This window comes from Micromonospora sp. NPDC000663 (assembly GCF_042898105.1).
Classification (GTDB): Bacteria; Actinomycetota; Actinomycetes; order Mycobacteriales; family Micromonosporaceae; genus Micromonospora.
The window spans coordinates 1-112,309 of the sequence record NZ_JBIAYR010000007.1 but is presented as its reverse complement, the minus strand read 5'-3'; the positions used below and the strand labels follow the sequence as shown (position 1 = coordinate 112,309).

108 protein-coding genes, 2 pseudogenes and 1 riboswitch (1 of these 111 cut by a window edge) are annotated in these 112,309 nt (G+C 73.0%); of the genes and pseudogenes, 65 read left to right on the top strand and 45 right to left on the bottom strand.

Annotated elements, in window-relative coordinates:
• Both ACFY1S_RS22800 and ACFY1S_RS22795 read right to left on the bottom strand, forming a co-directional pair.
• A protein-coding gene (locus ACFY1S_RS22800; protein WP_387121422.1) for an ATP-binding protein crosses the window boundary here: on the bottom strand, positions 1–1,200 show its 5' portion. The gene continues 249 nt to the left of window position 1, outside the view; only the first 1,200 of its 1,449 coding nucleotides appear in the window; its start codon is at positions 1,198–1,200; its stop codon lies off the left edge, out of view.
• Between the two features lie 13 nt (positions 1,201–1,213).
• A complete protein-coding gene (locus ACFY1S_RS22795) occupies positions 1,214–1,894 on the bottom strand; it encodes a response regulator (RefSeq protein WP_387121419.1) in 681 nt (226 codons plus the stop codon).
• A 224-nt stretch (positions 1,895–2,118) separates the two neighbouring features.
• Here ACFY1S_RS22795 and ACFY1S_RS22790 point away from each other — a divergent pair, with 224 nt between their 5' ends.
• Complete coding sequence (locus ACFY1S_RS22790; protein ID WP_387121416.1) at positions 2,119–2,946, top strand: peptidoglycan-binding protein; 828 nt, start codon at positions 2,119–2,121, stop codon at positions 2,944–2,946.
• Between the two features lie 124 nt (positions 2,947–3,070).
• Here the strand turns inward: ACFY1S_RS22790 and ACFY1S_RS22785 are convergent, their stop codons facing one another.
• Positions 3,071–3,628 (bottom strand): hypothetical protein, encoded by a 558-nt coding sequence (locus ACFY1S_RS22785; RefSeq protein WP_387121413.1) that lies wholly within the window; start codon positions 3,626–3,628, stop codon positions 3,071–3,073.
• 153 nt (positions 3,629–3,781) lie between these two features.
• Positions 3,782–5,044, bottom strand: coding sequence for an MFS transporter (locus ACFY1S_RS22780; RefSeq protein ID WP_387121410.1), 1,263 nt, complete (start codon positions 5,042–5,044; stop codon positions 3,782–3,784).
• A 72-nt stretch (positions 5,045–5,116) separates the two neighbouring features.
• On the opposite strand from ACFY1S_RS22780, the gene ACFY1S_RS22775 reads away from it, so the two are divergent.
• The 3 genes and pseudogenes from ACFY1S_RS22775 (at position 5,117) to ACFY1S_RS22765 (ending at position 7,005) form a co-directional block, all read left to right on the top strand.
• On the top strand, positions 5,117–6,100 hold the full coding sequence (locus ACFY1S_RS22775; RefSeq protein ID WP_387121407.1) for a helix-turn-helix domain-containing protein: 984 nt from the start codon (positions 5,117–5,119) through the stop codon (positions 6,098–6,100).
• 24 nt (positions 6,101–6,124) lie between these two features.
• Positions 6,125–6,208: pseudogene (locus ACFY1S_RS22770) on the top strand (peptidase S1); the annotation flags it as partial.
• A gap of 119 nt (positions 6,209–6,327) precedes the next feature.
• Entirely contained in the window at positions 6,328–7,005 is a 678-nt protein-coding gene (locus tag ACFY1S_RS22765) for a hypothetical protein (RefSeq protein ID WP_387121404.1), read from the top strand.
• A gap of 10 nt (positions 7,006–7,015) precedes the next feature.
• On the opposite strand, the gene ACFY1S_RS22760 is transcribed toward ACFY1S_RS22765, so the two are convergent.
• Entirely contained in the window at positions 7,016–7,870 is an 855-nt protein-coding gene (locus ACFY1S_RS22760; protein ID WP_387121401.1) for a DUF3152 domain-containing protein, read from the bottom strand.
• Positions 7,871–7,986: 116 nt separating this feature from the next.
• Between ACFY1S_RS22760 and ACFY1S_RS22755 the strand changes: the two genes are divergently transcribed.
• Entirely contained in the window at positions 7,987–8,502 is a 516-nt protein-coding gene (locus ACFY1S_RS22755; RefSeq protein ID WP_387121397.1) for a SigE family RNA polymerase sigma factor, read from the top strand.
• Positions 8,499–9,239, top strand: coding sequence for a hypothetical protein (locus ACFY1S_RS22750; protein ID WP_387121394.1), 741 nt, complete (start codon positions 8,499–8,501; stop codon positions 9,237–9,239). The genes ACFY1S_RS22755 and ACFY1S_RS22750 overlap by 4 nt, the downstream gene beginning before the upstream one ends.
• A gap of 12 nt (positions 9,240–9,251) precedes the next feature.
• On the opposite strand, the gene ACFY1S_RS22745 is transcribed toward ACFY1S_RS22750, so the two are convergent.
• The gene (locus ACFY1S_RS22745) at positions 9,252–12,065 is read right to left on the bottom strand and encodes an ATP-binding protein (RefSeq protein WP_387121391.1); all 2,814 of its coding nucleotides are present in this window, start codon (positions 12,063–12,065) and stop codon (positions 9,252–9,254) included.
• Positions 12,066–12,270: 205 nt separating this feature from the next.
• Here ACFY1S_RS22745 and ACFY1S_RS22740 point away from each other — a divergent pair, with 205 nt between their 5' ends.
• Entirely contained in the window at positions 12,271–14,025 is a 1,755-nt protein-coding gene (locus tag ACFY1S_RS22740; protein ID WP_387121388.1) for a M28 family peptidase, read from the top strand.
• Between the two features lie 66 nt (positions 14,026–14,091).
• On the opposite strand, the gene ACFY1S_RS22735 is transcribed toward ACFY1S_RS22740, so the two are convergent.
• On the bottom strand, positions 14,092–14,790 hold the full coding sequence (locus ACFY1S_RS22735; protein ID WP_387121385.1) for an SDR family oxidoreductase: 699 nt from the start codon (positions 14,788–14,790) through the stop codon (positions 14,092–14,094).
• A 161-nt stretch (positions 14,791–14,951) separates the two neighbouring features.
• Between ACFY1S_RS22735 and htpG the strand changes: the two genes are divergently transcribed.
• The 3 genes from htpG to ACFY1S_RS22720 all read left to right on the top strand — a co-directional run bounded on the left by htpG (position 14,952) and on the right by ACFY1S_RS22720 (position 18,604).
• Positions 14,952–16,868 carry a molecular chaperone HtpG gene (gene htpG / locus ACFY1S_RS22730; protein ID WP_387121382.1) on the top strand — a complete coding sequence of 639 codons (1,917 nt, stop codon included), beginning with the start codon at positions 14,952–14,954 and terminating at the stop codon, positions 16,866–16,868.
• A gap of 85 nt (positions 16,869–16,953) precedes the next feature.
• On the top strand, positions 16,954–17,607 hold the full coding sequence (locus tag ACFY1S_RS22725; RefSeq protein ID WP_387121379.1) for a ThuA domain-containing protein: 654 nt from the start codon (positions 16,954–16,956) through the stop codon (positions 17,605–17,607).
• Between the two features lie 154 nt (positions 17,608–17,761).
• Positions 17,762–17,932: riboswitch (cyclic di-AMP (ydaO/yuaA leader) on the top strand.
• A complete protein-coding gene (locus ACFY1S_RS22720) occupies positions 17,930–18,604 on the top strand; it encodes a transglycosylase family protein (RefSeq protein ID WP_387121376.1) in 675 nt (224 codons plus the stop codon). (Overlaps the previous riboswitch by 3 nt.)
• A 101-nt stretch (positions 18,605–18,705) precedes the next feature.
• On the opposite strand, the gene ACFY1S_RS22715 is transcribed toward ACFY1S_RS22720, so the two are convergent.
• The 3 genes from ACFY1S_RS22715 to ACFY1S_RS22705 all read right to left on the bottom strand — a co-directional run bounded on the left by ACFY1S_RS22715 (position 18,706) and on the right by ACFY1S_RS22705 (position 20,872).
• The gene (locus tag ACFY1S_RS22715) at positions 18,706–19,065 is read right to left on the bottom strand and encodes a hypothetical protein (RefSeq protein ID WP_387121373.1); all 360 of its coding nucleotides are present in this window, start codon (positions 19,063–19,065) and stop codon (positions 18,706–18,708) included.
• A gap of 116 nt (positions 19,066–19,181) precedes the next feature.
• Positions 19,182–20,369 carry a DNA polymerase IV gene (gene dinB, locus ACFY1S_RS22710; protein WP_387121370.1) on the bottom strand — a complete coding sequence of 396 codons (1,188 nt, stop codon included), beginning with the start codon at positions 20,367–20,369 and terminating at the stop codon, positions 19,182–19,184.
• Positions 20,370–20,434: 65 nt separating this feature from the next.
• Positions 20,435–20,872, bottom strand: coding sequence for a VOC family protein (locus tag ACFY1S_RS22705; RefSeq protein ID WP_387121709.1), 438 nt, complete (start codon positions 20,870–20,872; stop codon positions 20,435–20,437).
• Between the two features lie 88 nt (positions 20,873–20,960).
• On the opposite strand from ACFY1S_RS22705, the gene ACFY1S_RS22700 reads away from it, so the two are divergent.
• Complete coding sequence (locus tag ACFY1S_RS22700) at positions 20,961–21,959, top strand: helix-turn-helix transcriptional regulator (protein WP_387121367.1); 999 nt, start codon at positions 20,961–20,963, stop codon at positions 21,957–21,959.
• Here the strand turns inward: ACFY1S_RS22700 and ACFY1S_RS22695 are convergent.
• The 4 genes from ACFY1S_RS22695 to ACFY1S_RS22680 all read right to left on the bottom strand — a co-directional run bounded on the left by ACFY1S_RS22695 (position 21,928) and on the right by ACFY1S_RS22680 (position 25,839).
• Complete coding sequence (locus ACFY1S_RS22695) at positions 21,928–22,422, bottom strand: GNAT family N-acetyltransferase (RefSeq protein ID WP_387121364.1); 495 nt, start codon at positions 22,420–22,422, stop codon at positions 21,928–21,930. The two genes, ACFY1S_RS22700 and ACFY1S_RS22695, sit on opposite strands and share 32 nt — an antisense overlap.
• Positions 22,419–22,937, bottom strand: coding sequence for an N-acetyltransferase (locus tag ACFY1S_RS22690; protein ID WP_364376818.1), 519 nt, complete (start codon positions 22,935–22,937; stop codon positions 22,419–22,421). Before ACFY1S_RS22690 ends, ACFY1S_RS22695 begins: the two co-directional genes overlap by 4 nt.
• A 70-nt stretch (positions 22,938–23,007) precedes the next feature.
• Positions 23,008–24,582 carry a glutamate synthase-related protein gene (locus ACFY1S_RS22685; protein WP_387121361.1) on the bottom strand — a complete coding sequence of 525 codons (1,575 nt, stop codon included), beginning with the start codon at positions 24,580–24,582 and terminating at the stop codon, positions 23,008–23,010.
• Between the two features lie 126 nt (positions 24,583–24,708).
• Entirely contained in the window at positions 24,709–25,839 is a 1,131-nt protein-coding gene (locus tag ACFY1S_RS22680) for a peptidoglycan-binding protein (RefSeq protein WP_387121358.1), read from the bottom strand.
• Positions 25,840–26,029: 190 nt separating this feature from the next.
• Here ACFY1S_RS22680 and ACFY1S_RS22675 point away from each other — a divergent pair, with 190 nt between their 5' ends.
• The gene (locus tag ACFY1S_RS22675) at positions 26,030–27,061 is read left to right on the top strand and encodes a hypothetical protein (protein ID WP_387121355.1); all 1,032 of its coding nucleotides are present in this window, start codon (positions 26,030–26,032) and stop codon (positions 27,059–27,061) included.
• A gap of 207 nt (positions 27,062–27,268) precedes the next feature.
• Positions 27,269–28,519: an MFS transporter gene (locus tag ACFY1S_RS22670; RefSeq protein ID WP_387121352.1), complete on the top strand. Its 1,251-nt coding sequence runs from the start codon at positions 27,269–27,271 to the stop codon at positions 28,517–28,519.
• Between the two features lie 46 nt (positions 28,520–28,565).
• Here ACFY1S_RS22670 and ACFY1S_RS22665 read toward each other — a convergent pair whose 3' ends face one another.
• Together ACFY1S_RS22665 and ACFY1S_RS22660 are read right to left on the bottom strand one after the other, a co-directional pair.
• A complete protein-coding gene (locus tag ACFY1S_RS22665) occupies positions 28,566–28,952 on the bottom strand; it encodes a VOC family protein (RefSeq protein WP_387121349.1) in 387 nt (128 codons plus the stop codon).
• Between the two features lie 84 nt (positions 28,953–29,036).
• The gene (locus tag ACFY1S_RS22660) at positions 29,037–29,456 is read right to left on the bottom strand and encodes a YchJ family protein (RefSeq protein ID WP_387121346.1); all 420 of its coding nucleotides are present in this window, start codon (positions 29,454–29,456) and stop codon (positions 29,037–29,039) included.
• A gap of 75 nt (positions 29,457–29,531) precedes the next feature.
• Here ACFY1S_RS22660 and ACFY1S_RS22655 point away from each other — a divergent pair, with 75 nt between their 5' ends.
• The gene (locus ACFY1S_RS22655) at positions 29,532–29,684 is read left to right on the top strand and encodes a hypothetical protein (protein ID WP_387121343.1); all 153 of its coding nucleotides are present in this window, start codon (positions 29,532–29,534) and stop codon (positions 29,682–29,684) included.
• A gap of 71 nt (positions 29,685–29,755) precedes the next feature.
• On the opposite strand, the gene ACFY1S_RS22650 is transcribed toward ACFY1S_RS22655, so the two are convergent.
• From ACFY1S_RS22650 to ACFY1S_RS22640, 3 genes are all read right to left on the bottom strand, one after another.
• The gene (locus tag ACFY1S_RS22650; RefSeq protein ID WP_387121340.1) at positions 29,756–30,916 is read right to left on the bottom strand and encodes a magnesium and cobalt transport protein CorA; all 1,161 of its coding nucleotides are present in this window, start codon (positions 30,914–30,916) and stop codon (positions 29,756–29,758) included.
• A 48-nt stretch (positions 30,917–30,964) separates the two neighbouring features.
• On the bottom strand, positions 30,965–31,549 hold the full coding sequence (locus ACFY1S_RS22645; protein WP_387121337.1) for a class F sortase: 585 nt from the start codon (positions 31,547–31,549) through the stop codon (positions 30,965–30,967).
• Between the two features lie 115 nt (positions 31,550–31,664).
• Positions 31,665–32,150: a hypothetical protein gene (locus tag ACFY1S_RS22640; protein WP_139582903.1), complete on the bottom strand. Its 486-nt coding sequence runs from the start codon at positions 32,148–32,150 to the stop codon at positions 31,665–31,667.
• Between the two features lie 328 nt (positions 32,151–32,478).
• On the opposite strand from ACFY1S_RS22640, the gene ACFY1S_RS22635 reads away from it, so the two are divergent.
• Complete coding sequence (locus ACFY1S_RS22635) at positions 32,479–33,723, top strand: lycopene cyclase family protein (protein ID WP_387121334.1); 1,245 nt, start codon at positions 32,479–32,481, stop codon at positions 33,721–33,723.
• A gap of 171 nt (positions 33,724–33,894) precedes the next feature.
• Positions 33,895–34,368 (top strand): ribonuclease HI, encoded by a 474-nt coding sequence (gene rnhA, locus ACFY1S_RS22630; RefSeq protein ID WP_203175783.1) that lies wholly within the window; start codon positions 33,895–33,897, stop codon positions 34,366–34,368.
• A gap of 19 nt (positions 34,369–34,387) precedes the next feature.
• Here rnhA and ACFY1S_RS22625 read toward each other — a convergent pair whose 3' ends face one another.
• The 4 genes from ACFY1S_RS22625 to ACFY1S_RS22610 form a co-directional block, all read right to left on the bottom strand.
• Positions 34,388–34,624 carry a preprotein translocase YidC gene (locus tag ACFY1S_RS22625; RefSeq protein ID WP_357993970.1) on the bottom strand — a complete coding sequence of 79 codons (237 nt, stop codon included), beginning with the start codon at positions 34,622–34,624 and terminating at the stop codon, positions 34,388–34,390.
• 72 nt (positions 34,625–34,696) lie between these two features.
• Positions 34,697–35,584: a pentapeptide repeat-containing protein gene (locus tag ACFY1S_RS22620; RefSeq protein ID WP_387121330.1), complete on the bottom strand. Its 888-nt coding sequence runs from the start codon at positions 35,582–35,584 to the stop codon at positions 34,697–34,699.
• A gap of 76 nt (positions 35,585–35,660) precedes the next feature.
• Complete coding sequence (locus ACFY1S_RS22615; RefSeq protein ID WP_387121327.1) at positions 35,661–36,758, bottom strand: DUF5919 domain-containing protein; 1,098 nt, start codon at positions 36,756–36,758, stop codon at positions 35,661–35,663.
• 124 nt (positions 36,759–36,882) lie between these two features.
• Positions 36,883–37,689, bottom strand: coding sequence for an SDR family oxidoreductase (locus ACFY1S_RS22610; RefSeq protein ID WP_387121324.1), 807 nt, complete (start codon positions 37,687–37,689; stop codon positions 36,883–36,885).
• A 42-nt stretch (positions 37,690–37,731) separates the two neighbouring features.
• Between ACFY1S_RS22610 and ACFY1S_RS22605 the strand changes: the two genes are divergently transcribed.
• Positions 37,732–38,334: an MBL fold metallo-hydrolase gene (locus tag ACFY1S_RS22605; RefSeq protein ID WP_387121322.1), complete on the top strand. Its 603-nt coding sequence runs from the start codon at positions 37,732–37,734 to the stop codon at positions 38,332–38,334.
• A 51-nt stretch (positions 38,335–38,385) separates the two neighbouring features.
• On the opposite strand, the gene ACFY1S_RS22600 is transcribed toward ACFY1S_RS22605, so the two are convergent.
• Genes ACFY1S_RS22600 through ACFY1S_RS22590 form a run of 3 tightly spaced genes read right to left on the bottom strand, consistent with a single transcriptional unit; the run spans position 38,386 to position 41,483 of the window.
• Positions 38,386–39,807 (bottom strand): DUF6297 family protein, encoded by a 1,422-nt coding sequence (locus tag ACFY1S_RS22600; protein ID WP_387121319.1) that lies wholly within the window; start codon positions 39,805–39,807, stop codon positions 38,386–38,388.
• Positions 39,804–40,427, bottom strand: a complete 624-nt coding sequence (locus tag ACFY1S_RS22595; RefSeq protein ID WP_387121316.1) for an ATP-binding cassette domain-containing protein — start codon at positions 40,425–40,427, stop codon at positions 39,804–39,806. Before ACFY1S_RS22595 ends, ACFY1S_RS22600 begins: the two co-directional genes overlap by 4 nt.
• A 45-nt stretch (positions 40,428–40,472) precedes the next feature.
• Entirely contained in the window at positions 40,473–41,483 is a 1,011-nt protein-coding gene (locus ACFY1S_RS22590) for a helix-turn-helix transcriptional regulator (protein WP_387121312.1), read from the bottom strand.
• Positions 41,484–41,527: 44 nt separating this feature from the next.
• Here ACFY1S_RS22590 and ACFY1S_RS22585 point away from each other — a divergent pair, with 44 nt between their 5' ends.
• From ACFY1S_RS22585 to ACFY1S_RS22570, 4 genes are all read left to right on the top strand, one after another.
• Positions 41,528–42,007 carry a hypothetical protein gene (locus tag ACFY1S_RS22585; protein WP_387121309.1) on the top strand — a complete coding sequence of 160 codons (480 nt, stop codon included), beginning with the start codon at positions 41,528–41,530 and terminating at the stop codon, positions 42,005–42,007.
• Positions 42,007–42,465 carry a hypothetical protein gene (locus ACFY1S_RS22580; protein ID WP_387121306.1) on the top strand — a complete coding sequence of 153 codons (459 nt, stop codon included), beginning with the start codon at positions 42,007–42,009 and terminating at the stop codon, positions 42,463–42,465. Before ACFY1S_RS22585 ends, ACFY1S_RS22580 begins: the two co-directional genes overlap by 1 nt.
• Before the next feature lie 69 nt (positions 42,466–42,534).
• Positions 42,535–44,022 (top strand): flavin-containing monooxygenase, encoded by a 1,488-nt coding sequence (locus ACFY1S_RS22575; protein ID WP_387121303.1) that lies wholly within the window; start codon positions 42,535–42,537, stop codon positions 44,020–44,022.
• Complete coding sequence (locus ACFY1S_RS22570; protein ID WP_387121300.1) at positions 44,009–44,899, top strand: SDR family NAD(P)-dependent oxidoreductase; 891 nt, start codon at positions 44,009–44,011, stop codon at positions 44,897–44,899. Before ACFY1S_RS22575 ends, ACFY1S_RS22570 begins: the two co-directional genes overlap by 14 nt.
• Positions 44,900–44,911: 12 nt before the next feature.
• On the opposite strand, the gene ACFY1S_RS22565 is transcribed toward ACFY1S_RS22570, so the two are convergent.
• From ACFY1S_RS22565 to ACFY1S_RS22555, 3 genes are all read right to left on the bottom strand, one after another.
• Positions 44,912–46,372 (bottom strand): cryptochrome/photolyase family protein, encoded by a 1,461-nt coding sequence (locus ACFY1S_RS22565; RefSeq protein ID WP_387121297.1) that lies wholly within the window; start codon positions 46,370–46,372, stop codon positions 44,912–44,914.
• 78 nt (positions 46,373–46,450) lie between these two features.
• Positions 46,451–47,638 (bottom strand): low temperature requirement protein A, encoded by a 1,188-nt coding sequence (locus ACFY1S_RS22560; RefSeq protein WP_387121294.1) that lies wholly within the window; start codon positions 47,636–47,638, stop codon positions 46,451–46,453.
• A 22-nt stretch (positions 47,639–47,660) separates the two neighbouring features.
• Positions 47,661–48,080: a hypothetical protein gene (locus ACFY1S_RS22555; RefSeq protein ID WP_357994243.1), complete on the bottom strand. Its 420-nt coding sequence runs from the start codon at positions 48,078–48,080 to the stop codon at positions 47,661–47,663.
• 183 nt (positions 48,081–48,263) lie between these two features.
• Here ACFY1S_RS22555 and ACFY1S_RS22550 point away from each other — a divergent pair, with 183 nt between their 5' ends.
• A complete protein-coding gene (locus tag ACFY1S_RS22550; RefSeq protein WP_387121291.1) occupies positions 48,264–49,349 on the top strand; it encodes an S-(hydroxymethyl)mycothiol dehydrogenase in 1,086 nt (361 codons plus the stop codon).
• Positions 49,349–49,978 (top strand): MBL fold metallo-hydrolase, encoded by a 630-nt coding sequence (locus ACFY1S_RS22545; RefSeq protein WP_387121288.1) that lies wholly within the window; start codon positions 49,349–49,351, stop codon positions 49,976–49,978. The genes ACFY1S_RS22550 and ACFY1S_RS22545 overlap by 1 nt, the downstream gene beginning before the upstream one ends.
• Positions 49,979–50,109: 131 nt before the next feature.
• Here the strand turns inward: ACFY1S_RS22545 and ACFY1S_RS22540 are convergent.
• Positions 50,110–50,415: pseudogene (locus ACFY1S_RS22540) on the bottom strand (TrmO family methyltransferase); the annotation flags it as partial.
• Between the two features lie 49 nt (positions 50,416–50,464).
• Between ACFY1S_RS22540 and ACFY1S_RS22535 the strand changes: the two are divergent.
• The 3 genes from ACFY1S_RS22535 (at position 50,465) to ACFY1S_RS22525 (ending at position 52,917) form a co-directional block, all read left to right on the top strand.
• A complete protein-coding gene (locus ACFY1S_RS22535) occupies positions 50,465–50,899 on the top strand; it encodes a VOC family protein (protein ID WP_387121285.1) in 435 nt (144 codons plus the stop codon).
• Positions 50,900–50,957: 58 nt separating this feature from the next.
• A complete protein-coding gene (locus tag ACFY1S_RS22530) occupies positions 50,958–51,998 on the top strand; it encodes a DUF3626 domain-containing protein (RefSeq protein WP_387121282.1) in 1,041 nt (346 codons plus the stop codon).
• A gap of 205 nt (positions 51,999–52,203) precedes the next feature.
• Positions 52,204–52,917 carry a hypothetical protein gene (locus ACFY1S_RS22525; protein ID WP_387121279.1) on the top strand — a complete coding sequence of 238 codons (714 nt, stop codon included), beginning with the start codon at positions 52,204–52,206 and terminating at the stop codon, positions 52,915–52,917.
• A 58-nt stretch (positions 52,918–52,975) separates the two neighbouring features.
• Here the strand turns inward: ACFY1S_RS22525 and ACFY1S_RS22520 are convergent, their stop codons facing one another.
• On the bottom strand, positions 52,976–54,346 hold the full coding sequence (locus tag ACFY1S_RS22520; protein ID WP_387121276.1) for a hypothetical protein: 1,371 nt from the start codon (positions 54,344–54,346) through the stop codon (positions 52,976–52,978).
• Between the two features lie 230 nt (positions 54,347–54,576).
• On the opposite strand from ACFY1S_RS22520, the gene ACFY1S_RS22515 reads away from it, so the two are divergent.
• From ACFY1S_RS22515 to ACFY1S_RS22495, 5 genes are all read left to right on the top strand, one after another.
• Positions 54,577–54,888 (top strand): MazG-like family protein, encoded by a 312-nt coding sequence (locus tag ACFY1S_RS22515; protein WP_387121273.1) that lies wholly within the window; start codon positions 54,577–54,579, stop codon positions 54,886–54,888.
• Positions 54,889–55,540: 652 nt separating this feature from the next.
• On the top strand, positions 55,541–56,101 hold the full coding sequence (locus tag ACFY1S_RS22510) for a hypothetical protein (protein WP_387121270.1): 561 nt from the start codon (positions 55,541–55,543) through the stop codon (positions 56,099–56,101).
• Between the two features lie 213 nt (positions 56,102–56,314).
• The gene (locus tag ACFY1S_RS22505) at positions 56,315–57,310 is read left to right on the top strand and encodes a hypothetical protein (protein ID WP_387121267.1); all 996 of its coding nucleotides are present in this window, start codon (positions 56,315–56,317) and stop codon (positions 57,308–57,310) included.
• Positions 57,311–57,374: 64 nt separating this feature from the next.
• On the top strand, positions 57,375–58,346 hold the full coding sequence (locus ACFY1S_RS22500; protein WP_387121263.1) for a pirin family protein: 972 nt from the start codon (positions 57,375–57,377) through the stop codon (positions 58,344–58,346).
• Positions 58,347–58,386: 40 nt separating this feature from the next.
• Positions 58,387–59,055, top strand: a complete 669-nt coding sequence (locus tag ACFY1S_RS22495) for a hypothetical protein (protein ID WP_387121260.1) — start codon at positions 58,387–58,389, stop codon at positions 59,053–59,055.
• A gap of 206 nt (positions 59,056–59,261) precedes the next feature.
• Here ACFY1S_RS22495 and ACFY1S_RS22490 read toward each other — a convergent pair whose 3' ends face one another.
• Both ACFY1S_RS22490 and ACFY1S_RS22485 read right to left on the bottom strand, forming a co-directional pair.
• Complete coding sequence (locus tag ACFY1S_RS22490) at positions 59,262–59,930, bottom strand: DUF1345 domain-containing protein (RefSeq protein WP_387121257.1); 669 nt, start codon at positions 59,928–59,930, stop codon at positions 59,262–59,264.
• A gap of 42 nt (positions 59,931–59,972) precedes the next feature.
• Complete coding sequence (locus ACFY1S_RS22485; RefSeq protein WP_377598690.1) at positions 59,973–60,245, bottom strand: DUF2795 domain-containing protein; 273 nt, start codon at positions 60,243–60,245, stop codon at positions 59,973–59,975.
• A gap of 154 nt (positions 60,246–60,399) precedes the next feature.
• Here ACFY1S_RS22485 and ACFY1S_RS22480 point away from each other — a divergent pair, with 154 nt between their 5' ends.
• The 6 genes from ACFY1S_RS22480 to ACFY1S_RS22455 all read left to right on the top strand — a co-directional run bounded on the left by ACFY1S_RS22480 (position 60,400) and on the right by ACFY1S_RS22455 (position 64,676).
• Positions 60,400–60,810 (top strand): DUF2267 domain-containing protein, encoded by a 411-nt coding sequence (locus tag ACFY1S_RS22480; protein ID WP_364365886.1) that lies wholly within the window; start codon positions 60,400–60,402, stop codon positions 60,808–60,810.
• A gap of 207 nt (positions 60,811–61,017) precedes the next feature.
• Entirely contained in the window at positions 61,018–62,040 is a 1,023-nt protein-coding gene (locus ACFY1S_RS22475; protein ID WP_387121252.1) for a TerC/Alx family metal homeostasis membrane protein, read from the top strand.
• Positions 62,041–62,116: 76 nt separating this feature from the next.
• Positions 62,117–62,716 (top strand): sulfite oxidase-like oxidoreductase, encoded by a 600-nt coding sequence (locus ACFY1S_RS22470; RefSeq protein ID WP_357994123.1) that lies wholly within the window; start codon positions 62,117–62,119, stop codon positions 62,714–62,716.
• A 7-nt stretch (positions 62,717–62,723) separates the two neighbouring features.
• Positions 62,724–63,488 carry a ferredoxin reductase gene (locus tag ACFY1S_RS22465; RefSeq protein WP_387121706.1) on the top strand — a complete coding sequence of 255 codons (765 nt, stop codon included), beginning with the start codon at positions 62,724–62,726 and terminating at the stop codon, positions 63,486–63,488.
• A gap of 32 nt (positions 63,489–63,520) precedes the next feature.
• The gene (locus tag ACFY1S_RS22460) at positions 63,521–63,814 is read left to right on the top strand and encodes a DUF6510 family protein (RefSeq protein ID WP_354823089.1); all 294 of its coding nucleotides are present in this window, start codon (positions 63,521–63,523) and stop codon (positions 63,812–63,814) included.
• 142 nt (positions 63,815–63,956) lie between these two features.
• Positions 63,957–64,676 (top strand): VOC family protein, encoded by a 720-nt coding sequence (locus ACFY1S_RS22455; protein WP_387121247.1) that lies wholly within the window; start codon positions 63,957–63,959, stop codon positions 64,674–64,676.
• On the opposite strand, the gene ACFY1S_RS22450 is transcribed toward ACFY1S_RS22455, so the two are convergent.
• A complete protein-coding gene (locus ACFY1S_RS22450; protein WP_387121243.1) occupies positions 64,673–65,233 on the bottom strand; it encodes a CGNR zinc finger domain-containing protein in 561 nt (186 codons plus the stop codon). The genes ACFY1S_RS22455 and ACFY1S_RS22450 overlap by 4 nt on opposite strands.
• 123 nt (positions 65,234–65,356) lie before the next feature.
• On the opposite strand from ACFY1S_RS22450, the gene ACFY1S_RS22445 reads away from it, so the two are divergent.
• From ACFY1S_RS22445 to ACFY1S_RS22400, 10 genes are all read left to right on the top strand, one after another.
• The gene (locus tag ACFY1S_RS22445; protein WP_387121240.1) at positions 65,357–66,337 is read left to right on the top strand and encodes a LacI family DNA-binding transcriptional regulator; all 981 of its coding nucleotides are present in this window, start codon (positions 65,357–65,359) and stop codon (positions 66,335–66,337) included.
• Positions 66,338–66,401: 64 nt separating this feature from the next.
• Positions 66,402–66,947: a GNAT family N-acetyltransferase gene (locus ACFY1S_RS22440; RefSeq protein ID WP_387121237.1), complete on the top strand. Its 546-nt coding sequence runs from the start codon at positions 66,402–66,404 to the stop codon at positions 66,945–66,947.
• Between the two features lie 59 nt (positions 66,948–67,006).
• Positions 67,007–68,671 carry a serine protease gene (locus ACFY1S_RS22435; protein ID WP_387121234.1) on the top strand — a complete coding sequence of 555 codons (1,665 nt, stop codon included), beginning with the start codon at positions 67,007–67,009 and terminating at the stop codon, positions 68,669–68,671.
• Entirely contained in the window at positions 68,668–70,896 is a 2,229-nt protein-coding gene (locus tag ACFY1S_RS22430) for a tetratricopeptide repeat protein (protein ID WP_387121231.1), read from the top strand. The genes ACFY1S_RS22435 and ACFY1S_RS22430 overlap by 4 nt, the downstream gene beginning before the upstream one ends.
• A gap of 33 nt (positions 70,897–70,929) precedes the next feature.
• The gene (locus ACFY1S_RS22425; RefSeq protein ID WP_387121228.1) at positions 70,930–72,372 is read left to right on the top strand and encodes a VWA domain-containing protein; all 1,443 of its coding nucleotides are present in this window, start codon (positions 70,930–70,932) and stop codon (positions 72,370–72,372) included.
• Complete coding sequence (locus ACFY1S_RS22420) at positions 72,369–73,475, top strand: hypothetical protein (RefSeq protein WP_387121225.1); 1,107 nt, start codon at positions 72,369–72,371, stop codon at positions 73,473–73,475. Before ACFY1S_RS22425 ends, ACFY1S_RS22420 begins: the two co-directional genes overlap by 4 nt.
• Positions 73,472–74,815 (top strand): ABC transporter substrate-binding protein, encoded by a 1,344-nt coding sequence (locus tag ACFY1S_RS22415; protein ID WP_387121221.1) that lies wholly within the window; start codon positions 73,472–73,474, stop codon positions 74,813–74,815. The genes ACFY1S_RS22420 and ACFY1S_RS22415 overlap by 4 nt, the downstream gene beginning before the upstream one ends.
• A gap of 13 nt (positions 74,816–74,828) precedes the next feature.
• Complete coding sequence (locus tag ACFY1S_RS22410) at positions 74,829–75,161, top strand: CU044_2847 family protein (RefSeq protein ID WP_387121218.1); 333 nt, start codon at positions 74,829–74,831, stop codon at positions 75,159–75,161.
• Positions 75,162–75,219: 58 nt separating this feature from the next.
• Positions 75,220–77,373 (top strand): glycogen debranching N-terminal domain-containing protein, encoded by a 2,154-nt coding sequence (locus tag ACFY1S_RS22405; RefSeq protein ID WP_387121216.1) that lies wholly within the window; start codon positions 75,220–75,222, stop codon positions 77,371–77,373.
• A 35-nt stretch (positions 77,374–77,408) separates the two neighbouring features.
• The gene (locus ACFY1S_RS22400; protein WP_364365845.1) at positions 77,409–78,710 is read left to right on the top strand and encodes an NAD(P)/FAD-dependent oxidoreductase; all 1,302 of its coding nucleotides are present in this window, start codon (positions 77,409–77,411) and stop codon (positions 78,708–78,710) included.
• Here the strand turns inward: ACFY1S_RS22400 and ACFY1S_RS22395 are convergent.
• The 3 genes from ACFY1S_RS22395 to ACFY1S_RS22385 form a co-directional block, all read right to left on the bottom strand.
• Positions 78,681–79,823, bottom strand: a complete 1,143-nt coding sequence (locus tag ACFY1S_RS22395) for an AI-2E family transporter (protein ID WP_387121212.1) — start codon at positions 79,821–79,823, stop codon at positions 78,681–78,683. The two genes, ACFY1S_RS22400 and ACFY1S_RS22395, sit on opposite strands and share 30 nt — an antisense overlap.
• Before the next feature lie 64 nt (positions 79,824–79,887).
• A complete protein-coding gene (locus tag ACFY1S_RS22390; RefSeq protein WP_387121209.1) occupies positions 79,888–80,670 on the bottom strand; it encodes a spermidine synthase in 783 nt (260 codons plus the stop codon).
• Between the two features lie 79 nt (positions 80,671–80,749).
• Positions 80,750–81,724: a DUF2267 domain-containing protein gene (locus ACFY1S_RS22385; protein WP_387121206.1), complete on the bottom strand. Its 975-nt coding sequence runs from the start codon at positions 81,722–81,724 to the stop codon at positions 80,750–80,752.
• A 201-nt stretch (positions 81,725–81,925) separates the two neighbouring features.
• Here ACFY1S_RS22385 and ACFY1S_RS22380 point away from each other — a divergent pair, with 201 nt between their 5' ends.
• Positions 81,926–82,240 carry a hypothetical protein gene (locus tag ACFY1S_RS22380; protein WP_387121203.1) on the top strand — a complete coding sequence of 105 codons (315 nt, stop codon included), beginning with the start codon at positions 81,926–81,928 and terminating at the stop codon, positions 82,238–82,240.
• A 68-nt stretch (positions 82,241–82,308) separates the two neighbouring features.
• On the opposite strand, the gene ACFY1S_RS22375 is transcribed toward ACFY1S_RS22380, so the two are convergent.
• Both ACFY1S_RS22375 and ACFY1S_RS22370 read right to left on the bottom strand, forming a co-directional pair.
• Positions 82,309–82,671, bottom strand: coding sequence for an STAS domain-containing protein (locus tag ACFY1S_RS22375; protein ID WP_387121200.1), 363 nt, complete (start codon positions 82,669–82,671; stop codon positions 82,309–82,311).
• 83 nt (positions 82,672–82,754) lie between these two features.
• On the bottom strand, positions 82,755–83,144 hold the full coding sequence (locus ACFY1S_RS22370) for an STAS domain-containing protein (protein WP_387121197.1): 390 nt from the start codon (positions 83,142–83,144) through the stop codon (positions 82,755–82,757).
• Between the two features lie 204 nt (positions 83,145–83,348).
• On the opposite strand from ACFY1S_RS22370, the gene ACFY1S_RS22365 reads away from it, so the two are divergent.
• From ACFY1S_RS22365 to ACFY1S_RS22345, 5 genes are all read left to right on the top strand, one after another.
• Positions 83,349–85,112 carry a SpoIIE family protein phosphatase gene (locus ACFY1S_RS22365; RefSeq protein WP_387121194.1) on the top strand — a complete coding sequence of 588 codons (1,764 nt, stop codon included), beginning with the start codon at positions 83,349–83,351 and terminating at the stop codon, positions 85,110–85,112.
• Positions 85,109–86,158: a B12-binding domain-containing protein gene (locus tag ACFY1S_RS22360; RefSeq protein ID WP_387121191.1), complete on the top strand. Its 1,050-nt coding sequence runs from the start codon at positions 85,109–85,111 to the stop codon at positions 86,156–86,158. Before ACFY1S_RS22365 ends, ACFY1S_RS22360 begins: the two co-directional genes overlap by 4 nt.
• Before the next feature lie 118 nt (positions 86,159–86,276).
• The gene (locus ACFY1S_RS22355) at positions 86,277–86,624 is read left to right on the top strand and encodes an STAS domain-containing protein (RefSeq protein WP_387121188.1); all 348 of its coding nucleotides are present in this window, start codon (positions 86,277–86,279) and stop codon (positions 86,622–86,624) included.
• A 68-nt stretch (positions 86,625–86,692) separates the two neighbouring features.
• A complete protein-coding gene (locus ACFY1S_RS22350) occupies positions 86,693–87,139 on the top strand; it encodes a response regulator (protein ID WP_354823043.1) in 447 nt (148 codons plus the stop codon).
• Positions 87,140–87,261: 122 nt separating this feature from the next.
• Positions 87,262–87,792, top strand: a complete 531-nt coding sequence (locus ACFY1S_RS22345; protein ID WP_387121184.1) for an ATPase — start codon at positions 87,262–87,264, stop codon at positions 87,790–87,792.
• 15 nt (positions 87,793–87,807) lie between these two features.
• On the opposite strand, the gene ACFY1S_RS22340 is transcribed toward ACFY1S_RS22345, so the two are convergent.
• The 3 genes from ACFY1S_RS22340 to ACFY1S_RS22330 form a co-directional block, all read right to left on the bottom strand.
• Entirely contained in the window at positions 87,808–88,656 is an 849-nt protein-coding gene (locus ACFY1S_RS22340) for a hypothetical protein (protein ID WP_387121181.1), read from the bottom strand.
• 271 nt (positions 88,657–88,927) lie between these two features.
• Complete coding sequence (locus tag ACFY1S_RS22335) at positions 88,928–89,353, bottom strand: OsmC family protein (protein WP_354823038.1); 426 nt, start codon at positions 89,351–89,353, stop codon at positions 88,928–88,930.
• Between the two features lie 69 nt (positions 89,354–89,422).
• Positions 89,423–90,361: a serine/threonine-protein kinase gene (locus ACFY1S_RS22330; RefSeq protein WP_387121178.1), complete on the bottom strand. Its 939-nt coding sequence runs from the start codon at positions 90,359–90,361 to the stop codon at positions 89,423–89,425.
• Between the two features lie 199 nt (positions 90,362–90,560).
• Between ACFY1S_RS22330 and ACFY1S_RS22325 the strand changes: the two genes are divergently transcribed.
• From ACFY1S_RS22325 to ACFY1S_RS22305, 5 genes are all read left to right on the top strand, one after another.
• Positions 90,561–90,791 carry a hypothetical protein gene (locus tag ACFY1S_RS22325; protein ID WP_387121175.1) on the top strand — a complete coding sequence of 77 codons (231 nt, stop codon included), beginning with the start codon at positions 90,561–90,563 and terminating at the stop codon, positions 90,789–90,791.
• Positions 90,792–90,875: 84 nt separating this feature from the next.
• Positions 90,876–91,622: a response regulator transcription factor gene (locus ACFY1S_RS22320; RefSeq protein ID WP_387121172.1), complete on the top strand. Its 747-nt coding sequence runs from the start codon at positions 90,876–90,878 to the stop codon at positions 91,620–91,622.
• A 31-nt stretch (positions 91,623–91,653) separates the two neighbouring features.
• The gene (locus ACFY1S_RS22315; RefSeq protein WP_387121703.1) at positions 91,654–93,105 is read left to right on the top strand and encodes a sensor histidine kinase; all 1,452 of its coding nucleotides are present in this window, start codon (positions 91,654–91,656) and stop codon (positions 93,103–93,105) included.
• A gap of 44 nt (positions 93,106–93,149) precedes the next feature.
• Positions 93,150–95,369, top strand: coding sequence for a glycosyltransferase family 39 protein (locus tag ACFY1S_RS22310; RefSeq protein WP_387121169.1), 2,220 nt, complete (start codon positions 93,150–93,152; stop codon positions 95,367–95,369).
• Positions 95,366–96,595 (top strand): glycosyltransferase, encoded by a 1,230-nt coding sequence (locus ACFY1S_RS22305; protein ID WP_387121166.1) that lies wholly within the window; start codon positions 95,366–95,368, stop codon positions 96,593–96,595. Before ACFY1S_RS22310 ends, ACFY1S_RS22305 begins: the two co-directional genes overlap by 4 nt.
• A 12-nt stretch (positions 96,596–96,607) precedes the next feature.
• On the opposite strand, the gene ACFY1S_RS22300 is transcribed toward ACFY1S_RS22305, so the two are convergent.
• The gene (locus ACFY1S_RS22300) at positions 96,608–97,465 is read right to left on the bottom strand and encodes an arginase family protein (RefSeq protein WP_387121163.1); all 858 of its coding nucleotides are present in this window, start codon (positions 97,463–97,465) and stop codon (positions 96,608–96,610) included.
• A gap of 191 nt (positions 97,466–97,656) precedes the next feature.
• On the opposite strand from ACFY1S_RS22300, the gene ACFY1S_RS22295 reads away from it, so the two are divergent.
• From ACFY1S_RS22295 to ACFY1S_RS22280, 4 genes are all read left to right on the top strand, one after another.
• Positions 97,657–97,806 (top strand): hypothetical protein, encoded by a 150-nt coding sequence (locus ACFY1S_RS22295; protein ID WP_167517342.1) that lies wholly within the window; start codon positions 97,657–97,659, stop codon positions 97,804–97,806.
• Positions 97,807–97,844: 38 nt separating this feature from the next.
• Complete coding sequence (locus tag ACFY1S_RS22290) at positions 97,845–99,248, top strand: methyltransferase (protein WP_387121700.1); 1,404 nt, start codon at positions 97,845–97,847, stop codon at positions 99,246–99,248.
• The gene (locus ACFY1S_RS22285) at positions 99,241–101,253 is read left to right on the top strand and encodes a sulfatase-like hydrolase/transferase (RefSeq protein WP_387121159.1); all 2,013 of its coding nucleotides are present in this window, start codon (positions 99,241–99,243) and stop codon (positions 101,251–101,253) included. Before ACFY1S_RS22290 ends, ACFY1S_RS22285 begins: the two co-directional genes overlap by 8 nt.
• A 175-nt stretch (positions 101,254–101,428) precedes the next feature.
• Positions 101,429–102,712: a citrate synthase gene (locus tag ACFY1S_RS22280; RefSeq protein ID WP_364365785.1), complete on the top strand. Its 1,284-nt coding sequence runs from the start codon at positions 101,429–101,431 to the stop codon at positions 102,710–102,712.
• Positions 102,713–103,436: 724 nt separating this feature from the next.
• On the opposite strand, the gene ACFY1S_RS22275 is transcribed toward ACFY1S_RS22280, so the two are convergent.
• Positions 103,437–104,081, bottom strand: coding sequence for a maleylpyruvate isomerase N-terminal domain-containing protein (locus ACFY1S_RS22275; protein ID WP_387121156.1), 645 nt, complete (start codon positions 104,079–104,081; stop codon positions 103,437–103,439).
• Between the two features lie 147 nt (positions 104,082–104,228).
• Positions 104,229–105,647 (bottom strand): glycosyltransferase family 4 protein, encoded by a 1,419-nt coding sequence (locus ACFY1S_RS22270; RefSeq protein WP_387121153.1) that lies wholly within the window; start codon positions 105,645–105,647, stop codon positions 104,229–104,231.
• A gap of 291 nt (positions 105,648–105,938) precedes the next feature.
• On the opposite strand from ACFY1S_RS22270, the gene glgX reads away from it, so the two are divergent.
• Genes glgX through treZ form a run of 3 tightly spaced genes read left to right on the top strand, consistent with a single transcriptional unit; the run spans position 105,939 to position 112,085 of the window.
• Positions 105,939–108,056 (top strand): glycogen debranching protein GlgX, encoded by a 2,118-nt coding sequence (gene glgX, locus ACFY1S_RS22265; protein WP_387121150.1) that lies wholly within the window; start codon positions 105,939–105,941, stop codon positions 108,054–108,056.
• 1 nt (position 108,057) lies between these two features.
• Positions 108,058–110,364: a malto-oligosyltrehalose synthase gene (treY, locus tag ACFY1S_RS22260; RefSeq protein WP_387121147.1), complete on the top strand. Its 2,307-nt coding sequence runs from the start codon at positions 108,058–108,060 to the stop codon at positions 110,362–110,364.
• The gene (gene treZ / locus ACFY1S_RS22255; protein WP_387121144.1) at positions 110,361–112,085 is read left to right on the top strand and encodes a malto-oligosyltrehalose trehalohydrolase; all 1,725 of its coding nucleotides are present in this window, start codon (positions 110,361–110,363) and stop codon (positions 112,083–112,085) included. Before treY ends, treZ begins: the two co-directional genes overlap by 4 nt.
• Positions 112,086–112,309: the final 224 nt, after the last annotated feature.

Here is a 112,309-nt window from a genome sequence, read left to right as displayed (position 1 = left end):
GTGCTCCGCCGGGATGCCCGGCCCCTCGTCGGTCACCTCGAAGACGACGAGCGGACTGGCGCCGGTCACGGTCGCGGTGATCGCGCCGCCGCCGTGCTCGACCGCGTTCACGACCAGGTTGGCGAGCACCCGCTCCAGCCGGCGCGCGTCGGTGCGCACCATGACCGGGTCGCCGGAGACCAGCACCCGCTGCGTCCAGCCCCGCGCCGCGACGATGCCGCGCAGCAGCGCCGGCGCGTCCACCGGCTCGACGCTCGGCCGCTCCTGCCCGGCGTCCAGCCGGGAGATCTCCATCAGGTCCTCGACCAGGCGGCGCAACCGGACCACGTCGCCGACCAGCAGCCGCGCGGCCGGCCGGGCGTCGTCGGGCAGCCGGTCCAGGTGCTCGCCCAGCAGCGAGGCCGCCGCCACCAGGGCGGTCACCGGGGTACGCAGCTCGTGCGCGACATCGGCGGTGAACCGCCGCTCCCGGGCCTGCGCCGCCGACAGCGCGGCGATCTTCGACTCCAGCGCCTCGGCCATCTCGTTGAACGACGCCGCCCAGTCGCTGAACTCGTCACGCCCGCGTACCGGGAGCCGGGTGGCGAGCAGACCCTCGGTGAGCGCCCGCGCGGCCCGGCTGGCCCGATCCACCGGCTCCAGGGTCCGGCGGGCCAGCGCGTGCCCCACCCCGGCGGCGAGCAGTACCACCAGCACCCAGCCGGCCAGCAGCGCGGTCCGCAGCTGGTCGAGGTCGGCGGCGACGTCGTCCTCGTCGGTGAGGACGTACAACTCGGCGGTCGAGCCGGGGATGCGACCGCCGACCACCAGCAGGCGTGGGCGGTGCGCCGGCGTTGAACGCTGGTAGCCCAGGTGCCCGGCCGCGACCGCCGCCCGCAGCTGGTCGCCCAACGTCGGGGCGTACGCGGGGTGCGACGGCCGGGTCGAGCCGTCGACGAGCACCACGTGCCGCCCGCTGCTCTCGAAGCTGGTGAGCAGGTCGGTGCTGCGCTGCTCGGTCAGCGGCAGGAACTGCCCGGCCAGGACGAGCTGGTAGCGCGCGTCGGCGGCGGCCTGGTGCAGCGAGGCGTCCCACCAGGACTGTCGCAGCAGGAGCCCGGTGCCTCCGGCGAGCAGGCCGGCGGAGACCCCGGCGACCAGGACGAACGCGACCGTCAGCCGGCGCCGCAGGCGGCCCGGGGAAACCCCGCGTCCGGCCATCGCCGACCTCCCGTCAACCAGTGGACAGCTTGTAGCCGGCGCCGCGCACGGTCCGCACCAGCCTCGGGTGCGCCGGGTCATCCTCGACCTTGGCGCGTAACCGCTGCACCGCCACGTCGACAAGGCGGGAGTCGCCCAGGAAGCCGTGGTTCCAGACCAGGTCCAGCAGCAGCTCCCGGGTGAAGACCTGGCCGGGCCGGCGGGCCAGCTCCAGCAGCAGGCGGAACTCGGTGGCCGTCAGCGCCACCTCGCGGCCGTGCCGCCGGACCACGAAGCCGCCCGGGTCGATCTCCAGGCCGCCGACCTCGATGGTGCTCGACGTGACCGGAGCGCTGGCCCGGCGCAGCACCGACCGGACCCGCGCCACCAGCTCGGGCAGGTCGAAGGGCTTGCGCAGGTAGTCGTCCGCGCCGCACTCCAGCCCCACGACCACGTCGAGGTTGTCGGTGCGCGCGGTGAGCATCAGGATCGGCACCTGGCTGGTGCGCCGGATCTCCCGGCAGACCTCCAGACCGTCGAGACCGGGCAGCATGACGTCGAGCACGATCACGTCGACCGGCCCGGCCCGCCACGCCGCCAGCGCGGTCCTCCCGTCGACGGCGGTGTCGACCCGGAAGCCGGCGCGGCGCAGACCGAGGGCGGTGACCTCCCGGATGGAGGCGTCGTCCTCGACCACCAGTACGCGGCCCTCCACCAGCCGAGCGTAGACCCGCCGCCACGGTGCGGAGCCTGGCGGAACGGTCGGTCTCCACAGCCCGGCCGGCCTGTTGAGCGGCACGCCGCATCCGGCTGGGCGTGAGCTCGGCGGGAGGCGGTCCCGTGGATTTCGTACGCCCCGGCGGGGTGACAACTCAGCCTCCGCATTGAAGACTAGCTTCACTCTGCCATGCAGACTGGTCAATATCTTACGGAGGAAGCGTGCTCACGAGACGAAACCTGCTCGTCGCTGCCGGCGCGGCGGTCGTCGGCGCCGTACCGCTGGCCAGTTCGGCCTCGGCCGCGTTGCCACAGCTGGACATGGAGGCGCTGATCAAGGCGGCGCAGATCGATCCGCGTCGACCGGACACCGCCCTGACCGAGGGGGCGAAGGACAGCGTCCTGCTCGTGGAGCGCGCGCTGGTGGCGAGAGGGCTACTGTCGTCGACGTACGTCGACGGGCACTTCGGCACCAGCACGATCGCCGCGTACGCGGCCTACCAGCGGTCCCTCGGCTACACAGGTCTCGACGCGACGGGCCTGCCCGGCCCGTCGTCGCTGCGGTCGCTCGGCGAGGGGCGTTACACGGTGGTCAGGGCGATCTCACCCGGCAGCGTGGTGACCCTGCGCGGTGTGCAGGTCAACACACGCACCAGGTCGATGCTGCTCGAGGCCGAACGCCTGCTCGGCCGTCAGCTCGGCATCACGCAGGGCTCATACAGCAGCGGTGTGGGCGCGTCCGCCGGCACGCACGACGGCGGCGGCGCGCTCGACCTCTCGGTCAGCGGTCTCTCCTCGGCCGTGCGAACGGATGTGCTGCGGCGACTGCGGACGGTGGGCTTCGCCGCGTGGCTGCGGACCCCGGAGCAGGGGGACTGGGGTTACCACATCCACGCGATCGCGCTGTCCGACACCGACCAGTCGACAGGTGCGCAGAACCAGGCCGGCGACTACTACCTCGGTCGTAACGGCCTGGCCAACCGGGCCGCCGACGACGGGCCGGCGGTGAGCCCGAAGCGGACCTGGGAGGAGTACCAGCGCACGCTCTGAGAGGGTGGATTCCGGTCACCTGGCAGGACCGCCCGCGTGGCCCACAGGCGCCCGATCGGCTGGCACCGCACGTCGGCCGACGTGCGGTACCAGCGCCGATGGACCGCGCGACGTCGGGAACCGATCACCACTGGTGGGCCACGTCGAGGACGACCCGACTGTGCGCGCCCGGACCAGCGAGGACGAACGTGCGGAACGGCAACCGCGCGCGTACGCCCACCGCGAAGGTGCTGTAGCCCTCGAAGCTGCCGCCGAAGACGACGTCACGCAGTGTCGAATAGCGCAGCAGGTTCGCGGCGTGCTCACCGACCCGGTAGGGCACGGTGCCCACGTGCGAGTCGTCGTACGCGGGGGCCCGCAGCGAGACCCGCAGCAGCGCGCCCCCGGCGGTGTACGGCGACAGCGCCAGCCCTTCGCCCTCGGTCCACGTCTCGCCGTAGCCGACCGTGTAACCGTCGACCGGGCCGGCGAACTCGAACACCACCCGGTCGTAGCAGTCGTGCCGTCCGGTCCGTACGTCGACCAGCGGGGCGCTGCTCAGTGTGCCGGCCGACTTCTCCGCGCTGCCCCAGGTGAGCCCGCAGTACGGCGACGCGCTCGTCGCTGCGGCGCCGTTGCCGGCGCCGGCGACCAGCCCGGCGAGCACGACCGCCAGCGCCGTCAGTGCGCTCCTGATCCTCATCGTGGTGCCTCCGTCCGATGTGCGGGGGCCACGCCGCGGCGGCGTTGCCGGTGGCCCTCTGCCGTGACCGTCGTCCCGCCCCGGCACGGCCACTTCGCCGGGCCGTAACAGCCACGTAACGGCGGTCGATGGTGGTGACGTGGACGGCGCCGGTCAGTCGGGCACGGGTGGTCGGTGCAGCGTGCGCAGTGGTGAGCAGAACACCGGGAGCCAGGTCAGTCCGTTGGTGACCGCGCCGACCACAAGCGCTGTACGGACGTCCGCGTACTGACCGAGCAGGCCGGCGGCGACCGCTCCGACGGTCAGCGCCCCGGTGAGCAGGAACCGGAAGGTGGCGTTCATCCGGCCGAGCAGCGCGTCCGGGGTGGCGCCCTGGCGCAGGCTCACCCCGATGACGTTGCCGACCCCCGTCCGCCAGGCCAGGGCCATCCAGCCGATCCCGGCGAGCCAGAGCATCGGTCCGGTGTGGACCAGGGCGACAAGCCCGCCGAGCGGGGCGACGAGCAGACCGGGCAGCCAGAGCGCGCGACCGTGACCGATCCGGTCGGCGAGGGAGCGTGCGCTGAGTGCGCCGAGCAGCGCACCGACCCCGCCGACGCCCAGGAAGACGCCGAGGACGGCCGCGCCCAGCTCCAGTTCGCGCAGGAAGACGACCGGCAGCATTGTCGTGGTGAGCTGCATGGTCAGGTTGATGCCCGCGGTCGAGAGGGCCAGTGGGCGCAGCAGCGGGTTGCCGGCCACGTGCCGGACCCCGGCGCTGAGCTGCCGGGCAAAGCTGCCCGTGGCACGGGACCTCGGAGGGCGGGGTGCCTCGGGGCGGATCCGGGTGAGGACTGTCCCGGAGACGGCGAAGCTCACCGCGTCCAGCACGATCGCGACCGGCGCGGTGAGCGCCTGCACCACCAGCCCGCCGAGCCCTCTTCCTGCGATCTGCATGGTGGCGCCGGTGCTCATCATCAGCGAGTTGGCGGCCACCAGCCGCTTTCGGCCGACCAGGTCGGGCAGGTAGCTCTGCGCGGCGACGTCGGCGAAGACGGTGCCGACTCCGGTCAGCAGCACCACCACATAGAGCTGCGGGATGCTCAACCAGCCGGCCCACCAGGCCAGCGGCACGGATGCGACAAGTGCCGCCCGGGTGAAATTCGCGATGATCAGCACTGCACGGCGGGGCAGCCGGTCGACCCAGACGCCGGCCGGCAGGCCGATCAGCAGGAAGGCGGCGGTGCTCAGAGCGGCGAGAGTCCCAACCTGACCGGGAGTGGCGGCCAGCAGGGAGACGGCCAGCACCGGTACGGCCAACTGGCCGACGTGGAAGCCGACGCCATCGATGAGGGAGGCCGTGTAGAGCAGGCGGAAGGATCGCGGCCAGGGCTCCGGTCGTTGGCGTGCGGCGGTCACCGTCGGGGCAGTGGTCATGCCGCCCACGGTGCCCGTCGCAGTCCTTTCGACAGATAAATTTGATGCTCGCCGAATCGATCGGGGGCGCGGATGATGCTTGTCGGTCTGGACGCGCGGGACCTGGCGATGACCCGATTCGCGGTGTCACCGCTGTGGGAGGCGGTGGCCAGTGTGCGGATCATCAAGCGGCCGCATCAGTTCCCGGAGCACCTGGCCTGGCACCAGCGGGTCCGGCCGCGTCTGGCCGAGGTGGACTGGCAGTTGTTCACCGACCTGGTGCAGATGCCGACACCAGCCATCCCGACCTTCATCTGCCCGCCACCGACCACGTCACAGCCCACCCTCGACATCGAGTTGGCGACCCTCGTCGCCACACCTCCCGAAGCGGTGCGGGCCAGCCTCGACACGCTGCCAGCGCCCCGGTCGTCGGCTCTGGCGGCGCTCTACGCCGATCCACCAACTCACCTGGCCCGGCTGGCCGAGGTGATTCGGGCGTACACCGATGCGGTCATCGCGCCCTACTGGCCCCGGATGCGGACCGTGCTGGAGCGCGAAGTGCTGCTCGGCGCACAACGGATGGCCACCGACGGGGTGCACGGCCTGCTCAACCAGCTCGATCCCTTCGTCCGGCTGGAGGCCGGCACGCTGAAGGTGGAGCACATCGTCGTCGCCGGCAGTGTGCGACTCGACGGTCGGGGCCTGCTGCTCGTGCCGTCGGTCTTCATCGGCCGCCGGGTGTGGTCCAACTTCGGCTCTCCGGGACAACCGGTGCTGCGCTTTCCGGCGCGGGCGGTGGCCACTCTCTGGGAACGGGATCCGGCCCCGAGCGGGCGAGGGCTGGCCCGGGTGTTGGGTCGCACCCGGGCCGCCCTGCTCCACGAACTGGCGGTCCCGACCTCGACCGTGGAACTGGCCGAGCGCTGCGGGCTCACCCCGGGCACCGTGTCACAGCACCTGGGCGCGCTGCGCGAGGCCGGCCTGGTGGGGGCCCACCGCGTCGGCCGCTTCGTCCTCTACGCCCGCACGACCGCGGCCGAGGCGCTGGTCGCCGCCGGCGATGCGGCCGCCACCTGACGCCGGTATGACGCTTCCGCTACATGCGCCACCGGCCCGTCGATCTACGTGGATCTGTCGTCCATCAGATCCTGGATCTCCACCCAGGTCGACGGTCTGCCCGTCTGACCACTGTGGATTCCGGTGGTCGGGAGGCGAGTGTCCCCGACCGCCACGCCGGGGTGTCATCCACAGGTGACCCACTGTGCGGTAGCGTGCCTGGCACATCGACACATCCGAGGTGGACCATGCCTGCTGTCGTCGCCCTCGTGCTGACCCTCGCTCTGGCGCCCGCGCCGTCCCCGTCGGCCACCTCGGGGCCGATCGGCGACCTTCTCGGGGGCGTCGGGCAGATCGTCGACGACCTGCTGGGCGGCGCTTCGGCGCCGAGCACGTCCCCGACACCGGCTCCCACCGTGGCGCCCACGCCGAGCACGTCGGCGGCGCCCGGCCGGTCGGATCCGGCGGGGCCGGCGAGCACCCCACCGGCCAGGTCGACGCCTCGGGCGTCAGCGGCGCCCGGCCCGCCCGAGCGTCCCGCGAACGGCCCAGGGCCCCGGGAGGCGTCGGTGCCGCTGCGCACCGGCGACGCGCCCGCTCCGGCCGCCCCGCCGACGTTCAGCACCCCCACCCGGGGCGGCTGGCCGCCCGCGTACTACCTGGTGCTCGCCGCCGCCTTCGGGGTCCTCGCGCTGCTGCTGCTGTGGCGCCGCCGCCCGGTGGTCGTGGCGGCCGGTCCGACACCCGCACCCGCACCCGCGCCCACTCCCGCACCCACGCCCGCTCCCGATCTCGATCTCGATCTCGATCCGGACCCCGGCCCGGTGCCGGACAATGTCAGCCGGCTGCCGACGAACCTGAACGCCATCTACGAGCTGGGTCGCCTCGACGAGCGGCTCGAGCAGGAACGCGGGCGCCGGTCCTGAGCGGCGGTGCTCAGTGCGCCGGCCGCTGCCGCGCCCCCTCGGGCGGCGGGATCTCGTCGCGGTACGCCCCCACCGGCCCGGTGTAGCGGTCCGAACCGTGCGGGTACGGCCAGGCGTTGGCGGTGCAGCCGTGCAGGCCCAGCGTCTGCTGCTGCATCACCGGCGCCGCCCGCCCGCGCCCCGGGCACCGTTCGTGTCCCAGCCCGAGCCGGTGACCGACCTCGTGGTTGACCATGTACTGCCGGTAGGTGGCCAGGTTCGCGCCGTAACCCGGCACGGCCTTGACCCACCGGGCCACGTTGAGCACCACCCGGTCGCCGTTGCGGCACGACGTGTAGCCGTCCGGCACGTCCTGGCAGAGCGTGTCGCGGGTGCCGGGGGTGGCCAGGTAGATGGTGAAGTCGGCAGGGGTGCCCGCGCCCACCCGGCGCAGCCGCCATCTCCCGCCGGCCGTCCACCCGCGCGGGTCGTTGAGCGTCGCCGACACCGACGCCGCGACCTCGGCCACCGGAAGCCCCCGGATGTCGCGCTCCACAAGCACCCGGTAGCGCAGCAGGCGGCCATCGCCTCCGGCGCCGGCAGTCGTCTCGGCCGCCGCCGTCGTCCAGCGGTTGCCGCCGGTGCCGGGGTAACTGACCACGACGGGTGGGGCCGCGGCGCCGGCGCTCCCGGCGGCGGCAGCCGGCCGCCCGGTCGGCACCTGTCCCGCGGCGGGCTGCCCGCCGAGCGCCGGGCCGGTCGTGGCAGGCCCGGTCAGGGCCGGGTCGTTCGCACCGGCGACCGGCAGGTCGCATCCGGTGAGCAGTGCCACCACCAGCAACGCCGCGGAGGCGGCGTGACCACGGCGGGTAGCCTTCGTCGACATGTCTCTCCCCTCGCGCGCCGCACGGAGGCGGCGCGGGGGAGAAGACGGGTGATCGCGGCGAAAAGTTGAGGCGGTCCGGACGCAACTTTTCGGCGGCCCCGCCCGTCGGTACCGGTGTGGCACGGGGGAGGGCGCGGGGTGACGCGGAGTTCGTCGAGTTCGCGCAGGCGGCTACCGCGCGGCTGGTGCACGCCGCGTTCCTGATGACCGGAGACCATCACCGGGCCGAGGACGCCGCGCAGACCGCCCTGGTCCGCACGTACGCGTCCTGGTCCCGGATCCGCGACGACGACGCCTACGGCTACGCCCGCCGCATCCTGGTGAACCATCTGGTGGACGGGTGGCGGCGCCCACTGCGGGAGTATCCGACCGAGCAGGTCCCGGAGCAGCGGCGCGACGACGTGGCCGACGAGGTGGTCACGCGGCGCTGGCTGACCGCCATCCTCGGCGCGTTGAGCCCCCGTGAACGGGCCATCGTGGTGCTCCGCTACTACTTCGACCTTCCGGAGGCGCAGGTGGCCAGGGAACTCGCCATCTCCGTGGGCACGGTCAAGAGCACCAGCTCCCGGGCCCTGGAGAAGCTGCGCGCCGCCGGCCCGTTGACCGTCGACAACCAGGAGGTGCGGCGATGACCGAGCTGGACCGGCTCCGGGACGCCATGCGGGCGACCGAGCGTCCCGCCGTCACCCTCGACCTGGCCGCCGTCATGCGGGAGGGACGACGGTTGCGGACCCGTCGACGGGTCGCCGGAGCCGGAGCGGCGACGCTGGCGACCGCCCTCGCCGTCGTCGTCATGGTGGCGGTCGGGCCGCGGCCGGGGGAGCCGCTGCCGGTCGACCGTCCGCCGCCGGTGGCCGTCGCTCCGCCGCCGGCCGCCGTCTCGCCGACGCCGAGGTCGCAGGAGCCCACGCCGCCGCCGTCGACACCACCGCCGAAGCCGTTGGGCCGGGCCGTCGACAGTGGGGTCTGGCACGGCACCCACCAGCGGGTGTACTACATGGTCAGGGTGTCGGTGCCCGGGGAGCCCGGGGTGTCCATCGGGCTGGCCGCCGGGCGCCGCGCCCCGGACGGCACCCTGACCACGGACTTCCTGGTCAACGACGTCGAGGGGGCCGACCGCAGTCCGGGCTTCCACCAGATCGGGTACGACGAGCGGTCGTCCGCCGCGCCGGTGCCCGCCTTCGGTTACTTCGTCGGCCCCGCCCAGCGGATCGTCGGCACCGTCGCCGGCCGGCAGGTCGACGCCCGACTGGCCCGGTGGAGTCTCGACAAGCAGGTGGTCATCTTCTGGTTCGAGCCGGCCGAGCTGGCCCCGGGGCAGCGGCTGGACGGCATCGTGGCCCGCGACGGCGACGGTCGCCGCCTCTGACGGGTCTGTCATTCAGGCCGGGTCGTCCAGCCGACGCTCGATCGTCACCGTCGTCCCCTCGGCGGTGGAGACCAGCCGCACGTCGCCGTACGCGTTCATCAGCAACGCCCCGCGCCCCCGGTCCATCGCCGGGCGGCGGTCCCGCCAGGTGCCGAAATCGCGGACCGAGATCCGGATCAGGCCACCGCCGACCTGGAGCCGGACCCGCACCTCGGGGCGACTGGGCCGCTGCGCGTGCTCGACGGCGTTGTTCATGGCCTCGGACGCGGCGAGCAGCAGATCCTCCAGCAGGTCCGGGCCGACGTCCAGATCGGCGAGCGCCAGCCGTACGTCGCGGCGCAGCGCGGCGGCGGAGGTGGGCGCCGAGGGGTACGTCCAACCGGCGTCGAGCGCGTCGCCGGCCGGATCCGTCGGTGCTCCGGTGACCGGTCCGGTGGTGGTGCCGGACAGGTCGGGGCCGTCGGGCGCGGCCGGCTGCGGTTCGACTGTCGGCGCCGGCAGCCCGGTGACGACTTCGCCGGGTCCGGTGGTGGCGGGTGCCGGAGTGACACCGCCGGCCGGGGTCGGGTCGGTGGCCGTGCCGGCCCGGGCCCGACGGATGGCGGCCCGCACCCGGGCGATCAGCTCGGCGGCGGCGAACGGCTTCACCAGGTAGTCGTCGGCTCCGAGGCTCAGGCCGGCCACGCTGGCCTCCTCGCCGGCGCGGGCGGAGAGCACCAGCACCGGCAGGGTCCGGGTCGCCGGGTCGGCGCGCAGTTGGCGGACCAGGTCGAAGCCGTCGAGCACCGGCATCATCACGTCGGTGAGGACCACGTCCGGTCGATCGCGGTGGATCGCGTCAAGGGCCTGCCGGCCGTCGTTGACCGCCCGTACCCGCCAGCCCTGGGCGGTGAGCAGCCGACTCAGGTACGCGCGCATGTCGCTGTTGTCGTCGGCCAGCAGGATGTCCGCGCCGGCCAGCTCGTCCGTGGCCGGACCGGACGCCGCGGCGGTCTCCCGCACCTCGTCGGCCGGGTCGGTCAGCCAGCCCATCGCCTCGGCGACCGCCGCGCGGGCCGCGTCACCCCGACCGTTCGCCGGTGGGCCGGTCACCGCACGACGTGAGGTAGACCGGGGCAGCGCCACCGTGAAGGTCGTACCGACGCCGACCTCGCTGGTCACCCGGACCTGCCCGCCCTCCAGGCGGGCCAGCTCGTGGACCAGGGCCAGCCCGATCCCGGTGCCCTCGTGACTGCGTGAACGGGTGTCCTGGACCCGGTGGAACCGTTCGAAGAGTTTCGGCAGGTCCTGTTCGGCGATCCCGATGCCGGTGTCCGCGACGGTGAGCCGGACCTCCTCGTCGTCGGCGTCCAGCGCGACCCGGATCCGCCCGATGAATGTGTACTTGAGGGCGTTGGAGAGCAGGTTGGTGACGATCCGTTCCCAGTTGACCGGGTCCACCGTGACGGGGCCGGGCAGGGGTGGGCAGTCGACCTCCAGCACCAGGCCGGCCCGCTCGACGGCCGCCCGGAAAACCCCTGCCAGCTCGGCGGTGAGCGCCGCGAGGTCGATCACACGGGCCTCGCTGGAGGCCCGCCCGGCCTCCAGGCTGGAGAAGGTCAACAGGCTGTTGACCAGGGTCAACAGCCGGGTGGCGTTGCGCCATGCGGTCTCCACCCGTTCCCGCTGCACCGGCGCGAGCGGCGCGGCGGCGTCGGTGAGCGCGTCACCGAGCGGCCCGAGCATGAGGGTCAACGGGGTACGGAACTCGTGGCTGACGTTCGTGAAGAAGGTGGTCTTCACCCGGTCCAGCTCGGCCAGCGCCTCGGCCCGCCGACGTTCCTGCTCGTACTCCCGCGCGTTCCGCAGGGCCACGGACACCTGCTGGGCCAGCAGGTGGTAGAAGGACCGGTACGACTCGTCCAGCCCGCGGCTGGGACTGACCCCGGCGAGCAGGACGCCGAGCGGCTGCTCCTGGTCGGCCGAGGGCAGCGGCAGCGCCAGCGCGGCGCGTACCGGGTCGTCCCACGCGCCGCCGGGCAGCTTCAGTCGTTCGGCGATTCCGGTCACCTCGGTCGGACGGCCCTCGGCGGCGTCCGGCAGCCCCCAGGCGTGGCCGGTCCGGCCCGGCTCGTCCAGGTGTACGGCGTCCGGGAGCCCGTGCGGCACCGTGGCGTCGTCCGTTTCGCCGCCGACGCATGCGGCACGCCTCAGCACCGCGCCGTCGCGCAGGTAGATCGCGGCGAACGGCACGTCCAGCGGGTGACCGCCGATCGCGGAGATCAGGCGGGCGCAGGTGGCGTCCACGTCGACGGTCCGGCCGTCGCCGCGTACGGACAGGTCGCGCAGCAGCCGCAGCCGCCGTTCGCCGACCACCTGCTCGGTGACCTCGCTGCACACGGTCAGCACGCCGACCGTCCGGCCGTCGTCGTCGCGGGCCGGGGCGTGCGAGACGCTGAAGTACGCCTCCTCGCGGTAGCCGGCCCGATCCAGCAGCAACCGCAGGGCGGGCACCCAGCTGGCGACCCCGGTGGCCATTGCCTGCTCGATCAGCGGGGCGAGGACGTCCCAGCCCTCGGCAAGCGTCACGCGTACGTCGCCGCCGAGCGCGGCGGGGTGCTTGTCGCCGATCAACGCGGAGTACGCGTCGTTGTAGAGCTGGGAGAAGCTCTCGCCCCAGAGCAGCAGCATCGGGTAGCGGGAGGAGAGCACCACCCGGACCCCGGCGCGCAGGCTCTGCGACCAGCCGCTGACCGGTCCGAGCGGAGTGCCGGCCCAGTCGAGGTCGGCCATGAGTCGGCCGGTCTCGCCGCCGTCGGTGAAGAGATCCGTTCTGGGTCGTGTCACGTTCGACCCGGCCCCATCGCAAGCCCCCCGTTCCGGGCCCGTCGACCCCTGCTGGTGTTACCTACCCATCCTGGCATCTCTACTCACCTGTGCTGACGCCGGCACCTACCGTCGAGGCGCTGGTGGTTCCGGACGAACGACCGATGCCCGCTACATCGATATCTGTCAGTGTCGCGGTTATCTCTCCAACCCCCGAGGAGCCCCCATGAGAGGCAGAACGCTGAGCGCGGGAACCGCGCTCGCCGTGTTCGCCATGACGGTGACGATGGCCGCCCAGCCGGCGACCGCGTCGCCCACCACCACGACGACGCTGGCCCGGCCGATCGCCGCGTCCGTCGCCGCCCTGGCCGCACCTGACATCTCCGTCACGAACGTCCAGGCCCACCTGACCCAGTTCAACTCCATCGCCTCCAGCAACGGCGGCAACCGGCGGGCCGGCTCGGCCGGCTACACCGCCTCGCTCAGCTACGTCAAGAGCAGGCTCCAGTCGGCCGGCTACACGGTCAGCGAGCAGTACTGCTCCAGCTGCACGTACCCCTCGAACAACCTGATCGCGGAGTGGCCCGGCGGCCCGACCGACCAGGTGGTCATGTTCGGTGCCCACCTCGACGGCGTCTCGGCTGGCCCGGGCATCAACGACAACGGCACCGGCTCGGCCACCCTGCTGGAGAACGCGCTGGTCCTGGCCGCGCAGAACCCGACGATGACGAAGAAGGTCCGGTTCGCCTGGTGGACCGACGAGGAGCAGGGGCTCAACGGCTCCCGCTTCTACGTCAACTCGCTGAGCGCCACCCAGCGCGGCTACATCAAGGGCTACTACAACTTCGACATGGTCGGCTCGACGAACGGCGGCTACTTCATCAACCGGGTCAGCTCGACCACCGCCGCGCCGCTGAAGGAGTACTGGGACTCGTTGGGCCTGCAACCGGAGGAGAACGTCGAGGGGCAGGGCCGCTCCGACGACTACTACTTCCAGCAGGCAGGCATCCCCACCTCCGGCTACGCCGCGGGCGCCAGCGCCCGCAAGACCAGCACCCAGGCGGCCAAGTGGGGAGGCACCGCCAACTCGGCGTACGACCCCTGCTACCACCGGTCCTGTGACACCACCGCCAACGTCAGCGCCACGGTGCTTAACCGGGCGGCGGACGGCGTCGCGTACGCGCTGTGGCAGCTCGCGGTGGGTGGCGGCACCCCGACCAACGACTTCTCCGTCGCGGTCAGCCCCACCACGCGCACCGTGGCCCGGGGCGCCAGCACCACCGCGACGGTCTCCACCGCCACCACCGCCGGCTCGGCGCAGTCGGTGAGCCTCTCCGCCTCCGGGGCGCCCAGCGGGGTGAGCGTGTCGTTCAGCCCGTCCTCGGTGACCTCCGGCGGCTCGTCGACGATGACACTTGCCGCTTCGTCGAGCGCCGCTACAGGCACCTTCACAGTGACGGTGACCGGGACCGGCTCGGTCACCCGGACCGCCACCCTCACCCTCACCGTGACCGGCACCGGCGGCTGCGCGGCCGCCCAGGTGATCGGCAACGGCGGCTTCGAGAGCGGCGCCACGGTGTGGACGGCGTCCTCCGGGGTGATCACCAACTCCAGCAGCAAGCCGGCCCGCACCGGGTCGTACAAGGCGTGGCTCAACGGGTACGGCAGCACCCGCACCGAGACCCTGTCCCAGTCGGTGACCGTGCCGGCCGGGTGCTCCAGCTACACGCTGTCGTTCTGGACGCGCATCGACACCGCCGAGACCACCACGTCCACGGCGTACGACAAGCTGACCGTGCGGATGGGTTCGACCACGCTGGCGACGTACTCGAATCTGAACGCCTCGACCAGCTACGTCCAGCGCACGCTCAACGTGGCCGCGTACGCCGGGCAGACCGTGACGCTGACGTTCACCGGCACCGAGGACGCCTCACTGCAGACCAGCTTCGTGATCGACGACGTGACGTTGCAGGCGAGCTGACCGCGTACCCGACATGAGGCAGGGCCGCCGTCGGGAACACCCGGCGGCGGCCCGTCGCGTCGGAGGTCAGGGGAGCTGCGGGTAGAGCGCGGCGACGCCGCCGGCCAGCCCCGCCTGCACCTGCCGGCTCAGGTCGTCGGCGACGATCTCGTACGCGTCGGCCTCGATGCCGTCCACGGCGATCCGGGCGATGGCGGCCGGGTCGGACTTCGGGCCGGTGACAGTGGCGGCCATGTCGGTGTCCAGGTAGCCGACGTGCAGGCCGGCGACGCGGACGCCCCGCTCGGCGAGTTGGACGCGCAGCACGTTGGTCATCGACCATTCGGCGGACTTGGCGACGCTGTAGGCCGGGTGGGCCGGGGAGCCGAACCAGGACAGCACGCTCAGCACGTTGAGGATCGTCCCGCCGCCGTTGCCGGCGATGACCGGCGCGAAGGCCCGGATCGTCGACAGGGTGCCGACGTAGTGGGTCTCCAGCTCCAGCCGGACGAGGTCCAGGTCGCCGTCGAGCAGGTCGGTCCGGGTGTCGATGCCCGCGTTGTTGATCAGCAGGTTCACGTCGCCGGCCAGCTCGGCGGCGGCGGCCACCGAGGCGGGGTCGGTGATGTCGAGGCGTACCGGCGTCACGCCGGGCAGGTCGACGGTGTCGGGGTTGCGGGCGGCGGCGTAGACGGTGGCGCCCCGGGAGGCGAGTTCGGCGGCGAGGTGGCGGCCGAAGCCACGGTTGGCGCCGGTGACGAGGGCGGTGCTTCCAGAGATCTTCATGGGCGTCAGGTTATCCGTGCTGACTTCTGCTAGCCAAAGTCACCTACGTCACGAGGAGGGCGCGCCCGGATCGGGAATACGACCCGGACGTCCCCACCGCCCACCCGGTGACGACTCGTATCCTTTGCGCGAACCTCCGCACGTGACAGAAGGGAGACGGTGTGAGCAACCAGGCCGAGACGTTGGAGTTCCAGGCCGAGGCGCGTCAGCTCCTCCAACTGGTCGTCCACTCGATCTACTCGAACAAGGACGTCTTCCTGCGGGAACTCATCTCGAACGCGTCCGACGCGCTGGACAAGCTGCGGCTGGCCACCATGGTCGACAAGGACCTCGTCGCCGACACCGACGACCTGCACGTCACCATCGAGGTCGACCGCGACGCCCGCACCCTCACCGTCCGGGACAACGGCATCGGGATGACCCGCGACGAGGTGGTCGGCCTCATCGGCACCATCGCCAAGTCGGGCACCGCCGAGCTGCTGCGCCAGCTGCGCGAGTCCGCCGACGCGCGCGCCTCGCAGGACCTGATCGGCCAGTTCGGCGTCGGCTTCTACGCCGCGTTCATGGTCGCCGACCGGGTCACCCTGCTCACCCGCAAGGCCGGCGAGACCGGCGGCACCCGCTGGGAGTCCGCAGGCGAGGGCACGTACTCGGTCGAGGGAGTCGACGAGGCGCCGCAGGGCACGTCTGTCACCCTGCACCTCAAGCCCGCCGACACCGAGGACAACCTGCACGACTACACCTCCGAGTGGACCCTCCGCGAGATCGTCAAGCGCTACTCCGACTTCATCGCCTGGCCCATCCGGATGACCGTCGAACGCCCCGGCGCCGACGGCGCGGACGCCACGAGCGAGGTGCAGACCCTCAACTCGATGAAGGCGCTCTGGGCGCGGCCCCGCGACGAGGTCGACGCCGCCGAGTACAACGAGTTCTACAAGCACGTCAGCCACGACTGGGCCGACCCCCTCGAGGTCGTGCACATGAAGGGCGAGGGCACCTTCGAGTACGAGGCGCTGCTGTTCCTGCCCAGCCACGCCCCGCTCGACATGTTCGCCCCGCAGGGCCGCCGCGGCGTCCAGCTCTACGTCAAGCGCGTGTTCATCATGGACGACTGCGAGGCGCTGGTCCCCACCTACCTGCGCTTCGTCAAGGGGGTGGTCGACGCGCACGACCTGTCGCTGAACATCTCCCGCGAGATCCTGCAACAGGACCGGCAGATCCAGATCGTCCGCCGCCGTCTGGTCAAGAAGGTCCTCGCCACGGTCAAGGACCTCAAGGCCAACCACCCCGAGCGGTACCGCACCTTCTGGACCGAGTTCGGCACTGTCGTCAAGGAAGGGCTTATCGACGACACCGACAACCGGGAGACCCTGCTGGAGATCCTGTCGGTGGCGTCCACCAACGACCCGGCCGAGCCCACCGACCTCGCCGGCTACGTCTCGCGGATGAAGGACGGCCAGAGCGACATCTGGTACGCCACAGGCGACTCCCGGGCCACCATTGAGAACTCCCCGCACCTGGAGGCGTTCCGGGCCAAGGGCCACGAGGTGCTGCTCCTGACCGATCCGGTCGACGAGGTGTGGGTCGAGCGGGTCGGCACCTACGACGGTCGGCAGTTGCGCTCCATCGCCAAGGGCGAGGTCGACCTGGACACCGACGAGGAGAAGCAGCAGGCCGAGACCGAACGTGAACAGCAGCGGCAGGAGTTCGCCGCGCTCGTCGAATGGCTGGGCACCACCCTCGCCGACAGTGTCCGGGAGGTCCGCCTGTCGTCGCGGCTGACCACCTCACCGGCCTGCGTCGTCGGGGACGCGCACGATCTCACCCCGACGCTGGAGAAGATGTACCGGGCGATGGGGCACGAGGTTCCGTCGACCAAGCGGATCCTGGAGATCAACCCGGGTCATCCGCTGGTCGCCGGGCTGCGCAAGGCCCACGAGCAGGGCGACTCCTCCGAGACCCTGACCGAGACGGCCGAGCTGCTGTACGGCCTGGCGGTGCTCGCCGAGGGCGGCGAACTGGCCGACCCGGCCCGCTTCACCCGGACGCTCGCCGACCGGCTGGCCCGCACCCTGTAGTCGCTCCGACCGGCGGGGCACCCGGCAGGGGCCCCGCCGGTACTCGACCCTGACCGCTGCCCGAACGTCGATTCCGGGAGGGCCCGTGCCTGTCGGCACCGTGATCTTCAGCGGCCAGGGGCCGCACGGCGACCGCTGGCACCCGTTGCCGGAGACCAGCGCCATCCTCGCGGACATCATCGGTGGTGCCGCCGTCGTGACGTCCGTCGACCGGCTCGCGACCGCGCTCGACGGTGCCCGACTGCTGGTGGTGAACGCGAGCGCCGACCGGTCCTCCCCGGTCCCCGACGACGCGCTCTTCGGGCTCGTTCTCGACGGCTTCCTGGCCGGCGGCGGCAATCTGCTCGCCGTCCACAGCGCGACCCTCGCGTTCCCCCGGGTGCCGAGCTGGCGTGCCACCATCGGCGCCGCCTGGGAACACGGCCGTTCGTTCCATCCGCCGATCGGTTCCAGTCTCATCCGGCGGACCGCCGTCGCGCATCCGATCACCGAGGGGCTCGGCGACATCGAGGTCTTCGACGAGCGCTACACCGACCTGGAACGGGTCGACGGCGTCCACATCGAGCCGCTCTACGGGTACCGGGAGGGCGGCGTCTTCCACCCGCTCGTCTGGGCCCGCACGGCAGGGGACAGCCGGATCGTCTACAGCGCCCTCGGCCACGACGGCCGGTCGTACGAGTCGCCAGGCCACGTCGAGCTGCTGCGTCGAATCGTCGCCTGGCTCCGCCCCGAGCGCTGATCGCAAACGGTCCATCGTGGTCACTGCACAGTGTCGCGAGGCCCGCAACCGGTGGGCGCAACGCGGAGCGCTGCCCGGTGAAGAACTTCACAGCGAGTGGGCGTTCGTCACCGACCGTGCCTAACGTCGGTCGGGTTCGCCACTGCGGACACCACGGCCGGCAACGCCAAATCCTGCCCCCGGTCGTCGGAACCCAGTCCACCGGGCAGGAGCGGGGGAACCAGGTTTTCCGGTGCACGCACCTCGGGGTGAAGCCGCCACCGCGCGGCCGGGCTCCTCGGCCCGAACCCGACAGCTCACCTCGCCGGCGTGGAGGATATTCATGACGTCTGTTCACACGCCCCGTCATCGACGGGTCACCACCCGCCGCCTCGCCGTCGGCACCCTTGCCGTCGGCGCGGTCACCGGTGCTGTCGCCCTCTTCGGCCCGGCCGCCCCGGCGCAGGCCGGCGTCAACTGGGACGCGATCGCCAAGTGCGAGTCCGGCGGCAACTGGAAGACCAACACCGGTAACGGCTACTACGGTGGGTTGCAGTTCTCGCAGAGCACCTGGGCCGGTTACGGCGGCAAGAAGTACGCCGCACGCGCCGACCTGGCCAGCCGCGGCGAGCAGATCGCCGTCGCCGAGAAGGTGCTCGACGGGCAGGGCATCGGCGCCTGGCCGACCTGCGGCAAGAAGGGCGGCTCGTCGGGCGGCTCCGCCAGCAAGTCGACGAAGTCGACCAAGTCAACCAAGTCGACGGAGTCGGCCAAGTCGACGGAGTCGACCTCGAAGCCCAGGCCGTCGCGCGGCGAGAAGCCGGCGACGCGCGACCACGAGCGCACCGCGCCCGCGGCGGGCGGCGAGACGTACACCGTCAAGCCGGGCGACACCCTGTCGGAGATCGCCGACCGCCAGCGCTCGACCGGCGGCTGGCAGGCGCTGTACGAGCGCAACCGGCAGCTGATCGGCGCCGACCCGGGTCTGATCTTCCCGGGTCAGCGGCTCAGCCTCTGACGCACGACGCACGACGCACGACGCACGACGCACGACGCACGACGCACGACGCACGGCCGGGTCACCGGCCGAGCGTTCGTGTGTGACGACGCGGGTCGCGGTCAGGCCGCGGTGGCGGATGCCTTCTGCTCCCGCTGTTGCGCGGGCAGCGGCCCGGCGTTGCGGCCCCAGCGCGGCGCGGTCCCGCCGGGCCAGCCGGGGCGGCTCTCGTCCCGTACCTCGTCGACAGTCATCTCGACCGAGGTGGACTCGCCGCGGGCCAGCCGCAGCGAGTGCTCGGCGCCGGTGCGGGCCTCGCACGGCCACCCCTGGCCGGCGCACTGGAGATTGCGGCAGTGCCCCTCGTCGTCCGGCTCGTGGGCGCTCAGCACGTCGACCGCGAGCTGCCAGAGCAGCGGGTCGGTCACGTCGTGCGGACGCTCGACGCGACGGCTCGGTCGGTTGCTGGTGTCGTCGGACATCGTGGGTCCCCCTCGTCAGGCTGGTCCCCTCAAGGGTCACCCGTGGGCGGTCGGCTAAACCGCCGACCTGCTGTGATGTGTCGCCGATCGCAGGAAACTCGGCCGCCAAGAGACCATCAGTCGGGCAATAGCGGCATCTCGACGCCGGGATCGCGGCCGAGCAGCACCGCCCGGGTGAGGGCCGCCGATCCGAACCGGTCGCGGACCGCGTCGACCGCCGCGTCCAGGTCGGTGCCGGGGTCGGGTTGGAAGGGCAGCTCCGGCTGGACCGGGTTGTCGTCGAGGTTGCCCACCGAGACGCCGATCAGGGTCACGCCCCGCCTGTCGATCTCGGGCTGGGTCGCCCGCAGCAGCGCCCGTGCGGCGGCGAGCACCTGTGTGGTGTCCGCGGTCGCCTTGCCCACCGTGTGCGAGCGGGTGGCCCGCGTGTAGTCGCCGAAGCGCAGCCGCAGCACCACCGTGCGTCCGGCCCGTCCGGCGGCCCGCATCCGTCTGGTGACCCGGTCGACCAGGCCGGCGAGGATCGCGTCCAGCTCGGCCGCCGCGTGCGGGGCTCGGCTCAGCGCGTGCTGCGCGCCCATCGACCCACGCCTGCGGCCCACCTGCACCGGCCGGGGGTCACGGTTGTGGGCCAGAGCGTGCAGGTGCCGGCCCGCACCCGCGCCGAGCAGCGAGACCAGCGCCGCCTCACCGAGCCGGGCCACGTCGCCGACGGTACGGATCCGGCGTTCGCGCAGCTTCGCAGCGGTGATCGGACCGACACCCCAGAGCCGCTCGACCGGCAGCGGATGCAGGAACGCCAGTTCGCCGTCGGGTGCGACCACCAGCAGCCCGTCCGGTTTCGCCACCCCACTTGCCACCTTCGCCAGGAACTTCGTCCGCGCCACGCCCACCGTGATGGGCAGGCCGACCTGCTCGCGGACCTCCCGACGCAGACCCTCGGCGATATCGACCGGGGGCCCGACCAGGCGGCGCAGGCCGCCCACGTCCAGGAACGCCTCGTCGATGGAGAGCCCCTCGACCAGCGGGGTGGTCCGCCGGAAGATCTCGAACACCGCCCGGCTCGCCACCGTGTACGCGGACATGCGCGGCGGCACCACTATCGCGTCGGGGCACAGCCGGCGCGCCTGCTGACCGCCCATGGCGCTGCGGACGCCCCGCGCCTTCGCCTCGTAGCTGGCCGCGAGCACCACCCCGCAGCCGACGATCACCGGGCGTCCCCGCAGGCGTGCGTCGTCGCGCTGCTCGACCGACGCGTAGAAGGCGTCCAGGTCGGCGTGCAGGATGGTGGCCCCGGGCGACACGTACACATGTTCGCATGGCGCCTGTCGCCACGACAGTGACCTGGGCGAACGCGGTCACGTGCCGATCAGTCGAGGCAGAATTCGTTGCCCTCGGGGTCGGCCATGACGAGGTGGCCGGCGCCCAGCGGGGGAGCGGGTTCGTGTCGGGCGAGCCGGATGGCGCCGTACGCGACGAGCCGTTCGGCCTCCGCTTCGAGGGCCGCCATCCGCTCGTCGCCGGCGAGGCCCGGCGCCGCGCGCACATCCAGGTGGACGCGATTCTTGACCTGCTTGCCCTCGGGTACGCGCTGGAAGAACAGCCGTGGTCGGGAGCCCTCGGGGTCGACCACCGCCGAGGCGTCGTTGCGGTTCTCCGGCGGCACGCCCATCGCGTCGAGTGCCTGCTCCCACGACTCGAAGCCGCCGGGCGGGTCCTGCAGCTGGTAGCCGAGCGCCTCGGCCCAGAACCTGGCCAGCGCGGCCGGGTCGGCGCAGTCGAACGTGATCTGCACGTCGCGTGGCATGGCAGCTCCCCTGATCTCGTCGGTCATGGTCCCAGCCTCCCGGAAATCACGGACAGGATCGTTCCTCGATCCGTGCAACGATCGGCGGGTGAGTGTCGAGGCGACCACCGAGCGGGTTCTGCGGTTGTTGGCGCTGCTCCAACGACGACCGACCTGGACGGCCGCCGACCTCGCCGCGCAGCTGCGGGTCACCGACCGCTGCGTCCGTCGCGACGTGCAACGCCTGCGGACGCTTGGGTATCCGGTGCGCGCGGTGTCAGGTGTCGGTGGCGGCTATCAGCTCGGCGCGGGCACCCGGCTGCCGCCGTTGCTGCTGGACGACGAGGAGGCGATCGCGACCGCCGTCTCCCTGCGGCTGGCGTCCGGCGGCACGGTCGCCGGGGCGGGCGAGGCGGCCCTGCGGGCCCTCGCCAAGCTCGACCAGGTGATGCCGTCACGGCTGCGCGCCGAGGTGCGGGCGGTGCACGGCTCCACGGAGACCCTCATCGGGCCGGTCGTCGAGATCGACGCGGAGTTGCTGGTGATGCTGGCGCGGGCCTGCCGCGACGCGGTGCGGGTGCGGTTCGGCTACCCGGGACGGGACGGGGAGCGCGAGCGGACGGTCGAGCCGGTCCGGATGGTCACCACCGGCCGACGGTGGTATCTGATGGCCTGGGACGTCGACCGGGCCGACTGGCGCACGTTCCGGCTGGACCGGATGCGTACGGCGGTGGCCACGACTTGGCGCTTCCGGCCCCGCGCGCATCCCGACCCGGTGGCCTTCGTGCAGCGGTCTGTCACCGGGTCGCCGTACCGGTACGTCGCCCGGGTGCGGGTACGCGCCCACCCCGACCAGGTGCGGGCGTCGGTGCCGCCGCAGGTGGGCCGCGTCGAGGACGACCGCGACGGGTGGTGTGTGCTGCTCGTCGGCGGCGACGATCTGGACTGGCTCGCCGCGCACATCGCCCGCCTGAGGTACGAGGTGCGGGTGGTGGAGCCCGCGGAACTGCGTGACGCCGCCGCCGGTCTGGCGCGCCGCCTGGCGGCGATGGCCGAGCCCGCCGAACCGGGCCCGGTCAGTCCGGGGCGGGCCGGGCGCGGACGGTGAACCCCCGCAACGACACCGGGCCGCCGTCCGGAGCGGTCCACGGTGCCGTGTGGGTGCCCGTGCACCGCCACCCGGTGCGTTCGTAGAGCGCGACGGCAGCGGCGTCCCGCACGGCCACCTCGAGCACCAGGTCCGTCGCGTGCTCGTCCGCCCACCGTCGGGCGCGGGCCAGCAGCGCGTCGCCGAGCGCCAGCCCGCGGACGGCCGGCGCCACGAAGAGGCGCGCCACCTCGGCTGTCGGCCGGTCGGTTTCGGACAACCTGTGCACCGCGACATGTCCCACGATTGTCGCGTCCGGCGCGACGGCGACCCAGGCCCGTGCCGGTCGCGGCTCGCACAACCACCGGTGCGGGTCGGCGGGCCAGTTCATCGGGTACCCGTCGACCCGGTGCACCTCCGCGAGGACCGCGACACAACCGTCCAGGTCGGTGGCGCGGCGGCGGCGGACGTGCGGCGGGATCACAGGTCGTCGAACGGGCGGGCGTAGCGGAATTCGCCCCGGATCGTGTCGCGCCACGCGCTCAACGGGCGGGCCATGAAGTACTGCGGGCCCCACGGCTGCGGCGGGGTGACGCCCACCTCGACAGCCGGCCGGAACCCGAAGCGAGGGTAGTAGTCGGGGTGCCCGAGCAGCACCACCAGGGGCTCGTCCCGCGCGTCGGCCGCGCCGAGCACCGCGTGCATCAGGGCGCTGCCCACCCCGCGCCGCTGCCAGCCGGGCAGCACACCCAGCGGCCCGAGGCCCACCGCCACCGGCGCACCGGCCACCCGGGCGCGGGTGGCCACCACGTGCCCCACCACCTGGCCGTCCGAATCGACAGCCACCAGGGAGTACGCGGACACCCAGCTCTCGTCCACGCGCAGCGCGTCGACAAGTGTGGCCTCGACGGGTACGTCGACACCGTCCTTGGCGAAGGCCGCGACGTGCACCGCCCGGACGGCGTCCACGTCGGCGGGTGTCTCGCGTCTGATCAGCATCGCGCCACCATAGGCGTGCGGGGTCGCCGGCCGCACGAGGTTATCGCCCCGGGCGGTCGGGGGCGGGAGGTCAACCGACGGCGGTGGCCGACGGTGGGGCGCTGCCACCCTGCGGCACCTCCGGGGTCATCAGTCGGATGATCTCGGCCTGGTCGGCGGGCGACGGCAGCCCCCAGCCCGGACGGTAGCCGTACACCTCGTGCAGTGGGGTGGAGCCGGTGCGACCGTCTAGGATCTCCACGGCGTCGGTGTCGATCAGGCCCGGGTGTTCGACGCCGCACGCCTCGGCGACCTTGGTGAGGTCGCGGCGCAGCGTCGCCAGATAGTTCGCCGCCCGGACCGACTTCAGGGTCGGGTCCAGGCCCCGGGCCAGCCAGGCGTTCTGCGTCGCGACGCCGGTGGGGCAGGTGTCGGTGTGGCACTTCTGCGCCTGGATGCAGCCGATCGAGAGCATCGCCTCCCGACCCACGTTGACCATGTCGCAGCCCAGCGCGAAGGCGACGATGGCGTTGTCCGGCAGGCCGAGCTTGCCGGCGCCGACGAACACCACCTGCTCGTGCAGGTCGTGCTCGGCGAAGACCTTGTAGACCCGGGAGAAGCCCTGCTGGAACGGGAGCGACACCGAGTCGGTGAAGATCAGCGGCGCGGCGCCGGTACCGCCCTCGCCGCCGTCGATCGTCACGAAGTCGACGCCCCGGCCGGTGTCGCGCATCAGGGTGGCCAGTTGCTGCCAGAAGCCGAGGTCGCCCACCGCCGACTTGATGCCGACCGGCAGGCCCGTCTCGGCGGCCAGCAACTCCACCCAGTCGAGCAGGCTGTCGCAGTCGGAGAACTCGGCGTGCCGGGACGGGCTGACGCAGTCCTGCCCGGCCGGGATGCCCCGGGTCGCGGCGATCTCGGCGGACACCTTCGCGCCGGGCAGCAGCCCGCCGAGGCTCGGCTTGGCGCCCTGGCTGAGCTTGATCTCCAACGCCCGCACCGGTGCGCCGGCGACCAGGTCCTTGAGCCGGTCCAGGCTGAACCGGCCGTGCTCGTCGCGGCAGCCGAAGTACGCCGTACCGAGTTGGAAGACCAGTTCACCGCCGTTGCGGTGGTACGGCGACAGGCCGCCCTCGCCGGTGTTCTGGAGGCAACCGGCCAGCGCCGCCCCCTTGTTGAGCGCGGTGATCGCGTTGCCGGAGAGCGAACCGAAGCTCATCCCGGAGATGTTCACCACCGACTCGGGCCGGAACGCGTGGGCGCGCCCCCGGGCCGCGCCGAGCACCTTCGCGCACGGCAGCCGCACGTCGTGCCCAGCGCCCGGAGTCGACGGCGGCACGGCCCGGCCGAACGTGCGGTGCTTGATGATCGGATAGCCGGGGGTGTACTCGATGTCGTTGTCGGTGCCGAACCCGAAGTAGTTGTTCTGCTGCTTCGCCGACGCGTACACCCAGCGGCGCTGGTCGCGGGTGAACGGACGCTCCTCGTTGTTGCCGGCCACAATGTACTGCCGAAGCTCCGGCCCGATGGCCTCCAGCAGATATCGGGCGCGACCGACCACCGGGAAGGTGCGCAGCAGCGCGTGGTCGCGCTGGATGAGGTCCCGCGCGGCGAGCGCCGCCATGGCGGCGGCGACGGCGGGTACGGCTCGACGGGCCCATGTCATGCCCGGGTCTCTTTCCGGCCGGGCGGCGGATCAAACCGGCCCGAGAGTGACGCGGTGCTGGTCAGCCCCGTGACTGGGTGTGGGCTGGGCGGCGGTGCGGTGTGCCCCGCACCGCCGCCGTTCGACTCAGCGGTGCCGCAGGCTCTGGCGGACCGTACCGCCGACGATCGCGCACCACGTGCTCGTGCTGAGCTTGCCGTTGCGCGGCAGGTTGTGCAGCGCCTGGAGGTCCTGCACGGCCGCCCGGGTGGCGTGGTCGTACGCGCCGGTGACGGTGACCGCGTACCCCTTGGTGGCCAGGATCTCCTGCACGGCGGTGACCGGCGCGCCGGTGGCGTGCTGGTCCAGCTCCGGCGCCAGGGTCTCCCAGGTCGGCGTGGTGAGCGTGGCGTCCACGTCCACGGCGATGCCGTTGCGGGCCTGCCAGTCCTGCACGGCCGCCACGGTCGCGGCGTCGAACGTGCCGCTGACCGTCACCGCGTAGCCCCGGAAGGCGAGCAGGTGCTGCACGACCCGGACCGACGGGGAGTTGACGAAGCGCCACAGGTCCGGCCAGCGGCGCGCCGGCACATCACCGGGCTTGGTGCCCAGGGCCGTGTGCACCCGGCGGCGAAGCTCGGGGAACTGCCTGTAGAAGGCCGCGCCGGGGCACTGGGTGGTGCGGAAGTCCCAGTGTCCGAAGATGTCGTACGCGTGCAGACCGTACTGGCGGCAGATGGCGACGCAGAGCTTGACAAGCGAGTCGGTGAGCGCCTCCGGTGGCGTCTCGGTGACGTAGGTGCCCTCGTTCTCGATGCCGATGGCCCGACCGTTCTCGCCGGGGCAGTGCGCGGAGATCATCTGTCTGTCGCCGGCTTCGAGGCGTTCCAGGCTGCCCCGGCGGCCCTCCAGCACGTAGCCGCCCCGGCTGATCGTGAAGTGCTGGCCGGTGTCGGACCAGCCGTTGCCGTCCATGTGCAGGTCCTGGCAGTCGTGGGCCAGCTTGACCGCCTGCTCGCGGGAGTAGTCGGTGACGTTCGGGAACGCCATGTGATGCACGATGATCTTGTTGGTGGGAATGGCGCTTACCGACAGCGGGTCCTTCGGCGGCCGCGCCGCCCACTCGTCACAGCTGATGATCCAGTCCAGATCGGTGCCCGGAGCGGCCTGAGCCATGGCGGGAAAGGCCAGCTCGCTCCCGACGACGGCGACCGTGGCGGCGCCGAGACCGGCCCGCAGCAGCGTTCGGCGGTCCACTTCGGAGTGGTCGACGTGCATGAAAGTCTCCTCCTGCGGCCGACGGCGGGGGGATGAAAAGTAGCTCCAGTGGCCGCACGCACTCCGGAGAATATTGCCGAGGCTGTCCCCGCGCCAGACCCCGTGCCACCGCAGCGCGGCGTTTCCCCGCCGGTGCGCGGGGGTAGGTCCGGGCTGACCGTTCGGCTGTCCCGCGTGAAGGAATGACCAGATGAGTGACAACGTCAGCGACGCGGTGGGCGACGCCCTGCGCTCGGTGATGCTCTTCCTGCCCAAGGCCGTCGCCTTCCTGGCGATCCTGGTGGCCGGATGGCTGATCGCCAAGGCCGTGCTGAAGATCGTGGAGAAGGTCCTCGAACGCGTGGGCTTCGACCGCGCCGTCGAACGTGGCGGCGTGCGCCGCGCGTTGAGCCGATCCCGGTACGACGCCAGCGACATCGTCGCGAAGCTCGCCTACTACGCGGTGCTGCTGTTCACCCTCCAGCTCGCGTTCGGCATCTGGGGCCCCAACCCGATCTCCGACCTGCTCGGCGCGGTCATCTCCTGGCTGCCCCGCGCGTTCGTGGCGATCGTCATCGTCGTGGTCGCCGCGGCCATCGCCAACGCCGTGAAGGACCTCATCAGCGGCGCGCTCGGCGGCCTGTCGTACGGCCGGGTGCTGGCCACCATCGCCTCGGTGTTCATCCTCGGCCTCGGCGTCATCGCCGCGCTGAACCAGATCGGCGTGGCCACCGCGGTCACCACCCCCGTGCTGATCGCCGTGCTGGCCACGATCGGCGGCATCCTCGTCGTGGGCGTGGGTGGCGGTCTGATCCGTCCGATGCAGAGCCGCTGGGAGGCCTGGCTGACCCGCGCGGAGCAGGAGTCGCAGCAGATCGCCGCGCACACCCGCGCGTACCGGGCCGGCCGCCGCGACGCCGAGGCCGAGCGGGCCCGCGCGTCGGCACCCGCGAGCGATCCGGAGGAGACCCAGATCGTGACGCGGCCGGTCGACTCCGAGGCCACCCAGGTGGTACGCCCGTCGGCCGACTCCGAGGCCACCCAGGTGGTACGCCCGTCGGCCGACTCCGAGGCCACCCAGGTGGTCGTGCGCCCCGCCGACCCGGACGTCACGCAGGTGGCGAGCGTCGACCCGGAGGCGACCCAGGTGGTCCGGGGTGGCACCGACCGCGCGGTGCCGGAGCAGCGCCTCGGCGACGACAGCGAGGCCACCACGGTCATCCCGCCGGTCGACAGGCGCTGACCGTCAGCGGCACGAGCGGGGCGGGATCCTCCGGGATCCCGCCCCGCCTCGTCGTACGCCACGCCAAAACGCTGGCCGGGGCCGGGAGGCTTGTCTAGCATCGCCGACATGACCTGGCGATGTTGATCCAGCGGCGTAGGCCGATCCCGTGGACCGCCACGGACACCGCACGTCCGGTGTCCGTCTCCACTCCCACGGGAAGGCCAAATGATCCACACGACCCCGCGCGTGCCCGGCCCGGCGCTCCGCAGGCTGACGACAACCCTCTACGGGTACGCGTTCCTCAGTGACCTCGTCCTGCTCTATCCGCTGTACGTGGTGTTCTTCGCCGACACCGGGCTGTCGGTGGGGCAGATCTCGTCGCTCTTCGTCCTCTGGTCGGCGGCCGGCATCCTGTTCGAGGTGCCCTCCGGCGCGTGGGCCGACGTGGTGTCCCGCCGGCTGCTGCTGTGCCTCGCCCCGCTGGTGACCGCCGGCGGGTACGCGCTGTGGGTGCTGCTGCCGTCGTACCCCGCGTTCGCGGTCGGGTTCCTGCTCTGGGGGGCCGGCGGCGCGTTGGTCTCCGGCGCGCTGGAGGCGCTGGTCTGGACCGAGATGGACCGGCTCGGCGCGGCCGACCGGTACGTGCGCGTGCTGGGGCGTGCCCGCACGGCGGGCGTGCTGGCAGTGGTGCTCTCCGGGGTGCTCGCCGGTCCGGTGCTCGCCGCCGGCGGCTACCCGGCGGTGGGTGCGGCGAGCGTGCTGGCCTGCCTGCTCGCCACGACTGTCGCCGCGCGCTTCCCGGAGCACCGCGCCGCGCCCGCCGCGGTGGAGTCCACCGCACCCGACGACGGTGAGCTGGGCTGGTGGGACACCCTGCGCGCCGGGGTGGCGCAGGTCCGCACCCGCCCGCCGGTGCGCTCCGCCGTGCTGCTGGTCGCCGTGGTCGCCGCCGACTGGGGTGCCCTCGACGAGTACACCCCGCTGCTGGCCCTGGACACCGGCGTCGGGGCGCGCGCCGTGCCGCTGCTGCTCCTGCTGCTCTGGGCCGGGGTCACCATCGGTGGCCTGCTCGCCCCGGTGGGGGAGCGGTGGGGCGGCCGGGGCTACGCGGCGCTGCTGGGCCTGGTCGGTGTCGCGCTGGCCGGGGGCGCCCTGCTCCGGCACCCGGCCGGGTTCGTGCTGCTCGCGGTGGCGTTCGGAGCCGCGCAACTGGCCACCGTGCTGGCCGACGCGCGGCTCCAGGCCCGGATCACCGGCGACAGCCGTGCCACCGTCACGTCGCTCGCCGGGATGGCCACCGACCTGCTGGTCATCGGGACGTACGCGGTCTACGGCCTTCTCGCCACGGAACTGGGCAACGCGGTGGCCTTCGCGGTGACGGCCGGGCCGTACCTCGTCGTGGCCCTGGTCCTGCTGCGCCGCCGCCGGCGCTCGGCGGCAGTGCCCGTCGCCGCCGCCGCGCCCGGGTCGACCTGAACGCCGCCCGGCGGCGGCCCCTCCCGGCCGCCGCCGGGCGGCACGCTCAGCTCGCCATGTGCAGGAACGACCACTGGTGGCCGTCGAGGTCCCGGAAACCGCGCATGTACATCGGCCCGTCGGCGACCCCGGGGCCGAGCGGCTCCCCACCGGCGACCGCCACCCGGTCGACCATCTCGTCGACCTGCTCGCGGCTCTGCGCCGACAGCCCCACGATGACCTCCCGGCTGGTCGCCGTGTCAGTGGCGGCGACCCCCGTGTACGCCTCGAAGGCCGAGCGGACGTGCAGCATCAACCGGGTGGTGTCGGAGATGGTGAGCATCATGCTGTCACCGGCCGGCGCGGTCTGGTCGCTGGTGAAGCCGATCGCCCGGTAGAACTCGGCGGCGAGGGTCAGGTCGCTCACCGCCAGGTTGATGAACGTCATGGTCATCGCAGGTCTCCGTTCAGCTCGCTGCGCTCCGGTCAGCTTCCCGCGCGGGACGCCGACCCGGCCCTCGACGCGCCGAGGGCGGCGTCAGCGCTGGTCGCCGTCGAGGTAGACCCACCGGCCGTCCTCGCGGACGAACCGGCTGTGCTCGGTGAGCGTGCCGGGCCGGCCCGCGTCCCGGTAGTGGGCGTGGAACGTCACGGTGCCGGCGCTGTCCAGCAGGCCGCCCCGCTCGGTGTCGACGATCTCCAGCCGGGTCCACCGCCGCCCCGGGTCCAGGTCGAGAAGGGCCGGCCGGGTCGAGGAGTGCCAGCTGCGCAGCAGGTAGCCGGAGTCGCCGAGGGCGAAGGCGCTGAACCGGGACCGCATCAACGCCTCGGCAGTCGGCGCCTGCGCCACGCCGCCGTGCACCGGGGCGCAGCAGTCCGCGTACGCCTGCCCCGACCCGCACGGGCAGGCCCGCCCCGTCGTCGCGTTCGCCCGCCGCCGCGCACCACCCTTGCCCACGCCCTCATCCTGCCGCACCCGTCCGCGGGCCCCGACGCTGGCCGAGGGGTTGACGCTCGTCCCTAGACTCGCGGCATGACGCGCTCGCCCGCCGTGCCGCTCGCCCCTGACGTCTGGCGCATCCCCACCGTCGGCCGGTCGGCAGTCAACTCGTACGCCTTCGTCGACGACGACGGCAGCGTCACCCTCGTCGACTGCGGGCTGGCCAAGGCACCGGCCCGGAGCTGACCGACACCCCCCCCGGGCCCGGATCCGCGCGTTCCTCTCCCGCCACCGGTGAGCACGGCGGGCCGCCGCCGTCAGAGCCAGCCGGAGCGCCGGAACAGGCGGTACAGGGCCAGGGCGGCCACCGCCATCAGCGCCACGGCGCCCGCGTAGCCGTACCGCCAGGCCAGCTCCGGCATGTGCTCGAAGTTCATGCCGTAGATGCCGGCGATGCCGGTCTGGGTCGCCGCGATGGCAGCCCACGCCGCGATCTTGCGCATGTCGTTGTTCTGCTCGACCGCGAGCTGCGCCAGGCGGGACTGGACGATCGAGGTGAGCAGGTCGTCGTACGCGGCCACCCGGTCGACCGCGCGGCTCAACCGACCGTCGACGTCCACGAACCAGCGGTGCAGCGTACGCGGCGGGCCGGCGGGGCCGTCCGGGGTGAGCAGCGTGCGCATCGGCGCCTGCAACGGCAGGACCGCCCTCTTGAACTCCACCACCTCCCGCTTGAGCTGGTAGATGTGCTGGATGTCGGCGGAGCGGTCGCGGGCGAACACGGCCTCCTCGACCCGTTCCAGGTCCCGTTCCACATGCCCGGCCACCTCCAGGTAGGAGTCGACCATCCGGGCGCAGACCGCGTACGCGACAGCCCACGGGCCGGCGGCCAGCAGCGCCGGTCGGCGTTCGATGTCGGCCCGTACGCTGCGCAGCGCCCCGGCGGCGCCGTGCCGCACGGTGATGGCGAACCGGTCACCGAGCAGCACCATCACGTCGCCGGTGTCGATCACCTCAGAGGTGTCGGTCAGCTCGTCGTGCTCGACGTACCCGGCGGTGCGCAGCACCAGCAACGTCACCGGCCCATGTGGCTGCACGGTCGGCCGGTGCCCGTCGGCGAGCGCCTGCTCGACGGTCAGCTCGTCCAGGCCGAAGGTCCGGCCCACCGCGGCGAGCACCGCCGGACCCGGGTCGTGCAGGCCCAGCCAGACGAAGGCGTCACGACCGCGCCGGGCCCGGGCGTACGCGTCGGCGTAGTGCGGGCGGCCGGGCTCCCGTCGTCCGTTGACGTAGACGGCGCAGTCGACCACGGCGTCCGGGTTGGACCTGCGCGGGGTGGGGGAGTCGTCCTCGGCGCGTCCGAGCAGTCGACGGGCCAGCGCGCGTACGCCCCGACCGGCCCGGTCCCGTACCGTCCGCCCGTCCGCCACCGCGTCCCCCCGTCGCCGCCGTACCGCCCCGATCACCGATGGTGTCACCGCATTCTGCCCAGCGGGGTCGGGCGTGCGACAGGCGGGCGGCAGGGCTCAGGCGGTGCGGGTGGCGAGGACGAGGATGTTGTCCACGTAGTTGCCGGTGGCGGCGTCGAAGCGCCCACCGCAGGTGATGAGACGCAGGGCCGCGACGTCCGCCGGGCCGTAGACGAGCGCGGTGGGGAACCGGTCCTTCGGGTACGCGCGCACGTCGTCCACAGTGAACGTGGTGACCCGTGCGTCGGCCCTGGTGACCTCGATCTCCTGGCCGGCGCGCAGGCGACCCAGGTCGAAGAAGACGGCCGGACCGGCGGGTGAGTCGACGTGTCCGACCAGGACGGCGTTGCCGGTCTCGCCGGGGCTGACCCCGTGCCGGTACCAGCCGGCGAGACCGGGCCGGTCCACTGGTGGCACCTCCAGCACCCCTGCGGTGTCCGCGCCGACGGGGACGATCTCGGCGCGTACGTCGATGGCGGGTATCCGCACCCGGACCGGCGCGGAGCGCGGCAGGGGCGGCAGGTCCGGTGCGGGGTGGGTGCGGGTCGGCGCGTGGGCCGGCGGCTGTGGTGGCCGCGCCGGGTCGGCGGTGAGGCCGACGGTGACCAGCCCCAGCCCGGTCACGCCGAGCACCGCGACCATTGCCGGCAGGGTCCGCCGCCACCACACGTGCGTGCCTCCGTACGGGATCGTCGGGGTGCCCGCGCCGGTGTCACCGGCACGGGCACCCGTCCTCAGGGATGGAGCGGGTCGCCGGTCAGGCGACGGCGGACGCCGGTCGGCGCCGGCGGAACAGGACCACCGCGCCGGCCAGGGCGGTGCCGAGCAGCGTGCCGCCGGCGGCGAGGGCGCCCGTGTCGCGGCTGTCGCCGCCGGAGCCGGCAGGTGCGCCGCCGATCGGCGTGACGGTGAACGTGGCGCTGCCGGCTGAGCTGCCGTCGCCGCAGGTGGCGGCCACCGTGTACGTGCCCAGGGTGAACCCGGCGGTGAAGAGTTCGGCGCTCAGGCCGCCGCCGGCGGCGGCCGTGGTGGATCGGACGTTCTGGTCGCGGTTGGGGCCGGTGACGCGGAAGAGGGCGTCACCCGACTTCGGGTTGCAGGTCGTCGCGGTGAGCACGACGGTCCCACCGACCGGGGTGGTGGCCGGTGACACGGTGGTGTCGGCCAGCGCGGCGCCTGGCAGCAGGAGCGTGCCGAGGCCCACGCCGAGCGCCGCTGAGCAGAGTGCTGTTGAGACCTTCATACGCGTCTTCCCTCACTTTTCGTCCGCTGACTGCGTGGGACGTCGTTCGGGTGGCCAACTCCGTGACTAGCACCGGTGTGCCCAACACTAGGTGGGTTGGGACCTCGATCCGGTGAAAATGAGAAATCCTCGTTGCCGTCACGTGTCCACCCGAAGGCGGGGAGAGCTGCCCAAAGGCCCGGACGGGCCGACCGGCACCGGTGCTCCGTCGATGTCTCCTGCGGGCAAGCTGTCGTCGCTGGGCCGATGGCGAGGTATGGCGTCGCCTGTCCCGACGGTGCCGGATGCGGCGCGGAACGGGGCGGGGCCGTGTGGCAGCGTGGTGCGGGTGACCGACTCCGCGCCACTCGACGTCGACCTCGCGCTGCTCGGCGGCGGCGGCGCCGCGTCGCTGCTGCTCGCCGCACTGGACCGGCACCACGTCCGCGACCTGCGGATCGCCGTCGTCGACCCGGTGCGCCGACGCGGTCAGGACCGCACCTGGGCGTTCTGGGGCAGCCCGCACGACGACCTGGACCCGCTGCTCAGCGCGAGCTGGCAGCAGGTCGAGGTGGCCACGCCCGCGCGGCGCCGCGTCCTGGACCTCACCCCGCTGCGGTACGCCATGCTCCGCTCCGGCCCGGTCTACGACCGGGCTGCCGAAGCCGAGCACCGCCTGGGCGCCACCCGGATCGTCGCGCCCGCCCAGGCGGTGACCGACGACGGCAGCCGCGTGGTGGTGCGCACCGGCGAGGGGTCGGTCGTACGGGCCGGCTGGGTGCTCGACTCCCGCCCCCGCCCACCTGCCCGCGCGGGTCGCACCACCTGGTTGCAGCACTTCCGCGGCTGGTGGCTGGAGGCCGACCGGCCCGTCTTCGACCCGGAACGGGCCGTGCTGATGGACTTCCGCACCCCGCAGCCGCCCCGGGGCGTCTCGTTCGGGTACGTGCTGCCGGTCAGCGACCGCTACGCCCTTGTCGAGTACACCGAGTTCTCCCCGGAACTGCTCACCGACGCCGGCTACGACACGGCGCTCGCCGCGTACCGGGACCTGCTCGGGTTGGACCCGGCCGGGCTGCGGGTACGCGAGGTGGAGAACGGGGTGATCCCGATGACCGACGCGCCGTTCCCGGCCCGGCCGACACCCCGGGTGGTCCGCCTCGGCACGGCCGGCGGCGCGACCCGGCCGTCCACCGGGTTCACCTTCTCCGCCATGTACCGCCAGGCCGACCAGGTGGCCCGCGCGCTCGCCGCCGGTGGCCCGCCGGTGCCGGCGCCCGCGTACCCGCGCCGGCACCGCTGGATGGACGCGGTGGCGCTGCGCGCGCTGGACCGGGGTGGGGTCGGCGGGCCGGAGTTCTTCGACAGGCTCTTCGACCGCAACCCCGCCGAACGGGTGCTGCGTTTCCTCGACGGGGTCACCACCCCGGCCGAGGAGATCGCGATCATGAACTCCACGCGGCTGCTGCCGATGATCACCGCCACGGCCGGCGACGCGGCGCACCGCCTGCGCGACCGCCTGCGCCCGACCCGGCCCGCGCCGGCCATCCCGGCGGCGGTGGTGGGCGGCGCGCCGACGACCCCGCCGAGCTGATCCGCGCAGGTCAGCCCCGGGCGGCCACCGCATCGCGGACGAGCACCCGCAGGTCCTCCATCGGGTCACCGTCCAGCGCCAGGTCGATCGTCGCCCGGTCGTAGGGGCCCGCCCGGCGCGGCGGCCCCCCGAGCGCCGGGTGTGGCGTCGCCGCCCGGTAGGTTCGCCTGCATGGTGGACGCGGCGGCCGGCAGGGGCGTACAGATCTGGACCGACGGGGCGTGCAGCGGCAACCCGGGGCCCGGCGGCTGGGGTGCTCTGCTGCGCTACGGCGACCACGAGCGGGAGCTGTGCGGCGGCGAGGCCACCCCGACCACCAACAACCGGATGGAGCTGATGGCGGCCATCCAGGCGTTGGAGAGCCTGAACCGCCCGGTCACCGTGGAGCTGCACACCGACAGCACGTACGTGCGTAACGGCATCACCAGTTGGCTCGCGTCGTGGAAGCGCAACGGGTGGCTGACCGCCGCGAAGCAGCCGGTGAAGAACGCCGACCTGTGGCAGCGGCTGGAGGCGGCCTGCGAGCGGCACGAGGTCACCTGGCTGTGGGTCAAGGGGCACAACGGGCACCCGGAGAACGAGCGCGCCGACCGGCTCGCCAACAAGGGGATGACCGAGGCGCGGGGCGCGCTGGCCAGCCGCTGAAACCGCGCCGGACCCGCCCTCAGCGCGTCGCGTCCGGATGCCCCGGCATGCTCGACCCGCCTCCGCTGCTGCCGGACGAACCGCCGGTCATGCCCGAGCTGTTGTCCTCGGTCACGATGTCAGGTGGGACGTCGGTGTCGTCCGGCGGCGGGACGTCGGTGTCGGCCTCGACCTGCACCAACGGCACCTGGCCCGCCTCGTCCTCGGCATGTGCCGGGTCAGCCGGCAGCTCACCGTCGCGCTTTCGGTAGCCCACGCCGTGCCCCCCGTCGATGCCGTACCGCGTCGGCGGTGGCTACCCGGCGTGGTCAGGGCCGAAACCTCGCGCTCAGCGGTGCCGGCTCCGTCGACCGCGACCGCCGGCCCGCGACGCCTGGCCCACCGGGGTGAGCGCGAGTGCCGTCCAGTGCGCCGGCCGGGTGCGGGTCGCCGGCAGCCCGGTGCGGACGTCTCCCCGCGCGGCGTCGAGCTGGGCCTGGTGCAGGAAGAGGGTCGTGCGCAGGTCCGCGCCCCGCAGGTCGGCGCCGCGCAGGTCCGCGCCTGTCACGTCCGCCAGGCCCAGGTCGACGCCGCGCAGGTCGGCGCCGACCAGCAGCGCGCCGCGCAGGTTGGCCCGGCGCAGGTCGACCCGGCGCAGGTCGGCCCCGAGCAGGGGCGCGCCGCGGTGGTCCGGGCCGCCCGGGGAACGCGCCGCCTCGCTGGCCCGCGACAGCAGCGGGTTGATCCGCTCCCGCTGCGCGGCGACGTCCACCGCGCGAAGCCGCGCGGGGTCTCCCGCAGTGAGCGCCGCGATCTCGGCGCGGGCGCGGTCCAGCTCGGCGCGCAGGTCGGCCGGCGGGCGCAGCGCGACCGCCTCGGTGAGGTACCAGAGCAACTCGTGCAGCGGGCGCAGCACGGTGAACGCCTCCGCCATCGCCGGCAGCGTCTCCGGTGCGTCACGCCAGTCCCGCCCGCCGAAGGTGACCTGGGCGACCTGCTGCCCGGCGCCGAAGCAGTCGAAGACCGTGCAGCCGGGAAAGCCACGCTGCCGCAGCTCGGTGTGGATGCCGCAGCGGTGGTCGGCGCCCAGGTGGGGGCAGGCCTTCCCGGCGGGCTTGTCGATGGCGAAGTCAGCCGACCTGGCGAACGCGGGCACCACGCAGCACAGCCCGAAGCAGCGCTCGCAGTCGGCGCGCAACTGCGCCGAGCCGGGCGGCGGTGCGGGGCTGGACGACACGGGGGACGTTCCTTTCGCCAACGGACGCGGGTGCCCCGATTGTCCCGCGTGCCGACCCGTCCGACCGGGTCGGGGGTCACCGTCCGTGCGTGTCGCCGGCCGCCGAGGAGCGGGGCGCCGGCGTACGGGGACCGCCAGGCGACGGCACCAGCCGGCGGATCGCCCGTTCCCCGCCGTCGTGCCCGTACTTCTGGTCGAACTGCCGTGCGACGACGGCGACCGGCGTACGGTCCCCGTCCACCGGCTCGGCCAGCGCGAACACCGCGGGGGTCGCCCCCGGCGCGCGGGGCGGCAGCACGGCCCGCACGGTAAGCGGCCCGGTCACCCGGAAGCCGCTGCAGTCGACCCAGTGCTGCCCGTCCACCGTCACGTAGGGCACCCGCACCTCGACCACGTCCAGATCGTCGTGGCGCAGTGTGACCGCCACCGACAGGTACCGCTCCAGGTCCAGGGTGGCCTGCTGGTGCTCCCACAGCTCCTCGAACCGGGCGTGCACGAACCCGCCCCACGGGCTGTCCATGTCCACCTCCAGCTGGGGCACGTTGAACGACAGTTTCCCGATCGGGAAGAACGAGATGAGGGCACGCCCGTCCCACTGGTAGAGCTGGATCGACGGGGACGCGTCGTAGAGCCGGACCTGCAACCGGTGTCGCAGCCGGGCGTCAAGGGTGTCGGAGAAGGCGGCCAGGTGGCGCAGATTGGTACGGATCTGTCGCGGCACGTCCACCCGCTGCCGCTCCAGTTCCTCGGAGCGCTGCTGGGCGGCGGTGCAGTCCGGGTCGAGCAGGAGCAACTGCACCTGGGCGCCGTTGGTGAGCGCCGCGCGTACCGCGGTCAGGGTCTCCTCGCGGTGCCGCTGCTCCAGCAGGATCGTCCACGTGTCGAGGATGCGTACCCGACGGGCGGAGCGGTGCAGTCGTGTGACGAAGGCCTGCTGGTCGAACCTCAGGTGCTCCTGCACCCGCGCCTTGCGGGCCTCCTCGAACAGCGGATCGAAGATGACGTACGAGATGGCCGCGAGCACCACACTGGCACCCAGGTTGAGCAGGAGGTCACTGAGGAATCCGGTGCTGCGCCAGGCGGCCAGCAGCATCACGACGGCCACCGCGAGCAGCGGCCCGCCGACGAGCAGGGCACGTCGTTGGCGGCCACCCCGACCAGCCCACCCGGGCATCCGGTTCCCCCTTCGCCGTCGGTCGGCGCCACCGCCGATCACCGGAATGCGGAGGATACGTGCCCGCTTTGCCGCCCGCTGTCCCCTTCGCGACCGGCCGCGCCGGCTCTTGCCGCCCGTTCGCTCAGACCTGGCGCCAGTCGTCGGTGGTAAGGGCGTTGGCCTGCGGCCCCATCAGCAGCATGCCGCCGTCGACAGGCCAGGACGCCCCGGTGACGTACGCGGCGGCGGGGGAGGCGAGCAGGGCGACCACGGCGGCGACCTCCCGGGCGTCACCGGGCCGACCCACAGGTACGCCCGGCCTCCGCTCGGTGAACGGGTCGACGTCCTCCTGACCTGTCATCGGCGTGGCGATCTCACCGGGGGCGACCGCGTTGACGGTGATCCCGTCGGCGGCCAGCTCCTGTGCCATCACCCGGGTCAGCAGGCCCAGCCCGCCCTTGGCGGCGCAGTACGCGGCGGAGCCCACCCGGGGCGCGTGCTCGTGCACGCTCGTGATGTTGATGATCCGTCCGCCGAGGCCGGCAGCCCGCATCCGTCGCGCGGCGCGTTGCGCGCAGAGGAACGGCGCGTCGAGGTCGACGGCGAGCACCTCGCGCCACTGCTCCCACCCCGTGTCGACGAACGGCGTCGAGGCGCCGGTGCCGGCGTTGTTGACGAGCACGCCGATGCCGCCCAGCCGGTCGGCCAGCTCGTCCACCACCTCGGCCGCGTCCGGTAGGCCGGTCAGGTCCACCTCGGCCACCTCGCAGCGTCGACCGGTGGCGCGGACCTCGGTCGCGGTCCGCTCGGCGCCGTCCGGGTCGCCGTACCAGGTGATGCCGATGTCGAAGCCGGCCCGCGCCAGGGCGACCGCGCAGGCCTTGCCGATGCCGGAGTCCGCGCCGGTGACCACGGCGATCCTCGGGTAGTTCTCGTATCGCTGAGGCATGGGTGGGCGATACCCCGGGGCGGCGCGACGTACCGTCGTCGGATGCGGATCACCAAATTCACCCACGCCTGCGTCCGGGTCGAGCACGACGGCGGGGTGCTCGTCGTCGACCCGGGCACCTGGAGCGAGCCCCGGGCGCTGGCCGGGGCCGACGCCGTCCTGGTCACCCACGAGCACACCGACCACGTGGACGTGCTGCGGCTGGCCGGCCTCGGTGTCCCCGTGTACGTCCCCGAGGGCGCCCGCCTGCCCGACCTAGCCCCGCTGCCGGTGACCCCAGTCCGCGTGGGGCAGCGCTTCACTGCGGCCGGGTTCGAGGTCAGCGCCCACGGTGGCCGGCACGCCACCATCCACGAGGGTCAGCCCGACTGCCCCAACCTGGGTTACCTGATCGGTGACGGGCTCTACCACCCGGGCGACTCGCTGCACGTGCCCGACGAGCCGGTGCACACCCTGCTCGTCCCGGCGCAGGGGTCCTGGATGCGGCTCGACGAGGCGATCCGGTTCGCCCACGCGGTGGGCGCCGAACGGGCGTACCCGATCCACGACGCGCAGCTCAACGAGCGCGGCCTGGCGAGCGTCGCCGGCTGGTTCGGCGAGACGATCGCCGGATATCGCCACCTCGTTCCCGGCGACACCGTCTGAGCCCGCCCAGGGCTTGAGGACAGGCACGCCCTGGGCGAGACGAGCGCCCGGTCAGCCCAGGAACAGCTGGACGAGGACGAGCACGGCGAGCAGCGCCGGCCCGCGTGCGCCCTGCCGCAGCAGGTCGACAGGGACCATGCCGAACGGCGTGTTGACCGTCGCGCCGCCGTAGTCGATGGGTGGGCGGGTGGCGGCGCGGAAGGCGGCGGCCACCACGCCGAGCGCCAGGGTCGGCGCGAGCCACGCCGGCCCGGGCTCGACCGTCGGCAGGGTCGCCAGCCACCACAGGCCCGCGCCGAGCGCCGGCACCACCACGTGGATGCCGCGCAACAGGGCGTCGCTGCCGCCGAGCGCCCGGCGCAGCCCGGTCGACCTGCTGATCGCCCGCAGTCCGCCGGTCAGCCGGGCGGCGGCGAGGTACGCGAACACCACCTGCGCGGCGCCGGCCAGCCCGGGCAGGGCGAGTGCGGCAGCGTACTGGACCCCGATCAGGGCCGCCCAGATCAGCAGGGCGCTGGGGTGGCGGCGCAGCCGGCGTACGTCGGCCTGGAGCAGCGCCCACCAGCCCGGGCCGGGCAGGAAACGGCCGCTGCGTACCCGGCCGATCCGGCGCCACCGGCGGCTCTCCACCAGGCCGGTGAGCAGGCTCGGGTCGAGCAGGATGGTGGCAGTGGCGGCGGCGTTGGCGAACTGCGCGCCTGTGGTCAGGGTGGCCCGGTCGACCCGGGGTAGCGCCCGTACCGCGAGGACCGTGCCGACCACCGCGAGGGGCACCCCGAGGGCGACCAGGCCGATCGTCGGCGTCGACTCCGGCCGGGGCAGCCCGTCGCCGAGGCGACCGGTGAGCACCACGAGGGCGGTGATCACGGCGGCGGCCACCATGGGGGCCGCTCCGGCCACTGTGGGCCACCGTCGACCCGCCCGGCTGCTCTGGGCGACGACGCTCAGCGCCAGCGCGGCGGCACCCCAGCCCGCGCCGGCGCCCGCCGCCCAGCCCAGCGCCGCCGGGTCGCTGACGCCGCCGAGCGCAGCCACGGCCACGCCGAGCAGCGCAGTGCCGACGGCGGTGCCGGCCAGCAGGACCGCGAGGCGCGGCGCCAGCCAGGCCCGCCTGTCGACAGGTGCGCTCGTCACCCAGCTCTGGGTGGCCGGGGTGACCAGCAGCGGGCCGAACGCCCGCAGCCCTCGCCACGCGAGCCCGGCGCCGGTGAGGAGCGCGGCGACGGCCAGCCACCACCGCACGCCCGGCTCGGCCTGCCCCACGGTGGGGGAGGCCAGCATGTTCCGGCCGGCGCTGATCGCGAACCAGCCGTACATGCCGACGAACAGGACGATGACATACGCGTCGCCCAGCACGTCGCCGAGGGAGTGCTCGTGGTGCCGGCGGCGGGCCCGACGCAGGTGGGTACGGACCTGGCGGGCCGTGGGCAGCCCGGCCGGCGCCTCGGCGACGGTGGCCGGCGGGGCGGTCACCTGCCGATCTCGATCCGCTCGTCGACGACCGCGTCGATCAGTTCCGGGTCGTGCGAGGCCAGCAGCACCGTGGTGCCGGCGTCGCGCTCGCGGCGCAGCCGGTCGGCGAGCCACTGCCGGCCGGCGACGTCGAGGCGCTGCTCCGGCTCGTCGAGGATGAGCACCCGACGGGGCCGGACGAAGCACGACGCCAGGGCGAGCCGTCGGCGCTGCCCGCTGGACAGGGTGACCGGCAGTTGGTCGCGGGCCGGCACCAGGCCCAGCTCGGTGATGACCTCCTCGACCGGCTCGGCGCTGCCCCCGTGGGCGTACGCGACGAGTTCCAGGTGCTCGACGACTGACAGGTCGGGGAAGAAGTCGATGTCGTCAAGGGCGGCGGCCATCAGCGCGCGTACCTGCGGGTCGGTCTCGTCGGCCCGGTAACCGTGCACCCGCACCTCGCCCGCGTCCGGCCGGTCGGCGCCGACGACGCAGCGCAGCAGGGTGGTCTTGCCGCTGCCGTTGGGGCCGAGAACCACCGCGATCCGCCCGGGCGGGAGGGTGAAGCTCACGTCGTCGAGCACCACCAGGTTGCCGAAGTTACGGCTGAGTCCCCGTACCGAGAGCGCGTCCACGAGCACACACTCTCCCAGACCCGTGCCACCGGCCACCACGAGCGCCGGTACTCAGGGTGTCGTACCGCCCCGGGTGTCCGGTTGCGGGGCCGGTGCGTAGAGGGCGGCCAGCCCCGCCGCCGTGGCGGCGAGCCGCTCGCGGAGCGCGACAGGTGTCAGCACCTCCACGTCCGCGCCGAGGCGCAGCAGGTCGCCGTGGGCGTGGGTGAGCGACTCGATCGGCAGCACCGCTGTCACCCAGCCCCGGGCGTCCGGCGGACCGGCGCTGGCGTCCACGGCGGCCACCACCGGATCGCTGCCGATCTCCCGCAGCCGCTCCCGGCCGGCGGGGGAGAGCCGGACTGTGGCCTCGTCGCGGTGCAGTTCCGCCCGGAACCGGGCCACGTGCGCCCGCCACCAGGACGGCAGGTCGAAGTCGGCGGGCCTGTCGAACTCCTCTGTCAGCGGGGTCAGCGCTCGGATCTGGTTGACCCGGTAGGTCGCCGGTCGACCCCGGCCCGGCTGGGCGGCCACCACGTACCACCGGCCGCCCTTGAGCACCAGGCCGTACGGCTCCAGCACCCGGCTCACGTCGCCCTTCCAGCTGCGGTAGCGCACCTCGACGCGGTGCTGGCGCCACACCGCCTCGGCGGTGCGGGCCAGCTCGGGTGAGGTGTCGCCGTCGGCGTACCAGCCGGGCGTGTCCAGGTGGAAGCGTTGCTGGAGCTGGGTGGCCCGGTCGCGCAGCGGGGCCGGAAGCGCGGCGTGCAGTTTGAGTCGCAGTGCGGCCACCACGTCGCCGTAGCCCAGCTCGTCGGCGGGGCCGGGCAGCCCGGCCAGGAAGAGCCGGTCGGCCTCCTCGGCGGTGAGACCGGTCAGCCGGGTGCGCCAGCCGTCGACGAGCTGGTAGCCGCCGGCGTGCCCGGCCTCGCCGTACAGCGGGATGCCGGCGGCGTGCAACGACTCGACGTCCCGGTAGATGGTGCGGGGGGAGACGGACAGCCGCTCGGCGAGCTGCGCGGCGGTCAGCCGGCCGTGCGCCTGGAGCAGCAGCAGGACGGAGAGGAGTCGACTGGCCCGCACTTCACTGACACTAGCTGTCAGGGAAGGGGTCCTACCGTCCCGGCATGGCATTTCGCGACAAGGACCTGCGAGCACCCGGACCGGTCACCGTGGACGGTCGGCAGCTCAAGCGCTATCACATCGACCAGCCGCAGCGGCCCCTCGAGCCGGAGGTGGAGAAGGCCGCGTACGACGTGCTGCCCGCGCTGCTGGCCGACGTCCCGGACGACGGCACCCCGGCCGCCGGCTGGGTGGTGCTGCACCGGGGCGCGGACACGGGCGCCTACCTGCTGGCGTACACCTGGGTGTGGGACAACGCGGTGGAGGTGCGCGTGGCGGCGGCCGGGCAGCCCGCGCTGGACTGCCCGGACCAGGACTCGACGAACTTCGTGACGCTCCGCCGCCCCGCGGTGGGCTGCGTCTGGGAGTTGGCGGTGTTCGAGCACGAACGGGCCGCCTGGGTACGCCACATGCTCGCGCCGGAACGTCCCGACCTGACCGGTTATCTGCGCGACACGCGAGCGGACGGGCCGGTGGGCCGCTGATGGGCGACTTCGACTTCTTCGTGGGCACCTGGAACGTGGTCAACCGCCGGTTGCGCGAGCGGCTGGTCGGCTCCGACGAGTGGGAGGAGTTCCCGGGGGTGTCGGTCGCGCACGGCTTCTTCGCCGGCGGCGGCCACTTCGACGAGATCACCTTCCCGACGAAGGGTTTCTCCGGCGCGACGCTGCGGATCTTCGACCCGGCCACGGAGCAGTGGTCGATCTACTGGATGAACAGCGGTCGCGGCGAGTTGGAGCAACCCCCGGTGGTGGGCCGTTTCGTCGACGGGGTGGGCCGCTTCCACGCCGACGACCAGCACGAGGGGCGTCCGGTCCGGTGCCGGTTCATCTGGTCGGACATCAGCGCGAGCACCGCGCGCTGGGAGCAGGCGTTCTCGGTCGACGGCGAGCGCACCTGGGAAACCAACTGGATCATGACGTTCAGCCGGGCGGCCGACTGACTCGGCCCGGCGACGGGGCGGTGGGCGCGGTGTTAGTGTCCGTCCACCGCCCCGGATCCAGGAGCGCCCATGACCTCCGACCACGTCGACGTGCTGATCATCGGCGCCGGCCTGTCCGGCATCGGCGCCGCCTGCCACCTGCGCCGCGACTGCCCCGACAAGACGTACGCGGTGCTGGAGGCGCGCGACGCCGTCGGCGGCACCTGGGACCTGTTCCGCTATCCGGGCATCCGGAGTGACTCGGACATGTTCACCCTCGGCTACTCCTTCAAGCCGTGGACCGCGCCGAAGGCCATCGCCGACGGCGGGACGATCCGGGAGTACGTCCGGGACACCGCCCGCGAGTACGACGTGCAGCGGCACATCCGCTTCCACCACCGCGTGACGCAGGCCGACTGGGACAGCGCCACCGCCCGCTGGACGGTACGCGCCGAGCGCACCGACACCTGCGAGCCGGTCGTCCTGACCTGCTCGTTCCTCTTGGCCTGCACCGGTTACTACCGCTACGACGAGGGTTACACCCCACCGCTGCCCGGCCTCGACGCGTACACCGGGCGGCTGGTGCACCCGCAGCACTGGCCCGACGACCTCGACTACGCCGACAAGCGGGTGGTGGTGATCGGCAGCGGCGCCACCGCCGTGACACTGGTGCCGGCGATGGCCGAGCGGGCCGCCCACGTGACGATGCTCCAGCGTTCACCCACGTACGTCCTGGCCCTGCCCTCGCGCGACAGGCTGGCCGACGCGCTGCGGCGCGTCCTGCCGGCGACTGCCGCGTATCCGGTGGTGCGCTGGAAGAACGTGCTGATGTCCACGATCACCTTCCAGCTCAGCCGGCGGGCGCCCCGGCTGGTGAAGCGGATGCTGCGCCGGGCCACGACGGGCCGGCTCCCGGTGGGGTACGACGTCGACAGGCACTTCTCACCCCGCTACGACCCGTGGGACCAGCGGCTCTGCGTGGCACCCGACGGCGACCTGTTCACGGCCGTGGCTCAGGGCCGGGCGTCGGTGGCCACCGACACCATCGACACGTTCACGCCGCACGGCGTCCGGCTGACCTCCGGCGCCGAGCTGCCCGCCGACGTCGTGGTCACCGCCACCGGGCTCAACCTGCTGGCCATCGGCGGCCTGACCCTGCGCGTCGACGGTGTCGAGGTCGACCTGGCCGAGACCGTCGCCTACAAGGGCATGATGCTCTCCGGGGTGCCGAACTTCGCGTTGACCCTCGGCTACACCAATGCGTCGTGGACGTTGAAGGCCGACCTGGTCGCCGGTTACGTCTGCCGGCTGCTGCGGCACCTGGACCGCACCGGCCAGCAGGTCGTCACTCCGCTCCCGCCGCCCGACGACGAGCGGGTGCAGCTCATCGACCTGCGCTCCTCCTACGTGCTGCGCAGCGTCGACGCGCTGCCCCGGCAGGGCGCGAACGCGCCGTGGCGGCTGTACCAGAACTACGCCCGTGACGTGCTTCTGATGCGACACGGCCGGCTCACCGACGAGGGGGTGCGGTTCTCCCGCGCCACCCGGCAGGAAAGGGGCACCCGTGCGGAGGTTTGAGTTCACCGGCGCGACAGCCGTCGTCACAGGCGCGGCCAGCGGCATCGGTGCGGCGTTGGCGCAGGCGCTGGTCCGCCGGGGCAGCGACCTGGTCCTGCTGGACCGCGACACCGATCGGTTGGACGCGGTCGCCGCGGCGATCCGCGCCGAACACCCGGGCCGGCTGGTGCACACCCACGTCGTGGACCTCGCCGACGCGTCGGCCACCGCCGCGGTGGCCGAGGAGATCCGCCAGCGGCATCCCCGCGTACGGCTTCTGGTGAACAACGCGGGCGTCGGCCTCGGCGGCCGGTTCGACCAGGTGACGTTCGACGAGTTCAGCTGGGTCATCGACGTCAACTTCCGGGCCGTGGCGCAGCTGACCCACGCGCTGCTGCCCACCCTCAAGGCGGAACCCGGCGCGCACCTGGTGAACATCTCCAGCCTGTTCGGGCTGATCGCGCCAGCCGGGCAGACCGCGTACGCGGCGAGCAAGTTCGCGGTGCGCGGCCTCACCGAGGCGCTGCGCCACGAACTGGTCGACGACGGCATCGGCGTGACGTCGGTGCACCCCGGCGGCATCCGCACCCGGATCACCGAGAACGCCCGGATCGGCAGCGGCGTCTCGCACGAGGAGTACGCCGCCGGCCGCGCCCAGTTCGAGAAGCTGCTCACCATCGCGCCGCAGCGGGCCGCCGAGGTGATCCTGCGCGGCGTCGAGCGGCGCCGGGGGCGCGTGCTGATCGGCTGGTCGGCGAAGGTGCCCGACCTGCTGGCCCGGGTCCTGCCGGCCTCGTACAACAGGCTGCTGGTGACCGGCCTCAACCGGGGCGTCGTCCGGCCGGCCCCGCCCGTGCCCGCGCAGCGCTCCGCCGACACCGCCCGCGACGCGGTGTGACGGCAGGTCCCGTCACGGCGGCGTGCTGCCCCGCTTCTCCTCCTGCGCCAGCACCGCCTCGCGGTGCTCCGGGTCGTCGCGGCTGTCCAGCTCGGCGGCGAGCCGCGGATCGGCCACCAACCGCTCCCGGTTGCGGTGCAGGAAACTCTCGAAACCCCCGGTGTACGGGCAGGCCAGGTCGCCCAGGGCCCGTTCGGGGACGTAGCGGCACCCGGCGCAGTAGTCACTGATCTCGTCGATGTCGGTGCCGCCCACCGCGTACGGGCGGGTGTCGACGCGGGCCAGGTCGGCGTACTGGCTCATCCCGACGACAGTCGCGTTCATCACCCAGTCGGTGCCGTCGACGAAGCACCGCTGGAACCAGTCCGCCAGCTCCGACGGGCGCCAGCCGCGCTGCAACGCGTAGTTGCCGAGCACCAGCAGGCGGGGGCTGTGGTGGGTCCACGCCCGGTCCCGTACGGCGGCGAGCACGTCCGCCAGGCAGTGCGCCTCCACCGCGTCGGCGTCCAGCTCGGCGAACCACTGCGGCAACGGCTCGGTCGCGCCCAGCCAGTTCGCGCCCCGGTACGGCGGCTCGAAGTACCAGTACAACTGCCACAGGAACTCCCGCCAGCCGAGCAGGCCCCTGATGAACGGCTCAACCGCCGTCCGTGGGGCCGCGCCGCTGCGCCACGCCTGTTCGGCGGCGCGGATCGCCAGCTCCGGGTCGAGCAGCCCGAAATTGAACGAGGACGAGAGCGCGGAGTGCGCCAGCAGCGGGTCGTCGACGCTCATCACGTCGGCGTAGCGGCCGTACTGCGGCAGTCGGTGGGTCAGGAAGTGCGCCAGGCGGGCCTGCGCCTCGGCGTGCGTGGCCGGGTGTCGGCGGGGGCCGTCGCGGCCCACGAAGCGCACCCCCTCGGCGGCCCACCGGTCCAGGTCGCGGCGTACCTGCGCGTCGATCTCGTCCTCGACGATCGGCGGCGGTACGGGTGGCGGTGTCGGCACGCCGTGGTCCTCGGCGCGGGTACGCCGGGCCGCCGCGGCCCCGCCGGCCGGGGCGGTCAGCACGTCGTGCCGGCGGCGGGCGTGCCGGTAGAAGTCGGCCATCCGCAGCGGACCGCGCCGGGTGCGGTCGGCCCAACCGGCGAAGTCGGCCTGGCTGGTGACGAAGCCGCGCGGGGGCAGCACGGTCAGCTCCGGCACCGACCGGGCGAAGCGCAGCGCCGCCCGGGAGTGCGGATGGCACACCTCCAGGGGCTCACCGACCTGTGCCAGCGCCTCCCGGAAGGTGTCGGTCCGCAGCACCAGCGCCCGGTCACCCAGCTCGGCCGCACGGTGGCGCAGCGCGGAGAGGATCAGGTGCGCCTTCTGCCGGTGCATCGGCCGGCGGCGGAACAGGTCCCGGATCTCCACCAGCAGCACCGGCTGATCGGGGTCGTCGAGGAAGTGCGGCCCGAGTTGATCGGCCAGCAACCATCGGCGGCGAAGCATGTCGCAATTCTGCCCACCTTCGGGCCGACGCGCCCGTCAGCAGGCCGGCCGGGCGCGTCCGGGTCCATACCGGTCGGATCATCCCGAACCGACGCCGGGCACCGCCGGCGCGGGCAGCACGTCCCGGCGGCGCAGCAGCACGGTAAGTGCCACGAGTGCCACAAGCAGCAGCGCGACCGCGTACACCGGCGCCGGGCCTAGCGGCGTGAGCAGCGCGAGCAGCGCCACCACCGGGAACGCCACGACCACCGCGCCGTGCTGTTGCCGACGGACGTGCAGCACCCAGATGGTGAGCAGGAAGACGGCGACGGGGACGGCGAGCGCGTACCCGGCGGTGGTGCTGGAGATGTGCGCGAGGTGCCGCTCGTGGTCGACCGCCACACCCAGGCCGGCGCCGACGGCCGCGACCGCCGCGAAGACCAGGTAGTGGCCATAGCCCCAGACCAACGAGTACGGCAGTTGGTCGGGCGCCTCGATGGGCCTGTCGAAGTAGAGCCACCACAGTGCGAACACGATCACCGTTGCCGCCGCCGCCAGCGTCCAGAGCTGGCGGTCTCCCGCGTCCACTCCGGTCTGGATGGCCACCGACGTGGCCAGCACCACGTCACCGAGCACGATGAGGGTGAACAGCCCGTACCGTTCGGTGATGTGCCCGGGGTGCCAGGGGGTCATCCCCGGCCGTTCGGCCACCGCCGGCACCAGCAGGTCGGCCAGGGCCAGCACCAGGAACGACGCGGTGCCCCACTCCTGTGGCAGGGCCAGCCGCAGCAGCCAGCCGAGCTGGACGACTGTGACACCGATGGCGTACCGCGTGGCCGCCGGGCGGTGCACCGGGTCACCGCCGGCGGCCCGGGACCAGTGCACGACTGCCGCGAGCCGCATCACCACGTAGCCGTACGTGATGACGCTGAAGTCGCCGTCGCTGAAGGCCCGTGGCACCCCGGCGGCGATGATCAGGGCGCCGGCGATCTGCACGAGGGTCGTGATCCGGTAGACGTCGTCGTCGGTGTCGTAGGCCGACGCGAACCAGGTGAAGTTCATCCACGACCACCAGATCGCGAAGAAGACCATCAGGTAGCTGGTCAGCGCGTGGACGAGGTGCCCCTCGGAGACGTCGTGGTGCAGGCTGCCGGCCGCCTGCGCCACGGCCACCACGAAGCACAGGTCGAAGAACAGTTCCAGCGGGGTTGCCGCCCGGTTCGGTTCGTTCCGGCTGCGGGGCCGCATCGGCCGGTAGAACGGCCGTACCGACGGGGTCCTGGTCACCGCGGCTCCTCGGCGGGTGCGGTCAGTGTCGCCGACGGCCGTGGGTCAGACCCTCCAGCACCAGGGTCAGCCCCGCGCCGACCAGCCAGACGTCCTTGGCGAGACCGGTGCCCTGCTGGGTCGGGCGGACGCTGCCCGGCTCCCGCATCCCCGGTGTCTTCAGGTACAGCTGCACCAGCCCCGCGCCGAACGCGGTCAGGCCGAGCCCGACCAGGGGCGCCGGGACGAACGGCGCGAGCAGCGCGGCCCCCAGGGCGATCTCCGAGTACGACAGCAGCTTAGCGAACCGCGCCGGCTCGAACTGACCGAGCTGGGGCATGGCGGCCACCGCCATACCGTGCATGCCCTCCGCGGCGGCGCCCTCCAGATTCCGCTTACCCAGACCCGAGTTGAGGATGTACGCGCCGATGCTGACCCGCAGCGGCAGGTGCGCGAGCTTCATTGTCACTCCCGATGGCCGTGGTCGAATGCGGCAGGCGTACCCGGGACGGCCGGCGATAACCCGCCGGGGTGCCTGGGCTGGTCGTGGTGGTGGCGGTAGGTTCGCCCCAGGGCCCACCGCCGAGCCCGGCGCACCCGCTGACCCGGCGGCCGGCCCCGCCGCACACCACCAGCAGGAGGCCACGTGAGCCAGGAAGTCCGGGGAGTCATCTCCCGCAGCAAGGGAGCGCCGGTCGAGGTCACCACCATCGTGGTGCCCGATCCGGGCCCCGGTGAGGCAGTCGTCCGGATCCAGTCCTGCGGGGTCTGCCACACCGACCTGCACTATCGCGAGGGCGGCATCAACGACGACTACCCGTTCCTGCTCGGTCACGAGGCGGCGGGCATCGTCGAGCAGGTGGGCGCCGGCGTCACCGACGTCGCCCCCGGTGACTTCGTGGTGCTCAACTGGCGCGCGGTGTGCGGGGTGTGCCGGGCCTGCCGTCGCGGCCGGCCGTGGTACTGCTTCGACACCCACAACGCCACGCAGCGGATGACCCTCACCGACGGCACCGAGCTGACCCCGGCGCTGGGCATCGGCGCGTTCGCCGAGAAGACCCTGGTGCACGCCGGTCAGTGCACGAAGGTGGACCCGGCCGCGCGGCCGGCGGCCGTGGGTTTGCTCGGCTGCGGGGTGATGGCCGGGCTGGGCGCCGCCATGAACACCGGCAACGTCACCCGGGGCGACTCGGTCGCGGTGATCGGCTGCGGTGGCGTCGGGGACGCGGCGGTCGCCGGCGCGGCCCTCGCGGGCGCCACGACGATCGTCGCGGTGGACACCGATAGCCGCAAGCTCGACTGGGCCCGCAGGTTCGGCGCCACGCACACCGTGAACGCCTCCGAGACCGACCCGGTCGAGGCGATCCGCGCCGCCACCGGTGGCTTCGGCGCCGACGTCGTGATCGACGCGGTGGGTCGCCCGGAGACGTGGAAGCAGGCCTTCTACGCCCGGGACCTGGCCGGCACTGTGGTGCTCGTCGGCGTACCGACCCCGCAGATGCGTGTCGAGCTGCCGCTGCTCGACGTCTTCGGCCGTGGCGGCGCCCTCAAGTCCAGCTGGTACGGCGACTGCCTGCCCAGCCGCGACTTCCCGATGCTCACCGAGCTGTACCTTCAGGGCCGACTCGACCTGGACGCCTTCGTCACCGAGGAGATCGCACTCGACCAGGTCGAGAACGCGTTCGCCCGGATGCACGGCGGTGACGTGCTGCGTTCGGTGGTGGTGTTCTGATGACCGCCCGGGTCGACCGTACGGTCACCGCCGGCACGTTCTCCCTCGACGGCCAGACCTTCGACGTGGACAACAACGTGTGGGTCGTCGGCGACGACAGCGAATGTGTGGTGCTTGACGCGCCGCACGACGTGGAGGCGATCCTCACCCTGGTGGGGGACCGCCGGGTCCGGGCCATCCTCGCCACCCACGCGCACGACGACCACGTCCGGGTGGCGCCCGAACTGGCCGAGGCCACCGGCGCGCCGGTGCTGCTGCACGCCGCCGACCGGGTGCTGTGGGACATGGTCCACCCGTACCTGCCGCCGCACGGCGAGCTGCACGACGGGCAGGGGATCGAGGTGGCCGGCACCACGTTGCGGGTGCTGCACACCCCAGGGCACAGCCCCGGCGCGTGCAGCTTCCACGCCCCGGGCCTGGGCGTGGTGTTCACCGGCGACACGCTGTTCAACGGTGGGCCGGGCGCGACCGGGCGCTCGTTCAGCGACTTCGACACGATCGTCAGGTCGATCCGTACCCGCCTGCTCACGCTGCCGGCGGAGACCGTCGTGCACCCGGGGCACGGCGACGACACCACGATCGGCGCGGAGGCACCGCACCTGCCGGAGTGGCTGGCCCGGGGCCACTGAGCCCCACGCGTGCCGGCGGGCGCGTCAGCGCTCGTCGGCCGCGCCCAGCACCGGCTTGACGTCCAGGATCGGGTGCCGTCGAGCGCCTCCAGGTCGGCCACCCGCAGGCGCAGCCCGTCCACGGCGAGCACCCGCACCCGGTGCAGGCCGATCGGGTTGGGCCGGTGCGGCGAGCGGGTGCTGAACACGCCCGTCTCCGGTCGGCTCTCGTCGCCGCGCGGACGCACCGCCAGCACGTCCCGCCGCGCCCGGTCCAGCCAGGTCAGCACCAGCAGGTCGGCGCCGACCCGCACGTCGCGCACGGCGCGCTCGACCTGCGGGTCGAAGACCAGCCACGCCTCCGGCGCGCCCTCGTCGCCCTGCCGTGGCGCGGTCGCCGCGTCGGTGAGCGGCGAGAGGACCCGGCCGACCGCTCGCAGGAGGTGTTCGTCGGCCATCCGCACTCCCTTCCGGACGGTGTCAGCCTACGGCGTTACGATCGCCCGCATGCCCGCCGAACGCCAGGTACCCGCCGTCCGTCAGCTGCGCCTCGTGGTGGAGGCGGCCGATTACGACGCCGCCGTGGCGTTCTTCCGCGACGCGCTGGGCCTGCGCGAGGAGGCGGCGTTCAGCGGCGAGGGGGACGCCCGGGTGATGATCCTGGACGCGGGCCGGGCCACCCTGGAGATCGCCAACCCGGCGCAGAAGCGCATGATCGACGAGGTCGAGGTGGGCCGGCAGGTGGCGCCGCGCATCCGGGTGGCCTTCGAGGTGGACGACGCCGAGGCGACCACCGCCCGACTGGTCGCCGCCGGCGCGAGCGAGGTCGCGCCGCCGACGCGTACCCCCTGGCAGTCGCTCAACTCCCGCCTCGACGCCCCGGCCGACCTGCACATCACGGTCTTCGAGGAGCTGGGGACGGCTGATCACGGCGACGACTGACTCGGGAGGGGTCGACGCCACGACCGGCCGGGCCGCGCAGGCGGCCGCCGTCGCGTACGTGCGGTCGCTCGCCGTGGTCGAGCGTCCCGCCGCGCTCGCCACAATCGTGCGGGAGCTCGCCGCCGCCGACGTCCACCATCGGCCCGAGCAGGTGCTGACCTCGGTCGTCAGGCATGGCCGGCTCACTGTGAACTTCCATCCGGACCGGCTGGGCGCGGACGGGCGGACGGTGGCCGCCGCCCTCGCCGACGACGGGGTGTACCGCAGTCAGTTCGTCACAGGGATCTCCAACGGCGGGCTCAGCCCGTACCCCGGCGGCGACCGGGACCGCTGGGAGCGGCGGATGTTCGACGGGGTGTACCAGCGGCCCGGCGTGACGCCGGCGGACCGGCCCACCTACGGCGGGCTGAACCTTCTCGACCACCCGGACGGCGCCTGCCCCCGCTTCGGCTCCTGCCATCTGCGGCTGCGTCCGGCGGTGCTGTCCCGGGCCACGTTCTGCCTCGGCGACAGCCACCTCGGCCCGGGTGTGGTGGGCACCGCCGACGCGTTCGAGGCGGTGCTCGCCGGGTTGCTGACCGCCACCGCCGCCACCGGGGTCTGCCTGGGGCGCGCGGGAACGGACGTCGGCACCCTGGTACGAACGGTTCTGGACGCGCCCGGCACACCGGCCACGGCGGGTCGCGCGCTCGACGACTACGTGGAGGCTCAGGTCCACGGCACCCTGGACCTCGCCACGGACGTCGAGGAACTGGTGGCGGATCCGTCCTTCGCCGGCACCCCGCCCGGCGTCGCGCTGGAACAGATCGCCAGGCGGTACGGTTTCCCGCTGCGGTGGCACGCCGGCTTCCGGCTCGCGGTCGATCGGGTCGACCCGGACTTCCGGGGCCCCGCGATCCCGGTGTTGGCGGCGCGTCTGCACCGCGAGTTCGCCCGACCGGGCGCACCTGTGGACGCGGCGCTGATCGGCCGGGGCGCGGCGTCGGCGGTCACCGAGCCGGCCCGTTGGGCGGACCGGGGCCCGATCGCGGACACCCTTCAGCATCTCAAGCAGCTCTGGCACGTTCTCGTCCGGTTCGGCACGCCGCACGCCGGCTGACCGGTCCAGAGCCCGTCCACACCGATCGTCCGGTTCGCCCGGGTGACCGGGACCGCATGCTGCGCCAGCTCGGGCATATCCGGAATGCCCGACACGCCAAGCTGGTTGTGTCCCCCGTACCGCCGGAGCCCAAACCCTTTTCCGCGGTCATCTCCCGAGGAGTGTTCACCCCGGAGCGCTCCGCACGATCGAAAGGGCAACCATCGTGAAGGTCGACTTCACTCGATGGCTCCCCGCCATCGCTAAGGACTCGTACCGCAAGACCGCGCTGAGCGTGGTGGGTGTGGCTGCCCTCGGCGGCCTGGCGCTCGCGCCCACCGCGGCCGCCGCCCCGGTCACCTCAGGGCCGCACCAGGGCGCCGTCGCCGCCATCGACCTCGCCACCGGCAAGGCCGCCACCTCTGCGCGGCAGGAGGACCAGCCCGTCGAGTCGGGCCTGACCACCGGCTCCGCCACCGGCAAGCCGCCGGCCGGCAAGCCCAGCCGGGACCAGCTCATCCCGCACGGCATCGAGGGCGCCCAGTCGCGCATCCCGCTCGACGAGGCGCAGCTCGACAACGCGCGGGCGATCGTCGACGCCGCCAAGAAGACGGGCGTCGGTGACCGGGGCGCCGTGATCGGCGTCGCCACCTCGCTGCAGGAGTCGAAGCTGTACAACCTCGGCCACCTCGGCGCGTACAACGACCACGACTCGCAGGGCCTGTTCCAGCAGCGCCCGTCGTCCGGTTGGGGCACGCCCGAGCAGATCACCGACCCGGAGTACTCGGCCACGGCGTTCTTCACCGCGCTCAAGAACGTGGGCGGCTGGCAGGACCTGCCGCTGACCACCGCCGCGCAGACCGTGCAGGTCTCCGCCTTCCCGTACGCGTACGCGCAGTGGGAGGAGCAGGCGGCGGACATCGTCCAGCAGCTCTGGTGACACGCGCATACGAGAACCGGCCGGCTCCCCGCACGGGAGCCGGCCGGTTCTCTCGTACTCAGCAGGCAGGGTAGAGGCGGCGGGTGCCGACGCCTGCGGCGTACGCGGCCCGGTCACTGAACCGGCAGCCGTAGTCGGCCCGGGCCACCACCGCCGGATCGGTCACGGTGTCACCGGCCGGACGCTTGCCGGTGCGTACCCATGACACCAGGTCGTCCCACGCGGCGCCCGCCTCGCCCGGGGTGAACTCGCAGTGCTGCGTGGCACGGATGGCCCGCTGCACCACCAGCCGGCCGCGACCGTTGCGGGCCACATCGGTGGCGTACGCCTGCTCCATGCTGAACGGCACGAACAGGTCGCCGAGGCCGTGCAGGCTGAGCACCGGCGCGGTGGGCCGGCCGGCGATCCGCGGCACCTCGGTAAGCGTCGGCAGGAGTCGCTGCACGACGTTCTCCGGGGCGACCCGCAGCACTGTGGCGTTGACGTCCACCGGACTGTTCGGGGTGTAGCGGGTGAGCAGGTTGGTGGACAGCTGCCCGGGCCGCTGGGCGGGGGAGTTGCCGCTGCCGGTGGGCACGCTGATGGAGAAGAGGAAGTCCTTCCACACCGCGAACGCGGCGTCGGCTCCCGGACGCGGCCCGCCCGAACGGTTCACCGTGATGGCCCGCAGCTGCTTGCCCCGGTCGGTAGTGGTGTCCGGCCCGGTGGGGGTCAGCCCGGCCAGGCCGAGCGCCACCTGGATGCGCGGGACCGCGTTGCTCACATAGTCGGCCGGCGTGGGATAGGCAGGCACCTCGGCCAGGGCCTGCGCGACCAGGTTGTAGTCCAGGTAGAAGTCGAGCAGCGTCTGGTCGCCGAGCACCCCGCACATGGGCAGCGCGCCGTCGTAGAAGCCCGGGTACTGCTCCAGGGAACGGCCGATGACGTACCCGCCCATCGACACCCCGGCGAGGTAGGTGCGGTGCGGCTTGCGGACGGTCCGTCCGAAGTGGTCGGCCAGGTCCCTGGTGCCCAGCACCCCGGAACGGATGTCGAAGCCGTTGCGGTCGTACGACGAGGACGCCCACGCGTACCCCTGCTCCAGCAGGCGCTGGCGCAGCTCGTACGCGGGAGGCTCCGGCGAGAGCACCGTGCCCTGACCGCGGTAGCCGTGCGCCCACAGCACCAGGTCGCCGTTCCACCGGGCGGGGACCTCGATGATGTACCCGGCGTGGCGGTGCACGCCCTGGCGTACCGTCGTCGGCCGGCCGCCCACGACCAGCGGGGCCAGTGGCGGGTTCTCGATGGTGTACCCGGGCAGCGGCTGGCCGCCCCCGGGATCGCGGCCGGAGGCGGCGGCCGGCGCGGCGCCGGCCAGCCCGACGGCCAGAATGAGGGTCGCGGTGGCCGCGACCATGCGGCGCAGGGTACGAACGGGTGTGGACAGCATCGGCGCTCCCCATCGGACGGATGTCGCCTGCGGGGGCGACCAGGCGGGACGGTTGCCTACCGGCCGGTAGCGCCCTGAACCTAGGACCGCCGTCGACCGGAGTCAATGGGTACGCTGACCGGCCGCTCAGACGCGACTGTCCGGCCGGTCAGGTCGGGCCGGACGGGTGCCCGCCTCCGTCGCCGGCCCGGGTACGCGGCTGGGCCGAGCGGTCGGGTTGACTGGTTCCCGTGGACGACTCGATCTGGGACGCGGTCCGAGCGATGCGCGGCTGGCTGGACGCGGCGAACGGCACCGGGCAGACGGAACTGACCTGCCGAATCCTCAAACTGACCGAGGAGGCGGGGGAGGCGTCCGCCGCCTGGATCGGCCTGCTCGGACAGAATCCGCGCAAAGGCGTCACCCACACCCGCGAGGACGTGGCGGCGGAGTTGGCCGACGTGGCACTCACCGCGCTCGTGGCGATCGAGAGTCTGGGACTCGACGCGCAGACGATCCTGGACACCTCCGCCAGAAAGGTCCGCTCCCGCCTCGCGGGGTGAGGCCCGCCCACCCCGCCCGATTCATGACCGACGCCAGGTCGCCGAGGTGGCGGTGTCCCGGCGTCGCGGATGCCGCCGTATCGGCGATATGGAGTGGATCATCGCCCTGAGCGCCCGGGTTGCCCCGCCCCGGTGTGTCCGGGTGGGGTGTTTGTCCGGTCTGGGGTCGTGTGGGTGGTGACCGGTCGCACCGGTGCGGCGGAATGGTGGCCGGCCGGGGGTCGTTACACACCCTGACGATCGCAGGACCACGGCCACTCGGCCCACCCCACCACGGGTTGGAATGCCCGGCCAGGCCCGCTCGTTGCAGACCCCCCGGCGCCGCCTCGATGTGGTGCCGCCGGCCCCGGAATGACCCCGGTCCGCCGGCCGTTACACCGACCCCCAGGCACCGCCTCGATGCGGTGCCGCCGGCCCCGGAATGACCCCGGTCCGTCGGTCGTTGCAGACCCCCGGGCACCGCCGAGATGTGGGTGCCGCCGGATGGGCCACCCCCGGAATGACCCCGGCCCCCGGTTGGTTACACCCGGACCCCGGCGCCGTGAGCCCCCGGCTCGCAGGCCGCCGACCCCCGACTTTGTGCAGCGCCGGACGAGGTGCTCACACCCGGCTTGTCACGCGGGTGTTTCCTACCCCCGAAGGAGCTACCCCCATGAACACGATCATGCGCAAGAGTGTGCTGTCCGTTGCTGGTCTGGCCTTCGCCGGTGGCGTCTTCGCCGGCCCGGTCGCCGCCCACGCCGCGACCCCGGTCGTGGACGCCAAGCCCGCCGCGGTGCAGGTGGCCGCGTCGAAGCCGCAGGGCGAGCAGTCGCACATCACCCTGAACGACGAGCAGAGCGCGAATGTCAAGGCGATCATCGCCGCGACGAAGAAGGCCGGCCTGCCCGAGCGGGCCGCGGTCATCTCGATCGCTACGAGCCTGCAGGAGTCGAAGCTGGAGAACCTCGGGCACCTCGGCGACCGCAATGACCACGACTCGCTGGGCCTGTTCCAGCAGCGCCCGTCCAGTGGTTGGGGTACGCCGGAGCAGATCACTGACCCCGAGTACTCCACCACCGCGTTCCTCAAGGGTTTGAAGCAGGTCGACGGGTGGCAGGACATGGCGTTGACCGACGCCGCGCAGACCGTGCAGGTCTCGGCCTACCCGGACGCCTACGCCCAGTGGGAACAGCAGGCCACCGACCTCGTCACCCAGCACTGGAACAGCTGACCCCGTGAAACAACCGATGGCCGGCACCCCCACACTTGGGGTGCCGGCCATCGGCATGTCCAGCCGAGATCGTGGACAGTTCCCGTCAACCACGAACGGAAACTGTCCAGGATTCGCTTCGGACGACGTGGCGGAGCGGCATGGCAGGCGCGGAGTGATCCGGTCGGCGCGCGGGTACGTACCTTCCGGGGGGGACCGGTGGAGGGACGACGCATGGCCGCAGTGGGTGACGGCACGGAGGACGGGCACGAGGCAGCGCAGCAACCCGAGCGCGGAACAGTACGACCGGAGCACCAGCCGGAGCACCAGGCGGCGCACCAGCCGGGGCGCGAAGGGGAGCGCGGGCCAGGACAGCGCCCGGAGCGGCAGTTGGCCGCCGAGCCGGGACCCGTTGCTGCACCGGGCCGCTTGTCGGTGGGCGCGCGCCTGCTGGCGGCCGCTGCCGCGATCGTGCTGATCCTCGGTGCCGCGGCGGTGGCCGTCATCATCGCGGACCCGCACCGCCTCGGTCAGGCCTACACGGGCGCCCCCGACGGCAGCCGCCCCGACAGCAACCGCCCCGACAGCAACCGCCCGGACGGTTCGGGTGCCGCGCGGGCCGCCGAGCAGACGATGACCGCGCCGCTGGCCGGGCGGCAGCGGGCCACCTTCGTGCTCGTGGACGGGGTGTCGTCGTTCGACCTGCGGGTGGCGGAGCTGGGCGACGACCTCTACCGGATCAGCGGTGAGGGCGTCGCGGCGCGACCGGAGATGCGGGGCGAGACCGTACGCCTCGGCCTGGCGGGCACCGGCGCGTCCGGGGTGAAGGCGGTGCGGGTGCTGCTCAACGAGCGGGTCGCGTGGCGTCTCAAGCTGACCGGCGGGGTGAGCGGGCAGGTGGTGGACCTGACGCGGGCCCGGCTGCTGGGTGTGGAACTGGCCGGCGGGTCGAGCCGCACCGAGGTCCTGCTGCCGGTGATCGACGGCACAGTGGTCGTACGGCTGAGCGGCGGTACGAGTCAGCTGGACGTGCGGGTGCCGGGTACGCCTCCGGTCCGGGTGCGGGTCGGCGCGGGCGCGGGTTCGGTGGTGGTGGGCGACGAACGGTGGAACGGTGTGGGCGCGGGTTCGCTGCTGGGCGCGCCCGGCTGGGACCGGTCGACCGACCGGCTCTACCTCGACCTGGTGGCGGGGGCGAACAGCGTGACTGTGGACACCGGCGAAGGCTGATCCGGCGCGGGCGGGCGACGGGAAGCGTCGCTGCCGCGGGTGGGCGTGCGCGTACAGTCGGGCGGTGGAGCGTACCGAATCGATGCTGGCGCAGACCCGACCACCTGGCGTTGCCGACGCCGATCCGGGCAGCGTGCTGCTGCCGGGCCACGACGTGCCGCTCGGGCGCTACACGACTGTGCGCCGGCTGTTGCCGCAGCGTCCCCGCCGTATGGTCGGGGCGTGGTGTTTCGTCGACCACTTCGGCCCGGACGACGTGGCGCAGCGGCCCGGCATGGAGGTGCCGCCGCATCCGCACACCGGCCTGCAGACGGTGACGTGGCTGCTCGACGGCGAGATCATCCACCGGGACAGCCTCGGCAGCGTGCAGGCGATTCGGCCCGGTCAGCTGAACGTGATGACGTCGGGGCAGGGCATCGCCCACTCCGAGCGGTCGCCGGCTGTCCATCCGCCGGTGATGCACGGCGTGCAGCTGTGGGTGGCGCTGCCGGATCCGGCGCGGGCCGGCGCGGCGGCCTTCGCCCACCACGCGGACCTGCCGCGCTGGCGCGACGGCGAGCTGGACGTCACCTTGCTGGTCGGGGAGCTGGCCGGCGAACGGTCACCGGCGGTCGTGCACACCCCGCTGATCGGCGCGCAGCTGGAGCTGGGCGGCACCGCGCCGACCACGCTGCCGTTGCGGCCCGACTTCGAGTACGCGCTGTTGGCGATGTCCGGGTCGGCGGAGGCCGCCGGGGTGGGGTTCGAGCCGGGGGCGCTGCTCTACCTCGGGTCGGGTCGGCGGGAGGTGACCGTGCGCGGTGGGGCGGGGGCACGGCTGCTGCTGTTGGGCGGTACCCCGTTCGACGAGCCCCTGGTGATGTGGTGGAACTTCGTGGGCCGCTCGCACGAGGAGGTGGCCGCCGCCCGGGAGGACTGGATGGCGGGCCGGCGGTTCGGGGTGGTCGCCGACGATCCGGCGCCGCCGCTGCCGGCGCCGGCTCTGCCCACCACCCGCCTCAAGGCCCGCGACCGCACCGGCGGTCTGCACGGCTGAGCGGGGCGTGTGGCAGGCCGCCGCGCGGGTAGTCGCCGGCATGCCGACCACTCTGATCACTCCCGTCGAGGACCGGAAACGTCTGGCCCGCCGGCTCGCCGGCAGCGGGCGGGGCTTCGCCGAGGAGTACGGCTTCCGGGTCACGAACAACCCGGCGAGCCTGTTCCAGGTGCTCTACCTGGCGGTGCTGCTGGCCCGTCGGGGTGACTTCCGGCGGGCGTTGGACGGTGCGCGGGCCTTGCGCGACGCGGGCTGGGACAGCGCCGCCCGGCTGGCCCGTTCGCTGCACGAGGACCGGGTGCGGGTGCTGCGCGACAGCGGTCAGCGTGGCGACGTGGACGCGCTGGCCGCCGTACTGGGTGATCTGGCACGTGCGGTCGTCGAGCGGTATCGGGGCGATCTGCGCCGGCTGCGGTCGGTGGCGCACCACGATCCGGCCCGGGAGCGGGCGTTGCTGGCCGACCTGCCCGGCGTCGACGACCAGGTCGTCGACCTGTTCCTGCGGGAGGCGCAGGCGCTGTGGCGGGAGGTCGCACCGGTGGCGGACCGACGGGCGCTGGCTGCGGCGCGGCGGCTCGGGCTGGGTCGTTCCGCCGACGATCTGGCGGGCCTGGCCAGCGGCGAGTCGGAGCGCCTGGCGTGGCTGGTGGGGGCGCTGGCCCGGGTGGATCTGGAGCACCGGTACGGGGAGCTGACCGGCCGGCCGTGACGTGCGCTGGCCCACAGTTCCGCAAAGACTGACCGTATGGAGGATGTTCTGTCGTATGGTTGTACCCGGCAGTGCTGGCCGCTCGGTTCGAGCGGGCCTCCACCGCCTGGTCGCCGCGATCCGGTTCGGGCGCGGCGCACCGCCTGGGCAGGTTTGGCGCCCCCGGTCGCGGTTCGTGACCCGGGGGCGCCCGCCTGCCCCGGCGATCAGCGGGCGAGGCCCGCCAGCAGGTTCACCGTGACGGCGATGATGAACGCGCCGAACAGGTACGACAGCATCGAGTGCCGCAGGACGGTACGCCGCATCTCGTTGCTCGTCAGGTTCGTGTCGGAGACCTGGAACGTGGTCCCGATGGTGAACGCGACGTACGCGAAGTCGGAGTAGCGCGGCGGTTCGTGCTGGTTGAAGTTCACCCCGCCGTCCGGGCCGGTGTAGTAGATCCGGGCGTACCGGGCGGCGAACACGGTGTGCACCACCAACCAGGACAGCAGCACGCTGAGCACACCCAGTCCGCCGTACAGGTCCCGGGCGAGGCCGGGGGGCGCCGCGTGGGCGCTTGCCACCACCAGCCCCACGGCCAGCAGGCTCGCCGAGCAGGCGACGAGCAGCAGCACGTCGCGGATCGCCCGGTTGGGGTCCTCGTGCACGGCGAGCGCGGCCGTACGGCCCGCGTCCAGTGGCCAGATCTTGAACCACACCAGCACCAGCCAACTCAGCGCGGCCGCGTCCCACCCGGCGAGCGGGGCGAGCGACGGCGGTAGCACCAGCGCGAGGCCGGCACCCACGACGATGCCGACGACCCCCACCAGGACCAGTTGCACGGCGGCCGGGGTGTGCCCGTCCGGCGGGCGCGACAGCGGGCCGGTGCGGGTCATCCGGACGCCCCGCGTACCAGGGTTGGGGCCGTCACCGCAGGGTCAGATGCCGCGCAGGTGCTGCGAGACCCGGTTGTGCGTCTTGTCCCGGGCCTGCACGGCCCGCTGCGACGGGCCGACCTCGGGGGCCGCCTCGATGCCCGCCGACCGGGCCACCTCGGTGCCGTTGGCGTAGTCCACGGGCGGCAGGGCGCGCAACGCCTTCAGGACGTCCGGCGGGGCGCCCTCGCGTTCGGCCTCGCGGACGACGTCGTCCTTCTCGGCCGGGTAGTCCAGGCTCGACAGGTACTGCAGGACGTCGGCGTAGCTCGCCATGGCAGCGGCTCCCTCGTGGCATCGATGTGGTCACGACCGGCGGCGGTTACCCGCCCGCCGTCGCGTCACGCCCGCCCCGGCGGGAAATCCGGCGCCGTTTCCACCCCGCCGCGGCGGGTATCCGCAGGCGCCGACGCGACCCGAGGAGTACGGGATGAACTACGACACCTTCATCGACCAGGTTTCCCAGCGCACGTCGACGTCGTCCGAGCGGGCCGTCGAGCTGACCCGGGCGGTGTTGGAGACGTTCGGTGAGCGGCTGACCGGCGGCGAGGTGCTGGACCTGGCGGCGCAGCTGCCGCAGCCGCTGCAACTGGTGCTCAAGCCGAGCCCGAGCACCGAGCAGGCGGACCGGTTCGGTGCGGCCGAGTTCGTGGCGCGGGTCGCGTTGCGGGCCGATGTGCAGGAGCCCGCCGCCCGGGACGCCGTGCGGGCGGTCTTCACGACGCTGCGCGAGGCGATCACCGGTGGGGAGTTCGACGACGTGGCCACCCAGCTGCCCCGCGACTATCGGGGGCTGGTGGAGCAGGCGATGGCCCCCGGTGCGACCCTGCGCCGCGCCTGAGGATGGACACACAGCGGTTTACCAGGGCAACCACCGATGTCCCGCTTGGCGCGGCGAATGAGCCTGGCCTAACCTTGTGCGTGCGAGGGGAGTACTTCCCACGAATCATTCCGGTCAGTACGGCGCGCCGGGCGCGCCTCGGGTGATTGTCCACCAGGTGGTGGGTGAAGGAGACCTCGAACATGACACGGTGTTCGAGGAGGCCCCATGACCGAATTGTCGTACCTGTCCGCCGCCAGTGAGCTGTCGTCGGTGGGCACCCCCACGCTCTGGGCGGTGACCATCGCCGGGGTGCTGCTCCTGCTGGTGTTGGATTTCCTTGTCACGCGCCGCCCGCACGAGGTGTCCATGCGGGAGGCGCTCGGCTGGTCCGCGTTCTACATAGCGCTGCCGCTGGCGTTCGGCGGCTGGATCTGGGCGCGCTACGGCTCCCAGCAGGGCGTGGAGTACCTCACCGGCTACCTGGTCGAGAAGTCGCTCTCGGTCGACAACCTCTTCGTCTTCATGCTGCTGCTCGCCGCGTTCGCGGTGCCGGCGGTGCTCGCCCAGCGGGTGCTGCTCTACGGCATCGCCGGCGCGCTGGTGCTGCGGGCGGTCTTCATCGCCCTCGGCGCGGCGGCGCTGCAGACCCTCGACTTCGCGTTCCTGCTCTTCGCGATCATCCTCATCGCCACGGCGGTGAAGCTGCTGCGTGACGCCCTGTCCGGGCACCAGCAGGACGTCGACATCAACAAGATGCGCTCGGTGAAGCTGCTGCGCAGGATCATGCCGGTGGTCGACGAGTACCACGGCACCAAGATGACCGTCCGGCAGGGCGCGAAGCGGGCACTCACCCCGTTCGCCCTGGTCGTGGTAGCGGTGCTGGCCACCGACATCGTCTTCGCCGTCGACTCCGTGCCGGCGGTCTACGGCATCACCGAGGACCCGTACCTGGTCTTCGCCACCAACGCGTTCGCCCTGCTCGGCCTGCGGGCGCTCTACTTCGTCCTGCACGCGGCGCTGAGCCGGCTGGTGCACCTCAGCTACGGCCTGGCGATCATCCTGGCGTTCATCGGCCTCAAGCTCGGCCTGCACTGGGCACACGGCATCTGGGAGAGCGTCCCGCAGATCCCCACCCTTGCCTCGCTCGGCGTGATCATCGGCGTGCTGGTGGTGGTCACGCTCACCAGCCTGCGCGCCACCCGCGGCGGCGTGCCCGAGGACCGCGAGGTCGTCACCGAACGGCGCTGACCGCGCCGCGCCGGGGCAACGAGGGGGTACGCGGGAAAGCTCCCGCCCCGGTCGGCGCGGATGGTACGACTGTGCAATGGGAATCGTGTCACCGGGCTTTCAGGGTCGGCCCCGATCACAGGAGCCGGCCCTGCCACCCGGTCAGTACCTGACCGAGGACTTTCCGGTGCTGTCGGCCGGCCCCACACCCCGGGTGTCCCTGGACACCTGGGAGTTCGTCATCACCGCCGAGAACGGCAACGAGTTCCGGTGGTCGTGGCAGGAGCTGATGGCGCTTCCGCAGGAGACGCCGACAGTCGACATCCACTGCGTCACCCACTGGTCCAAGCTCGGCACCACGTGGCAGGGCGTCTCCCTGGACACGCTTCTCGACGGGGTGGACACCGGGGCGCACTTCGCCCTCGCGCACTCGTACGGCGGGTACACCACGAACCTGCCGCTGGACGACCTGCGCGGCGGGCGGGCCTGGGTGGCGCACACGTTCGACGGCGCGCCGCTGCCCGCCGAGCACGGCGGCCCGGCGCGTCTGCTGGTGCCGCACCTGTACTTCTGGAAGTCCGCCAAGTGGGTGCGCGGCATCCGGCTCAAGACGATGGACGAGCCGGGTTTCTGGGAGACCGCCGGCTATCACGACTACGGCGACCCGTGGCGCGAGCAGCGGTACCAGGGTGACTGAGCGCGCCGTGGCGACGGGCACCCCGGCCCGCACGCCGATCCGCTGGCAGGTCGGCCGGCTGGTGGAGCGGCGGGTGGAGACACCTACCGCGCAGACGCTGGTGCTGGAGGTGCCGGACTGGTCGGGGCACCTGCCCGGGCAGCACGTCGACCTGCGGTTGACCGCCCCGGACGGCTACCAGGCGGCCCGGTCGTACTCGATCGCCGGGCCGGTGGTGGACGGCCCGGGCGGGCCGCGGATCGAGGTGACCATCCAGCGGGTGCACGACGGCGAGGTGTCCCCGTACCTGATCGATGTCTTCGGCGAGGGTGACCCGGTGGAGGTCCGCGGACCGCTCGGCGGCTGGTTCATCTGGCGGCCGGAGGAGACCGCGCCGGTGCAGCTGGTCGCCGGCGGCTCCGGCATCGTGCCGCTGATGGCGATGATCCGCGCGCGCCGGGCGACCGGCAGCAAGGTGCCGTTCCGGCTGATCTACTCGGTGCGCACGCCCACCGACGTCATCTACGCCGACGAGCTGCGCCGCCGGGTCCGCGACGACTTCGGTCTGGATGTGGCGTACGTGTACACGCGCGAGGCGCCCGAGGGATGGCGCGGCGAGCCGCACCGGATCGGGCTCGCCGACGTGAACACCCACGGCTGGCCGCCGGACCTGCAACCGCTCACCTACGTGTGTGGCCCGACGGCGTTCGTGGAGACCGTGGCCGACCTGCTCGTGGGCTTGGGCCATCCGTCCAGGCAGGTCAAGACCGAACGCTTCGGCCCCACCGGCTGACCGTCCGCCCGAGGCAGCTTCAAGGAGACCCGATGACCGAGATGTCGTACCTGGACGGCAACATGCTCGACGGCCCGATGCGTGAGCTGTTCACCGTCGACCTGAGCACCGCGATGGGCCGCTGCGAGAACTGCGGGATGACCGGCTCGATGGCCAGCCTGCACGTCTACTCGCACGCCCCGGGCCTGGTGGCGCGCTGCCCGTCCTGCGAGGAGGTGATGGTGCGGCTGGTCCGGGGGCCGGACCGGGCCTGGCTGGACATGCGCGGCACCACCTTCCTCCAGGTCCCCATGCCGATGGAGCAGACCCGCCCCGGGCCGCTCTGACCCGAGCGTGACGACGAGGGCCTCGCCGACGCGGTCGCCGGGCGAGTCGAATAACGGGGTGCGGCCCGGCCCGGCCCGCTCATAGGCTCCGGTCCCCGGGCCTGCCGGCCCTCCCGTCCTCGGATCGGAGCTGAGCGCAGCCATGACCAGTCACCTCTTCGCTGTGCGTTTCGGCGCGAACGAACCCCTTGCTGTCGGGCGGTTCTGGTCCGGGATGCTGGGTCGGGAACTGGTCGACGACCCACACCACGGCGTCATGGTGCTGCCGGACGACGACACCGGTTTCCGGCTCCGCTTTCCCCTCATGCCGGAGCCGAAGGTCGTCCAGAATCGGGCGCACCTGGAACTGACGAGCGACTCGCCGGAGCACCAGCGGCAGACGATCGCCAGGGCGCTGGAGTTGGGCGCACGGCACATCGACATCGGTCAGCTCCCGGAGGAGGACCATGTGGTGCTCGCCGACCCCGAGGGCAACGAGTTCTGCGTCCTCGGCCCGGGCAACACGTTCCTGGCCGGCTGCGGGTTCCTCGGTGACCTGTCCTGTGACGGTTCGCGGGCCGTCGGGTACTTCTGGAGCGGGGCTCTCGGGTGGCCGCTCGTCTGGGACCAGGACGAGGAGACCGCGATCCAGTCTCCGCTGGGCGGTCCGAAGATCACCTGGGGTGGTCCGCCGTACATGCCGAACGGCGGCCGGGACCGGGTGACGTTCGACCTCGCCGCCGACGACGACCCGCGGGCGGAGGTCGACCGGCTGCTCTCCCTCGGCGCCGACCGGCTCGGTGACGACCACGACGGCGCGGTGGTGCTGGCCGACCCGGACGGCACCGAGTTCCGGGTGCTGACCCACCCCGGTACCGCCTAGGACGGTGCGCGACCCGTGCGGACGGCGTACGCCCGCCGCATCTTGACGTAGTTGCCGCAGCCGGCCATCGAGCACCACCGGCGGGCCTGGTTGCGGGAGGCGTCGTAGTACGCCCACCGGCACGTGTCGCGGGCGCAGACCTTGAGCCGCCGCCAGGAGCCGTCCGCCGCGCACTCACCGATGGCGTCGACCAGCCCGGCGACCGCCTGGTCCAGTGGGGTGTCGCCGACGGCGACCAGCCGGTGGCCGTCGGCGGTGAAGCGCGGCGCGACGGGCGTCGCCGCCAGCGCCTGGTTGAGGCGATCGAGCGCGTCCGGGTCGGCGCGGTGGCCGGCGTGGCCGAGCAGCACCGCGCGCAGGCCCTCGCGGATCGTCACGGCCGCGTCGAGGTCGGCCGGCCCCAGGTGTACGCCGACCGGCAGCAGATGCCGTTCGGCGAACCAGTCGTGCAGCAGGTCGGGGCTGGTAAGCGTCTCGTCGTCGATCTGCGGTTCGTAGGTGTTCACGAAGTCCCGGATGAGCCGGGCGGCAGCCGGCACCGCGACGTCGTCGTCCACCGGCCACCCCCTCGCAGTGACACCACCGTATCGCCTTGACAGGTGTGAAATCGCCTGCGACCGTCGAAGCTACACCGGCGAAGTCGTTTTGCCGGTGTGACGTTGTGGGGGGGAGGGCGGGTCGTGGCTTCCACGCTCAGGGACGTGGCGCGGCTCGCCGGGGTGTCGGTCAAGACGGTCTCCAACGTGGTCAACGGCTACCCCCATGTGAGCACCGACGTGCGCAGTCGCGTCGAGGCCGCCGTCGCCGAGTTGGGCTACCGGCCCAACGCGTTCGCCAGGACCCTGCGCACCGGGCGCGTCGGCGTCCTCGCCCTCGTCCTGCCCGACACCGACCTGCCGTACGCCGACGACCTCACCCGCGAGGTCGTCGACGCGGCCTGGCGGCGCGGCTACCGGCTCGTCGTGGAGCGGGGGCACGACGAGGAGAGCGCGGACACCACCTGCCCGATGCCCGTGGACGGGGTGCTTGTCGGTGCGCCCCGGGCGCTTACCGCCGCCGGCCGTCCCGTCGTGCTGATCGGGGGCGGAAGTTCCGACGGGTCGTGCGACCAGGTGAGCGTCGACGTCGCCGGGGCCGCCGAGGACGCCACAGCCCACCTGCTGCGCACCGGCCGCAGGAGGATCGCCGCGATCGGCGCGTACCCCTCGGAGCCCGGCGGTGTGCCGCGGCCCGGCACGGCCGGCTACCACCGGGCGCTGCGCGCGGCCGGGTTGACGCCGCTGCCCGGTCACCTGCTGCCCGCCCGGCACGGCCGCCGGGCCGACGGCTACCGCGCGGCACGCGACCTGTTCGCCGGCCCGGACCGCCCGGACGCGATCTTCTGCCTCTCCGACCCGCTCGCGATCGGCGCGATGCGTGCCGCCTTCGACGCGGGGCTGCGTGTCCCCGCCGACGTCGCGGTGATCGGCGTCGGCGACATCGAGGAGGGGCGCTACTCGCGGCCCACCCTGAGCACGGTCGCCGTCGACACCGGTTTTCTCGCCCGGGAGGCCGTGGCCCGCCTCACCGCCCGGATCGACAGGCCCCACACGGCGGTCGCCGCTGTCGTCGCGCCGCACACCGTGCTCCCCCGGGAGAGCACAGGCGGCCCGGCGACGTGAACGGGACCACCGCCCGCACCGGCCGGTTGCACAACGGCCGTGAGGTCGGTCAGAGTGGTCGGCCGTGAGATACCTGCGTACCGGTGGTCCCGCCGCGATCCGGCGGCCCCGACCCACCGACGTCGAGGAATTCGTCGCCGCCGCGCGGCGCAGTCGGAGCCTGCACCACCCGTGGCTCGTCGCGCCGGGCAGCCCCGAAGAGTACGACCGCTACCTGGCCAAGATCCGTCGTCGGGACAACGCCGGTTACCTGATCTGCGACCGGGCCACCGGCGCGATCGCCGGCTACGTCAACATCAGCGGAATCGTGCTCGGCGCGCTGCGCGGCGGCTACCTCGGCTACGCGGCGTTCGCGCCGTACAGCGGCACCGGGCACGCCTCGGCGGGCATCGCGCTGGTGATCGACCACGCGTTCACCGCCGTCGGGCTGCACCGGCTGGAGGCGAACATCCAACCCGACAACGAGCCGTCCCGCCGGGTGGCCCGCAAGCTCGGGTTCCGGTTGGAGGGCTTCTCGCCGGACTACCTGTTCATCGACGGCGCGTGGCGCGACCACGAGCGGTGGGCAATCACCGCGCCGGACCGGAGTGCCGGCGACACGACACTGTAACGACATCCGTCGATCGGTCGGGGCACTCGGGGTTTCGTGGCTCGATTACTCTCGGACAGGTGACGGTGACGGTCGAGCATGGCAGCGAGCCGTGGCCCGTCCGCATCCGTGGCCCCCGGGGCGAGGTGCTGGGCGCGGGCATGCTGATCGACGAGCGTCAGATCCTGACCTGCGCCCACGTCGTCGCCGGCGCGTCGGACGACCCGCACGCCGCGCCGACCGGGCCGATCGGCGTCGACCTGGTCGGCCAGCCCGGTTCACCGCACCTGTCCGCGCGTGTCCTAATGGACTGCTGGGTGCCACCCACCGACGAGGGCGGCGGCGACGTCGCCCTGCTGGAGTTGTCGCGACCGATGTCGCCCGGCCCGTACGCGCCGCTGCGCCGGATGCGACTGTGGGACCGGCACGTGGTGGTCCGCGGCTTTCCGGACACTCTGGAGCAGGGCCTGTACGTGCGGGCGCGGCTCGCCGGCCCGTCGGGCACGCGACGGGAACGGGTCCAGATGGACGCCGCCACCACCGGCCCCCAGATCAGCCCCGGCTTCAGTGGCGCCGCGGTGGTCGACGACATCACCAGGACGGTCGTCGGGATGGTGGTCAGCACGTACCGGGACAGCCAGGACGCGCCTCCGGTGGGCGCCGGCACCTCCCCGGCCAGCGGCCTGTCCTGGATGATCCCGGTCGAGACGATCCTGCACCACCTGCCCCGGCTCGGCGACCTGGTCCCCGGTACGCCGTCGGTCGACCGGGGCTTCCTGGCGGCCAACCACCTCCCGGTGGACCCGGCGGTCGCCCGGCAGATCACCGACCTGTTCACGCGGCAGCTCGACGCCAACGTGCTGATCGTGGTCACCGTCCACTCGGAGTCCGCGTCGGCGGCGGCGGTACGCCGGGCCGCGGTGCGCTCCAGCCGGGAGCTGCGCCCCACCGCAGCGCCCACAGTTGCGGACGACCGCGCCGACGTGCCTCCGGTGGGCAGCATCGACCTGGCGGTCGACGTCACGGGCCGAGCGACCGAGGCGGTGTCCCAGCGGATCGCCGAGTGGACCGGCGCGGCCGACGACGCCACCGGCGGGCACGCCGCCGCGCTGCCGCCACGATCGTCCATCATCGACAACATCGACGAGGCCGGCGATCCCGAGACGCTGCTCTCCGACGTCGTGATGCCCCTTGTCGACCAGGCCGCCACCCGGGACCTGCGGGTGCTGCTGACCTTCCGGGGCGAGGCCGTCGGGTTGCGCCTCGCCCTGCTCGCGCGCCGCGTCGCCACCCTCGCCGCCACCGAGGCCGCCGCCGAGAGGGCGTACCGCGCGGTGGCCCCGCTTGTCGCCGACCCGCCGCCGGTGCCGTCGCGCTCGACCAGGCTCCGCATTCGCCTGACCGCGCTGCGCGCGATGGCCGACCCGTCGGCGCGTGCCGACCGGCTCGCGTCTACCGAACGCGCCATCGACCGCGCGGTACGCGAGGCCGAGGCGGTCCGGCGACGGCTCGTCGCGATGGAGGCTGACTGGTCCGAGCTGCGCGGCCGCCTCGACGGTTTCCTCGCCATGGCCGTCGACCACGGCCTCGACGAGGACGCGGCGCTGAGCCCGCTCTACCGCCGGGCGTACGAGCAGCTCACCGGCGGGTTCTGCGACCTGGTGGCGGCCGCGGCGGCCGTGCACCGGTATGCCGACGCCGTCCGGCACGGGGTCGGGGTCCGCAGCGCAGGGGGTGTGTCGTGACGTCGTGCACCCGGACGCCGGGCTGCGCCGGCACCGTCGACGACACCGGCTACTGCGACGTCTGTGGCCTGGCGCCGTTGCCCGCCGCAGGTCCGGGCGGGGCCACGGCGTCGGCGGTGATCCCCCTGGCGAGCACCAGGGACAACTGGACTGTCGCCAGCCTTGTCTCCCTGCCGGTGCTGGCCTTCTCGACCGACGGGGACGCGACGCGACCGCCACGGGTGCCGGAGGAGGCCCGTTTCTGCCCCGGCCCGGGTCGGCACCCGGTCGGTCGCAGCCGGGGCGGCCGGCCCGGTCTGGACAGGGGCTTCTGCCCGCGCTGCCGGACACCGTTCAGCTTCCTGCCCAGCCTGGGCCCCGGTGACCTCGTCGCCGACCGCTACGAGGTGGTCCGCTGCCTGGCTCGCGGCGGCCAGGGGTGGGTCTACCTGGCCCGCGACACCCACCAGGACAATCTGGAGGTCGCGCTGAAGGGGGTGCTGCACGCCAACGACGAGGCAGCCCTCGCCGCCGCGATCCAGGAGCGGCAGTTCCTCAACACGCTCGACCACCCGAACATCGTGCGCAGCACCGACTTCGCCACCCACGACGACCCGGTCGTCGGGCCGACCGGCTACATCGTGATGGACTATCTCGACGGCATGTCGCTGCGCCGGCTGCTGGTGGCCGCGGGGGACCCCCGGCAGCCCGACGTCGCGCTCCCGCTGGACCACATTCTCGCGTACGGCCACGAGATCCTCGCCGCACTGGACTACCTGCACCGGCGCGGGCTGCTCTACACCGACATGAAGCCCGACAACGTGATGCGCACGGCCGACCGCATCAAGGTGATCGACCTGGGTGGCGTGCGCCGCAGCGACGGCACGTACGAGAACCTCGTCGGGTCCGCCGACTTCCTGGTCGGCATCGAGGAACTCCGGGCGCGGGGCGCCACACCCCGCTCCGACCTGTTCGCACTCGGCCGGACACTTGCGGAGCTGTTCGAGCACCGTACGCCCGGACCGGACACCCCGGGGGCGGCGGCCGACGCGCTCGGCGTCGAGTCCTTCCGCCGGCTCGTCGCCCGGGCCGTGCACCCGCAGTGGGACAGGCGGTTCGCCTCGGCGGCCGAGATGTCGGAGCAGCTGCTCGGGGTGCTGCGCGAGATCCTGGCCGGCCAGCCGGACCGGCGGCAACCCGAGCCGGTGTCGTTGTTCCAGCCGTCCGCGCAACTGCTCGACGCCGGCCTCGGGCTGGTGCCGCCGTTGCACACCTGGGTCGACGGCCCCGACACCACGCTGCTCGACGACGGCCGTCCCGCCGCCCACGTGGTGGCCCTCGGCCTGCCCACGCCCCGGCCCGACCCGGATGATCCGGCCGCCGACGACCTCGCCGCAGTCGGCGCACCGGACGCCCGCAGCCTGCTCGCCAAACTCGCCACGGTGGGCCAGGTGTCGGTGGAGGTCGAACTCGGCCGCTGCCGGGCGTACCTGGCGTTGGACGACCGCCGGTCGGCGGCCGAGGCGTTGTCCGAGGCGGGGATGATCCTCGGCGAGCGGGCCGAGGCGGACTGGCGGATCGCCTGGCACCAGGCGCTGCTGGCGCTGACCGACGACCGGATCGCCGAGGCGCGGCGGCAGTTCGACGCGGTGTACGGCGACATCCCTGGTGAGATCGCCCCGAAACTCGGGCTGGGCTACTGCGCGGAGCGGGCCGGTGACGCCGTGCTGGCCTCCCGCTTCTACGCGGCGGTGTGGCGGCGCGACCCGTTCCAGGCCAGTGCCGCGTTCGGGTTGGCGCGGCTGCGGCTCGCGGCGACCGACCGCGTCGGGGCTGTCGCCATCCTCGACGAGGTCCCGCCGCTGTCCCGACACCACGACGCGGCAGGGGTCGCAGCGGTGCGCGTGCTGTCCTCCCGGCTGGCAGGTGGGCCGCCCACCGCGGCCGAGCTGGAGCAGGCCGTCGGGCGGCTGGCGACGCTGCACCTGGACGGCGGGGAACGGCAGGGCGAGTCCCGGGACCGACTGACCACGGCGATCCGGGAGACGGCGTTGGAGTTGCTGCGCTCGGGCGCCGCCGGTGCGCTGGCCGCGAGCCCGGTGCTGGGCGAGCCGCCTACCGAACGCGCGGTACGCGTCCTGCTGGAGCGCTCGTACCGGGCGTTGGGGCAGCAGGCGCACCGCCCCGACGACCACGACGTGCTCATCGACCGGGCGAACGCGGTCCGGCCCCGCACCCGATGGTGACCGCGACGACGACCCGGAACGGAGCATGAATCGGTGGACGCCGGCATGGAGTTCAGTCTTCAGGTCAGCCAGAACAAGTACCTGCCGGCGAATGGCCGCGAGATGCACGCCATCCTCTCGGTGGTCGGGGAGTCGTCGGGCCCGGAGGCGGTCGGGCCGGCCCGGGCGGACCCGCGCCGGCTCGTCGAGGTGCTGGTGATCGACTGCTCCGGCTCGATGGCGAACCCGCCGACGAAGATCGCGGCGGCGCGGCGGGCCACCGCCGCCGCCATCGACGTGCTGCCCGACGGCGTCCGGTTCGCGGTGGTCGAGGGGACCGAGCGGGCCCGGATGGTCTTCCCCTCGGAGTCCAGGCTGATGACCGCGTCGGCGGAGACCAGGGCGCAGGCCCGGGCGGCGGTGTCCCGGCTCAGCCCGGGAGGTGGCACGGCGATGGGCAGTTGGCTGGCCGCCGCCCGGGACCTGCTGCCGGACGACCCGTCGGCGATCTGCCACGTGCTGCTGCTGACCGACGGCATCAACCAGCACGAGACACCGCAGGAGCTGGAGCGGGTGCTCGACACGTGCGCCGGCCGGTTCGTCTGCGACGCCAGGGGCATCGGCGACGGGTGGCATCCCCGGGACCTGTTGCGGATCGCCGGCGTGCTGCGCGGCACCGCCGAGGCGGTGCGTCGCCCGGCCGAGCTGGAGGCGGGGTTCCGGGCGACCATCGACGCCGCGCTGGGCAAGCTGCTGCCCGACCTGCGGATCCGGGTGCAGACCATGCCGTACTCGACGGTTGCCTTCGTCAAACAGGCCAGCCCCACCCTCACCGACCTCACCGGGTACGCCGACACGGTCGACGGCCGGACGGTCGAGGTCGCCACCGGGTCCTGGGGTGCGGAGCGGCGGGACTACCACCTCTGCCTCACCGTCGACCCCTCGGTGGCGCACCTGGAGGAGGACCAGATGGCAGCCCGGGTCACCCTGCTCGTCGAGGGGGAGGTCCGGGCCGGCCCCGCCCCCGTCCTCGTGCACTGGACGGACGACCTGGTCAAGTCGTCCCGCCTCGATCCCCATGTCTCCCACGTGACCGGGCAGGAGGAGGTGCGTCAGGCCATCAACGCGGGCTGCGACGCGTACGACCGGGGGGACCGGGTGGAGGCCCACGCCCGGTGGACGCGGGCGGTGGAACTGGCCCGGCTGGCCCACGACGAGAAGGCGCTGGAGCAGCTGCGGTACCTGGTGGATCTGGAGCCCGACGGTCTGGTCCGGCTCAAACCCAACCTGAGCAGGGTCGACGTCAACGTCAGCCTGCTGCTCTCCAGCCAGACCGTGCACGCGACTGGCACACCCGAGCCGGTCCCGGTGGCCCCGGTGGGTGAGGACCGGCTGTGCGCCGCGTGTGGCCACCTGTCGCCGCCGGACGCGGTGTACTGCGAGCAGTGCGACGCCGTACTGGACGACCCGGGCCGGGACGGCGAGGAGGTGACGTGACAGTCGTGAGCCCTCTCGGACAGCGGCGGGTCAGCACCACCCGTCGTACCCTGCTGCGGCTGCGGGCGGCGCTGCTCGCGGCCACGGCCGTCGCCCTGGCCGCCTGCCTGGCGGTGTTCCTCGGTGTCGCCCGCACCGCCGACGCGGCGGCCGAGGGGTCGGTGCCGGCGATCCTCGCCGTCCACGACGCGCAGCACGCGCTGCGCAGCGCGCACGCGGCGGCGGTGCGCAACCTGACCGACGGTGGGCTGCTCCTCGGCGGCCCGGGGGTGGACTACCAACGCCAGATCGCCGGCGCCGGGCAGTACCTGACGCTGGTGGCCGAGAACAACGCCGCCGGGGACGACGGCACCCGCGACATCCAGACGGTCGAGGCGCTGCTTGTCACGTACACAGGTCTGATCGGGCGTGCCGACGCCAGCTACCGCGACGCCAGCCTGCCGGCCGGCGGCGCCGCGTGGCTGCGGGACGCGGCGAGCCTCATGGACGACATCCTGAGTCTGCTCGACGACCTGCTGGCCAAGCAGGTGTCCGTCCTGGACGAGCAGCGGGACAACGGCTGGACGCACCGGCTGACCCCGGCCGTGTGGCTGCTGCCGCTTCTCGTCCTCGGCGCGTTGCTGGTGCCGACGCAGATCTACCTGTCGCGCCGCTTCCGCCGGGCGGTGAACGTGCCTCTCCTGCTGGCCAGCGTGGCGACCCTGGGGATGGTCGCGCTCACCTCGCTGAGCCTGCGCTCGGCGGCGGATCTCGACCAGGTCCGCCGCGACGTGGCGGCGGTGCAGGAGAGCCGGCAGGGGCAGCTCCTCCAGGTACGTCGGGAGGCCGCCGACGGGCTCGCCGAGGAGGTGCGCAGGCAGTGCCCGGACGGGTGCGACCGTACGGTGGCGGGTCTGCGCGCCGGCGCCGCGCCCCAGCCACCGTCCGCGTCGGCGGCCCCCGCGCCGCCGCGCGCCGCGCAGACCACACTTACCCACGCCGCCCGCGCCGCGGACAGCAACTCCGTCGAGTTCGTCCTGCCCCTGCTGGCGCTCGGCATCGCGGTGCTGATTCTCGCGGGGTTCCAGCCCCGCCTGGCCGAATACGGATACCGGTCGACATGAGAGATCGCAGACGCCGCTCGTGGACGGCGCTGGCGCTGGTCACCGTGCTGCTGGCCGGCACCGGCCTGAGTGGGTGCTCCGGCGACGGGCCGGCCGGCGAGGTGACAGTCCTCGCCTCGTGGACCGGCGCGGAGCGGGCCGCCTTCGACGCCGTCCTGCGCGGCTTCGAAGCCGAGAGCGGCATCCACGTCGACTACCAGGGTCACCGCGACGTCAGCCAGGTGCTCCAGGCCGGCATCGAGCGTGGCCGCCCGCCCGACATCGCCGTCCTGCCCCGCCTCAACGACGTGCAGCGCTACGTCAACGAGGACCAGCTGCGTCCGCTCGACGAGATCGTCGAGGGCGACGCGGGCGCCGCCGCGCAGGTGATCCGTCTCGCCCGCAAGACCGAACCGGTCGGCCCGCAACGTGCCTACGCGGTCGCCGTCGCCACCCACCTCAAGAGCATCTTCTGGTACGAGCCGGGTGCGCTGACCGCTGCGGGCTACCGGCAGCCGCCGGCGACCTGGGCCGAGCTGGTCACCCAGAGTCGGAAGGTGGCGGCCGGGGGCCGGGTGCCGTGGTGCCTGGGGATGAGTTCACCTCCGGTGTCCGGCTGGCCGGGCACCGACTGGATCGAGGACATCCTGCTGCACCAGTCGGGGCAGGAGGCGTACGAGCGGTGGACCCGGGGTGAGCTGTCCTGGCGTACGGGGCCGGTGCGCGACGCCTGGGTGGCGTGGGGTGACCTGCTGGGCGTGTCGTCGTCACCGGGGACGGCGCGGGCGAGTCTCTTCACCACGTGGGCGGACGCGGGCAGCGGCCTGCTCACCGCGCCGCCGGCGTGCTACCTCGACCACCAGGCCTCGTTCGTGCTGCGTGCCTACCGCGACGCGATGCCCGACGGGGGTGGCCGGGTCGACTTCTTCCCGACGCCGCCGGTCGGTCCGTCGGACACGTCGTCGCTGCAGGAGGTGTCCGACGACATCGCGGCCATGTTCCGGGACACCGGGCCCGCCCGGGATCTCATGGCGTACCTGGCGTCCGAGCCGGCGCAGCGGATCTGGCGGGAGTCCAGCGACGGGTTGTTCTTCAGCCGGCGCGCGCAGGCGGGCGACGACGCCGACCCGGTCGCCGCCAGGGTCGCGGGCCGGCTGGGCACCGGGACGCTGTGCCGGGACGGATCGGATCTGCTGCCGACGGCGATGGCCACCGCCTTCGAGCGGGCAGTCCTGGTCTATCTCCAGGACCCGGGCCGCCTGGACGCGCTGCTGGCCGAACTCGACGCCGTCCGGCGCTCGGTGCCTCCGACGGAGTACATGGATCTGGGCTGCGAACCCGCAGCGCCCTCGACCGACTGACAAGGACGACACGATGACCGAACTGCGCAGGTTCGACCTCGACGGTGGCGGCTCGGTGGTGGTGGAGGTCGACGGCCGGCCCGGTGTGACGCACGCTGGCGCCGCCGGCAAGGTCGTCCGGGAGGCGCGCGAGACGTTCGACCGGGCGCTCACCGAGGTCCGCGACGCCGCCTCCGTCGCCCTGGGTCAGTTCCAGTCGATGGCGCACCGACCCGACGAGGTCGAGATTTCTTTCGGGGTGCAGTTGACTGCCGAGGCCGGCGCGGTCATCGCCCGCACCGGCGTGCAGGGCCAGCTCACGGTCACGGTGCGGTGGCAGCGGCCACCGGACGGCAAGGATTCCTGACCGCGCTTCACCCGAACCGGGTGATGACGCTCCGGATCCATCCTCCTACGGTGGGTTCATGGCTGCCGTGCGTGCGACCCCTGCCGATCCCACCCCCGGCCTGCTCGTCGCGGACGGGGACGGTGGTGATCAGCGGGCCATACCGCCCGAGCTGGGCCCCGACTCCCTCGCCGTGCTCAGCGGCCCCACGTTCCTGTACTCCAACCCGTCCGGGGATGTGCCGCCGGGCAGCATCGGCGGGCTCGTCCACCTGGACACCCGCCTGATCAGCGGCTGGAGCCTGACCGTCAACGGCGGTGAGCTGCTCGTGCTGCGTGCCGAGACCATCGACCACTACTCGGCCCAGTACGTGCTCACCAACCCTGAGCTGCCGGGGCTGCCGCCGAACAGTCTGGGTCTGCGGCGGCTGCGCTACGTCGGCGACGGCTTTCACGAGCGCGTGGAGGTGGTCTCATTCCGGCTGGAGCCGGTCCGGGTTGAGCTGCGGCTGGCCGTCGACGTGGACTTCGCCGACCTGTTCGAGGTCAAGTCGGTGGTCCGGGACCGCTCCGCCGAGATCACACGGCACCACGCCGCCGACGGCTCCGAGCTGTGCTTCTCCTACCGGCGGGGCGACTTCTCGGCGCAGACCCGGGTGTGCTGCGCGACGCCGGCGGACCGGGTCGAGGGCGACGAGCTGGTCTGGGAGCTGGACCTGAGCCCCCGCCAGGAGTGGCAGCTCGACCTGCATGTGCCGTTGCCGCCCGGGATGGGGGTGGTCGAGCCGGTCCGGGGAGACATCGCCGACGTCGTCCACGGCCGGGCCGACGACCCGCTGCGCCGGTGGACCGAGGACCGGGCTGTGCTGCGCAGCGACAACGCCCCGATGGAGCGCACCGTACGCCAGTCCCGCGACGACCTGGCGGCACTGCGACTCGACCTGGAGGTCAGGGGCCAGCGCATTCTGCTGCCCGGTGCCGGGCTGCCCTGGTTCCTCACCGTCTTCGGCCGGGACACGTTGATCACCGCGTACCAGACGCTTGTCGCGGGGCCCGCGCTGGCGAAGGGCGCGCTCCTGGCTCTGGCCCGCCTTCAGGGCGAGACGTGTGACGACTTCACCGACGAGGAGCCCGGCAAGATCCTGCACGAGGTACGCAGTGGCGAGTTGACCCGCAGCGGCGAGAAACCGTATGGACCGAACTACGGCACCGCCGACGCCACTCAGCTCTGGCTGATCCTGCTCTCCGAGTACTGGCGCTGGACCGGCGACGACGAGACCGTCAAGCACCTGCGGGACAACGCGCTGGCCGCGTTGCGCTGGATCGACGAGTACGGCGACCGGGACGGTGACGGCTACGTCGAGTACGCCACCCGCTCGCCGGAGGGCCTGGGCAACCAGTGCTGGCGGGACTCGCCGGACGGGGTCTGCTTCGCCGACGGCAGGATCCCCGTGCTGCCGCTGGCCACCTGCGACCTGCAGGGCTACACCTACGACGCCAAACTGCGGTTGGCCGAGTTGTTCGACGGGCCGTTGGGCAACCCCGCGTTGGCGCGTCGCCTGCGCGACGAGGCACACACCCTGCACGAGCGGTTCAACCGGGACTTCTGGATCGAGGAGCGGGGCGGCTACTACGCGGTCGCCCTGGACGGCGACAAGAACCGGGTGGATTCCAAGACGTCGAACATGGGTCACCTGCTGTGGAGCGGGATCGTGCCGCCGGAGCGGGCCGACGCGGTGGTGCGCCAGCTCATGTCGCGCGACATGTTCTCCGGTTGGGGCATCCGCACCCTGTCTCGGGAGGAGCGGCTCTACAACGCCCTCGGCTACCACCTCGGCACGGTCTGGCCCCACGACAACTCGATCGCCGCGCTGGGCCTGGCCCGCTACGGCTACCGGGCCGAGTCGAACCGGATCAGCCTGGCGATGTTCGAGGCGGCCGAGCAGTTCGGCCACCGACTGCCGGAGGCCCTGAGCGGTTTCGACCGGGAGCGGCTGCTGTTCGCCGTGCCGTACCCGACGGCGTGCAGCCCGCAGGCGTGGGCGGCCGGCACACCACTGGCCCTGGTCCGCGCCATGCTCGGCGTCAACCCGGTCGACGGGCGGCTCGTGCTCGACCCGGACATCCCCGAGAACCTGGGCCGGATCAGCGCCTCGCGGGTGCGCGCGTTCGGCGAAGAGTGGGAGGTGGAGGCGGTGGGCCGCCGCGGCCACGTACGCCTCCAGGCGAGCTGACGTTTGTCCGGGGCCTCGACGGGAAACGGCCCGCAATGACGAAACCTCGTGTGGTGATCGTGGGGGCCGGGTTCGCCGGTTACCACGCGGCGAAGACGTTGAGCCGGATCGCCCGGGACCGGGCCGAGATCGTGGTGCTGAACTCCACCGACTACTTCCTGTACCTGCCGCTGCTGCCGGAGGTGGCCGCCGGGGTGGTCGAGCCCCGGCGGATCGCCGTGCCCCTGACCGGGACGCTCAAGGGCGTACGTGTGGTGATCGGCGAAGCGGACCACGTCGACCTGCAGAACCGGTGGGTGGGCTTCACGCAGCCGGAGGGGGAGAAGAACCGGCTGGCGTACGACCGGCTGGTGCTCGCCGTGGGCAGTGTGAACAAGCTGCTGCCCATCCCCGGGGTCACCGAGTACGCGCACGGCTTCCGGGGGCTGCCCGAGGCGGTCTACCTGCACGACCACATCGTCCGGCAGGTCGAGCTGGCCGAGCAGGCCGAGGACCCGGCCGAGCAGTTGGCCCGGTCGACGTTCGTGGTGGTCGGCGCGGGCTACACGGGCACCGAGGTCGCCGCGCACGGGCAGTTGTTCACCGACGCGCTGCACGCCCAGCGGCCCCGGCTGACCGTGCGCCCCCGCTGGATGCTGCTCGACGTCGCCCCCCGGGTGTTGCCGGAGCTGGACAGGCGGATGTCGGAGACCTCGCACAAGGTGCTCAACCGGCGGGGCGTGGACGTCCGGATGGGGACCTCGGTGGCGGAGGCGACCTGCGACGGGGTGAAGCTCACCGACGGCGAGTACGTGCCGACCTGCACCCTCGTCTGGTGTGTCGGGGTGCGTCCCGACCCGTTCGTCAACGAGCTGGGTCTGCGTACCGACCGGGGCCGGTTGGTCACCGACGAGTTCCTCAACGTCCCCGGCTATCCGGAGGTGTTCGCCTGCGGCGACGCGGCCGCGGTGCCGGACCTCACCAACCCCGGTCAGGTCTGCGGGATGACGGCCCAGCACGCGCAGCGGCAGGGCAAGCTCGCCGCGCACAACATCGCCGCGTCGTACGGTTTCGGGAGGCGCAAGCCGTACAAGCACCACGACCTGGGTTGGGTCGTCGACCTGGGCGGCAAGGACGCGGCGGCGAACCCGCTGCACGTCAACCTGGCCGGATTGCCCGCCAAGGCGGTGACCCGGGCGTACCACCTGATGGCGATGCCGGGAAACCGCACACGTGTGGGCGCCGACTGGGTGCTGGACGCCGCGTTGACCCGGTCCGCGGTCCAGTTGGGCCTGGTGCCGGCGAACGCGGTCCCGTTGGAGAGCACGTCACCCGAGGTCGCGGCCCGGGGCCGCTGAGCGGTCCGGGCGGTCCGGGCGGTCCGGGCGGCCCGGGCGGTCCGGTCCTTCCGGGACGGCTGGGCGGGGTGCGGTCCGGCGCAGCCGGGTCGGCCCGTACTCGCGCAGCAGGGTCTGCACGATGCCGGCTGCGGGGATGGCCAGCAACGCGCCGAGCAGGCCGGCCAGCTCCGCCGCGAGCAGCACGCTGACCAGCACGGTCAGCGGGTTGAGCCGGACCGCGCGGGACAGGATGAGCGGCTGGAGAAGGTGGTTCTCGACCTGTTGGTAGACCACGAAGAAGACAAGCACGATCACTCCGGCGGTGGGGGAGTGCAGGAACCCGGCGCCGGCCGCGATCACCGCGCCGAGGGTGGCGCCGACCAACGGGATCAGGTCGGCCACCGCCACCAGCAGGGCGATCACCGCGGCGAACGGCACGCCGGTGAGGGCCAGCACCGGGTAGGTCAACCCGCCGCAGATCACGCTGATCAGCAGGTTGCCGGTGAGGTAGCCGGTCACGGTCCGCGACACGGCGCGCCCCACCCGACGCAGCCGCTCGCCCTCACCGTCCCCGGCCGCCGCGAGCACGCCGCCGGTGATCCGCGGCGATTCCAACACCATGAGGTACGCCAGCACGACGACAGTGACCAGCCCGGCGACCGTCTCCACGATGCCGCGCAGCACCCCGACCGCGGGTTGGCGCAGCCGGGTGCCGAGGTCGCGCAACTGGTCGGAGTGCGCGGAGGCGTACCGGCGGGCACCTGTGCGCTCCAGCAGCTGCCCCAGCGGTCCCCGGCCGGCGCGGGCGTCGCGCAGCAGCTCGGGAGCCCGGTCGGCGAACCGGCCCAACTCGTCCAGGAGCGGCACCAGGATGACAGTGGCCACGGCGGACACGACAACGAGCGCGGCGAGGAACACCAGCAGCGTGGCGAGCGCCCGGCGCCGCACGAGTCGGCGTTGCACCCGGTCGACGAGGGGCTTGAGCGCGACGGCGAAGAAGGCCGCCACCACGACCCACACCAGCACCCGGCGGGTCGCGTACACGAAGGCCAGCGCGAACGCCGTCGTCAGCACCAGACCGATCACGATCAGGGTCCGGCGGGCGGTCACCCGTACGTCGGCGTCGCTCACCCGCCGGGCCTTCCCCGCGCAGGCCGTCGGAAACCCGGCACCACACCTGATTGCGGACGGTCGGTCAGCGCGTGTCGCCGTCGCCGGCGGGGCGGGCGCCCGCGACGAACGTGTCGAGCGCGGCGCCGTGCAGCAGACCGCCGGGCACCGGATCGCGCAGGGCGGCCACGGCGAGCCTGCCGACCGGCAGCCCGCCGGGGCGGGGCGTCGCGGCGAGCACCAGGTTGCCGTAGCGGCGGCCACGCAGCATCCGCCTGTCGCCGAGCACGCCCACGTCGCCGAAGACCGCCCGCAGGACCGCCACCTGCACGCGGGTGCCGACCAGCGGCGGCAGATCCGTGACGTTCACCAGGTAGAGGCCGTCCGGGCGCAGGGTCCGCGCCACCTCGGCCGCGAACTCGACGGTACGGACGTGCCGGGGCATCCGGGCCGCCCGGTAGATGTCGGCGATCACCAGGTCGTAGCTGCCAGCCGGGGTCGCGGTGACCGCCTCCCTGGCATCGGCGACCTCCACCCGCACCTCGGGCGGCAGTGGTGGCAGCTCCCGGGCGACCAGCTCGACCACCGCCGCGTCCCGTTCGACGACCCGCTGCGCCGAGCCGGGCCGGGTCGCCGCCAGCCAGCGGGGCAGCGTCAACGCGCCGCCACCCAGGTGCAGGACGTCCAGCGGGACGCCGCGCGGGGCCGCCAGCTCCGCCGCGGCGGCGATCCGCCGGACGTACTCGAAGTGCAGGTGCCGCGGGTCCTCGACGTCCACGTACGACTGCTCGACGCCTGCCGAGAGCAGCGTCCGCCCGGTCCGGCGGACCGGATCGGTCACCAGTTCCAGCCGGTCGGCGCGGTTCATGACCGGCACGGTAGCCGAGCGGGCCGGCGGAGCGGGTCGTGCCCCGCGTCCGCCGGCCGTCGTCCGCGCCGATGGCCGGTCAGCCGGCCATCCCGGCCCCCACCTCGTCGATCGCGTCGTCGATCCGGTGGGCGAGGTCCACGTCGAGTGCCGTCACCCCGTCGGCCTGGCTGGTCCGTACGGTCAGCACGGCAGCCGTGCCGCCGGGGCGCCCGATGCTCGGGCCGCGCCCGGTCTCCTGACGCAGCCGGTCGAGCCGGTCGAGCACCCGGTCCAGGTTGTCCGGCGGCAAGGCGACCACGCGGTACAGTCCGTCGCTGTCACCGGCCCAGTACGGCAGGTCGTCGAGCGCCGCCTGGAGCTGGTCCGCGTCCAGCGTGGGCGTGGTGGTGGAGGCGCCCACGAGACCGCCGCCGGCCTCCGGCGGGTTCAGCAGCTCGCGCAGCCCGTCCGGTACGTGCAGCGACTCGACGAGGTCGCCGTCCTGGTCGGCGAGCGCCGTGAGGGTCGCCTCCGCCTGGTAGCGGGCCTGCTCCGGCGTACGGCCGCTGATGCGGCCCACCTCGGCCAGGAAGCCGGGCAGGTCGCGGTGCCGCTCGATGCCGTCGACCGGCAGGACGTCGTGCAGCGAGTTCGGGACCGCGGCGAGCAGTCGCTGCCGCTCGGCGGCCTCCAGGGCGAAGGCCAGGACCAGCACTGTCGCCTCGGCGCCGACCTTGGCCGTCTGGAAGTCCACACCGGCCCGGCGCCCGACCTCACCGACGAGGTCCTGGTAACCCACGCTGCTCACTCCGGCCCCACCGGCCGGCGGGGACGGTTGCGGTCGCGGATTGTCAGGTGTTCCGAGCGTCGGCGGGGCGGGCCCACCACGCGTGGAGTCCTGCTTGTGCCGGCCGGCCGGCGGTGGCCCTGCCCTCTTGCCCTGGTCGAGACTGCTGACCTGCTTGGAGGCGCTCAGACTGGCGCCGAACTCGCTGGGCTGGCGACCCTGTTCGCGGGCCTGCCGGGCCAGTGCCCGGCGCCGCTGGTTGTCGCCCTCCATCTGCTTGCGCATGGCGTGACACCCCTTCCGCTGGGGATCGTGACTGCGTCCGTCGCCTTCCCGCCGTCCCGGGAGCCGAAACGGACGCCGCCGGGTGGGCCGGCCGGGCCTCGAGGGGCTTCATCCGCCACGGGTGAGGGGCGCTCACCCGCACGGCCCGCACGATCGGCTCAGGACCGGAGTTCTTCCGAGGCACGCGGAAGGAAGGTCGTCATGAAGCGGATCGTCGAGATCGTCCCCGCACGACCCGGCTGGTACGCGCGCTGGCAGCTCACGCCCGATGCCACGAGGTGCTACCCGGTGAGCCTGTGGGCGCTGGTGGAGGAGTCCGACGGGTCCGGCCGTGAGGTGGTCGGCATGGACTGCATCGGCCAGTGGCCCGGCGCGGACGACAACGAGGCGGGTGCGGAGTTCGTCCGCTACCTGTACCAGACGCCCGATTCGGGTGTTCCGGAGGACGCCGACGCGACGCCGCTCGGCGCGCTCCGTGACGACGGACCCCGGCTCCAGCCCATGACGGCTCCCTAGACATTCCTCCGGCCCCCGACCCCAGGTCCCAGGGTCGGGGGCCACCCCCCGGCCGGGGGGTGGCCGGTTCAGCCGATGGAGCGAACGTCGGCGTCGGTCGTGACGTGGTCGACGGTCGTGACGTGGTCGATGGCGAGCAGCTCGGTCAGGCCGGTGCGGTCGAGCATCTGCCGCAGCTGTGGGCTGACCCCTGTCAACCGGATCGTTCCGGCGGCGCGGCGCACCACCAGCAGCGCGCTGAGCCCGGAGGAGTCGCAGAGGCTCACAGCGGTCAGGTCGATGAGCAGCCGCGCATCCCCCGTGTCGCTCAGCTGCGCCGCAGCCGTGATCAGCTCGGGTGCGGTGTCGTAGTCGAGCTCACCGGTCAGCCGCAGCTGGACGTGCCCGGCGTCGGGCCGGGTCACCTCGATGGTCAGCAGCTGGTCGGGCACCCCACCATGGTCCCAGTCCGGGGCCCGAACGCAAAGCCGGGGGGACCGACACGTGGCCCGTGTCGCGGTGCGTCCGCCAACGCTCAGCCGGTCGCCGCGGGTCGTTGCTCGCCCGGTCGCGCCTGCGCGGGCCGGGTCAGCAGCCCCGCCACCCCTGTGATGTCGAGGATGGAGGCCAGGAACGCGGGGACGGCCCGTAGCCGGACCGTGGTGCCGACGTGCCGACCCTCCCGCCAGGCGTGCACGATCACGGCGAGGCCGGTGCTGTCGATGAAGTGCAGGTCGCCGAAGTCCAGTACCAGGGTCGGTGGCGCGTCGGCGAGCACCCGGTCGACCTCGTCGCGCAACGGCGCGCACGTCGCGTACGCCAGCTCGCCGACGACCCGGATCAGAGGCCCGTCGGGGTCGGACAGATCGACGGATGTTGTCAGCGGTGTGGCCTCGGGTCGTCGCCCTGGGGATAGCACGTTCACGCCCTTCCACCGGTGCCGCTCGGGCCGGTTCGGAAAGGATCGTAACAACGCCCCGTGAGGTCCGCCGGGTACGCGGTCCGGGCCCACCGAGCTGCCGCGAGGTGCCGCTTTCGGCATGCCGGCGTAGGGTGGTCGGGAGACAGGTGATCCCAGACGCCGGTCCCCGCGCGGGTCCGGTGGACCACGAGGAGTGAGGCTCAGCTGGTGACTGCTTCCGACGTCAGGGGCTTCGACCCGGGCGACGGACGGATCTCCACGCCGAGTGTCACCCGGGCGTTGGTGTACTCCGCCGACGCCGCGCCCCAGCCTGCGGTTCTGCCGCCGCTGGCTCCCGACCGGGATCGGGCCGAGCCCGACTGGTCGGAGGTCGTCGAGCACTTCCGCGAGGGTCTGGTGATCTGTGACGCCGACGGCGTCGTGCGGCACGTCAGCCCGGTGGCCGAGCGGCTGCTGCCCGAGGTGGTCCCCGGCGAGCAGCTCACCGCCGCCGGTGTGACCGGTCTGAGCGAGGACAGCCCGGCACGTTTCATTCACGGCGGCCGTCAGCTCACCGCCCGCCGGGTGTCCCTGTCCGGCGGCCGGTGCTGCTGGTACGTGGAGGACGTCACCGAGAGCGCGAGCCGCGCCGACGCGCTGCTGGCCGAGCGGGCTCGGTCGGCCTTCCTGGCCGTGGTGGGCGACAAGCTGGGCAATCCGCTGCATCCGGATCGGGCCGCCGCCGCGGTCGTCCGTCTCGCCGTGCCGACCCTGGCGGAGGTGGCCGTGCTGGTGCTCGCGCCGCGGGCAGGTCGGGCCCGCTGGTGGCGCGCGTCCCGCGGCGACGACGAGACGCCACTGGTGGACAGCGGCGTGCTCCCCGGCGCCGACCTGCCGGCGGCCATCGCCGACGGGCTGAGCGGGGTGGAGCCGCACGCGGTGGACTGGCTGGTGGAGCAGGCGGTCGACGCGGGCTGGCTGCCCGGGCTCAGCGGCGCCGAGAGCACCGCCCGGGTCGTTCCGCTGCCGGGCCGGGACGCCCCGGCCGGCGTGCTGCTGGTGGCCCGTCGCAACACCCGCTGGTACGACGAGGACGACGTGCAGCTGGTCCGCGCTTTCGCGGCCCGCGCGGGCGCCGCGTTGACCACCGCGCTGCTCTACCGCGACCAGGCGGAGGTGGCCGACACCCTCCAGGCCAGTCTGCTGCCGGTGGAGCCGGCCGAGGCCGCCGGTGTGCAGTGGGGCACCGCGTACCGGCCGGCACAGGCGGGGCTGCGCATCGGCGGCGACTTCTACGGGTCGCACCGGCTCCCCGATGGCGGTTCGGTGTTCTTCCTCGGCGACGTGTCCGGCAAGGGTGTCGAGGCGGCCGTCTTCACCGGCCAGCTGCGGCAGTGCCTCCAGGCGCTGCACCGGTTGGAGTCGAATCCGGGCCGACTGCTGCGGCTGCTCAACGACGCCCTGCTGGAGACGACCCAGGCGCACGGTCAGGGCCGGTTCGCCACGATGGTGCTCGGCGTGGCCCGCCCGCACCGCGACGGTGGCCTCACCCTCACCATGGCCGGCGGGGGGCACCTGCCGCCGCTGCTGCTGCGCGCCTCGGGTGAGGTCGAGGTCGTGCCGCTGCGCGGCATGCTGATCGGGGTGGTGCCCGATCCGCGCGTCGGCGAGGTGACCGTCCGGCTGGCCCCCGGCGAAACGTGCCTGCTCTACAGCGACGGGGTGACCGAGGCCCGTGGTGGTCGCCGGGGCGACGAGCAGTTCGGCCAGGAGCGGCTGCTCACCGCCGTGACCGGTTGTCAGCGGATGCCGGCGCCCGCCCTGGCCGAGCGGGTCGAGCAGGTCACCTGCGACTGGCTGGGGCACGGCGACCACGACGACATCGCGGTGCTGGCGTTGCGCGCGGTCGGTCCGGGCGGCCGTAGCGCCCGGCACCTGCACTCGGTGCCCGAGCCGGTGAGCGCCGAACCGCGGAGGGGGACCGACTCGTGAGCGCTCCGACGGCTGCCGTCGACCCGACCGACGCGTACCGCAGCTACCTGGACTGTCTCAGCGACGCCGACGAGTACGCCGCCATCGACGTCGCGATCGCCCTGCTCGACGCGGGCGTGCCCGCCGAACGGGTACTGCTCGACCTGGTCGCGCCCGCCCAGGCCGAGGTGGGCGAGCGGTGGGCGCGCAACGAGTGGAGCGTGGCGCAGGAGCACGCCGCCACGCACATCAGCGAACGGGTGGTGGCGGCGGTGGCCGCGCACGCCAACCCCCGCCCCACCGGTGGGCGCGTCGTGGTGGCCTGCATGGACGGGGAGTGGCACGCCCTGCCACCCCGGTTGGTCGCCGAGGTGCTGCGGCTGCGCGGTTGGCAGGTGACCTTCCTGGGCGCCAGCGTGCCGGCGGCGCACCTCGTGTCGTACCTGCACCGGCACGACGCGCACGCGGTCGCCCTGGCGTGCGCGCTGCCGATGCGGCTGCCGTACGCCCACCGGATGATCGAGGCGTGCCGCCGCTCTGACGTACCGGTGGTGGTGGGTGGTCGTGGTTTCGGCCCGGACGGGCGGTGGGCCGCCCGGCTCGGCGCGGCGTGGGCCCCGAGCGCGCCCGCGGCGGCCGAGCTGATCGCCGACGAGCGCGCGCTGCGCCGGGTCCCACCGGCCGAGCTGTCGCACCTGGCCGACGACGAGTACGCGAGTCTGGTCCGCAGGCGGGGCGAGCTGATCGACAGCGCACTCGCCGACCTGCGGGAGCGGGTGCCGGCGGTGGGGGGCTACACGGCCGCCCAGCTCGACTCGACGATCAGCGACCTGGGCCACATCGTGGACTTCCTGGCCGCCGCGCTGTACGTGGACGATCCGTCTCTGTTCACCGGGTTCGTCGAGTGGCTGGTGGGGATCCTGGGGAGCCGGGGGGTGCCGGCCGCCGCTGTCGACCTCACCCTGGGGCACTACGCCGCTGTCCTGCGGGACTTCCCGCGTGCGGCGCACACGCTGGCGCTGAGCCGGCCGGGCGCGGCCGCACCGGACTCGCACGCCGTGCCCTGAGCGTCCTACCGGCGACAACCGAGTCGATCACCGCGGCCTGCGGGCGCCGACCTACCTCTGCGTATACTTGCCGCACTGCAAACGTCCCACCGGAGCCGGTGGAGCGAGGGGGAGAACGGTGACGTTCAGCGTCAGGTACGCCGGGCGCGACGGCGGTGGTGCTCGCCTGCAGCTCGCCGGTGAACTGGACCTGAGCACGGCCCCCGAGCTGACCGCCGCGATCGACAGGCTCACCGAGGCGGGCGAGAGCCGGGTGCTGCTCGACCTCGCCGACCTCACGTTCTGCGACTCCACAGGCATGGCCGTCTTCGTCAGGGGGGACAACCGGGCAGCCGCCCAGGGCGGTTGGTTGCGGCTCACCGGCGCCCGCGGTCGGGTCGAGCGTGTTTTGCGGGTCACCGGTCTGGCAGACGTGTTGCGCTACGAACCGGACACTGTCGACCCGGCGTCCCGCAGCGCCTCCTGATGGGCTAGATTTCCCCGCCAACACGGTGACCGTCAGGTCCCGTCTCCGTCGACTCGAGGCAGGTAGTGATGGGCGTAGACAGCCCGCAGCCGGTACGCATCCTGGTGGTCGACGACGACCCGGGTGACGTGCTGATGATCGAGGAAGCGCTGGCGGACTCGGACGTCGAAAAGGTCATCGACGTGGTCAGCGACGGCGAGGAGGCGATGGAGTTCCTGCGCGCCGAGGGCCGCCACGAGCAGGCGCGACGCCCCGACGTCATCCTGCTGGACCTGAACATGCCCCGGATGGACGGGCGGCAGGTGCTCGGCGCGGTGAAGCAGGACGAGGATCTGCGCACCATCCCCATCGTGGTGCTGACGACCTCGAACGCCGACACCGACATCGTCGGCAGCTACACGCTCCAGGCCAACGCGTACGTCACAAAGCCGATCGACCTCGACGACTTCAACGACGTGGTACGCCGCATCGACGAGTTCTTCGGCCGGGTGGTGGTCCTGCCCAAGCGCCCCTGAGACCGGGGTCGGGCCGTCCGCGCCCTCGGATGCTGAACATTTTTCCCGAACCTCCTCGGCCGCTGCCGGCGCCGTCGAGGATCCAGTGGGGAAGTAACAGCAGCTGCCTGGGGGGCGACAGGATGAGGTTCTCCGTCGTTGAGACCGGTTACGACATGCGGCAGGTGGATGCCTGCCTGGACGAGCTGGGGGTCCGGTTGGCCCGACTCGCCGCGCGGGCCGAGTGTGCCGCCGGGGCCGCCCGGGAGTGGGACGAGATCCGCGAGGAGGCGGCGTTTCTCAGCGGCCTGCTCCAGCGGCTCGATCTGGGCGACGCCGCGGTGACCCGGCGCAGCCAGGACGTGGTGCGTCGGGAGGCGGCCGAGATCCTGGCCCAGGCCCGCGCCGAGCTGGACGAGGCCCGCGCGGAGGCGCGGCAGGTGCGCGAGCGGGCGTACACCGAGGCCGTGCAGGCCCGCCGCGAGTTCGAGGCGGCGTTGCACGCCCGACGGCGGCGCGTGGCGCGGGCCGACGAGATCCTCAGTGGGGTGACTGTCGACGGTGAGATGGCCGCCGAGGCGGTGCCCGCCGACACGGCGACGGCGGCGGCCGGCACGGGCGTGCCGGCGACCCGTGTGGCCGCCGGTGGCCTGGGCGAGGAGCAGACCCGGTAGCGCGCGCTCCTCAGGTCACGCGGTGAGGGCCGCCGCGACGGTGGTGGCCCGCTCCTCGTGCTGGGCGTACGCGTCGGGGTAGGCGGAGATCTGCACCGACTGGGCGGCGGCGGTGACGCTCATGTCCTGCCAGCCGGGGATCTCGTTGAGCGCCGAGTAGAAGGCCCGGGCGGCGTACGACGGGCGCATCAGCTCGGCCACCGTGCCCCAGCCGCTGCTGGGCCGCTGCTGGAACAGGCCGACCGAGTCGTGGTCGGAGCCGCTGCCCTGGTTCGGGTACTGCGCCGACTCGGGCAGCACGTCGCTGGCCAGGTTGTAGAGGTTGCTCTCCTGCATCGCCGTGGCCAGCGCGACCACGAGGGCGCGGCGCGGCATCTTCATCTCCAGGCCGACGTCCACGATGATTTTGGCGTTGTCCATCTGGGCCTGGTCGAGGCCGGCGACCGGGCGGGGCCGGCGGGGCTTGACCGGCTTCTTCGGGGCCTTGCGGACGGCGGCGCGGCTGGGGGTGGGCGTCGCCACCGGGCTGGGGGTGACCCGGGCGGGGGCGAGGTCCCGGTCCAGCGAGCGGGAGGCGCGTTCGTCGGCGATGGCGGCGCGGTCGGCGACCGCCTCGGCGAGCGGCTCCACGGGGCGGCTGTCGTCCTCGGCGCCGCGGGCGGTGGCCACGGCGGCCAGACCGAGACAGCAGGTGACACCGGTGGCCAGGGCGACCCGGACCGGCGTGGAGCCCAGCAGGCTCCGCCGCGGCGGTTCGGGGGCCCGGTGACGGCCGATCGTCCGTTCGGTTGATGCGGCGTCGCCCGAGAGGGTGGTCGGGCGCGCGTCGGTCAGCTTCTGGTCGGAGGGGTCGTCGGGATGCACCCGCCGAGGCTAGATAGCTCAGGGCCCGATGCCATCGGCACTTACGGTGGCATGCGCCACAATTTGCCCGGATCGCGGACGCAATAAGGGGCGAAGGCCATAGCAAGGCCAGAACCTCGCCGATCGGGCCAGACGGTTATTTCCGATTGGCCGTCTGAAGGCGGTCATCCGATCGAGCCCGCGCGCCCGATCGGGCCGCACTGCGGCATCACCCGTACGGGCGAGGGCGGCGTGCCGGAACGTCTGACGCCGACCTGCCCCAGACGGAGGGTCAGTGGCGGCCGTTCTCCGCAGGCGTGACGGTCAGCCGATGCCTGGTGTTGTCGCCGCTGGAGAAGGGCCAGAGCCGGTCGGCGTACTCGACCAGGTCCGCGAGCTGGTCCCGGCTGAGACCGGCCGACGAGATCTCGGCGTGCACGTCGGCCCGGTAGCGGCCGTCGTTGTCGCGTCCCAGCTTCGCCTCCGCCCGCACCTGGACCGTGTGCGCCTCGTCGGTGATCTCCCCGGCCACCTCCACCGCCGCGTGGTGCAGGCAGGACGCGAAGGCCGCCGCCAGCAGCTGCTCCGGGGTCAGCCCGGTGCAGTGCGGTGCCAGCGGTGACGCCAGCGCGGTGGAGAGCCCGCCATCGTCGGTGCGTACGTGACCGCCCTCGGCGGTCGCGGTGGCCTCACGCAGCCAGGAACTCTGATCCGGCATCGCGTTTCTCCCGTCGCTCTCCGCCCGGCTACCCGGCACTGGGCCGCCGAAACGCCGCGAGCGCGACGGTCAGCGGGCGTCCCACCCGTCGGTGAGCGCCACGGCCTCGGTGGCCTCCGTCGCCGCGCGCTCGGTCCACGGCGACACCGGAGCCGGTTCGCGGGGGGCCGGCACCAGCATCGGCACGTACACCCGGGCGTCCACGGCCTCGGCGAGCAGTAGCGCGGCGACCAGGCTGGTCGGGCGTCGCGCCGGGTCGTGGGCCAGGCAGGAGTGGCACAGCTCCACCACCTCCGGCGGCAGCCCGTCGATCTCGGGCAACCGGTCCGGCGGGCGGCTCCGACGCGCGCCGAGCAGCTCGCTCGTGCTGTCCGCCAGGTACGGCAGGCGGCTGGTGAGGCAGTAGTAGAGAAGTACCCCCAGCGCGTACATGTCCGCCGCCGGGGTGGCCGGCGCGCCGTCGAGCTGCTCGGGTGCCAGGTACGCAGGTGTGCCCATCAGCATTCCCGCCGGCAGCGGGTCCGATGCGCCGCTGGGCGTGGCGATGCCGAAGTCGAGCACCTTCACGCCGGCCGGGGTGAGCATGACGTTCGCCGGTTTCACGTCCCGGTGCACGATGCCGCTGGCGTGCGCGGCGGCCAGCGCCGCCGCGACCTCAGCACACACCCGGGTGGAAATCCGCCAGTCCAGCGGACCGGACCGCAGGTGCGCGGCGAGCGTCTCGCCCTCGGCGAGTTCCATGACGATGTACGGCACCGCCCGACCAGGCAGTGTGGACGAGGTGCCGAAGTCGTGCACGCTCGCCACGTTGGGGTGCACCAGGCGGGCCGCCGAGCGGGCCTCCTCGCGGATCCGTTCCACCGGACCGTGCTGCCCGTCCGGGCCGGGCAGGATCAGCTTCACCGCGACCGGCCGGTCCAGGACCTCGTCGTGGGCCCGCCACACCTCCGACATCCCGCCGACGCCGATGCGCTGTTCGAGCCGGTATCGCCCGCCCAGCGTCCGCATCGCTCACTCCTCGCCCCGGACCCGCCGGCGGCGGGTGCTCCGATCGCGGTACCCGGGCTCCGAGCTGGGCAAACCGACGCGGGAATCGTGGGGGGCCGATCCCGCCGTACCTCACTGCGGCCGGACGACCGGTGCGGTAGCTTGCGAGCCAGGGCCGGCTCACTGAGCGTGCCGGCGCGGTCACCGAGGGGACGCCGCGATGGGCCAGGTCACCGTACGCTTCGTCGACGGGCCCGCGGACGGCCTGGTGCGGCAGGTGCCGGCCGGCCCGGACGGCACCCCGCCGCAACGGTGGATCATGCGCCATCCCGACGGCACCGGCCCGAACCAGCCCGGCCCCGACCACCTCTACGAACGCGACAAGCCGGACGGCCTGGGCGGCTGGACCATGCGGTTCGTCCGTACCGACGCGTTCGGGGTGTCCGAGTGAACCGGCCGTGAGGCGCGCCTGCCGCACAGCTGGCGCACAGGCGGCGCAGGGGCGCGGCACAGGTGCTCCGCCCACGATGGGGGCATGGTGCTGGACGGGCAGGTCGCGCAGGGCCGGATCGAGCTGCGTCGCCCCGACGGCGAGCCGGTCCGGGTGCTGGTGGTCGACGACGAGGCGACGCTCACCGACCTGCTGTCGATGGCGCTGCGTTACGAGGGCTGGCAGGTACGCAGCGCGGGCAACGGCATGGCCGCGCTGAGCGCCGCGCGGCAGTTCCAACCGGACGCCGTGGTGCTCGACGTGATGCTTCCCGACCTGGACGGCTTCCAAGTGTTGCGCCGGCTTCGCGAGCACGCCCCGACTGTGCCGGTGCTCTTCCTGACCGCGCGCGACGCCGTCGAGGAACGCATCGCCGGCCTGACCGTCGGAGGCGACGACTACGTCACCAAGCCGTTCAGCCTGGAGGAGGTGATCGCCCGGCTGCGCGCGCTGCTGCGCCGCTCCGGCTTCGCGGTCACCGCCCGGGAGGACGCGGTGCTCACCGTCGGTGACCTGAGCCTCGACGAGGACAGCCACGAGGTACGCCGTGCCGACCAGTTGATCACCCTCACCGCTACCGAGTTCGAGCTGCTGCGTTACCTGATGCGTAACCCGCGCCGGGTGCTCAGCAAGGCGCAGATCCTCGACCGGGTGTGGAACTACGACTTCGGCGGCCAGGCCAACGTGGTCGAGCTGTACATCTCGTACCTGCGCAAGAAGATCGACGCCGGGCGCGCCCCGATGATCCACACGTTGCGCGGCGCGGGTTATGTCCTCAAGCCGGCCGAGTAGCCGCCGCCCGGTGCGCGCCGCCCGCCGGTGGCTGGCCGGCCGGTCCCTGCGTACCCGACTGGTGTTCGCCCTTGTCGCCCTGCTCGCCGTGGTCAGCGTCGCCATCGGCGGGCTGACCACTGTGGCGTTGCGGCACTTCCTGGTCGACCGGCTCGACGCGCAACTCTCGCCCGCGACGGCGATGCGAGGTGACCGTCCGGGGCGGCCGGCCTTCCCGGGCAGCGGTCCGGCCATCCCACCCGGCTCGCCGTCCGGAACGGTGGTCGCGGTGATCACCGACGGCCGGGTGACGAGCGCGCGGACCCTCACCAACAGCCCGTCCAGCGACGACCCGTTCCCCGACGAGCAGGTCGTCCCGGTCGGGGAGGTCGCCGCCCTGGCGGACCTGCCGGTCGGGGCCACGCCACGCACCGTCGACCTCGGCGCCCGCGGTGACTACCGGGCCGTGGCCCGGCAGTACTGGGACGGCCGGGTACGCGTCGTCGCCATCCCGCTGTCCGGCGTCCAGGAGACCGTCTGGGCGCTTGCCGCCGCGCAGGCCGGGGTGGCCGCCGTCGGGCTGGTCATCGCCGGTGCCGCCGGCGCGTTGATCGTGCGGGCCACGCTGCGCCCGCTGAACCGGGTGGCCACCACCGCGACCCGGGTCACCGAGCTGCCGCTGGACCGGGGCGAGGTGGCCCTCGCGGTCCGCGTTCCGGCCGAGGACACCGACGCGCGGACCGAGGTGGGCCAGGTCGGCGCGGCGCTGAACCGGATGCTGGGCCACGTCGCCGACGCCCTCGCCGCCCGGCAGGCCAGCGAGACCCGGGTACGCCAGTTCGTCGCCGACGCCAGCCACGAGCTGCGTACCCCCCTCGCGGCCATTCGCGGGTACGCCGAGGTGGCCCGGCGTGGCCGCGACGAGGTTCCGGCCGACGTGGCGCATGCGCTGCGTCGCGTCGAGTCCGAGAGCACCCGGATGACCAGCCTCGTCGACGACCTGCTGCTGCTGGCCCGCCTCGACACCGGCCGGCCGCTCGCCGTCGAACCGGTCGACGTGACCGCGCTGGTGATCGACGCGGTCAGCGACGCCCACGTGGCAGGCCCGGAGCACCGCTGGCAGCTCGACCTGCCCGACGTGGTGATCCGGGTGCCCGGCGACGCGGCCCGGCTGCACCAGGTGGTGGCGAACCTGCTGGCCAACGCCCGCGTGCACACCCCACCCGGCACCACTGTGACGACCACGCTGAGCGTCGACGGGAACGACGCGGTGCTCGCCGTCGCCGACGACGGGCCAGGAGTGCCGGCGGAGCTGCGACCGGCCATGTTCGAAAGGTTCGCCAGGGGCGACAGCTCCCGCTCGCGGGAGCACGGCAGCACAGGCCTCGGCCTGGCGATCGTCGCGGCGGTCGTGGAGGCCCACCACGGCACTGTCGCGGTCCACAGCCGCCCGGGACGGACCGTCTTCACCGTCCGGCTGCCCAATCCCACAGCCGACGCATAGGCGGCGCACGGCGTCGCGCCAGCCCGGCGCCCAAGGCTGGGCCCATGGACAGAACCGAGGCCCTACCGACGACGCCCGCCGACCCGGGCCCGCCGCCAACGGCGACGCGCCCCGCCGAGCCCTCGCCGCCGACGCGCCGCTCACCGGCCTGGACCCGGCCCGCGCTGGCGACCCTGCTGCTCGCCACCGCCGTGCTCTACATCTGGGGGCTGGGCGCCTCCGGCTGGGCCAACTCGTTCTACGCGGCGGCGGTGCAGGCCGGCTCGGTGAGCGCGAAGGCGTTCCTCTACGGCTCGTCGGACGCTGCCAACTCCATCACCGTCGACAAGACACCCGCGTCGCTGTGGCTGATGGCCCTGTCGGTACGCCTGTTCGGGCTCAACAGCTGGGCCATGCTCGTCCCGCAGGCGCTGTGCGGGGTCGCCTCGGTGGGCGTGCTGTACGCGACCGTGCAGCGCTGGTACGGGCCGGTCGCCGGCCTGGTCGCGGGTGCGGTCCTCGCCGTCACTCCGGTGGCGACGCTGATGTTCCGGTTCAACAACCCCGACGCGCTGCTGGTCCTGCTGCTTGTCGCCGGCGCGTACGCCACCGTGCGGGCGGTGGAGACGGCCAGCACCCGGTGGATGGTGCTCGTCGGCGTGCTCGTCGGCTTCGGCTTCCTGACCAAGATGCTCCAGGCGTTCCTCGTGGTGCCCGTCTTCGCCGGGGTCTACCTGCTGGCCGCGCCGACCGGACTGTGGCGGCGGGTCCGGCAGCTGCTGCTGGCCGGCCTCGCGGTGCTGGTGTCCGCAGGCTGGTGGGTGGCGTTGGTCGAGCTGGTCCCGGCCAGCGCCCGGCCGTACATCGGCGGGTCGCAGGGCAACAGCATCCTGGAGCTGACCCTCGGCTACAACGGCCTCGGCCGGATCACCGGTGACGAGGTCGGCAGCGTCGGCGGCGCAGGTCCCCGGATGGACGGGGGAGGCGGTGGTCCGTTCTCCGGGCAGACCGGCCTGCTGCGGATGTTCGACGGCGAGATCGGCGGTCAGGTCTCCTGGCTGCTGCCGGCCGCGCTGATCATGCTCGTCGCCGGGCTGGTGCTGGCCGGGCGGGCGGCGCGTACCGACCGGACCCGGGCCGGGCTGCTGCTCTGGGGCGGCTGGCTGCTGGTCACCGGCCTGATCTTCAGCTTCATGTCCGGCATCTTCCACGCGTACTACACGGTGGCGCTCGCCCCGGCCGTCGGCGCGCTCGTCGGCATCGGTGTGACGCTGCTCTGGCGGCAACGCCGCCCGCGTCCCGCGCCGGACGGTGCCACGGTGCCCGGGTCACGCGCACAGCGGTGGCGTCCACTCGCCGCCACGGTGGCGCTCGCCGGCACCCTCGCGGTCACCGTCTGGTGGGCGTGGGTGCTGCTCGGGCGCAGCCCCGACTGGTACCCGTGGCTGCGGGTCGTGGTGCTCGTCGCCGGCCTGCTCGGCGCGGTGCTGCTCCTGCTCGTCACCCGGCTGCCCCGCCGGTTCGTGCCCGTGGTCCTGGGCCTGGGCGTGGCGGCGGCCCTCGCCGGTCCGGCGGCGTACGCGGTCCAGACCGCCGCGACCCCGCACACCGGGTCGATCCCGAGCGCCGGCCCGTCCGTGGCCGGCGCCTTCGGGCGCGGCGGTTTCCCCGGCGGGCGACCGGCCGGCGGCCAGTTCCCCGGCGGGGGCCGGGACGATGGCGGCCGCGACCCAGGGGGCCGCGACGGTGGCCGGATGCCCGGGTTCCCCGGCGGTAGTCAGATGCCCGGCTTCCCCGGCGGTGGTCAGATGCCCGGGTTCCCCGGGGGCGGTCAGATGCCCGGGTTCCCCGAGGGCGGCCAGATGCCCGGCTTCCCCGGCGGTGGTCAGGGCCGCGAGGCAGCCGGGGGGATGGGCGGGCTGCTCGACGCCCGCGAGCCCAGCGCCGCGCTGCGTGAGCTGCTGGAGCGCGACAGCGACACCTACACCTGGGTGGCGGCGACCATCGGCTCGAACAACGCCTCCGGCTACCAGCTCGCCACCGGCGAGCCGGTGATGCCGATCGGCGGATTCAACGGCAGCGACCCGTCACCGACCCTCGCGCAGTTCCAGCGCCACGTCGCCGACAGGAAGATCCACTACTTCGTCGGTGGCGGTGGCTTCCGGGCCAACGGCGGGAGCTCGGCCTCGCAGGAAATCTCCACCTGGGTCCAGGAGACCTTCACACCGCAGACCGTGGACGGGGTCACCGTCTACGACCTGAGCACCGGCGGGGCCGCGTCGTGAGCGCGGTCAGCGGTCCCCGCGCCGCCGTCCGGAACCGCCCCGCCGGCGCCGGCGTCGTGCTGGACGTGGTGATCCCGGTCTACAACGAGGAGACCGACCTCGGGCCGTGCGTACGCCGGCTGCACGCCCACCTGAGCGAGCACTTCCCGTACCCGTTCCAGATCACCATCGCCGACAACGCAAGCGTCGACGGCACCCTGAACGTCGCCGACGGTCTCGCCTGCGAACTGCCCGGCGTCGACGTGCTGCACCTCGACGCCAAGGGCCGGGGCCTGGCGCTGTCGGCCGCCTGGTCGGCGTCGTCCGCGCCGGTGCTCGCGTACATGGACGTGGACCTGTCCACCGACCTGGCGGCGCTGCTGCCGCTTGTGGCGCCGCTGATCTCCGGGCACTCCGATCTGGCGATCGGCACCCGCCTGGCGCGTACCTCCCGGGTGGTGCGCGGGACCAGGCGGGAGGTCATCTCGCGGGCGTACAACCTGCTGTTGCGGGGGGCGTTGTCGGCGCGGTTCTCCGACGCGCAGTGCGGGTTCAAGGCGATCCGCGCCGACGTGGCCGCTCGGCTGCTCCCGCTGGTACGCGACACCGGCTGGTTCTTCGACACCGAACTGCTGGTGCTCGCCCAGCGGGCGGGACTGCGCATCCACGAGGTGCCGGTGGACTGGGTCGACGACCCGGACAGCCGTGTCGACATCGTCGCCACCGCCCTGGCGGACCTGCGCGGCATCGGCCGGCTGGGGCGGGCGTTGCTGACCGGAGCGCTGCCGCTGACCGACCTGCGGGCGCAGCTCGGCCGGGCACCGCTGGCCGCGCCGCCCGCGCGGGTGCCGGCCGGGTTGCCCCGGCAGCTGGTCCGGTTCGCCGCCGTCGGGGTGGCCAGCACGTTCGCGTACCTGCTGCTCTTCGTGGCCACCCGGGGCGCGCTGGGCGCGCAACCGGCGAACCTGCTGGCGCTGCTGGTGACCGCCGTGGCGAACACGGCAGCGAACCGGCGGGTGACGTTCGGCATCAGCGGGCGCCGGCACGCCGGCCGGCACCACGCGCAGGGACTGCTCGCCTTCGGGCTCGGTCTCGCGCTGACCAGCGGCTCGCTGGCCGTGCTGCACGCGGTGTCCGTCTCGCCCGCCCGATCGGTGGAGGTGGCGGTGCTGGTGGCCGCGAACCTGGCCGCCACCGTGCTGAGGTTCGTGCTGCTGCGCCTCGGTATGCACCACCGCGGGAGCTGAGACGCCTGCCGCTCACCCGCCCAGCATCTCGGCGAGGGCCTCGATGACGCGTCGCGTGTGACGCCCGTCGGGGTCCTCGTCGACGTTCAGGTCGGTCACGCTCATGCCGAGCAGCCGGTCGGCGCGGGCCAGGGGAGTGACGAGCGCGATCAGGTCAGGCCAGCGCAGCCCGTCCGGTTCGGGATAGGTCACCGCCGGCAGGTCGCGCGGGTCCACCGCGTCCAGGTCGAGGTGCAGCCAGGCCGGCCCGGCCCCGCCGTCGGCAAGCCTGGCGCCCACCGCCGCGGCACCCTCGTCGAGCAGTGCGGCGGCGGGCAGCTGGTGGATGGCTTGGTCGATCCGGGACGACTCGACCCGCCCACTGTCGTCGTCCGCCGGGCGGTGCCCGAGCAGGTGGACCCGCCTGGGATCGAGCAGCGGGCCGTCGTACCCGATCGCGGCGGCCGGGCCGTGCCCGGTGACGACCGACAGGTCCATGTCGGCGGCCTCGCCGGTCGGCGACGTCCCGCCGTCGAGGAAGTCCGGGTGGGCGTCGACGAACCACAGCTCGGTCGCGGGCGGCAGGGCGCGGCAGATGCCGGGCAGGATGGCGCAGTCCCCGCCGAGCACCAGCGGCCGCCGCCCGTCGGCGATCAACGCCACGATCCGGGAGGTGATGGCCGCGCCTGCGGCGACCAGGCCGGCCGCGCCGATCACGCCGCTCGCCGCGTCCCGGACCGGGTCGCGCAACCACGCCTCGTCGACCCGGCCGCCGTCGTCGGCGGCGAGGGCGTCCAGCAGGCCGGCGTCGCGCAGTGCCGCAGGGGCCCGCTCCTCGCCGCGCCCTGCGCCCGAGGAGTCCAGCGGCGCGTCCACGATCGTCCAGCGCACGTCCGCAGCGTACCGGCGCGGACCGGCGTCCCGACCCCATTCTGTGCTGAGGCTGGGAGTACGCCGATGTGCCCGCGACGGTGCTGACGATCGGCGTACGGTGGCAGAAGTCCGGCTTTCTGGGTCAAAAGCCTCACCGCTGTACGCCCGGGACGCCGGTGTCGACACGGGGCGAGGACAAGGAGCGATCGGTGATCCATCTGGCCTACCTGGACGCGGGGTCCGGCAGCCTGATCGTGCAGGCGGTCGTGGGCGGCGTCGCCGGCGTCGCGGTCGCCGCCAAGCTCTACTGGCGGAGACTTGTCGACAGGTTCCGTCGACAGCCCACCGACCAGCGGTGACCCGCTCCGTACCGGCGACGCCGCCCGTACCCACCCGGGTGCGGGCCGAGCCCGCCTCCTTCCGCGACCCGGCCAACCGGGTCTTCCACGTCGGCGACGACGTGCTGCGCGGGCTGGACACCCGGGCCGCCGACCACTGGCGGGCGCTCACCGCCAGCGCGTTCTTCCCCGCCCTCGTCGCCGCGGGCAAGGTCTGCGCCACCGAGGACGCCCCGCAGGCGCTGGTGCCGGCCGGGCTGCCGTGGGCGGCGGTGCTGCGCCACGAGCGGATCCCGTTCGTCTCCCACCCGTACGAGTGGTCCTTCGCCATGCTGCGTGACGCCGCGCTGCTGCACACCGAGATCCTGGGCGCGGCGCTCGCCGACGGCTTCACCACCAAGGACGGCTCCGCCTACAACCTCCAGTGGCACGGCGTGCAGCCGGTCTTCATCGACGTCGGCTCGTTCGAGCCGGTACGCGACGGCGAACCGTGGGCCGGCTACCGGCAGTTCTGCCAGACCGCGCTCTACCCGCTGATGCTCACCGCCCACCTGGGCGTGGACTTCCAACCGTGGCTGCGCGCCCAGGTCGACGGCATCGAGGCCGAGCAGCTCCGCCCGCTCTTCGGCGGGACCCGTCGGCTGCGCCCCGGCGTGCTGACCCACCTGCACCTGCACGGCGCCATGCAGCACCGCAACGCCGCCGCCAGCACCACCGACGTACGCGCCCAGCTGCGCGCCGCCGGCTTCTCCCGCGAGCTGCTGCTGTCCACTGTGCGCGGCATCGAGAAGCTGCTGCACCGCCTGGAGCGCCGCCCGACCGGCAGTCACTGGGCCGACTACCAGAGCACCTGCGGCTACTCGGCGCAGGACCGGACGGCCAAGGAACAGTTCGTGACCGCCGCGCTGACCGCCGGCACCAGGCCGCGCCTGGTGCTCGACCTGGGTGCCAACGACGGCAGGTACTCCCGGCTGGCCGCCGCGTACGCCGACTACGTGGTCGCCGTCGAGCAGGACCCGGCGGTCGTCGACGACCTGTACCGGGCGCTGCGCGCCGAGGGCCAGCAGCGCGTCCTGCCCCTGGTGCTGGACCTGGCCGACCCGTCACCCGGCGGGGGCTGGCGGGGCGTTGAGCGGGCCGGCTTCGCCGAACGGGCCGACGCCGACGCGGTGCTCGCCCTGGCGGTGGTGCACCACCTGGCGATCGGGCGCAACGTGCCGCTGCCGGAGATCGTCGACTGGCTGGCGGGGCTGACCGCGCAGGGCGGGGCGGTGGTGGTGGAGTTCGTCCACCCCGAGGACCTGATGGCCCGGCGGCTGCTCGCCAACAAGCCCGAGGGTCTGTTCCCCGACTACCGGCGGGACGCGTTCGAGGCACTGCTCGCCGCCCGTGGCCGGATCACCGAGCGTCTGGAACTGCCCTCGGGCACCCGCACCCTCTACCGGGCGGTGATGGGTGGCTGAACCGGCGCTCGGGCGGTGGGAGCGGGGCTGGCGCGGTGAGGTGGGCCGCCTGCTGGAGGTCGTGGCGCTGGTCGGGCTGGTGGTCACCCAACCGCTGCTGGACGTGCTGGGCCGCAGCCCCGACTTCTTCCTGTTCCACCGCGCGGACACCGGGCAGATCCTGCTGCTGGTCGCCCTGGTGGCGGTGGTGCCCACCGTGCCGGTGGCGCTGCTCGGCGCGCTCAGTCGACTCGCCGGCCGCACCGCCCGCGCCGTCACCCACACCGGGCTGGTCGGGCTGCTGCTGGCCGCCCTGGCCGTACAGGTGGGCCGACACCTGACACCGCTTCGGGGCGTACCCCTGCTGGTGGTGGCCGTGCTTGCCGGCGCGGCCGGCGCGCTCGCGCACCGGCGGTGGCGGGCGCCCGCCCGGGTGCTGCGGCTGGCCGCCGTCGGGCCGGTGGCCTTCGTGGCGCTGTTCCTGTTCGTCTCACCGGCCTCGGCTGTGGTGCTGCCGCGCGGCGACGGCGGCGCGGCCGGCACCGCGCAGGGTACGGGCGTGCACCCGCCAGTGGTCATGCTGATCCTCGACGAGCTGCCGCTGGTGAGTCTGCTCGGCGCGGACGGGCGTATCGACGCGGCCCGCTACCCGAACTTCGCCGAGCTGGCCGGCGCCTCGACCTGGTACCGCAACGCCACAGGCGTCAGCGGCTGGACGCCCAACGCGCTGCCGGCGATGCTCACCGGGAAGTACCCGGCGCGGCCTGTCGCCCCGCACTACTCGCAGTACCCGGACAACATCTTCACCGCCTTCGGCGGCCTGTACGACATCCGCGCCGAGGAGAGCATCACCCGGCTCTGCCCGCCCAGCCGCTGCGAGCAGCCGGTCGCGCCGGAGCAGGGCCTCGGCGTGCTGGTCCGCGAGACGGGCAAGCTGCTCGGGCAGGTCGCCGGGCCGTCGGAGAGCGCTGTCGACCCGGAGGACTCCTACCGGGAGAGGACCCGCGCCGAGGCGGGCCTGGACGCCGCCGAGCCGGTGCCGGCCGACCCGAAGTTCCGCTGGGACAGCCTCGACGACAACCAGCCCGCCCGCTTCACCAGTTTCCTGGCCGGGCTGAAACCCCAATCCCGGCCCGTGCTGCACTTCCTGCACCTGCTGATGCCGCACTCGCCGTGGGCGTACCTGCCGTCCGGCGCGCGCTACGACGCCCCGGAGGACCTGCCCAACGACGGCGCCGGCTGGATCGACCTGGCCCGGCAACGTCACCTCGCGCAGCTCGGCTACACCGACCGGCTGATCGGCGAGACGCTGCGGACGCTGCGCGCCAGCGGCCTGTACGACCAGGCTCTCGTGGTGGTGACAGCCGACCACGGGGTGAGCTTCCGCCCGGGCGCCCAGGGGCGGGGCATGGACGCGATCAAGGCGGCGGCGGGCGAGGTGGCGTGGGTGCCGATGTTCGTCAAGGAGCCCCGGCAGCAGACCGGCCGGGTGGACGACCGCAACTGGGAACACGTCGACCTGCTGCCGACGGTCGCCGACGAGGCAGGCGTCCAGCTGCCCTGGCGGGTCGACGGCCGCTCCGCCCGGCAGGCCCCGCGCACCGACGGCACGAAGCACTTCTACGACAGGCCCGGTGAGCCTGTCACCTTCCCCGGTGGGGTGCCCGCCCCGCCGCCGCTGCCGGCCCCGCACCCCCTGGTGGGCACCGAGGTCCGGGCCGGCGCGACGGAGGGCAACGCGCGGGTCGCCGACCTGGCCGCGTTCCGGTCGATGGACCCGGACACCGGCACCCTGCCGGCGCTCGTCTGGGGTGACGTGCCCGACCGGATACCGGACGGCACGATGCTCGCGGTGGCGGTGAACGGCAGGATCGGGGCGGTCGTCCCGGTGGTGCCGCCCGACCCCGGTGGTCGCCGGTTCGCCGCGCTGCTCACCGACGACAGGCTGTTCCGGGCCGGCACCAACCAGCTGGACGTCTACCAGGTCGCCCGGGACGGTACGCTGCGACGCCTCGCGCTGTCCTGAACGCGGGTCGCGCACCCGGTCCCGCGTGCCGGGATGGTGGTTTCCCGGCCATCCGGCCGGGAATCGGGTGACGCAGGCCTCACCGCCGAACCACGGCGGGCGTTGTCCCCCGAGCCGCAATTACGGTAGAAGCGAAGGCAATTCAACGTAGATCTGCCGGCGAAGCGAGGAACACATGACGGAAGTCAAGCTCGATCACCCCGGTGGGCAGCTGTCGATGCCGGTACATCCCGCGGTCGAGGGCCCCGCCGGTATCGGGGTGAGCAAGCTGCTGAAGGAAACCGGGATGACGACGTACGACCCCGGTTTCGTCAACACCGCGGCTGCCTCATCCGCGATCACCTACATCGACGGCGACGCGGGGATCCTGCGTTACCGGGGATACCCGATCGAGCAGCTGGCCGAGAAGTCCTCCTTCCTGGAGGTCTCGTACCTGCTCATCTACGGTGAGTTGCCGACCGAGCAGCAGTTGACCGAGTTCACCGAGTGGATTCGGCGGCACTCGCTGCTGCACGAGGAGATGCGCCGCTTCTTCGACGGCTTCCCCCGGGACGCCCACCCGATGGCGGTGCTGTCCTCGGCGGTGAGCGCCCTGTCGACCTTCTACCAGGACAGCCTGGACCCGTTCGACTCCGAGCACGTGGAGATCTCCACGGTCCGGCTGATGGCGAAGGTCCCCACCATCGCCTCGTACGCGTACAAGAAGTCCATCGGGCAGCCGCTGCTCTACCCGGACAACTCGCTGGGGTACGTGGACAACCTGCTGCGGATGACCTTCGGCGTGCCGGCGGAGCCGTACGAGGTCGACCCGGTGATGTCGAAGGTGCTGGACATGCTGTTCGTCCTGCACGCCGACCACGAGCAGAACTGCTCCACGTCGACCGTGCGGCTTGTGGGTTCCAGCAACGCCAACCTGTTCGCCTCGGTGTCCGCCGGTGTGAACGCGCTGTTCGGGCCGCTGCACGGTGGCGCCAACCAGGCGGTGCTGGAGATGCTCCAGCAGATCCACGCCGGTGACGGCGACGTCCGCTCCTTTGTCCGCAAGGTCAAGAACAAGGAGGACGGCGTCAAGCTGATGGGCTTCGGCCACCGGGTCTACAAGAACTACGACCCGCGGGCGGCGATCGTCAAGAAGGCCGCGCAGGACGTGCTGGGCCGGATGGCCAAGCCGGACCCGCTGCTGGACATCGCCATGGAGCTGGAGGAGATCGCCCTCGCCGACGACTTCTTCGTGTCGCGTCGGCTCTACCCGAACGTGGACTTCTACACCGGCCTGATCTACAAGGCCATGGGCTTCCCCACGAAGATGTTCACGGTGCTGTTCGCGCTCGGCCGGCTGCCCGGCTGGATCGCCCAGTGGCGCGAGATGATCAGCGACCCGGAGACCAAGATCGGCCGTCCGCGGCAGGTCTACGTCGGCGCCGCCGAGCGGGACTACCTCCCCTTCGCCGAGCGCTGACCTCCGCTCTTCCGCACCGCGCACCTCCGCTCTTCCGCACCGCCCGCACCGCGTGCAGGCCGCCGACCCGATCCGGGCCGGCGGCCTGCGCCGTACCCGCCCGCCCTCTCGCGTGGCGGTCCGTGGGGTTTCCGCCGGGCCTCGCGGCGTGGCCGCCCGCGGCCCTCCCGCCGGTACCCCGAGTCCCTGGTTCGGCTCCTGTCGAGCTGCCCCAGATATGGGGCGAGGCGTTCCGTGGTGGGGTGGGGCGAGGTGTTCCGTGGTGGGGCGAGGCGTGGCGGGGTGGGGCGTGACGGGCGGGGCGCTTCGAGCGCCCGATTCCGCCTGCCACGTTGACGGAGGGCTTGGCGGGTTGGTCGGGCTGGACCCACACCGATGATCGACTCCAGTCCGCCGATATCGCGGTATCCACGGCGTCGGGACACCACAATCTCGGCGAACTGGAGTCGATCAAGGTCGGTCCCTGTCGATTTCGGCGAACTGGAGTCGATCAAGGTCGGTCCCTGTCGATTTCGGCGAACTGGAGTCGATCGAGGGGCGGTCCCGGCCCGCGGGGCTTATCGGTGACGCTGATCGGCGCTGCGGTGACGCGTCCGAGCGTCTGACCTCCGGTGGCCGCCCCATTCTTGGGGCAGGTCGACAGGACGAGAATAAGGGACCCGGAGGGGCCGGGGACACTGGTCCCGGGGCGGGGCGGCGTGTGGGACGCGTCGGACGTCGAGGGTCAGAAGGCGGAGATGTCCCGGGCTCGCTCGCTGCGGCTGAGCGCCCCGATCAGCGCCGACTGGCCGTGCCGGCGGACGGCCAGGCGGACCAGCAGGTCGCGTACGGGGTCGAAGACCTCCGCCGGGAACTCGGGCGTGGGTACGCCGACGCTGACCGCGAGGTCGTCCGAGTGCACGACGATCTCCAGTTGGCGCGTGAGCAGGAAGTCGGCGCGGCGCAGGGACCAGCCCTGCCACGGGATCGGCACGACGTCGAGGGCGCCGCCCCGCGACAGCAGGCCGCTGACCTGCGCCAGCGCCTCGCCGGATCGGGCGTGCAGGTCTGCCGGGCCGCGCAGCGCGTCGGCCTCGTCCGAGCCCGTGGCGACCGCGTCGGCGGCCGGAGTGCCCTCGGTGACCCAGGCGGCCCGCTCGTAGTGGTTGTCGGCGGACTCCAGCGTGGGCAGGTCGGCGGGTGTCGGCAGCAGTTCCGCCGCGCGTACGGCCTGCCGCCCGAGGTGGCACGCCAGGCCACCGACGGACAGGTGCGGCAGGGCGCTCGGGTTCGACCACTGCGCGGACACCTCGGGGTGCCGGATCAGGTCCAGTGCGATGGAGGCGGCGACCGGAAAGGCGGAATCGAGGGCGTCAACGGGACGAGACATCCGCACATTCTGGCAGGCCCGACCGGCCGGCGCTGAGGAGCGAGGCGTGGCCAGCGCGGCTTGATCGACTCGGTCTACGGGAAGTCGGGGTGTCCCCGGCACAGGGACACCCCGACTTCACGGAAACCGAGTCGAGCAAAGAGCGGGTCAGCGCAGGCCGGCGGCGGCGAGCAGGTTGCCCTCGGGCAGCGCCGGGAGGGCCCGCCCCTGGGACATGCGCCGCTCGGCCCGCTCGGCGGTGCACGCCGCGTCGGTGGCGATGGCGGCGGCGTAGCTGGCGGCGGTGCGCTGGGCGATCGCCGACCAGCCGTACTGGTCGTGAACCATCCGACGGGCGCGGCGGGCCATGACGCGGGCGTGGTCGGGGTCGGACAGCAGTGCGTCCACGGCGTCGCTCAGCCCGTCCGGGTCGTGCGGCGCGAAGGTCGTACCCGTCATCCCCGGCTCGATGATCTCCGCGAGGCCGCCTGTCGCGGCCACCGCGAGGGGCGCGCCGGCGGCGGCGCCCTCCAGGGCCACCATGCCGAACGGCTCGTAGATGCTCGGCACCGCGAAGCAGTCGGACGCGGCCATCAGCGCCGGCAGGTCGGTGCCGCCCAGGAAGCCCGGCATGACGACCATGCCGCCGAGGCCACGGCGGTGCACCTCGGCCTCCAGTTCGGCGCGGTACGGGCCGTCGCCGGCGATCACGGCACGCAGGCCGGGGTGGCGCTCGCGCAGCCGGGGCAGGGCGGCGATCAGGTGCTGCACGCCCTTCTCGTACACGAGGCGGCCGGCGAACGTGACAAGCTTGCCGTCGCCGGCGAACCGGGCGCGGGCGGCGGCCACGGCGCGCGCCGGCACCCGCCAGCGGTGCGGCTCCACGCCGTTGGCGACCACGTCGACCCGTCCGGCCGGTACGCCGAACAGCGCGTTGACCTCGTCGCGCATGTACCCGGAGCAGACGATCACCCGGCCGGACTCACCGCTGAGCCACTGCTCGACGCCGTGGATGGTGCGGTTCATCTCCTCGGGCAGCCAGCCCTGGTGCCGCCCCGCCTCGGTGGCGTGGATGGTGGTGACGAGCGGGATGTCCAGGTGGTCGCGCAGGGTCATCGCGGTGTGGGCGACGAGCCAGTCGTGGGCGTGGATGACGTCGTACGTGCCGGCTTCGGTGGCGCGCAGGGCGGTGCGGGTGAGGGTGTGGTTGAAGGCCATCGTCCAGGCGAGCAGGGAGCTGGTGGCCAGGGGGAAGGTGACCGGGTCCTCGGGGGCGCGCAGGATGCGTACGCCGTCGGCGTACTCCTCCAGGGGTGCGCCGTCGCTGTGGCGGGTGACGACTGTGACCTCGTGGCCGGCGGCGGCGAGCGCGACGGAGAGGGCGTGTACGTGGCGGCCGAGACCGCCGACGAGCACCGGCGGGTACTCCCAGGACAGCATCAGGATGCGACGGGTCTGCGGCGGAACTCCCGGGCCGGGCTGCGGCGGCACGGCCGGGCCGGGCTGCGCGGGCCGGGAGGTGAGGGTGGGCCGGTGGGCCCGGTCCGTGGCGCCAGCGATCTGCTCGCCGACCCGCAGGGTCGTCACATCAATCTCCGTCCATGCATGGTGGTGCGCGCCGGCGTCGATGGCGGCGAAGCGTGAGGTGTCGGGGTGGCCGAGGGCCGAGTGGGCGCGCGCGGGCGCGTGTCCCCGACCAGCAAAGGGCATCGAGCGCGATACCGCACCTTCAGAGCCGCCATGGTGACGGAAGACACCCGAGGGGTGTAGCGCGCATCAGACAGGTGGATTTCGGCCATCGCACTGAAAGGATGGATTGGCGCGTCGGGGCGCAGGGCAATACCCGGCGCGCACACGACAGTGCTTCAAGGGAGCGACATGCAGGTCTGGCCGGGCGAGCGGTATCCCCTGGGCGCCACGTACGACGGGATGGGCACCAACTTCGCCATCTTCTCCGAGGTGGCCGAGCGAATCGAGTTGTGCCTCTTCGACGAGTGGGACACCGGCGCGGAGCGCCGCGTCGAGCTGCGGGAGGTGGACGCGTACGTCTGGCACGCGTACCTGCCGGGCATCGAGCCGGGGCAGCGCTACGGCTACCGGGTGTACGGGCCGTACGACCCGGCGAACGGGCTGCGCTGCAACCCGCACAAGCTGCTGCTCGACCCGTACGCGAAGGCCATCGACGGTGACGTGACATGGGACCCGGCGGTCTACGACTACGACATGAGCGAGCCCGAGCGGATGAACGAGACTGACTCGGCGCCGTTCATGCCCAAGTCGGTGGTGGTGAACCCGTACTTCGACTGGGGCAACGACAAGCCGCCGCGCACCCCGTACCACCACTCGGTGATCTACGAGGCCCACGTACGCGGGTTGACCATGCGGCACCCGGACATCCCGGAGGAGCTGCGCGGCACGTACGCGGGTATCGCCTCCCCGCCGATGATCGACTATCTGACCCGGCTCGGGGTGACCGCGATCGAGCTGATGCCCGTGCACCAGTTCGTGCACGACCACCGGCTGAACGATCTGGGCCTGCGGAACTACTGGGGCTACAACACCATCGGGTTCTTCGCCCCGCACCACGGCTACTCGGCGTTGGGGCACCTCGGGCAGCAGGTGCAGGAGTTCCGGGGCATGGTCAAGGCGCTGCACGCGGCGGGCATCGAGGTCATCCTCGACGTGGTCTACAACCACACGGCCGAGGGCAACCACCTCGGGCCGACGTTGAGCTTCAAGGGCGTGGACGCCCCGAGCTACTACCGGCTCAGCGAGGAGGACCGCCGCTACTTCGTCGACTACACGGGCACCGGCAACAGTCTGAACGTGCGCAGCCCGCACTCCCTGCAACTGATCATGGATTCGTTGCGGTACTGGGTGACCGAGATGCACGTCGACGGGTTCCGGTTCGACCTGGCGGCGACCCTGGCGCGGGAGTTCTACGAGGTGGACCGGCTGTCCACGTTCTTCGAGGTGGTGCAGCAGGACCCGGTGGTCAGCCAGGTCAAGCTGATCGCCGAGCCGTGGGACGTCGGCCCCGGCGGGTACCAGGTGGGCAACTTCCCGCCGCTGTGGACGGAGTGGAACGGCAAGTACCGCGACACGGTGCGGGACTTCTGGCGCGGCGAGCCGGCCACCCTCGCCGAGTTCGCGTCCCGCATCTCCGGCTCGGCGGACCTCTACCAGGACGACGGCCGGCGCCCGTTCCACAGCATCAACTTCGTCACCGTGCACGACGGGTTCACCCTCAACGACCTGGTGTCGTACAACGACAAGCACAACGAGGCCAACGGCGAGGACAACCGGGACGGCGAGAGTCACAACCGGTCGTGGAACTGCGGCGTGGAGGGCGACACCGACGACGAGGCGGTCCTGGCGCTGCGGGCCAAGCAGCGGCGTAACTTCCTGGCCACCCTCATGCTGTCGCAGGGTGTGCCGATGATCGGCCACGGCGACGAGTTGGGTCGCACCCAGCGCGGCAACAACAACGTCTACTGCCAGGACAGTGAGTTGTCCTGGGTCGACTGGGACAACGCCGACGAGCAGCTGCTGGAGTTCGTCCGCACGCTCACCGCGTTCCGCAAGCGGCACCAGGTGTTCCGCCGCCGCCGGTTCTTCACCGGCCTGCCCGTCGGTGGACGGGACGTCGACGCGCCCCTGCCGGACCTGGCCTGGCACACGCCGGACGGGCGGGAGATGACGGGCGAGGACTGGGGCAACGACTTCGGCCGCTCGGTGGCGCTCTTCGTCAACGGGGAGGGCATCCGCGAGCGCGGCCAGTACGGCCAGAAGCACCACGACGCGTCGTTCCTGCTCTGCTTCAACGCCCACGACGCGCCGCTGGACTTCACCATGCCGGGCAGCGAGTACGGGCAGAAGTGGGAGCGGGTGATCAGCACCGCCGACCCCGAACCGGACGACGCCACGGTGATCAGCGCGGGCGGCACCATCCGGGTGCCGGACCGTTCGCTCGTGGTCCTGGAGAGGATGATCTGACATGCCGGCCACCCCTCCGAAGGCCACCTACCGGGTGCAGGTCCGCCCCGGCTTCGACCTGGACGCCACCGCCGCGATCGTCGACTACCTGGACGACCTCGGCGTCAGTCACCTCTACACCGCCCCGCTGCTGTCCGCCACGCCCGGCTCCCAGCACGGCTACGACGTGGTGGACCACCGGGCGGTCAACCCGGAGCTGGGCGGTGAGGCGGCCCGGCAGCGGCTGCTGCGGGCGCTGCGCGACAGGGGCCTGGGCCTGGTCGTCGACATCGTGCCCAACCACGCGGGTGTCGCCGTACCGCCGGCCAACCCGGCGTGGTGGGACGTGCTGCGGCGGGGGCGCGACTCGTCGTACGCGGGCTGGTTCGACATCGACTGGGACCGGGGCCGGCTGCTGCTGCCGGTGCTCGCCGACGACGAATCGGCCCTGGACGACCTGAAGCTCGTCGACGGGGAGCTGCGCTACCACGAGCACCGCTTCCCGGTCGCCGACGGCACCGGCGACGGCACCGCCCGGGAGGTGCACGACAGGCAGCACTACGAGTTGATCTCCTGGCGGCGCGGGGACGCCGAGCTGACGTACCGCCGGTTCTTCGCCATCGCGGGCCTGGCGGGCCTGCGGGTGGAGGACCCGGCGGTGTTCGCGGCAGTGCACGAGTTGGTCCTGCGCTGGGCGGCGGACGGTGAGGTCGACGGCATCCGCGTCGACCACCCGGACGGGCTGCGCGACCCGGCCGGCTACCTGGCCCGGCTGCGCGAGGCCGCGCCGGACGCCTGGCTCGTGGTGGAGAAGATCCTCGAGTACGGCGAGGAGCTGCCGGACTGGCCTGTGGACGGCACCACCGGCTACGACGCCCTGGCGATGGCCGGTGGGCTCTTCATCGACATCGACGCCGAGGGCGACTTCACAGTCCTGGACACCCAGCTGAACGGCCGGCAGACCTCCTGGGAGGACCTGACCCACTCCACCAAACTGGCCGCCGCGACCCGGCTGCTCTCCGCCGAGCTGACCCGGTTGGCAGCCCTCGCCCCCGAGGTGCCGACCGAGCAGGCCCGCGCGGCGCTCGCCGAGCTGGCCGCCGCGTTCGACGTCTACCGGGGCTATCCGCCGCACGGTGCCCGGCACCTCGCCGCCGCCCGCTCCGAGGCGGGTCGACGCCGCCCCGACCTGGCCCCCGCCCTGGATGCGGTGACCCGCCGGCTGCGCGACCCCGACGACGAGCTGGGTATGCGGTTTCCGCAGCTCACCGGCGCGGTGATGGCCAAGGGCGTGGAGGACACCGCGTTCTACAGGTGGACCCGGTTCGTGGCGCTCAACGAGGTGGGCGACAGCCCCACCCGCTTCGGGGTGCCACCCGCGGAGTTCCACCGCTTCGCCACCGCGCAGCAGGTCCGCTGGCCCAACAGCATGACCACCCTCTCCACCCACGACACCAAACGCAGCGAGGACATCCGCGCCCGACTCGCCGTGCTCAGCGAGCTGCCGGGCCGTTGGGCGGAGCAGGTCAAGAGCTGGATGGAGTACGCTCCGCTGCCCGACCCGGCGTTCGCCCACCTGCTCTGGCAGACCGCCGTCGGGGCGTGGCCGATCGAGCGGGAGCGGCTGCACGCGTACGCCGAGAAGGCGGCCCGGGAGGCCGCGGCCTCGACCAGTTGGGCGGACCCGGACCCGGTCTTCGAGCAGGCCATGCACGCGGTCATCGACCTGATGTACGACGACCCGAGCCTGCACGACGAGCTGACCGAACTCGCCGCCGCCATCACCCCCGCCGGGTGGTGCAACTCCCTCGGGCAGAAGCTGGTGCAGCTGACCATGCCCGGGGTGCCGGACACCTACCAGGGCACCGAGCTGTGGGACAACTCCCTCGTCGACCCGGACAATCGCCGGCCTGTCGACTTCGACGTACGCCGGGAGATGCTGGCACGCCTCGACGGCGGCTGGCGTCCCCCGGTCGACACCGACGGAGCGGCGAAGCTGCTCGTCGTGTCGCGGACGCTGCGGTTGCGGCGGGCGCACCCGGAGCTGTTCACCACCTACCGGCCGGTGGCCGCGCACGGGCCTGTGGGCCGGCACGTGGTGGCGTTCGACAGGGGAGGCGCGATCACCGTGGCGACCCGCCTGCCGCTGGGTCTGGCGCGTGCCGGTGGCTGGTGTGACACAGCTCTGTCGCTCCCCGTTCACGAGGTGAAGGACCTGTTCACCGGCCGGGTCTACAGTGGCGGTGAGACACCTCTGGACGACCTCCTGTCGACCTATCCCGTCGCTCTGCTGGCTCCTTCCACCGCTTCCGTGGAGGCTGCGTCATGACCGAGTTCTCCGTGTGGGCGCCGGACGCCGAACGGGTGCGCCTGCACCTGCCCGGCGACGGCGACCACGAGATGCGCGCCGCCGCCGACGGCTGGTGGCGGGTCGAGGTGCCCAACGGCGGCCCCGACTACGCGTTCCTGCTCGACGACGACGACACCCCGCTGCCCGACCCCCGTTCGGCGTGGCAGCCCGAGGGCGTGCACGGGCCGAGCCGGCTCTACGACCACTCGGCCTTCGACTGGTCCGACAGCGCGTGGACCGGGCGGCAACTGCCCGGCAGCATCCTCTACGAGCTGCACATCGGCACCTTCACCCCCGAGGGCACCTTCGACGCGGCAATCGACCGCCTCGACCACCTCGTCTCGCTGGGCGTCGACCTGATCGAACTGCTTCCGGTCAATGCCTTCAACGGCGAACACAACTGGGGGTACGACGGCGTCTGCTGGTACGCCCCGCACCAGCCCTACGGCGGCCCGGACGGCCTGAAGCGGTTCGTCGACGCCGCGCACGCTCGCGGTCTGGGGGTGATCCTCGACGTCGTCTACAACCATTTCGGGCCCTCCGGGGCCTACGCGCCACGGTTCGGCCCCTACCTCGCCGAGCAGAGCAACAGTTGGGGGCGCTCGATCAACCTGGACGGCCCGCACTCCGACGAGGTACGCCGCTACATCATCGACAGCGTGCTCATGTGGCTACGCGACTACCACGTCGACGGGCTACGCCTGGACGCCGTGCACGCGCTGCCGGATTCGCGGGCGGTGCCGATTTTGGAAGAGCTGGCTGTCGCCGTCGAGTCGCTGTCGACGCACCTGGGGCGGCCGTTGTCGCTGATCGCGGAGTCTGACCTGAACGACCCGCGGCTCATCACGCCTCGGGAGGCGGGTGGGTTCGGGCTGCACGCCCAGTGGAACGACGACGCCCACCACGCGCTGCACACGTTGCTGACGGGGGAACGGCAGGGGTACTACGGGGATTTCGGCTCCCTGGAGACGCTGTCGGACGTGCTGACGGGCGGGTTCTTCCACGCGGGGACCTGGTCGAGTTTCCGGAACCGGCACCATGGGCGGCCCGTCGACCCTCGGACCCCCGGGCACCGGTTCGTGGCGTATTTGCAGAACCATGATCAGATCGGGAACCGGGCTACCGGTGACCGGATATCGGCCTCTCTCTCACCTGCCATGCTGCGGGTTGGCGCGGTGCTGCTGCTGACCGCGCCCTTCACTCCGATGCTGTTCATGGGGGAGGAGTGGGCTGCGTCTACGCCTTGGCAGTTCTTCACGTCGCACCCGGAGCCGGAGCTGGCATCCGCCGTGCGGACCGGGCGGCGGCGGGAGTTCGCCTCACACGGGTGGCCCGAGGGGGACGTGCCTGATCCTCAGGACCCGCAGACGTTCGTACGGTCGCGGTTGGACTGGGCGGAGCTGGACAAGCCTGAGCATGCGTCGATGCTGGCCTTCTACCAGCGGTTGATCGCGCTGCGGCGGTCTGTGCCTGACCTGTCGGATCCTCGGCTGCATGCGGTTTCGGTGCAGCACGGGGACCAGTTCCTGCTGATGCGGCGGGGGGAAACGCTTGTTGTCGCGAACCTGGCTGGGCGGGGGCAGGGGGTGTCGTTGCCTGGGGTGGCGCGGCGGGTGCTCCTAGCGACGGGCGAGGGCGTCACGGTGATGCGGGACCGGATCGAGTTACCAGCGGAGACTGCGGCGATCGTGGCGCTGTGAGGCGTCTGCATACGGGTGGCTAGGTTTCCTGGGCTGTTGGATCGCGAGTACTTACTTAACTAGCGACCGTCCGCATTTGCGGGTGACCGAGGTCTTCCGACGTCCGTGGACGACGGGGCCGTGCGCTGACTAGTGCCGTGACCACGAACGTTGACGGTGTTGGGGTCAGGCTGCTCGGGTGGCGGGTTGGCCCCAGCGTCGTTGTCGTTCGCTGCGGATGCGGG

Bases quoted from the DNA above. Each gene is read 5' to 3' on its own strand.
- ACFY1S_RS22750 (WP_387121394.1), top strand. From the start codon at position 8,499: ATGACCGAGCTGGACCGGCTCCGGGACGCCATGCGGGCGACCGAGCGT.
- ACFY1S_RS22380 (WP_387121203.1), top strand. From the start codon at position 81,926: ATGAAGCGGATCGTCGAGATCGTCCCCGCACGACCCGGCTGGTACGCG.
- ACFY1S_RS22400 (WP_364365845.1), top strand. From the start codon at position 77,409: ATGACGAAACCTCGTGTGGTGATCGTGGGGGCCGGGTTCGCCGGTTAC.
- ACFY1S_RS22645 (WP_387121337.1), bottom strand. From the start codon at position 31,549: ATGGTCGCGGTGCTCGGCGTGACCGGGCTGGGGCTGGTCACCGTCGGC.
- ACFY1S_RS22280 (WP_364365785.1), top strand. From the start codon at position 101,429: ATGACGGAAGTCAAGCTCGATCACCCCGGTGGGCAGCTGTCGATGCCG.
- ACFY1S_RS22510 (WP_387121270.1), top strand. From the start codon at position 55,541: ATGAACACGATCATGCGCAAGAGTGTGCTGTCCGTTGCTGGTCTGGCC.
- ACFY1S_RS22585 (WP_387121309.1), top strand. From the start codon at position 41,528: ATGGCATTTCGCGACAAGGACCTGCGAGCACCCGGACCGGTCACCGTG.
- ACFY1S_RS22335 (WP_354823038.1), bottom strand. From the start codon at position 89,353: ATGCCGGATCAGAGTTCCTGGCTGCGTGAGGCCACCGCGACCGCCGAG.
- ACFY1S_RS22475 (WP_387121252.1), top strand. From the start codon at position 61,018: ATGACCGAATTGTCGTACCTGTCCGCCGCCAGTGAGCTGTCGTCGGTG.
- ACFY1S_RS22545 (WP_387121288.1), top strand. From the start codon at position 49,349: ATGACCGCCCGGGTCGACCGTACGGTCACCGCCGGCACGTTCTCCCTC.
- ACFY1S_RS22675 (WP_387121355.1), top strand. From the start codon at position 26,030: ATGAGTGACAACGTCAGCGACGCGGTGGGCGACGCCCTGCGCTCGGTG.
- ACFY1S_RS22490 (WP_387121257.1), bottom strand. From the start codon at position 59,930: ATGACCCGCACCGGCCCGCTGTCGCGCCCGCCGGACGGGCACACCCCG.
- ACFY1S_RS22615 (WP_387121327.1), bottom strand. From the start codon at position 36,758: ATGCCCGGGTGGGCTGGTCGGGGTGGCCGCCAACGACGTGCCCTGCTC.
- ACFY1S_RS22685 (WP_387121361.1), bottom strand. From the start codon at position 24,582: ATGACATGGGCCCGTCGAGCCGTACCCGCCGTCGCCGCCGCCATGGCG.
- ACFY1S_RS22480 (WP_364365886.1), top strand. From the start codon at position 60,400: ATGAACTACGACACCTTCATCGACCAGGTTTCCCAGCGCACGTCGACG.
- ACFY1S_RS22330 (WP_387121178.1), bottom strand. From the start codon at position 90,361: ATGCGGACGCTGGGCGGGCGATACCGGCTCGAACAGCGCATCGGCGTC.
- ACFY1S_RS22705 (WP_387121709.1), bottom strand. From the start codon at position 20,872: ATGCCACGCGACGTGCAGATCACGTTCGACTGCGCCGACCCGGCCGCG.
- ACFY1S_RS22325 (WP_387121175.1), top strand. From the start codon at position 90,561: ATGGGCCAGGTCACCGTACGCTTCGTCGACGGGCCCGCGGACGGCCTG.
- ACFY1S_RS22485 (WP_377598690.1), bottom strand. From the start codon at position 60,245: ATGGCGAGCTACGCCGACGTCCTGCAGTACCTGTCGAGCCTGGACTAC.
- ACFY1S_RS22760 (WP_387121401.1), bottom strand. From the start codon at position 7,870: ATGTCGACGAAGGCTACCCGCCGTGGTCACGCCGCCTCCGCGGCGTTG.
- ACFY1S_RS22715 (WP_387121373.1), bottom strand. From the start codon at position 19,065: ATGTCCGACGACACCAGCAACCGACCGAGCCGTCGCGTCGAGCGTCCG.
- ACFY1S_RS22520 (WP_387121276.1), bottom strand. From the start codon at position 54,346: ATGCTGTCCACACCCGTTCGTACCCTGCGCCGCATGGTCGCGGCCACC.
- ACFY1S_RS22470 (WP_357994123.1), top strand. From the start codon at position 62,117: ATGGGAATCGTGTCACCGGGCTTTCAGGGTCGGCCCCGATCACAGGAG.
- ACFY1S_RS22735 (WP_387121385.1), bottom strand. From the start codon at position 14,790: ATGAAGATCTCTGGAAGCACCGCCCTCGTCACCGGCGCCAACCGTGGC.
- ACFY1S_RS22555 (WP_357994243.1), bottom strand. From the start codon at position 48,080: ATGAAGCTCGCGCACCTGCCGCTGCGGGTCAGCATCGGCGCGTACATC.
- ACFY1S_RS22665 (WP_387121349.1), bottom strand. From the start codon at position 28,952: ATGACCATGACGTTCATCAACCTGGCGGTGAGCGACCTGACCCTCGCC.
- ACFY1S_RS22495 (WP_387121260.1), top strand. From the start codon at position 58,387: ATGCCGACCACTCTGATCACTCCCGTCGAGGACCGGAAACGTCTGGCC.
- ACFY1S_RS22455 (WP_387121247.1), top strand. From the start codon at position 63,957: ATGACCAGTCACCTCTTCGCTGTGCGTTTCGGCGCGAACGAACCCCTT.
- ACFY1S_RS22565 (WP_387121297.1), bottom strand. From the start codon at position 46,372: ATGCTTCGCCGCCGATGGTTGCTGGCCGATCAACTCGGGCCGCACTTC.
- ACFY1S_RS22780 (WP_387121410.1), bottom strand. From the start codon at position 5,044: ATGACCACTGCCCCGACGGTGACCGCCGCACGCCAACGACCGGAGCCC.
- ACFY1S_RS22690 (WP_364376818.1), bottom strand. From the start codon at position 22,937: ATGCTGATCAGACGCGAGACACCCGCCGACGTGGACGCCGTCCGGGCG.
- ACFY1S_RS22720 (WP_387121376.1), top strand. From the start codon at position 17,930: ATGACGTCTGTTCACACGCCCCGTCATCGACGGGTCACCACCCGCCGC.
- treZ (WP_387121144.1), top strand. From the start codon at position 110,361: ATGACCGAGTTCTCCGTGTGGGCGCCGGACGCCGAACGGGTGCGCCTG.
- ACFY1S_RS22535 (WP_387121285.1), top strand. From the start codon at position 50,465: ATGCCCGCCGAACGCCAGGTACCCGCCGTCCGTCAGCTGCGCCTCGTG.
- ACFY1S_RS22655 (WP_387121343.1), top strand. From the start codon at position 29,532: ATGACGCGCTCGCCCGCCGTGCCGCTCGCCCCTGACGTCTGGCGCATC.
- ACFY1S_RS22680 (WP_387121358.1), bottom strand. From the start codon at position 25,839: ATGCACGTCGACCACTCCGAAGTGGACCGCCGAACGCTGCTGCGGGCC.
- ACFY1S_RS22765 (WP_387121404.1), top strand. From the start codon at position 6,328: ATGCCTGCTGTCGTCGCCCTCGTGCTGACCCTCGCTCTGGCGCCCGCG.
- ACFY1S_RS22405 (WP_387121216.1), top strand. From the start codon at position 75,220: ATGGCTGCCGTGCGTGCGACCCCTGCCGATCCCACCCCCGGCCTGCTC.
- ACFY1S_RS22605 (WP_387121322.1), top strand. From the start codon at position 37,732: ATGCGGATCACCAAATTCACCCACGCCTGCGTCCGGGTCGAGCACGAC.
- ACFY1S_RS22320 (WP_387121172.1), top strand. From the start codon at position 90,876: ATGGTGCTGGACGGGCAGGTCGCGCAGGGCCGGATCGAGCTGCGTCGC.
- ACFY1S_RS22410 (WP_387121218.1), top strand. From the start codon at position 74,829: ATGACCGAACTGCGCAGGTTCGACCTCGACGGTGGCGGCTCGGTGGTG.
- ACFY1S_RS22505 (WP_387121267.1), top strand. From the start codon at position 56,315: ATGGCCGCAGTGGGTGACGGCACGGAGGACGGGCACGAGGCAGCGCAG.
- ACFY1S_RS22785 (WP_387121413.1), bottom strand. From the start codon at position 3,628: ATGAGGATCAGGAGCGCACTGACGGCGCTGGCGGTCGTGCTCGCCGGG.
- ACFY1S_RS22575 (WP_387121303.1), top strand. From the start codon at position 42,535: ATGACCTCCGACCACGTCGACGTGCTGATCATCGGCGCCGGCCTGTCC.
- ACFY1S_RS22460 (WP_354823089.1), top strand. From the start codon at position 63,521: ATGACCGAGATGTCGTACCTGGACGGCAACATGCTCGACGGCCCGATG.
- glgX (WP_387121150.1), top strand. From the start codon at position 105,939: ATGCAGGTCTGGCCGGGCGAGCGGTATCCCCTGGGCGCCACGTACGAC.
- ACFY1S_RS22670 (WP_387121352.1), top strand. From the start codon at position 27,269: ATGATCCACACGACCCCGCGCGTGCCCGGCCCGGCGCTCCGCAGGCTG.
- ACFY1S_RS22610 (WP_387121324.1), bottom strand. From the start codon at position 37,689: ATGCCTCAGCGATACGAGAACTACCCGAGGATCGCCGTGGTCACCGGC.
- ACFY1S_RS22390 (WP_387121209.1), bottom strand. From the start codon at position 80,670: ATGAACCGCGCCGACCGGCTGGAACTGGTGACCGATCCGGTCCGCCGG.
- rnhA (WP_203175783.1), top strand. From the start codon at position 33,895: ATGGTGGACGCGGCGGCCGGCAGGGGCGTACAGATCTGGACCGACGGG.
- ACFY1S_RS22640 (WP_139582903.1), bottom strand. From the start codon at position 32,150: ATGAAGGTCTCAACAGCACTCTGCTCAGCGGCGCTCGGCGTGGGCCTC.
- treY (WP_387121147.1), top strand. From the start codon at position 108,058: ATGCCGGCCACCCCTCCGAAGGCCACCTACCGGGTGCAGGTCCGCCCC.
- ACFY1S_RS22345 (WP_387121184.1), top strand. From the start codon at position 87,262: ATGAGGTTCTCCGTCGTTGAGACCGGTTACGACATGCGGCAGGTGGAT.
- ACFY1S_RS22775 (WP_387121407.1), top strand. From the start codon at position 5,117: ATGATGCTTGTCGGTCTGGACGCGCGGGACCTGGCGATGACCCGATTC.
- ACFY1S_RS22415 (WP_387121221.1), top strand. From the start codon at position 73,472: ATGAGAGATCGCAGACGCCGCTCGTGGACGGCGCTGGCGCTGGTCACC.
- ACFY1S_RS22310 (WP_387121169.1), top strand. From the start codon at position 93,150: ATGGACAGAACCGAGGCCCTACCGACGACGCCCGCCGACCCGGGCCCG.
- ACFY1S_RS22740 (WP_387121388.1), top strand. From the start codon at position 12,271: ATGAGAGGCAGAACGCTGAGCGCGGGAACCGCGCTCGCCGTGTTCGCC.
- ACFY1S_RS22580 (WP_387121306.1), top strand. From the start codon at position 42,007: ATGGGCGACTTCGACTTCTTCGTGGGCACCTGGAACGTGGTCAACCGC.
- ACFY1S_RS22385 (WP_387121206.1), bottom strand. From the start codon at position 81,724: ATGCGCAAGCAGATGGAGGGCGACAACCAGCGGCGCCGGGCACTGGCC.
- ACFY1S_RS22350 (WP_354823043.1), top strand. From the start codon at position 86,693: ATGGGCGTAGACAGCCCGCAGCCGGTACGCATCCTGGTGGTCGACGAC.
- ACFY1S_RS22275 (WP_387121156.1), bottom strand. From the start codon at position 104,081: ATGTCTCGTCCCGTTGACGCCCTCGATTCCGCCTTTCCGGTCGCCGCC.